At 58.6% G+C, this 112,425-nt stretch carries 110 protein-coding genes and 3 pseudogenes (1 of these 113 only partly in view); 50 read left to right on the top strand and 63 right to left on the bottom strand.

Annotated elements, in window-relative coordinates:
- The 6 genes and pseudogenes from CGA21_RS00560 to CGA21_RS30305 form a co-directional block, all read left to right on the top strand.
- Nucleotides 1-686: the end of a restriction endonuclease subunit S gene (locus tag CGA21_RS00560; protein ID WP_188263321.1), read on the top strand. 1,027 nt of this gene lie to the left of the window's left edge; 686 of the gene's 1,713 nt are visible here — the last part of the coding sequence; its start codon lies off the left edge, out of view; its stop codon occupies nt 684-686.
- A 55-nt stretch (nt 687-741) separates the two neighbouring features.
- Nucleotides 742-912 (top strand): annotated as a pseudogene (locus CGA21_RS29785) (nuclease); the annotation flags it as partial.
- Nucleotides 913-1,250: 338 nt separating this feature from the next.
- A complete protein-coding gene (locus tag CGA21_RS00555; protein WP_188263320.1) occupies nt 1,251-1,571 on the top strand; it encodes a hypothetical protein in 321 nt (106 codons plus the stop codon).
- Between the two features lie 20 nt (nt 1,572-1,591).
- Nucleotides 1,592-2,803 (top strand): PfkB family carbohydrate kinase, encoded by a 1,212-nt coding sequence (locus CGA21_RS00550; RefSeq protein ID WP_188263319.1) that lies wholly within the window; start codon nt 1,592-1,594, stop codon nt 2,801-2,803.
- The gene (locus CGA21_RS00545) at nt 2,800-3,405 is read left to right on the top strand and encodes a 7-cyano-7-deazaguanine synthase (RefSeq protein WP_188263318.1); all 606 of its coding nucleotides are present in this window, start codon (nt 2,800-2,802) and stop codon (nt 3,403-3,405) included. The genes CGA21_RS00550 and CGA21_RS00545 overlap by 4 nt, the downstream gene beginning before the upstream one ends.
- A 190-nt stretch (nt 3,406-3,595) precedes the next feature.
- Nucleotides 3,596-4,063, top strand: a pseudogene (locus tag CGA21_RS30305) (nitroreductase family protein); the annotation flags it as partial.
- On the opposite strand, the gene CGA21_RS00535 reads toward CGA21_RS30305, so the two are convergent.
- Together CGA21_RS00535 and CGA21_RS00530 are read right to left on the bottom strand one after the other, a co-directional pair.
- Nucleotides 3,998-4,831: an 8-oxoguanine DNA glycosylase gene (locus CGA21_RS00535; protein WP_188263316.1), complete on the bottom strand. Its 834-nt coding sequence runs from the start codon at nt 4,829-4,831 to the stop codon at nt 3,998-4,000. The pseudogene CGA21_RS30305 and the gene CGA21_RS00535 sit on opposite strands and share 66 nt — an antisense overlap.
- Entirely contained in the window at nt 4,831-5,469 is a 639-nt protein-coding gene (locus tag CGA21_RS00530; protein ID WP_223193946.1) for a DNA adenine methylase, read from the bottom strand. Before CGA21_RS00530 ends, CGA21_RS00535 begins: the two co-directional genes overlap by 1 nt.
- Before the next feature lie 641 nt (nt 5,470-6,110).
- On the opposite strand from CGA21_RS00530, the gene CGA21_RS00525 reads away from it, so the two are divergent.
- A complete protein-coding gene (locus CGA21_RS00525; RefSeq protein WP_188263315.1) occupies nt 6,111-7,439 on the top strand; it encodes an anti-phage deoxyguanosine triphosphatase in 1,329 nt (442 codons plus the stop codon).
- Nucleotides 7,440-7,544: 105 nt separating this feature from the next.
- Here the strand turns inward: CGA21_RS00525 and CGA21_RS00520 are convergent, their stop codons facing one another.
- From CGA21_RS00520 to glyQ, 6 genes are all read right to left on the bottom strand, one after another.
- The gene (locus tag CGA21_RS00520; RefSeq protein ID WP_188263314.1) at nt 7,545-8,234 is read right to left on the bottom strand and encodes a hypothetical protein; all 690 of its coding nucleotides are present in this window, start codon (nt 8,232-8,234) and stop codon (nt 7,545-7,547) included.
- A 243-nt stretch (nt 8,235-8,477) separates the two neighbouring features.
- Nucleotides 8,478-9,062 carry a hypothetical protein gene (locus CGA21_RS00515; RefSeq protein ID WP_188263313.1) on the bottom strand — a complete coding sequence of 195 codons (585 nt, stop codon included), beginning with the start codon at nt 9,060-9,062 and terminating at the stop codon, nt 8,478-8,480.
- Between the two features lie 1,065 nt (nt 9,063-10,127).
- A complete protein-coding gene (locus CGA21_RS00510; protein WP_110748366.1) occupies nt 10,128-10,907 on the bottom strand; it encodes a lysophospholipid acyltransferase family protein in 780 nt (259 codons plus the stop codon).
- Nucleotides 10,908-10,973: 66 nt separating this feature from the next.
- Nucleotides 10,974-11,507, bottom strand: coding sequence for a D-glycero-beta-D-manno-heptose 1,7-bisphosphate 7-phosphatase (gmhB, locus tag CGA21_RS00505; RefSeq protein ID WP_110748369.1), 534 nt, complete (start codon nt 11,505-11,507; stop codon nt 10,974-10,976).
- A 6-nt stretch (nt 11,508-11,513) separates the two neighbouring features.
- Entirely contained in the window at nt 11,514-13,568 is a 2,055-nt protein-coding gene (gene glyS / locus CGA21_RS00500) for a glycine--tRNA ligase subunit beta (RefSeq protein ID WP_110748371.1), read from the bottom strand.
- On the bottom strand, nt 13,565-14,518 hold the full coding sequence (gene glyQ, locus CGA21_RS00495) for a glycine--tRNA ligase subunit alpha (protein WP_003213601.1): 954 nt from the start codon (nt 14,516-14,518) through the stop codon (nt 13,565-13,567). Before glyQ ends, glyS begins: the two co-directional genes overlap by 4 nt.
- An 81-nt stretch (nt 14,519-14,599) precedes the next feature.
- On the opposite strand from glyQ, the gene tag reads away from it, so the two are divergent.
- Together tag and CGA21_RS00485 are read left to right on the top strand one after the other, a co-directional pair.
- A complete protein-coding gene (gene tag / locus CGA21_RS00490) occupies nt 14,600-15,157 on the top strand; it encodes a DNA-3-methyladenine glycosylase I (protein ID WP_033045429.1) in 558 nt (185 codons plus the stop codon).
- Between the two features lie 40 nt (nt 15,158-15,197).
- The gene (locus tag CGA21_RS00485) at nt 15,198-16,085 is read left to right on the top strand and encodes a lysophospholipid acyltransferase (protein ID WP_110748374.1); all 888 of its coding nucleotides are present in this window, start codon (nt 15,198-15,200) and stop codon (nt 16,083-16,085) included.
- 25 nt (nt 16,086-16,110) lie between these two features.
- Here the strand turns inward: CGA21_RS00485 and CGA21_RS00480 are convergent, their stop codons facing one another.
- The 5 genes from CGA21_RS00480 to def all read right to left on the bottom strand — a co-directional run bounded on the left by CGA21_RS00480 (nt 16,111) and on the right by def (nt 20,781).
- Nucleotides 16,111-16,425: a tetratricopeptide repeat protein gene (locus CGA21_RS00480; protein WP_020797999.1), complete on the bottom strand. Its 315-nt coding sequence runs from the start codon at nt 16,423-16,425 to the stop codon at nt 16,111-16,113.
- Between the two features lie 117 nt (nt 16,426-16,542).
- Nucleotides 16,543-17,916 (bottom strand): Trk system potassium transporter TrkA, encoded by a 1,374-nt coding sequence (gene trkA / locus CGA21_RS00475; protein ID WP_020798000.1) that lies wholly within the window; start codon nt 17,914-17,916, stop codon nt 16,543-16,545.
- Nucleotides 17,917-17,938: 22 nt separating this feature from the next.
- Nucleotides 17,939-19,249 carry a 16S rRNA (cytosine(967)-C(5))-methyltransferase RsmB gene (gene rsmB / locus CGA21_RS00470; RefSeq protein WP_110748377.1) on the bottom strand — a complete coding sequence of 437 codons (1,311 nt, stop codon included), beginning with the start codon at nt 19,247-19,249 and terminating at the stop codon, nt 17,939-17,941.
- Complete coding sequence (fmt, locus tag CGA21_RS00465) at nt 19,246-20,205, bottom strand: methionyl-tRNA formyltransferase (RefSeq protein ID WP_188263312.1); 960 nt, start codon at nt 20,203-20,205, stop codon at nt 19,246-19,248. Before fmt ends, rsmB begins: the two co-directional genes overlap by 4 nt.
- 69 nt (nt 20,206-20,274) lie before the next feature.
- The gene (gene def, locus CGA21_RS00460) at nt 20,275-20,781 is read right to left on the bottom strand and encodes a peptide deformylase (protein ID WP_008064647.1); all 507 of its coding nucleotides are present in this window, start codon (nt 20,779-20,781) and stop codon (nt 20,275-20,277) included.
- Between the two features lie 175 nt (nt 20,782-20,956).
- On the opposite strand from def, the gene CGA21_RS00455 reads away from it, so the two are divergent.
- The 3 genes from CGA21_RS00455 (at nt 20,957) to CGA21_RS00445 (ending at nt 23,781) form a co-directional block, all read left to right on the top strand.
- Nucleotides 20,957-21,982, top strand: a complete 1,026-nt coding sequence (locus tag CGA21_RS00455; RefSeq protein ID WP_188263311.1) for a LysM peptidoglycan-binding domain-containing protein — start codon at nt 20,957-20,959, stop codon at nt 21,980-21,982.
- Nucleotides 21,983-22,062: 80 nt separating this feature from the next.
- Nucleotides 22,063-23,169, top strand: a complete 1,107-nt coding sequence (gene dprA / locus CGA21_RS00450; protein WP_110748386.1) for a DNA-processing protein DprA — start codon at nt 22,063-22,065, stop codon at nt 23,167-23,169.
- A gap of 54 nt (nt 23,170-23,223) precedes the next feature.
- Complete coding sequence (locus CGA21_RS00445; protein WP_020798005.1) at nt 23,224-23,781, top strand: L-threonylcarbamoyladenylate synthase; 558 nt, start codon at nt 23,224-23,226, stop codon at nt 23,779-23,781.
- 95 nt (nt 23,782-23,876) lie between these two features.
- On the opposite strand, the gene CGA21_RS00440 is transcribed toward CGA21_RS00445, so the two are convergent.
- Nucleotides 23,877-24,854: an NADPH:quinone reductase gene (locus tag CGA21_RS00440; RefSeq protein WP_020798006.1), complete on the bottom strand. Its 978-nt coding sequence runs from the start codon at nt 24,852-24,854 to the stop codon at nt 23,877-23,879.
- A gap of 162 nt (nt 24,855-25,016) precedes the next feature.
- Between CGA21_RS00440 and hemF the strand changes: the two genes are divergently transcribed.
- Nucleotides 25,017-25,931, top strand: a complete 915-nt coding sequence (gene hemF / locus CGA21_RS00435) for an oxygen-dependent coproporphyrinogen oxidase (protein WP_188263310.1) — start codon at nt 25,017-25,019, stop codon at nt 25,929-25,931.
- Nucleotides 25,932-25,944: 13 nt separating this feature from the next.
- Nucleotides 25,945-26,766 (top strand): shikimate dehydrogenase, encoded by an 822-nt coding sequence (aroE, locus tag CGA21_RS00430; protein ID WP_110748392.1) that lies wholly within the window; start codon nt 25,945-25,947, stop codon nt 26,764-26,766.
- 49 nt (nt 26,767-26,815) lie between these two features.
- Here aroE and CGA21_RS00425 read toward each other — a convergent pair whose 3' ends face one another.
- From CGA21_RS00425 to betC, 3 genes are all read right to left on the bottom strand, one after another.
- Nucleotides 26,816-28,384, bottom strand: coding sequence for a SulP family inorganic anion transporter (locus tag CGA21_RS00425; protein ID WP_188263309.1), 1,569 nt, complete (start codon nt 28,382-28,384; stop codon nt 26,816-26,818).
- Between the two features lie 165 nt (nt 28,385-28,549).
- Nucleotides 28,550-29,470 carry a choline ABC transporter substrate-binding protein gene (gene choX / locus CGA21_RS00420; protein WP_179054925.1) on the bottom strand — a complete coding sequence of 307 codons (921 nt, stop codon included), beginning with the start codon at nt 29,468-29,470 and terminating at the stop codon, nt 28,550-28,552.
- Nucleotides 29,471-29,486: 16 nt separating this feature from the next.
- Entirely contained in the window at nt 29,487-31,001 is a 1,515-nt protein-coding gene (betC, locus tag CGA21_RS00415) for a choline-sulfatase (protein WP_188263308.1), read from the bottom strand.
- Between the two features lie 114 nt (nt 31,002-31,115).
- Here betC and CGA21_RS00410 point away from each other — a divergent pair, with 114 nt between their 5' ends.
- Nucleotides 31,116-32,066 (top strand): choline sulfate utilization transcriptional regulator, encoded by a 951-nt coding sequence (locus CGA21_RS00410; protein ID WP_110748413.1) that lies wholly within the window; start codon nt 31,116-31,118, stop codon nt 32,064-32,066.
- Here CGA21_RS00410 and CGA21_RS00405 read toward each other — a convergent pair.
- Nucleotides 32,063-32,725, bottom strand: coding sequence for an NAD(P)-dependent oxidoreductase (locus CGA21_RS00405; RefSeq protein ID WP_110748415.1), 663 nt, complete (start codon nt 32,723-32,725; stop codon nt 32,063-32,065). The two genes, CGA21_RS00410 and CGA21_RS00405, sit on opposite strands and share 4 nt — an antisense overlap.
- A gap of 85 nt (nt 32,726-32,810) precedes the next feature.
- Here CGA21_RS00405 and CGA21_RS00400 point away from each other — a divergent pair, with 85 nt between their 5' ends.
- Complete coding sequence (locus tag CGA21_RS00400) at nt 32,811-33,137, top strand: DOPA 4,5-dioxygenase family protein (RefSeq protein WP_188263307.1); 327 nt, start codon at nt 32,811-32,813, stop codon at nt 33,135-33,137.
- Here CGA21_RS00400 and CGA21_RS00395 read toward each other — a convergent pair whose 3' ends face one another.
- The gene (locus tag CGA21_RS00395) at nt 33,138-33,539 is read right to left on the bottom strand and encodes a GFA family protein (protein WP_110748420.1); all 402 of its coding nucleotides are present in this window, start codon (nt 33,537-33,539) and stop codon (nt 33,138-33,140) included.
- A 408-nt stretch (nt 33,540-33,947) separates the two neighbouring features.
- Between CGA21_RS00395 and CGA21_RS00390 the strand changes: the two genes are divergently transcribed.
- The 9 genes from CGA21_RS00390 to CGA21_RS00350 all read left to right on the top strand — a co-directional run bounded on the left by CGA21_RS00390 (nt 33,948) and on the right by CGA21_RS00350 (nt 44,261).
- A complete protein-coding gene (locus CGA21_RS00390; RefSeq protein WP_020798016.1) occupies nt 33,948-35,255 on the top strand; it encodes a CitMHS family transporter in 1,308 nt (435 codons plus the stop codon).
- A gap of 85 nt (nt 35,256-35,340) precedes the next feature.
- A complete protein-coding gene (locus CGA21_RS00385; RefSeq protein ID WP_110748423.1) occupies nt 35,341-36,108 on the top strand; it encodes a TerC family protein in 768 nt (255 codons plus the stop codon).
- Nucleotides 36,109-36,402: 294 nt separating this feature from the next.
- Nucleotides 36,403-38,061 carry a Na/Pi cotransporter family protein gene (locus CGA21_RS00380; RefSeq protein WP_188263306.1) on the top strand — a complete coding sequence of 553 codons (1,659 nt, stop codon included), beginning with the start codon at nt 36,403-36,405 and terminating at the stop codon, nt 38,059-38,061.
- Nucleotides 38,062-38,225: 164 nt separating this feature from the next.
- Entirely contained in the window at nt 38,226-39,602 is a 1,377-nt protein-coding gene (locus CGA21_RS00375; protein ID WP_188263305.1) for a M16 family metallopeptidase, read from the top strand.
- A gap of 64 nt (nt 39,603-39,666) precedes the next feature.
- Entirely contained in the window at nt 39,667-40,695 is a 1,029-nt protein-coding gene (locus CGA21_RS00370) for a DUF5924 family protein (protein WP_110748432.1), read from the top strand.
- A 54-nt stretch (nt 40,696-40,749) separates the two neighbouring features.
- Entirely contained in the window at nt 40,750-41,898 is a 1,149-nt protein-coding gene (locus CGA21_RS00365) for an ABC transporter permease (RefSeq protein WP_020798021.1), read from the top strand.
- On the top strand, nt 41,895-42,698 hold the full coding sequence (locus CGA21_RS00360) for an ABC transporter ATP-binding protein (RefSeq protein WP_020798022.1): 804 nt from the start codon (nt 41,895-41,897) through the stop codon (nt 42,696-42,698). The genes CGA21_RS00365 and CGA21_RS00360 overlap by 4 nt, the downstream gene beginning before the upstream one ends.
- Before the next feature lies 1 nt (nt 42,699).
- A complete protein-coding gene (locus CGA21_RS00355; RefSeq protein ID WP_188263304.1) occupies nt 42,700-43,638 on the top strand; it encodes an MlaD family protein in 939 nt (312 codons plus the stop codon).
- Nucleotides 43,635-44,261: an ABC-type transport auxiliary lipoprotein family protein gene (locus tag CGA21_RS00350; protein ID WP_110748437.1), complete on the top strand. Its 627-nt coding sequence runs from the start codon at nt 43,635-43,637 to the stop codon at nt 44,259-44,261. The genes CGA21_RS00355 and CGA21_RS00350 overlap by 4 nt, the downstream gene beginning before the upstream one ends.
- Nucleotides 44,262-44,388: 127 nt before the next feature.
- Here the strand turns inward: CGA21_RS00350 and CGA21_RS00345 are convergent, their stop codons facing one another.
- From CGA21_RS00345 to CGA21_RS00330, 4 genes are all read right to left on the bottom strand, one after another.
- A complete protein-coding gene (locus CGA21_RS00345; RefSeq protein ID WP_110748442.1) occupies nt 44,389-45,618 on the bottom strand; it encodes a nucleoside recognition domain-containing protein in 1,230 nt (409 codons plus the stop codon).
- Nucleotides 45,619-45,853: 235 nt separating this feature from the next.
- On the bottom strand, nt 45,854-47,185 hold the full coding sequence (gene gltP / locus CGA21_RS00340; protein WP_020798026.1) for a glutamate/aspartate:proton symporter GltP: 1,332 nt from the start codon (nt 47,183-47,185) through the stop codon (nt 45,854-45,856).
- A gap of 661 nt (nt 47,186-47,846) precedes the next feature.
- Nucleotides 47,847-48,011: a DUF1328 domain-containing protein gene (locus CGA21_RS00335; protein WP_003170804.1), complete on the bottom strand. Its 165-nt coding sequence runs from the start codon at nt 48,009-48,011 to the stop codon at nt 47,847-47,849.
- A gap of 71 nt (nt 48,012-48,082) precedes the next feature.
- Complete coding sequence (locus CGA21_RS00330) at nt 48,083-48,370, bottom strand: hypothetical protein (protein WP_110748448.1); 288 nt, start codon at nt 48,368-48,370, stop codon at nt 48,083-48,085.
- 435 nt (nt 48,371-48,805) lie between these two features.
- Between CGA21_RS00330 and algB the strand changes: the two genes are divergently transcribed.
- Together algB and CGA21_RS00320 are read left to right on the top strand one after the other, a co-directional pair.
- Nucleotides 48,806-50,152: a sigma-54-dependent response regulator transcription factor AlgB gene (gene algB, locus CGA21_RS00325; protein ID WP_110748451.1), complete on the top strand. Its 1,347-nt coding sequence runs from the start codon at nt 48,806-48,808 to the stop codon at nt 50,150-50,152.
- Nucleotides 50,153-50,162: 10 nt separating this feature from the next.
- Nucleotides 50,163-51,947: a KinB sensor domain-containing domain gene (locus CGA21_RS00320; protein ID WP_110748453.1), complete on the top strand. Its 1,785-nt coding sequence runs from the start codon at nt 50,163-50,165 to the stop codon at nt 51,945-51,947.
- Nucleotides 51,948-51,954: 7 nt separating this feature from the next.
- Here the strand turns inward: CGA21_RS00320 and CGA21_RS00315 are convergent, their stop codons facing one another.
- From CGA21_RS00315 to CGA21_RS00285, 7 genes are all read right to left on the bottom strand, one after another.
- Nucleotides 51,955-53,565, bottom strand: a complete 1,611-nt coding sequence (locus tag CGA21_RS00315; protein WP_110748456.1) for an EAL domain-containing protein — start codon at nt 53,563-53,565, stop codon at nt 51,955-51,957.
- Between the two features lie 75 nt (nt 53,566-53,640).
- Nucleotides 53,641-54,420 carry an N-acetylmuramoyl-L-alanine amidase gene (locus CGA21_RS00310; RefSeq protein ID WP_188263303.1) on the bottom strand — a complete coding sequence of 260 codons (780 nt, stop codon included), beginning with the start codon at nt 54,418-54,420 and terminating at the stop codon, nt 53,641-53,643.
- Nucleotides 54,421-54,523: 103 nt separating this feature from the next.
- Nucleotides 54,524-56,515, bottom strand: a complete 1,992-nt coding sequence (locus CGA21_RS00305; protein WP_188263302.1) for a GGDEF domain-containing protein — start codon at nt 56,513-56,515, stop codon at nt 54,524-54,526.
- A complete protein-coding gene (locus CGA21_RS00300) occupies nt 56,516-57,391 on the bottom strand; it encodes an endonuclease/exonuclease/phosphatase family protein (RefSeq protein ID WP_008064696.1) in 876 nt (291 codons plus the stop codon).
- 14 nt (nt 57,392-57,405) lie between these two features.
- Nucleotides 57,406-58,047, bottom strand: a complete 642-nt coding sequence (locus tag CGA21_RS00295; RefSeq protein WP_020798035.1) for a thiol:disulfide interchange protein DsbA/DsbL — start codon at nt 58,045-58,047, stop codon at nt 57,406-57,408.
- A gap of 199 nt (nt 58,048-58,246) precedes the next feature.
- Nucleotides 58,247-58,876 carry a c-type cytochrome gene (locus CGA21_RS00290; protein ID WP_110748467.1) on the bottom strand — a complete coding sequence of 210 codons (630 nt, stop codon included), beginning with the start codon at nt 58,874-58,876 and terminating at the stop codon, nt 58,247-58,249.
- A 43-nt stretch (nt 58,877-58,919) separates the two neighbouring features.
- Nucleotides 58,920-59,210, bottom strand: coding sequence for a c-type cytochrome (locus tag CGA21_RS00285; RefSeq protein ID WP_110748470.1), 291 nt, complete (start codon nt 59,208-59,210; stop codon nt 58,920-58,922).
- A 191-nt stretch (nt 59,211-59,401) separates the two neighbouring features.
- Here CGA21_RS00285 and yihA point away from each other — a divergent pair, with 191 nt between their 5' ends.
- Nucleotides 59,402-60,046 (top strand): ribosome biogenesis GTP-binding protein YihA/YsxC, encoded by a 645-nt coding sequence (gene yihA, locus CGA21_RS00280; protein ID WP_110748473.1) that lies wholly within the window; start codon nt 59,402-59,404, stop codon nt 60,044-60,046.
- Between the two features lie 331 nt (nt 60,047-60,377).
- Here yihA and polA read toward each other — a convergent pair whose 3' ends face one another.
- Nucleotides 60,378-63,197 (bottom strand): DNA polymerase I, encoded by a 2,820-nt coding sequence (polA, locus tag CGA21_RS00275; RefSeq protein WP_188263301.1) that lies wholly within the window; start codon nt 63,195-63,197, stop codon nt 60,378-60,380.
- Between the two features lie 74 nt (nt 63,198-63,271).
- On the opposite strand from polA, the gene CGA21_RS00270 reads away from it, so the two are divergent.
- The gene (locus CGA21_RS00270; RefSeq protein ID WP_110748477.1) at nt 63,272-63,562 is read left to right on the top strand and encodes a DUF2782 domain-containing protein; all 291 of its coding nucleotides are present in this window, start codon (nt 63,272-63,274) and stop codon (nt 63,560-63,562) included.
- Nucleotides 63,563-63,621: 59 nt separating this feature from the next.
- Nucleotides 63,622-64,572: a homoserine kinase gene (locus tag CGA21_RS00265; RefSeq protein ID WP_188263300.1), complete on the top strand. Its 951-nt coding sequence runs from the start codon at nt 63,622-63,624 to the stop codon at nt 64,570-64,572.
- Nucleotides 64,573-64,695: 123 nt separating this feature from the next.
- Here the strand turns inward: CGA21_RS00265 and CGA21_RS00260 are convergent, their stop codons facing one another.
- Nucleotides 64,696-65,616 carry a zinc ABC transporter substrate-binding protein gene (locus CGA21_RS00260; protein ID WP_110748589.1) on the bottom strand — a complete coding sequence of 307 codons (921 nt, stop codon included), beginning with the start codon at nt 65,614-65,616 and terminating at the stop codon, nt 64,696-64,698.
- Between the two features lie 66 nt (nt 65,617-65,682).
- Between CGA21_RS00260 and zur the strand changes: the two genes are divergently transcribed.
- Genes zur through CGA21_RS00240 form a run of 4 tightly spaced genes read left to right on the top strand, consistent with a single transcriptional unit; the run spans nt 65,683 to nt 68,488 of the window.
- A complete protein-coding gene (gene zur / locus CGA21_RS00255; RefSeq protein WP_033038868.1) occupies nt 65,683-66,165 on the top strand; it encodes a zinc uptake transcriptional repressor Zur in 483 nt (160 codons plus the stop codon).
- On the top strand, nt 66,165-66,950 hold the full coding sequence (gene znuC / locus CGA21_RS00250; protein ID WP_188263299.1) for a zinc ABC transporter ATP-binding protein ZnuC: 786 nt from the start codon (nt 66,165-66,167) through the stop codon (nt 66,948-66,950). The genes zur and znuC overlap by 1 nt, the downstream gene beginning before the upstream one ends.
- Nucleotides 66,943-67,731 (top strand): zinc ABC transporter permease subunit ZnuB, encoded by a 789-nt coding sequence (gene znuB, locus CGA21_RS00245; protein ID WP_020798047.1) that lies wholly within the window; start codon nt 66,943-66,945, stop codon nt 67,729-67,731. The genes znuC and znuB overlap by 8 nt, the downstream gene beginning before the upstream one ends.
- A gap of 37 nt (nt 67,732-67,768) precedes the next feature.
- Nucleotides 67,769-68,488, top strand: coding sequence for a PA5502 family lipoprotein (locus CGA21_RS00240; RefSeq protein WP_188263298.1), 720 nt, complete (start codon nt 67,769-67,771; stop codon nt 68,486-68,488).
- Nucleotides 68,489-68,538: 50 nt separating this feature from the next.
- Here the strand turns inward: CGA21_RS00240 and katE are convergent, their stop codons facing one another.
- Nucleotides 68,539-70,698 carry a catalase HPII gene (katE, locus tag CGA21_RS00235; RefSeq protein ID WP_317451680.1) on the bottom strand — a complete coding sequence of 720 codons (2,160 nt, stop codon included), beginning with the start codon at nt 70,696-70,698 and terminating at the stop codon, nt 68,539-68,541.
- A 189-nt stretch (nt 70,699-70,887) separates the two neighbouring features.
- Between katE and CGA21_RS00230 the strand changes: the two genes are divergently transcribed.
- The 3 genes from CGA21_RS00230 to CGA21_RS00220 are packed head-to-tail and all read left to right on the top strand — an operon-like array spanning nt 70,888 to nt 73,403.
- Nucleotides 70,888-71,895 carry a methionine ABC transporter ATP-binding protein gene (locus tag CGA21_RS00230; protein WP_110748489.1) on the top strand — a complete coding sequence of 336 codons (1,008 nt, stop codon included), beginning with the start codon at nt 70,888-70,890 and terminating at the stop codon, nt 71,893-71,895.
- Nucleotides 71,895-72,569 (top strand): methionine ABC transporter permease, encoded by a 675-nt coding sequence (locus tag CGA21_RS00225; RefSeq protein ID WP_008002212.1) that lies wholly within the window; start codon nt 71,895-71,897, stop codon nt 72,567-72,569. Before CGA21_RS00230 ends, CGA21_RS00225 begins: the two co-directional genes overlap by 1 nt.
- Nucleotides 72,570-72,629: 60 nt before the next feature.
- The gene (locus tag CGA21_RS00220) at nt 72,630-73,403 is read left to right on the top strand and encodes a MetQ/NlpA family ABC transporter substrate-binding protein (protein WP_110748492.1); all 774 of its coding nucleotides are present in this window, start codon (nt 72,630-72,632) and stop codon (nt 73,401-73,403) included.
- A 79-nt stretch (nt 73,404-73,482) separates the two neighbouring features.
- On the opposite strand, the gene CGA21_RS00215 is transcribed toward CGA21_RS00220, so the two are convergent.
- From CGA21_RS00215 to CGA21_RS00195, 5 genes are read right to left on the bottom strand one after another with little or no spacing between them, the layout of a single operon-like run.
- The gene (locus tag CGA21_RS00215) at nt 73,483-74,118 is read right to left on the bottom strand and encodes an SCO family protein (protein WP_188263296.1); all 636 of its coding nucleotides are present in this window, start codon (nt 74,116-74,118) and stop codon (nt 73,483-73,485) included.
- The gene (gene cyoE, locus CGA21_RS00210; RefSeq protein ID WP_110748497.1) at nt 74,115-75,014 is read right to left on the bottom strand and encodes a heme o synthase; all 900 of its coding nucleotides are present in this window, start codon (nt 75,012-75,014) and stop codon (nt 74,115-74,117) included. The genes CGA21_RS00215 and cyoE overlap by 4 nt, the downstream gene beginning before the upstream one ends.
- Nucleotides 75,002-76,075, bottom strand: a complete 1,074-nt coding sequence (locus CGA21_RS00205; protein WP_110748499.1) for a COX15/CtaA family protein — start codon at nt 76,073-76,075, stop codon at nt 75,002-75,004. The genes cyoE and CGA21_RS00205 overlap by 13 nt, the downstream gene beginning before the upstream one ends.
- Nucleotides 76,076-76,085: 10 nt before the next feature.
- The gene (locus CGA21_RS00200; RefSeq protein ID WP_110748502.1) at nt 76,086-76,679 is read right to left on the bottom strand and encodes a hypothetical protein; all 594 of its coding nucleotides are present in this window, start codon (nt 76,677-76,679) and stop codon (nt 76,086-76,088) included.
- Entirely contained in the window at nt 76,645-77,385 is a 741-nt protein-coding gene (locus CGA21_RS00195; protein ID WP_188263295.1) for an SURF1 family protein, read from the bottom strand. Before CGA21_RS00195 ends, CGA21_RS00200 begins: the two co-directional genes overlap by 35 nt.
- Nucleotides 77,386-77,456: 71 nt before the next feature.
- Between CGA21_RS00195 and CGA21_RS00190 the strand changes: the two genes are divergently transcribed.
- Complete coding sequence (locus tag CGA21_RS00190; RefSeq protein WP_008064738.1) at nt 77,457-77,660, top strand: twin transmembrane helix small protein; 204 nt, start codon at nt 77,457-77,459, stop codon at nt 77,658-77,660.
- A 96-nt stretch (nt 77,661-77,756) separates the two neighbouring features.
- Here the strand turns inward: CGA21_RS00190 and CGA21_RS00185 are convergent, their stop codons facing one another.
- From CGA21_RS00185 to coxB, 4 genes are all read right to left on the bottom strand, one after another.
- Nucleotides 77,757-78,644: a cytochrome c oxidase subunit 3 gene (locus tag CGA21_RS00185; protein WP_110748507.1), complete on the bottom strand. Its 888-nt coding sequence runs from the start codon at nt 78,642-78,644 to the stop codon at nt 77,757-77,759.
- 25 nt (nt 78,645-78,669) lie between these two features.
- Nucleotides 78,670-79,221 carry a cytochrome c oxidase assembly protein gene (locus tag CGA21_RS00180; protein ID WP_033038877.1) on the bottom strand — a complete coding sequence of 184 codons (552 nt, stop codon included), beginning with the start codon at nt 79,219-79,221 and terminating at the stop codon, nt 78,670-78,672.
- 131 nt (nt 79,222-79,352) lie between these two features.
- Nucleotides 79,353-80,951 (bottom strand): cytochrome c oxidase subunit I, encoded by a 1,599-nt coding sequence (ctaD, locus tag CGA21_RS00175; protein WP_110748509.1) that lies wholly within the window; start codon nt 80,949-80,951, stop codon nt 79,353-79,355.
- An 82-nt stretch (nt 80,952-81,033) separates the two neighbouring features.
- Nucleotides 81,034-82,161 (bottom strand): cytochrome c oxidase subunit II, encoded by a 1,128-nt coding sequence (gene coxB, locus CGA21_RS00170; protein WP_188263294.1) that lies wholly within the window; start codon nt 82,159-82,161, stop codon nt 81,034-81,036.
- 370 nt (nt 82,162-82,531) lie between these two features.
- Here coxB and CGA21_RS00165 point away from each other — a divergent pair, with 370 nt between their 5' ends.
- Nucleotides 82,532-83,182, top strand: a complete 651-nt coding sequence (locus CGA21_RS00165; RefSeq protein WP_110748515.1) for a hypothetical protein — start codon at nt 82,532-82,534, stop codon at nt 83,180-83,182.
- 120 nt (nt 83,183-83,302) lie between these two features.
- Here the strand turns inward: CGA21_RS00165 and CGA21_RS00160 are convergent, their stop codons facing one another.
- From CGA21_RS00160 to CGA21_RS00150, 3 genes are all read right to left on the bottom strand, one after another.
- Nucleotides 83,303-84,829: a SulP family inorganic anion transporter gene (locus CGA21_RS00160; protein WP_110748518.1), complete on the bottom strand. Its 1,527-nt coding sequence runs from the start codon at nt 84,827-84,829 to the stop codon at nt 83,303-83,305.
- Between the two features lie 90 nt (nt 84,830-84,919).
- Complete coding sequence (locus tag CGA21_RS00155; protein WP_110748521.1) at nt 84,920-85,651, bottom strand: carbonic anhydrase; 732 nt, start codon at nt 85,649-85,651, stop codon at nt 84,920-84,922.
- 241 nt (nt 85,652-85,892) lie between these two features.
- Nucleotides 85,893-86,951 (bottom strand): PA0069 family radical SAM protein, encoded by a 1,059-nt coding sequence (locus CGA21_RS00150; protein WP_188263293.1) that lies wholly within the window; start codon nt 86,949-86,951, stop codon nt 85,893-85,895.
- 196 nt (nt 86,952-87,147) lie between these two features.
- Here CGA21_RS00150 and CGA21_RS00145 point away from each other — a divergent pair.
- A pseudogene (locus CGA21_RS00145) lies at nt 87,148-87,453 on the top strand (hypothetical protein).
- A gap of 60 nt (nt 87,454-87,513) precedes the next feature.
- Here CGA21_RS00145 and CGA21_RS00140 read toward each other — a convergent pair.
- Both CGA21_RS00140 and prlC read right to left on the bottom strand, forming a co-directional pair.
- A complete protein-coding gene (locus CGA21_RS00140) occupies nt 87,514-87,801 on the bottom strand; it encodes a YheV family putative zinc ribbon protein (RefSeq protein WP_008064765.1) in 288 nt (95 codons plus the stop codon).
- Nucleotides 87,798-89,876 (bottom strand): oligopeptidase A, encoded by a 2,079-nt coding sequence (prlC, locus tag CGA21_RS00135; protein WP_188263292.1) that lies wholly within the window; start codon nt 89,874-89,876, stop codon nt 87,798-87,800. Before prlC ends, CGA21_RS00140 begins: the two co-directional genes overlap by 4 nt.
- Before the next feature lie 62 nt (nt 89,877-89,938).
- Here prlC and CGA21_RS00130 point away from each other — a divergent pair, with 62 nt between their 5' ends.
- Together CGA21_RS00130 and CGA21_RS00125 are read left to right on the top strand one after the other, a co-directional pair.
- Nucleotides 89,939-90,484, top strand: coding sequence for a gamma carbonic anhydrase family protein (locus CGA21_RS00130; protein ID WP_110748532.1), 546 nt, complete (start codon nt 89,939-89,941; stop codon nt 90,482-90,484).
- Between the two features lie 28 nt (nt 90,485-90,512).
- Complete coding sequence (locus CGA21_RS00125; RefSeq protein WP_110748535.1) at nt 90,513-91,163, top strand: HAD family hydrolase; 651 nt, start codon at nt 90,513-90,515, stop codon at nt 91,161-91,163.
- A 94-nt stretch (nt 91,164-91,257) separates the two neighbouring features.
- Here CGA21_RS00125 and CGA21_RS00120 read toward each other — a convergent pair whose 3' ends face one another.
- On the bottom strand, nt 91,258-92,325 hold the full coding sequence (locus CGA21_RS00120; protein WP_110748537.1) for an aminopeptidase: 1,068 nt from the start codon (nt 92,323-92,325) through the stop codon (nt 91,258-91,260).
- Between the two features lie 60 nt (nt 92,326-92,385).
- On the opposite strand from CGA21_RS00120, the gene CGA21_RS00115 reads away from it, so the two are divergent.
- Together CGA21_RS00115 and CGA21_RS00110 are read left to right on the top strand one after the other, a co-directional pair.
- Entirely contained in the window at nt 92,386-92,808 is a 423-nt protein-coding gene (locus tag CGA21_RS00115) for a hypothetical protein (RefSeq protein WP_179054888.1), read from the top strand.
- A 40-nt stretch (nt 92,809-92,848) separates the two neighbouring features.
- The gene (locus tag CGA21_RS00110; RefSeq protein WP_110748543.1) at nt 92,849-93,268 is read left to right on the top strand and encodes a hypothetical protein; all 420 of its coding nucleotides are present in this window, start codon (nt 92,849-92,851) and stop codon (nt 93,266-93,268) included.
- Nucleotides 93,269-93,274: 6 nt separating this feature from the next.
- On the opposite strand, the gene CGA21_RS00105 is transcribed toward CGA21_RS00110, so the two are convergent.
- Together CGA21_RS00105 and CGA21_RS00100 are read right to left on the bottom strand one after the other, a co-directional pair.
- The gene (locus CGA21_RS00105; protein WP_110748546.1) at nt 93,275-93,508 is read right to left on the bottom strand and encodes a DUF1161 domain-containing protein; all 234 of its coding nucleotides are present in this window, start codon (nt 93,506-93,508) and stop codon (nt 93,275-93,277) included.
- Between the two features lie 164 nt (nt 93,509-93,672).
- Nucleotides 93,673-94,104, bottom strand: coding sequence for an OsmC family protein (locus CGA21_RS00100; protein ID WP_110748549.1), 432 nt, complete (start codon nt 94,102-94,104; stop codon nt 93,673-93,675).
- A 238-nt stretch (nt 94,105-94,342) separates the two neighbouring features.
- On the opposite strand from CGA21_RS00100, the gene CGA21_RS00095 reads away from it, so the two are divergent.
- Complete coding sequence (locus tag CGA21_RS00095) at nt 94,343-95,344, top strand: LLM class flavin-dependent oxidoreductase (protein ID WP_188263291.1); 1,002 nt, start codon at nt 94,343-94,345, stop codon at nt 95,342-95,344.
- 76 nt (nt 95,345-95,420) lie between these two features.
- On the opposite strand, the gene CGA21_RS00090 is transcribed toward CGA21_RS00095, so the two are convergent.
- Entirely contained in the window at nt 95,421-95,642 is a 222-nt protein-coding gene (locus tag CGA21_RS00090) for a DUF1161 domain-containing protein (RefSeq protein ID WP_110748555.1), read from the bottom strand.
- A gap of 122 nt (nt 95,643-95,764) precedes the next feature.
- A complete protein-coding gene (locus CGA21_RS00085; protein ID WP_007940746.1) occupies nt 95,765-95,980 on the bottom strand; it encodes a dodecin in 216 nt (71 codons plus the stop codon).
- 157 nt (nt 95,981-96,137) lie between these two features.
- Between CGA21_RS00085 and CGA21_RS00080 the strand changes: the two genes are divergently transcribed.
- Complete coding sequence (locus CGA21_RS00080) at nt 96,138-96,464, top strand: YqjD family protein (RefSeq protein WP_020798079.1); 327 nt, start codon at nt 96,138-96,140, stop codon at nt 96,462-96,464.
- Here CGA21_RS00080 and CGA21_RS00075 read toward each other — a convergent pair.
- Nucleotides 96,437-97,354: a LysR family transcriptional regulator gene (locus CGA21_RS00075; RefSeq protein WP_188263290.1), complete on the bottom strand. Its 918-nt coding sequence runs from the start codon at nt 97,352-97,354 to the stop codon at nt 96,437-96,439. The genes CGA21_RS00080 and CGA21_RS00075 overlap by 28 nt on opposite strands.
- 112 nt (nt 97,355-97,466) lie before the next feature.
- On the opposite strand from CGA21_RS00075, the gene trpB reads away from it, so the two are divergent.
- Together trpB and trpA are read left to right on the top strand one after the other, a co-directional pair.
- Nucleotides 97,467-98,702 (top strand): tryptophan synthase subunit beta, encoded by a 1,236-nt coding sequence (gene trpB / locus CGA21_RS00070; protein WP_188263289.1) that lies wholly within the window; start codon nt 97,467-97,469, stop codon nt 98,700-98,702.
- The gene (gene trpA, locus CGA21_RS00065; protein WP_188263288.1) at nt 98,702-99,514 is read left to right on the top strand and encodes a tryptophan synthase subunit alpha; all 813 of its coding nucleotides are present in this window, start codon (nt 98,702-98,704) and stop codon (nt 99,512-99,514) included. Before trpB ends, trpA begins: the two co-directional genes overlap by 1 nt.
- A gap of 104 nt (nt 99,515-99,618) precedes the next feature.
- Here the strand turns inward: trpA and CGA21_RS00060 are convergent, their stop codons facing one another.
- The 10 genes from CGA21_RS00060 to CGA21_RS00015 form a co-directional block, all read right to left on the bottom strand.
- On the bottom strand, nt 99,619-101,580 hold the full coding sequence (locus tag CGA21_RS00060; protein ID WP_188263287.1) for a DUF4105 domain-containing protein: 1,962 nt from the start codon (nt 101,578-101,580) through the stop codon (nt 99,619-99,621).
- Entirely contained in the window at nt 101,577-101,897 is a 321-nt protein-coding gene (locus CGA21_RS00055; protein ID WP_020798084.1) for a DUF2388 domain-containing protein, read from the bottom strand. The genes CGA21_RS00060 and CGA21_RS00055 overlap by 4 nt, the downstream gene beginning before the upstream one ends.
- 28 nt (nt 101,898-101,925) lie before the next feature.
- Nucleotides 101,926-102,240, bottom strand: a complete 315-nt coding sequence (locus tag CGA21_RS00050; protein ID WP_188263286.1) for a DUF2388 domain-containing protein — start codon at nt 102,238-102,240, stop codon at nt 101,926-101,928.
- A gap of 106 nt (nt 102,241-102,346) precedes the next feature.
- On the bottom strand, nt 102,347-102,664 hold the full coding sequence (locus CGA21_RS00045) for a DUF2388 domain-containing protein (RefSeq protein ID WP_110748568.1): 318 nt from the start codon (nt 102,662-102,664) through the stop codon (nt 102,347-102,349).
- A gap of 338 nt (nt 102,665-103,002) precedes the next feature.
- Entirely contained in the window at nt 103,003-103,218 is a 216-nt protein-coding gene (locus tag CGA21_RS00040; RefSeq protein ID WP_007947887.1) for a DUF1127 domain-containing protein, read from the bottom strand.
- Nucleotides 103,219-103,537: 319 nt separating this feature from the next.
- Nucleotides 103,538-105,031, bottom strand: coding sequence for an acetyl-CoA hydrolase/transferase family protein (locus CGA21_RS00035; protein ID WP_188263285.1), 1,494 nt, complete (start codon nt 105,029-105,031; stop codon nt 103,538-103,540).
- Nucleotides 105,032-105,246: 215 nt separating this feature from the next.
- On the bottom strand, nt 105,247-106,680 hold the full coding sequence (locus CGA21_RS00030) for an NAD(P)(+) transhydrogenase (Re/Si-specific) subunit beta (protein ID WP_083349961.1): 1,434 nt from the start codon (nt 106,678-106,680) through the stop codon (nt 105,247-105,249).
- Nucleotides 106,677-107,033: an NAD(P) transhydrogenase subunit alpha gene (locus tag CGA21_RS00025; RefSeq protein WP_008064823.1), complete on the bottom strand. Its 357-nt coding sequence runs from the start codon at nt 107,031-107,033 to the stop codon at nt 106,677-106,679. The genes CGA21_RS00030 and CGA21_RS00025 overlap by 4 nt, the downstream gene beginning before the upstream one ends.
- A gap of 11 nt (nt 107,034-107,044) precedes the next feature.
- Complete coding sequence (locus CGA21_RS00020; protein ID WP_110748572.1) at nt 107,045-108,166, bottom strand: Re/Si-specific NAD(P)(+) transhydrogenase subunit alpha; 1,122 nt, start codon at nt 108,164-108,166, stop codon at nt 107,045-107,047.
- A gap of 436 nt (nt 108,167-108,602) precedes the next feature.
- Nucleotides 108,603-109,502: a LysR family transcriptional regulator gene (locus CGA21_RS00015; protein WP_188263284.1), complete on the bottom strand. Its 900-nt coding sequence runs from the start codon at nt 109,500-109,502 to the stop codon at nt 108,603-108,605.
- A 157-nt stretch (nt 109,503-109,659) separates the two neighbouring features.
- On the opposite strand from CGA21_RS00015, the gene CGA21_RS00010 reads away from it, so the two are divergent.
- Nucleotides 109,660-110,841 (top strand): acyl-CoA dehydrogenase, encoded by a 1,182-nt coding sequence (locus CGA21_RS00010; protein WP_110748578.1) that lies wholly within the window; start codon nt 109,660-109,662, stop codon nt 110,839-110,841.
- A 12-nt stretch (nt 110,842-110,853) separates the two neighbouring features.
- Nucleotides 110,854-112,074: a CaiB/BaiF CoA transferase family protein gene (locus CGA21_RS00005; protein WP_110748581.1), complete on the top strand. Its 1,221-nt coding sequence runs from the start codon at nt 110,854-110,856 to the stop codon at nt 112,072-112,074.
- Nucleotides 112,075-112,425: the final 351 nt, after the last annotated feature.

The raw sequence follows: 112,425 nt of genomic DNA, 5'->3' as shown, positions 1-112,425 counted from the left end.
TACAGGAAGCTAGGTCTCGTTTGGTTGACGCAGGCTCAATAAAACAAGACAAACCTCTACCTACTGTCTCAGACGATGAAAAGCCATACCGCCTACCTAACGGATGGGAGTGGGCCAGAATGCAGTCAGCTATAGATGTTAGAGATGGCACCCACGACTCCCCCAAACAGGCTTTTGGGGAAAACACTTATCCGTTGGTTACTAGTAAGGATTTTTACAACGGAAGTATTAACTTCGAAGGTGCCAAAAGAATTTCTCAGGGCGACTACATTGAAATTGCAAAGCGATCCTACGTAGAAAAATTTGATATTTTATTCTCCATGATAGGGGGGAATATTGGTAATCAAATAATGGTCAATACTGATGTGGAGTTTGGAATAAAAAATGTTGCGTTATTTAAGTATTACGATAAAAATTTAACCTATCCGCCATTCATCAAATTAATCACTGAGAATATTGCGCTAGATCTCCAAGGAACTGCAACTGGAGGAGCGCAACCATTTGTGGCTTTGGGGACTCTCAGAAAGCTTGTGATAGCAATTCCCCCTGTATCAGAACAACGACGCATCGTCATCAAAGTCGATCAACTAATGGCCCTCTGCAACCAACTGAAAAACCGCCTGACCCAAGCCCGCCAGCTCAACGAGCAGTTAGCCTGCACCTTAGTGGAGCAAGCTGTCGCTTAAGGCATGGCCTTCTAGGATTTCAGGTAAAAACATTCCTATGCCCATCAAAACTTAAATCTGGACAGTAAATGGCGGCCTCACCAGCTTATAGAGTGCATCGCTCCCCAGCGAGCAGTTGCTGGAAGACATGATCGTCAGCGCTCCGCGCGTACTGTCGGATGAGTGGATGCTGATCGGTCGTCAGGAAAGTACCGGGCTGGGCGGAAGGATCGATTTGCTAGGCCTGAACGTAATTCCCTTGATTCGAAGGAATCTCAACACGTGCGATTTCGCTCGCTTCACTGGTGCCAGCGAGCACCGTCAGGGGAACAGCCAACGAAAACACGGCCTGAAGCGTCAAACGCATAGGTCTTTCCTCTCTGTGGGTGGCAGCGGGTGTACTGCCCCTTCAATACAAGATGGGGGCTTCCTGTTTATTTAACCAGTAGTTGAGGACTTTTTTTTGAAGGGGCTGGCCATGCCGGTGGATGTGTTCAGGAGAACAAGAGCCGACTCAGTATGGCCTTTTGCCTGCTAGATGTGCTATTGCTTTGCGCTCATTTTGACTAGCGAAAGGAAATGCGAATGTCTGGTTCTGGCGGTAGCTATCTGGGTCCATTCACGCCCACCACTTCCTGTGCGGCCCTTCAGTTTGATACCCAGCTAGCTTCACCGAAAGCACAGGTGGTCGGTCAGTTGAGCGTCAACGCAATCCTCGACATTGTCTTTTCGCAGTCTGGCAATCAGCAGGTTGTCACCGCACTGTGGAACGGCGCTGAGGCAGGAGGGATTGTCGACCCACATCTGAACCAATTGCGAAGCTGCATGAGCCAGGGCGAACAGTACCAGGCACGTGTGCTGCACGTTGGTGGCGGGCAAGTACGCCTTCGGGTTTACCACATTTAATTTCGAGCAAGGAGAGCTCTATGATCACCATCGTAGGAGGCGTCTACCGAGAGCGCTGCATGCGCCCGGCGTGGGACGATATTTATGGGTCGGCAGGGAGGGCAGCAACGGCGATTGCTCGTTTCGGTGGTCAGGCCCAATTACACGCCTGTGTAGATAGCGATACCCAGATCGTCGTTGATGCCCGCGCAGCCGCGGAAGGTTTCCAGTTCAATGCTACGGCTGCGCAGGCACCGGTGACATTCGAGTACATCCATGGCCTCGCCAATCCAGATATTCGACGTGGTACTCACGTCAAATCGAAGCTGCAGGTTAACGCCGAGAAGGTGCTTCGATTCGGCATGATCGATGGAACGGCAGTAGTTGATGCTGAGTACGCGGTGTTTGACCCACAGAATGCCGACGGTACGGAGTCCTTCAGGGCCAATGGCTCTGAAGCAAAGCACCTGGCTCTGGTCCTGAACCGCCATGAAGCCAATCTGTTGGTGCCCTCTTCCAGTGGTTTGACCGCACAAGAGCTCGCAATCGTGCTTGCCGAGCAGGAGCGCGCGGAGGTAGTTGTTATCAAGATGGGGCCGCTGGGTGCGTTGGTGTATGACAACGGCGCAATCTCGACGGTACCTGCCTACCGCACTGAAAGGGTATGGAAGATCGGCTCGGGAGATACCTTCGCCGCCCACTTCGCACTGGGCTGGATGGACAAAGGTCTTTCGGCTCACGATGCAGCCTCGGTTGCCTCTATTGCGACGGCCTTTTATTGCGAAAATCAAGGCTTCCCCGACCAGGATTTGCTTGCTGGCTTCAAGCCGACCCCACTGCAACCATCAGCGCGGTATCGCGATGGCTACGCCCCTAAGGTGTACCTCGCAGGGCCATTCTTCACCCTCGCAGAGCTGTGGATGGTCGGGCAGGCCCGCAGAGACCTGCTGGCAATGGGGCTGAATGTATTTTCCCCATACCATGACGTCGGTCTTGGTTCCGCTGATGACGTGGTCGAAAAGGACCTTGAAGGGGTGCGTGATTGCGACGTTCTCTTTGCGATTGGTGATGGGCTCGACTCGGGCACGATTTACGAGATTGGCTACGCTCGGGCGTTGAACAAACCTGTCGTCTTCTACGCGGAAAATGAGTCCGAACAGGACAAGAAAATGATGGAAGGCTCCGACTGCCGCATCACCGATGACTACGTGAGTGCGATCTATCAGACGGTCTGGGAAGCGGTGGTGCTATGAAGACGGGATTATTGTTGTCTGGCGGGATGGATTCCTTGACGATTGCCTGGTGGAAGCGCCCGGACATCGCGTTCACCCTGAACTACGGTCAACTCGCGGCGCAGGCCGAAATCGAGGCTTCAAGGACAATCTGCCAACAGTTGGAAATCCCTCATCATGTGATTGAGATTGACTGCCGTGAGCTGGGCTCGGGAGACATGGCAGGTAGCCAAGCCGACAGCTTGGCGCCAGCATCGGATTGGTGGCCGTATCGGAACCAGATGCTGGTTACGCTGGCGGCGATGAAGGCAATCTCGTTCGGTGTGACGCACCTGTGGTTGGGTACCGTGAAATCGGATGGCTTTCATAGGGACGGGTCCCCAGAGTTCATGTCGGCGATCAGCCATCTGCTTTCCCTTCAGGAGGGCGGCATGGTGGTGGAGGCTCCTGCAATTGAGTTTTCTACTGCTGAGCTTGTCCGCAAATCGGGCATCCCTGCGAGTCTCCTGGCCTGGGCGCACAGCTGCCACAAGTCGCATGTTGCATGTGGCAACTGCCGCGGCTGCAACAAATACATGGAAGTGTTTCAAGAGGTGGGGTATGACCTGGATCGACTTGGGTGACCCTATTCCAAGGCTGGCTCCTGAGCGGTATGAGCCTCTCGAGTGGGAAATGGGTGATGTCTGCCCGCTCCCTGTTTCCTCGGAGGCATTAGACCGGCCGTTCGGCGATGTTTTGGATGCGCGTGCGTCGTATCGCGAGTTCGGCGTCGTCCATGACCAGCAACTCGGAGCCTTCCTCTGGCATGCCTGCAGAACTCGAGGATCCGGTACGTCAAATCTGGGTTTTGATCTGGAGCATCGAGCGGCCCCCTCGGCTGGCGCGATCCACCCTATACACATCGTCGTTAAGCGGCCCGGAGATGATCGATGGTGGATGTATGATCCCAGGGCCCACCAACTGGTGGAGCTCCGACATGCGACCGGTAAGCTTGCAGGCCTTTATGAACACAGTCTGCGGGTTCTGGGCGGTGATGAGGCAACACGCATTCTGTTTCTTGCCGAGCCCAGAAAAACATTAAGTAAATACCAAGATGGTTGCAGCCTTGTTTGGCGTGACGCGGGGGGGCTACTCGCGGTCATGGCATTAACTGCGACAGCCCAAGGACTCAACTTCTGTCCGCTGGGCATCACCGGTGAGCCTTGGGCCAGTACCCTAGCCGATCAGGGAAAGTTGGCTGGGGTTGGCCTTGCTCTTCTTGGGTCTGCTACGAGAACCTGAATCAGGTGCGTGGTGCCCCATGCCCATGATGCTGTGCACCGTTGCGGGCGATGACATCATCTCCAACCACATCAAGGCATCGAGCTCCGATGCCCTGACGCCAAGTCCTTTACTGAAGCGGATGAATTGCTCTTCGAGCTCCAAGTAGTGGCGCTCAACGGTCAAGTTGCTCTCGAAGAACCTACCCAGTAGACCGGCACGGAGAATGTGGATGTCCAAGATTGCCACATCGTCCGCATCCAGCCAGTTACGGGCAACCCAAGATGCGGTTTTGTAACCGATGCCTGGAATATCCAGCAGCCAGTCGCGCAGCGCTTTGCCGGAGCCTAATGGAGGCCGTTCAGCAGACAGCTTCTGAAGAGCCGCGCAGAGGTAGCGAGCCTTCTGTGTGGCGAAGCGATACCGCACTTGGCGACCATCGATAGTTAGCGGCTCTTTCAGCCACTCGAGAAGGTTTTCTTCTGAAGGTGGTTGGTCACCAAAGGCACCGCGTTCTTTAACGTGGTGAAAGGCGGCGAGCCCGACGCTAGCGGGGATGCCATGCCCCCCCAACAAGCACGCGCCAACTTCTTCTTTCAGCGTTGCCCCAAGCTTGTAGTTGATCCGATCGCCAGTGAGACGGCGTGCGTACACTTGGTAGGCCCAGTAGGCAGGAGTTGGGAACGCCTCCATGGCTCCCCACGGGACGCCCGGAATAACTTCTGCGTCTGCTGTGGGCAGCTCGACATTGAAGACCGCTTGGTCCATGAAAATAGCGCCTAATTGCATCAGGCTACCTCCTCGGCAATGCCGTAGTGTTCCTGCATCCATTGCAGTAACTCGTGTCGCTCAATTGGGTCTAGGCTCTCGATACGAGTGCGGAGCCTGGTTTGGCGACGCTGAATGGTTTGGCGGTCTCGGAATGTTTCGCCCATGTATCGACTGTCGTGCAAACGGCTGGGAGGTTCGAAGTTCATCCACACCGTCTCCTCGCGCAGCTCTACATGGGTCTTAGCCGGAAAACTCACCTTGCGCCACCCGATGAGCTCGCGGTTGTAGAGATCACAGTCATAGCCCGAAAGCATTACTTTGCAAGGTAATGCGACCAAGCACCGCAGCAAGCGGGTGTGGTCTTCTTCCGAGTAATCGCAGCGATAGACCTTCGCTCTACGGCGAGTTTCCGGAACGTAGGGTGGATCGACATAGACCAGCTCCTGGCCTTCGAACGAGTACCCTTCGAGGAACGCAACTGCGTCGACTTGGTGGAGTTCGCAGATGTCTGGATGCTCCTTTTGCCAAAGCTCAATCACTTCGGTGTCAAGGTCCAAGCCAACGTTCCTCTGCGCAGGCTTTTTGTTGCGCATGACGGCCCCGCCACCAAGGTGGGATTCGATGTATGTCTGATGCGGTGGCATCAGGTTGATCAAGCGCTGGTAGCACTTGCCTTTTCCGCCTGGATATCTCATGCGCCAAGCATCGTCAGAAATGACGATGACGTCAAGGCGGAGCGCCGAACGGCCACCATGCGTGGAGTTCGGTTGAGGATTAGTAGTGAAATGTGGATGAACCCCGCAAGAGGCTGAGGCAATTAAAGGCAACGCGCCGTTGGTAGGTTGCCTGGCTACTACAGTCGATGTGCCGCCGGGCGCGGGGCGGACGGTTTGATCGCTCCACTCAACGAGTTCGGACTTGAGGAGGAGTCAGATGGTGGAACTCTATGACCGGGCAAGGATGACGTGGAGTGTTGGCGCTGACGAAAAGCTGCCTTAATAACTGCTGTCTTGCTGAGGGGGTGTGACTCTGGTATTTCAACGGATCATGCTCAGCTTTTGAATAGGGGAGCGTAGGCTAATCTGATACGGAGTAAGTAACTTGCCTGGGGTCGAATATTAATCGGCAGAGTGGAGTGGGGCAATTTCCAATCAACGAGAACAGAGAAGGCTGCTAACCCACGGCGATTTAATTAAGCTGGGTGCTATTGGTAAAATCGAGGCCGGAAAAATCCTCAAATTAGCAATAATGACAGCCGATAATATAAGCGTTCAAATTAACTGACAGGGAAGGTTTTATGGCTGGAAATATTTGGGAAATGCGCCTGTCTGAAGATCCTCGCCGTAGTGGTGAGGTTCGTTCGGAGTGGGAGCGTGATTACGCCCGCCTGATTCACTCATCGGCATTCCGTCGTTTGCAATCAAAAACACAGGTGTTGGGCTTGGGAGAGAGCGATTTTTACCGCACGCGTCTTACCCATTCGATGGAGGTAGCGCAGATTGGTGTCGGGATTGTGCGATGGCTTCAAGACCACCATCAGGATGACGAGGAAATCATAGAGGCTCTGCCGCGTTCAGCGCTCATGAGTTCTATTTGTTTGGCCCATGATATTGGGCACCCTCCTTTTGGGCATGGTGGCGAAGTTGCCTTGAATTTGTGTATGAGAGACTTCGGTGGTTTTGAGGGGAATGGTCAGACATTGCGCATCCTATCAAAATTGGATAAATACACTGCCGATCATGGTTTAAATCCGACTCGCCGCCTTCTTTTAGGCATCCTGAAGTATCCCGCACCGTATAGTGACCTGGTGGGAGCGACTGCGTATGGCCAAGTCCCACCTCAGCGCTGGCTGTGTAAGGCTCAAGAGCAGCACCCTCCAAAGTGTTACCTAGATGATGAGCGTGATGTGGTGGACTGGGTTTTAGCGCCTCTAACTGAAGCGGAAAAAGCTGAATTCACAACATTTAAAGAACACAAGTCTGGTCATAAAAAGCCAATATACAAGGGGCTGGATACGTCGATCATGGAGTTGGCTGATGATATTTCATACAGCCTACATGACTTTGAGGATGCTATCTCTTTAGGAATGATCACCAGAAAATCATGGGATGATCAGAATCAAGATAAAGAGAGTGTTTTCAGTAATTGTGAGCTGAATAGCAATACATTGGCGAAACAGCTGTTCTCAGAAGAAAGTTACGAGCGAAAGAAAGCTATCGGTGGTCTAGTCCACCAATTTATTCTCAAAACAGAGGTAAAGCGATCCAGCATGTCATCAGCGACCACGGCGCTTATCAAGTGGAATGCCTATATGGATCACAATCATAGAGCGTTGTTGGATCATATCTTTGATCTTGTAAAAACAAAGGTAATTAAGACCCCAAATGTTCAGCAGTTGGAATTTAAAGGTCAGAAGCTGGTGATTGAGCTTTTCGATGCTCTTAGCTCTGATCCCGAGCGGCTTTTGCCATCATCTACTCGGAAGCGATATGTCAGCGGAGAAAGTGCCAGTCAAAAAAATCGAGTTATTTGTGACTATATCTCTGGCATGACAGATGAATATGCAACCCGTTTGTACGAAAAGATCTATTACCCTCATAAAGGGTCGATTTTTGACAGGTTGTAAATTCGGTGCGCAGCTAAATTTTGTCTTTTAACAAAACCCCCGCTAGATTTTTTGATCTTTCGGGGCTTTTTTAAAGTGTGTTGAGCATCGACATTGAAATGTCAGTTAGGTCTTTGGATCAAACATTTTAAAGAGACGCTCATCGTCACCGCTCCAGTGAGCCTTGCATTTACATTGCGCTTTGCACCTCCTGCGCTCAATGGGAACATCGATGTTGGCATCTTGCATCGCAAGCCTAAGAGCTCCAACTGCCATGCTATAGATGTTGACGTTCTCATCTGTTTTCAGCTTTGGATCATCCAGGATGATTTTCTTCAGATGCCGACCGAATGGCAGTGATCCACCACAGTGTCGCAATACGATCATCTGATCGAACCTTCCTCTGACGAAATCGTCATTTAGCTCTTCTTTGCCCTGGAACCATCTTTCTTCGTCCGACTTCCCTGCCCATTTTGTCGGATTTTCCTTTGTTACCCAGATTCGGCCTGTCTTGTTTCGATCAATGAGTGCGAGATCGAAGACAAAAAGAACAGGACCATAGGCGTTGGCACGACCTGCTCTCGCATGAATATCTACGGAGTCAAGAAAGACATCAAACCAGATGCTGTATCGCTTATCTACATCGTCAGAGGACTGCGCAGTCTGCGCCAATCCCATACGCTCTACGGTGCCCCGAGACATCAAAGCTTTGCTTCTTAAGAACTGGCAAGCAGTCGCGATACTATTTGCATGATGTAGCTCGTCTACACCTTTTCCTGAAAGCACCTCAAAAACATGCTGAGATGGGATATCCATTGAAATCTACCTTCCTGATAGCCTAATCCAAGGATTCGGTCATACTACTTATCCACAGCTCATCGCGTGCGGCGCTATCCCTTGATACAGTTCGATCTTAGAGCTGTAGGGCCTTGCTAGCAAGTTGACGTATAGCCCAAGCCAGCTGCTGGGCGCCATCCGAGAGGCTTGAACAAGTCCAAATTTGGTTACTGGCCTACTAACCGGTGGCAAGGGAGAAGCCATTTCAAAGAGGTGATAGTCTTAATCATTTTCTGAGAATGAATTTCGTAGCAGAATACGATCTTTAAGCAGTGCCAAAATCTGATCCCGAAACGAGGCTGAGTTAATCTTACTTCCCGTAGCCTTGCCAATCCAGTCGATGCGGTAGCCTGTTTTCTTGTCAAGACGAGCAGCTCTTGCAAGAGCTGCGAAAGCTCCAGCTTTTGGCAAAATTGAGCGTGCATAACGAGCGCCTGAACCAATGGCAACTGAGGTATTTGTAACGTTCTCATACAAGGGGTTTTTCCCATCAAGCCAAACTTTGTAACATGCATCCACAGTAAGGATAAGAAGGCTGGTGTTAATATTTTTCACGGAAAGCGCAGCATCTTGTGCTAGCTGATTCATTACTTGGCTAACCGAAGTACTACGCTGATTCAGTAACATATTTTCGAAGGTGATTAGATACATTGATAGACCTGCGCCGCCAAAAGCTATCAGTTGCGAGCCTTCAAAAAAAGTTTCGATTTCCGGCGAAAAAATCTTTCTTTTATAAGTTGTTTTAAATACGCTTGTGTGTGCTCTGTCGGCTGCAAGCACTTTTTTATCCCAAACAATCGTTGTCAAATGTCTATCCCAATTCAGTTCAGACCATACATGAGATTTATCGTAGCAGTTTTTCTCCTGAAAGCAGAGATCAAAATGGTCGGTGCGATTTTGCGTAAGGAAAATAAATAAGATTTGGTATCAGTCACCAAGCATGGCCTCCATCTTTACCTACAGCAATGAATGTCTTATGACGGTAGCGGCGCAATATATGCCGTTAGCATCATTGGACGAACGAGAATCGGCCTGTCGCGGGGCCTTCGATCTTGATGAATCTATGCCGGCAATACGCCTGGCCCCGAGGCAAAAAATTGGTCGATTACTTGTCTTGGAAGGCAGCACATCACTTAGGATGCATCGATTCAATTTGTTAGTGCGGCGGCCTTTTCGGGGTGATTCAGGGGCAGGTAAAGTAGTCGTGGAAAATTACGATTTTCCTAGATGTGAAAATAAGGAATCCAATGAAATCTGCCAAAATTCTTATTTTTGCCACTCTCAGTACCACCTCTGTCAGTTCCTTTGCGGACACTGCCAATCCTCATTATTGATACCGATACTGAGGGATGTCTAATTTTAGGGTCAGTGGCATGCGCTCTCCACCGGCAAATTTTCGTTTCCTTTCTTTATATACACAAACGCGTTGGATGAATGGCTGAAGGCTGAAGGTTGTAGTGAGCACGCTTTTACTCGGAAGCATCTATTCTGTTAGGCGAGTAGGCTTTTCTCATTTATTTTGAGAATCCCAACGAGCGGACTCACAAAAAAGATGATTTTCCGCCAGCGTTTGTTGGGGCTCCCAGATCGGCTATTTTGTGACCCTACACCCGGTTCAATCGCCAAACAAAAAAGGCCAACGTCGAGCGTTGGCCTTTTTTGTGGCAAAAAATAAATCCTCTGCGAGTGTGAAACACCCACATTACAGGCATAAAAAAACCGGCTATATCAGCCGGTTTTTTTGCGCCCAAAAAAAACTTATGCACGTTTTTCGGTTTTTTTATGGTTTAAGAAATATCTATATAAATCATCAAGTTAGAATCAAAAAACAGCACTTTTCTCACAAACGGTACACAGGTTATCCACAGAACCTCAGACAACCACCTGATCGTTGGCAGCAGGGGCTTGTGGAGCCGGTGGCAGAGAGCCCATTTCCCGCTGCATCTGCTCGTTCCAGGCTTGAACCCGATCGTTCAAATCGGCGATGGCGCGTGGTCCGCTTCCTTCGGCATACATCGGCGCGCCGATGATCACGGTGATGACACCCTGCTTCTTCGCCCAACCGTTTTTTGGCCAGAACTTGCCAGCGTTATGTGCAATCGGCAGCACCGGTAGCTCGGCATTTACGGCCAACGCCGTACCGCCTCGCGAGAATTTGCCGATGGTGCCGTAGGGAACGCGCGTGCCTTCGGGGAAAATCAGCACCCAGACGTTATCCTTGAGCAATTCATCGCCTTTCTTGGCGACGTGCTTGAGTGCCGCTTTCGGGTTGTCCCGATCGATGGCGATCGGGCGCAGCATGGCCATGGCCCAGCCGAAAAAAGGCACGTAGAGCAGTTCGCGCTTGAGGACCTGGCTCAAGGGCTCGAAATAGGCCGAGAGAAAGAAAGTCTCCCAGGTGCTCTGGTGGTTCGACTGAATCACGCAGGGCTGTGCCGGAACATTTTCGGCACCCTTGACTTCGTAGCGAATGCCCAGGAACACCTTGCTCAGCCACAAGGCGCAGCGGCACCAATACACGTTGATGAACCGATAGCGCGCCTTGAACGGCAGAAAGGGCGCGATAAAAAAACTCAGGCTGCACCACAGCAGGGAACTGGTGCCCAGCAGCAGGTAAAAGAGAAATGTTCTGATGGCCTGCAGTATCGACATGGCGACGTTTACCGTTACGGGCACTGCCCGACTGTTCAAGCGCACTCCCGATCTGTCGAAAGCGCTCTAATTGTGGATAAGTTCTGCGGCAATCGCCGCCAGATCGTCGAAAATCAAAGTGCCTGACGGTAGGGTCTTGCCCAAAGTCTTTTCGCCTTTCCCGGTCTTAACTAAAACTGGCTGAGAATCGACGGCTTTGGCGGCTTCCAGGTCACCGAGACTATCGCCGACAAACCATAGATCAGTCAGCGATACGTTGTAATGTGCGGCGATGCTTTTCAACATCCCGGGTTTGGGTTTGCGGCAATCGCAGCCGTCGTCCGGCCCGTGCGGGCAGTAGACGATCAGACCGACTTCACCACCCTGCTCCGCCACCAGTGAGCGCAAGCGCTCGTGCATGGCGTCGAGGGTGGCGAGATCGTAATAGCCGCGAGCGATGCCCGACTGGTTGGTGGCAACCGCCACCGTCCAGCCAGCCTTGCTCAACTGCGCGATGGCTTCGATCGAACCGGGAAGTGGAATCCACTCCTCCACCGACTTGATGTAAGCGTCGGAGTCGTAATTGATCACCCCGTCCCGATCGAGAATCAGCAGTTTCAAACAGTCTTACCCCAGCAACGAGATATCGGCGACGCCGAGGAACAAGCCACGCAGGCGCGCCAGCAGTGCATAACGGTTGGCACGCACATTGGCATCTTCGGCGTTAACCATCACCGCTTCGAAGAACGCATCCACCGGCTCGCGCAATGCAGCCAGGCGAGCCAGCGATTCACTGTACTGACGTGCCGCGGCCATAGGCTGGACAGCCTGGTCAGCCTGCTGGATCGCCGAGTACAGGGAGAACTCGTTGGCATTGTCGAAGTACTTGGCTTCCACCACGGTCGGTACCGAGCCTTCGACCTTGCTCAGCAAGTTCGATACGCGCTTGTTCACCGCCGCCAGGGCCGCCGCTTCCGGCAACTTGCGGAAAGCCTGCACCGCTTGCACGCGCTGGTCGAAGTCCAGGGCCGAACCCGGGTTCAAGGCACGAACCGACAGGTAGGTGGCCACATCGACGCCTTCATCCTCATAACGAGCACGCAGACGGTCGAAGATGAATTCCAGTACCGCATCGTTGAGGCCGGCAGCCTTGACCTTGGCACCGAACGCATTCACGGCGAACGCCACGGCGTCGTTCAGGTCCAGATCCAGTTGTTTCTCGATCAGGATACGCAGCACACCCAGGGCGGCACGGCGCAGGGCGTAGGGGTCTTTGCTACCGGTTGGCAGCATGCCGATCCCGAAAATCCCCACGAGGGTGTCGAGCTTGTCGGCGATGGCCACGGCCGCACCGGTCAGGGTGGCAGGCAATTCGGCACCGGCACCGCGCGGCATGTATTGCTCGTTCAGGGCCAGGGCGACATCTTCCGGCTCGCCGTCATTGAGGGCGTAGTAGTAGCCGGCGACACCTTGCATCTCCGGGAACTCGCCGACCATTTCGGTGGCCAGGTCGCATTTTGACAGCAAGCCTGCGCGAGCGGCCCACGAAGCGTTGCCGCCGATGCGCGCAGCGATGTAGGCGGCGAGCTTGGAAACGCGCTCGGCTTTGTCGTAGACGCTGCCGAGTTTTTCCTGGAACACCACGTTCTGCAGACGCTGGTTGAATTCTTCGAGCTTCTGCTTCTTGTCTTGCTTGAAGAAGAACTCGGCGTCGGTCAGGCGTGGGCGAACCACTTTTTCGTTACCGGCGATGATCTGCTGCGGGTCTTTGCTTTCGATGTTGGCCACGGTAATGAAACGTGGCAGCAACTTGCCTTCAGCATCCAGCAGGCAGAAGTACTTCTGGTTGTCCTGCATGGTGGTGATCAGCGCTTCTTGCGGCACGTCGAGGAAACGCTCCTCGAACGAGCACACCAGCGGCACCGGCCATTCGACCAGCGCGGTCACTTCATCGAGCAAGGCTGGTGGAACGATCGCCGTGCCTTCCTGGCGGGTGGCCAGCTCTTCGGTGCGCTTGCTGATGATGTCGCGACGCTCGTTGGCGTCGGCCAGCACGTAAGCGGCACGCAGGTCGGCCAGGTAGCTGGACGGCGAACCGATGCGCACGCTTTCTGGATGGTGGAAGCGGTGACCACGGGAATCGCGGCCGGACTTCTGGGCAAGGATGGTGCAATCGATGACCTGGTCGCCGAGCAGCATCACCAGCCATTGAGTCGGACGCACGAATTCTTCCTTGCGCGCACCCCAACGCATGCGTTTAGGGATCGGCAGGTCGTTCAGCGAATCTTCGACGATGGTCGGCAGCAGGCTCGCGGTCGGCTTGCCGGCAATGCTCTGGCTATAACGCAGTTTCGGACCGCTCTGATCGATTTCGCTCAGGTCGACCCCGCATTTCTTGGCAAAGCCCAGTGCCGCTTGAGTCGGGTTGCCTTCGGCATCGAACGCGGCCTGGCGTGGCGGGCCATCGAGGTTGATGCTGCGATCCGGCTGCTGGGTGGCCAGCGAGGTGATCAGCACCGCCAGACGGCGTGGCGCGGCGTATACGGTTTTGGTCTCGTAGTTCAGGCCGGCAGCTTGCAGGCCCTTGTCGATACCGGCAAGGAATGCCTCGGCCAGGGTGTTCAGGGCCTTGGGTGGCAGTTCTTCAGTGCCCAATTCAACCAGAAAATCCAGAGCACTCATTGTGCAGCCTCCAGCTTGGCCAGTACTTCGTCACGCAGGTCCGGGGTCGCCATCGGGAAGCCCAGCTTGGCGCGAGCCAGCAGGTAGGCTTGCGCAACGGAACGCGCCAGGGTGCGAACACGCAGGATGTATTGCTGACGCGCAGTCACGGAAATCGCCCGGCGCGCATCCAGCAGGTTGAAGGTGTGGGAGGCCTTCAACACCATTTCGTAGCTCGGCAACGGCAGCGGCTGGTCGAGTTCGATCAGGCGCTTGGCTTCGCTTTCGTAGAAATCGAACAGTTCGAACAGCTTCTCGACGTTGGCGTGTTCAAAGTTGTAGGTCGACTGCTCCACTTCGTTCTGGTGGAACACGTCGCCGTAGGTCACTTTGCCGAACGGACCGTCAGCCCAGACCAGGTCATAGACCGAATCCACGCCTTGCAGGTACATGGCCAGGCGCTCGAGGCCGTAAGTGATCTCGCCGGTCACGGGGTAGCATTCGATGCCGCCCGCTTGCTGGAAGTAGGTGAACTGGGTCACTTCCATGCCGTTGAGCCAGACTTCCCAGCCCAGACCCCAGGCGCCGAGGGTCGGCGATTCCCAGTTGTCTTCGACGAACCGAATGTCATGCACCAATGGGTCCAGGCCCACGTGCTTGAGGGAGCCCAGGTACAGTTCCTGGAAGTTGTCCGGGTTCGGCTTGAGCACCACCTGGAACTGGTAGTAGTGCTGCAGACGGTTCGGGTTTTCGCCGTAGCGGCCGTCAGTCGGGCGACGACTTGGCTGTACATAAGCGGCGTTCCAGGTTTCCGGGCCAATGGCGCGCAGGAATGTAGCGGTGTGGAAAGTGCCGGCGCCTACTTCCATATCGTAGGGCTGAAGTACCACACAACCTTGCTCGGCCCAGTATTGCTGGAGGGCGAGGATCAAGTCTTGGAAGGTACGCACGGCTGGCGTAGGCTGGCTCACGAAATTCACCTGTTTCTTGGGCTGCGATTTAAAGAGCGGGAGTATACCCGATTCGTTGCTGCGCACGCCCCCTGGAGCCCTATGCCACGCTGCTTTTGGTGTACCGAAGATCCGCTGTACATGGCCTATCACGATCAGGAGTGGGGCACGCCGCTACGCGATGCGCAGGCATTGTTCGAGTTGCTTTTGCTCGAAGGGTTCCAGGCCGGCCTTTCCTGGATCACCGTGCTGCGCAAGCGCGAGCATTATCGCCGGGTGATGTACGGCTTCGACGTCCAGCGCGTGGCGCAGATGAGCGACGCGGAAATCGATGAACTGATGCTCGACCCGGGGATCATCCGCAATCGCCTCAAGCTTAACGCGGCCCGACGCAATGCCCAGGCCTGGATGGCACTGGAGGATCCGGTGGCGTTTCTCTGGTCCTTTGTCGGCGGTGTGCCGAAGATCAATCATTTCAAGGATCGCAGCGAAGTGCCGGCGATCACACCCGAGGCAGTGGAGATGAGCAAAGGCTTGAAAAAGGCCGGGTTCACCTTCGTTGGCCCGACCATTTGCTACGCACTGATGCAGGCATCGGGCATGGTCATGGACCACACCCGCGATTGCGATCGCTACGCGATGCTGGTCAACGGCGGTTAGAATGGCCGCCTCGCGCACAGCACAAGATCAGGAGTGACCTGTGGATAAGTTGAAAGGCGCCTTGCTGGTAGGCGCTCTGCGGCTGTTTGCCCTGCTTCCGTGGCGGGCCGTTCAAGCCGTGGGCTCGGCGATAGGCTGGGTCATGTGGAAAACCCCGAACCGTTCCCGCGATGTGGTGCGGATCAATTTGTCCAAGTGCTTTCCCGACATGGACCCCGCCGAGCGTGAGCACCTGGTGGGCCAGAGCTTGCGGGACATTGGCAAGTCCCTGACTGAAAGCGCCTGTGCCTGGATCTGGCCGGCCCAGCGCTCCATCGACCTGGTCCGCGAGGTGGAAGGCCTCGACGTATTGAAAGACGCCCTCGCCTCCGGCAAAGGCGTGGTGGGTATTACCAGTCACCTGGGCAACTGGGAAGTGCTCAACCACTTCTACTGCAGCCAGTGCAAACCGATCATTTTCTATCGCCCGCCAAAATTGAAGGCGGTGGATGAGTTGCTGCAAAAGCAACGGGTTCAACTGGGCAACAAGGTGGCCGCTTCCACCAAGGAAGGCATCCTCAGCGTGATCAAGGAAGTGCGCAGAGGGGGTGCGGTGGGTATTCCAGCCGACCCGGAACCGGCCGAATCCGCGGGGATCTTCGTGCCGTTCTTCGCCGTACAGGCGCTGACCAGCAAGTTTGTGCCGAACATGCTCGCCGGTGGCAAAGCGGTGGGCGTGTTCCTGCATGCGTTGCGGTTGCCGGACGGTTCGGGCTACAAGGTGATCCTGGAAGCCGCGCCCGAGGCCATGTACAGCACCGATACCGCCACTTCTTGCGCAGCCATGAGCCAGGTCGTCGAGCGCTATGTGAGGGCGTATCCGAGCCAGTACATGTGGAGCATGAAGCGCTTCAAGAAGCGTCCTGCGGGTGAAGAACGCTGGTACTGAACCGGATGGCTTGCGCTATCTGCAGTCAGTGCGCCTGACGGTCGAGTTTCTTCAGAAACACTGTCATTTCTTTTTCGGCCTGTTTGTCGCCGTGGTTTCGGGCGGCTTCCAGGCCTTTCTCCCAGGCTTGTCGCGCAGCCGCGACATCCGCCAGCGCCAGATGAGCCTTGCCTAACAGCTTCCAGGCGGCCGAGTACTTCGGATCGATCTCAACGCAACGCTGGAAATGCTCGACGGCCTTGGCGTTTTCCCCGAGATCCAGGTAACCCTTGCCCAGGCCGAAGCGCAGCAATGAGTTATCCACACCCTTGGCGAGCATTTTTTCCAGGGATTCGATCATGGAATAAACTCCGAATAGGTGTCGTTTTCGATATCGCCTTCGCCGGCAAGCCGGCTCCTACAGGTTATGCGCGATCCTCTGTAGGAGCTGGCTTGCCAGCGAAGGCGTCCTAAAGGTTCAGAAGAAGCTCAACCCGACGTGGAACAGCTTTTCCACATCGCGAATATGCTTTTTATCCACAAGGAACAGGATCACATGGTCACCGGCGGCGATCACGGTGTCATCGTGCGCGATAATGACCTCTTCATCGCGAATAATCGCACCAATCGTCGTGCCCGGTGGCAAGCCGATGTTTTCGATGGCCTTGCCGATCACCTTGCTCGATTTCGCGTCGCCGTGGGCAATGGCCTCGATGGCTTCCGCAGCGCCGCGGCGCAGTGAGTGCACGCTGACGATATCGCCGCGCCGCACGTGTGCCAGCAAGGTGCCGATGGTTGCCAGTTGCGGGCTGATGGCGATGTCGATGTCGCCGCCCTGGATCAGGTCGACGTAGGCCGGGTTATTGATGATGGTCATCACCTTCTTCGCCCCCAGGCGCTTGGCCAGCAGCGACGACATGATGTTGGCCTCGTCGTCGTTGGTCAGGGCCAGGAAGATGTCCGCGTCGGCGATGTTCTCTTCCAGCAGCAGGTCACGGTCCGAGGCGCTGCCCTGCAACACCACGGTGCTGTCGAGGGTGTCCGAGAGATGCCGGCAGCGTGCCGGGTTCATCTCGATGATCTTCACTTGGTAACGGCTTTCAATGGCTTCGGCCAGGCGTTCGCCGATTTGCCCGCCACCGGCGATGACGATGCGCTTGTAGGTCTCGTCGAGACGGCGCATTTCACTCATGACCGCGCGAATATTCGCCCGGGCGGCGATGAAAAATACTTCGTCATCCGCTTCGATCACCGTATCGCCCTGGGGCAGGATCGGTCGGTCGCGACGGAAAATGGCGGCCACGCGGGTTTCGACATTCGGCATGTGTTCACGCAGCTGGCGCAGTTGCTGACCCACCAGCGGCCCGCCGTAATAGGCCCGCACCGCAACCAACTGCGCCTTGCCCTCGGCGAAGTCGATCACCTGCAAGGCGCCCGGATGCTGGATCAGGCGCTTGATGTAGTTGGTGACCACTTGCTCGGGGCTGATCAGCACATCCACCGGGATCGCTTCGTTGTCGAACAATTCGTTGCGGGTCAGGTACGCCGCTTCACGCACGCGGGCGATCTTGGTCGGTGTATGAAACAGGGTATGGGCAACCTGGCAGGCCACCATATTGGTTTCATCGCTGCTGGTCACGGCGACCAGCATGTCGGCATCATCGGCGCCAGCCTGGCGCAGAATACTGGGCAGCGAACCGCGGCCTTGTACCGTACGGATATCCAGCCGGTCGCCGAGGTCACGCAGGCGTTCGCCATCGGTGTCGACCACGGTAATGTCATTCGCTTCGCTTGCCAGGTGCTCCGCCAGCGAACCGCCGACCTGCCCCGCTCCGAGGATGATGATTTTCATCCAGTCACTCCGTTGAATCCGTTTAGCCGCGTGCGGCGGCGATCTTGATCAGCTTTGCGTAATAGAACCCGTCGTGGCCGCCTTCCTGGGCGAGCAGTTGCCGACCATGGGGCTGCTTGATCCCGGCCGTCGTGGCCAAGTCCAGTTCGCGGGCACCCGGGGTGCGAGCGAGGAAGGCCTCGATCACTTCGGTGTTTTCGGTCGGCAGCGTGGAACAGGTGGCATAGAGCAGAATGCCGCCGACTTCCAGTGTCATCCACAGGGCGTCCAGCAATTCTCCTTGCAGCAACGCCAACGCGGCGATGTCATCGGCCTGGCGCGTCAGCTTGATGTCCGGGTGGCGGCGAATCACGCCGGTGGCCGAGCACGGTGCATCGAGGAGGATGCGCTGGAAGGGCTTGCCGTCCCACCAGGTGGCGGTGTCGCGGCCGTCGGCGGCGATCAGTTCGGCGCTCAATTTCAGGCGTTCGAGGTTCTCGCGCACCCGCACCAGGCGTTTGGCTTCAAGGTCCACGGCGACGACGCCGGCCAGTTTGGGTTCGGCTTCGAGGATATGGCAGGTCTTGCCGCCGGGTGCACAGCAAGCGTCGAGCACGCGTTGGCCCGGCGCCAGGTCCAGCAAATCGGCAGCCAGTTGTGCCGCTTCGTCCTGCACGCTGATCCACCCTTCGGCGAAGCCTGGCAGGCTGCGCACGTCGGCGGCTGCATCGAGGATGATGCCGTCGCGGCTGTAAACGCATGCATTGGCGGCGATACCCGCTTCACTGAGCAGGCCAAGGTAGGCCTCACGGCTGTGATGGCGGCGGTTGACCCGTAGGATCATGGGTGGGTGCGCGTTATTCGCCTTGCAAATGGCTTCCCACTGTTCGGGCCAAAAAGCTTTGAGCGACTTTTGCAGCCAGCGCGGGTGAGCGGTACGCACTACGGGGTCGTGCTCCAGCTCGCTCAACAGGGTTTCGCTTTCCCGTTGCGCGCGGCGCAGTACGGCATTGAGCAAGGCCTTGGCCCAAGGTTTTTTCAGCTTGTCGGCGCAACCCACGGTTTCGCCGATCGCGGCGTGGGGAGGGACTCGGGTGTAGAGCAGTTGGTAGAGGCCCACCAGCAAGAGCGCTTCAACATCGGCGTCGGCAGCCTTGAACGGTTTCTGCAGCAGCTTGGCCGCCAGCGCCGATAAGCGCGGCTGCCAGCGAGCGGTGCCAAACGCCAGATCCTGGGTGAAACCGCGATCACGGTCTTCGACTTTGTCCAGTTGTGTCGGCAATGAACTGTTGAGCGAAGCTTTGCCGCTCAGGACAGCGGCGAGTGCCTTGGCGGCGGCCAAACGCGGGTTCATTGAGCGTCCACCGCTTGACCGAGGACGGTGCCGATGGCGAATTTCTCACGACGGCTGTTGAACAGGTCGCTGAAGTTCAGCGCCTTGCCACCGGGCAATTGCAGGCGGGTCAGGCACAGGGCCTGCTGACCGCAGGCAACGATCAGCCCGTCTTTGCTGGCAGCAAGAATTTCACCCGCTGTCCCCTGCCCTTCGGCCACGTTCGCCGCCAGCACTTTCAGCGCTTCGCCGTTCAGTGTGCTGTGGGTGATCGGCCAAGGATTGAAAGCGCGAACCAGACGCTCCAGCTCAACTGCTGGCCGCGTCCAGTCGATGCGCGCCTCATCCTTGTTCAATTTGTGTGCGTAGGTGGCCAGGCTGTCGTCCTGCACTTCACCTTCCAGCGTACCGGCGGCGAGGCCGGCAATCGCCTGGAGCACGGCGGGCGGACCCATTTCGGCCAGACGGTCGTGCAGGCTGCCACCGGTATCCTGGGCGCTGATCGGCGTGATGACTTTGAGCAGCATCGGCCCGGTGTCGAGGCCGGCTTCCATGCGCATCACCGTCACGCCGCTTTCGCTGTCACCGGCTTCGACGGCACGCTGGATCGGCGCCGCACCGCGCCAGCGAGGCAGCAGGGAAGCGTGGCTATTGATGCAACCCAAGCGCGGAATATCCAGTATCACTTGCGGCAGGATCAGGCCGTAGGCAACCACCACCATCAAGTCCGGCTTCAGTGCGGCCAATTCGGCCTGGGCGTCGGCATTGCGCAAGGTCGGGGGTTGCAATACCGCAATATTGTTTTCAAGGGCGAGTTGCTTGACCGGGCTCGGCATCAGCTTTTGCCCACGCCCCGCCGGACGATCCGGCTGTGTGTAGACCGCAACGATCTCGTAAGGGCTGTCGAGCAGGGCCTTGAGGTGTTCGGCGGCGAATTCCGGGGTGCCGGCAAAGACAATGCGCAGTGGCTCAGTCATGAAAGCTCTCGATTACAAAGCATCTTGAAAAGAAAAAGGCTTGCCGCGGCAAGCCTTTGAAGAGGGGCATCAAGCGTTCTGGCGATGAAGTTTTTCCAGTTTCTTCTTGATACGGTCACGTTTGAGCGTGGACAGGTAGTCGACGAACAATTTGCCGTTGAGGTGGTCGCATTCGTGCTGGATGCAAACGGCGAGCAGGCCTTCGGCGATCAGTTCGTATGGCTGGCCATCGCGGTCCAGGGCCTTGACCTTGACCTTTTGCGGGCGATCGACGTTTTCGTAGAAACCCGGCACCGAGAGGCAGCCTTCCTGGTATTGCTCCATCTCGTCGGTCAGGGGCTCGAACTCGGGGTTGATGAACACCCGTGGTTCGGTGCGGTCTTCGGAGAGGTCCATCACGACGATACGTTTGTGCACGTTGACCTGGGTCGCGGCGAGGCCGATGCCTGGCGCTTCATACATTGTTTCAAACATATCATCGACCAGCTGACGCACTTCGTCGTCCACTACGGTCACTGTCTTGGCGATCGTACGCAGGCGCGGGTCAGGGAATTCGAGGATGTTTAAAATGGCCATAAGCTCTGATTACTGCACGTGTGAAGTAAAGTCGGGTCGATGGCCTGGCTGCTCCAGAGAAGATGCAGGCTACCGTTGTAAAACGTAGCTCCCTTCTTTTCATAAGCAAGCGGGGAGCGAGCCACCGAGGGCTCTGGCGTTTCACGCGAACATACATAATAAAGGGATTCATCGCATGAGGAAATCACTACTCGCCCTGCTCCTTCTGGCCTCGGCAGGTTTTGCGCATGGGCAAGTGCAACTTCGGGAAGGGTTTCCACAGCAGTACACCGTCGCCGCGGGCGACACACTTTGGGACATATCGGGTAAGTACCTGCGTGAGCCCTGGCAGTGGCCGCAACTCTGGCAGGTCAATCCACAGGTTGAAAACCCGAACCTCATCTACCCCGGGGATACGCTATCGCTGGTCTACCTCAACGGCCAACCACGACTGACCCTCACCCGCGGCACCTCGCGAGGCACCATTAAGCTTTCGCCACGGGTGCGCAGCAGCCCTGTGGCCGACGCCATATCGAGTATCCCGCTGAAATCGATCAACAGCTTTTTGCTGAGTAACCGCATCGTCGACAACGCCGAGGATTTCGACAAGGCGCCTTATATCGTTGCCGGTGATGCCGAACGCGTACTCAGTGGCACCGGCGACCGTATCTTCGCCCGCGGCCTCGTCGACCCGGCTCAACCGGTGTATGGCATTTTTCGTCAGGGCAAGGTCTACACCGATCCGCAGACCCAGGAATTCCTGGGCATCAACGCCGATGACATAGGCGGTGGTGAGATTGTCGCCACTGAAGGTGACGTCGCGACGCTGGTGCTGCAACGCACCACCCAGGAGGTGCGTCTCGGCGACCGCCTGTTCAGCGGCGAAGAACGGTCGATCAATTCGACGTTCATGCCCAGCGCTCCCCACACCCAGGTCAATGGCCTGATCATCGATGTACCGCGCGGGGTCACGCAGATCGGTGCGCTGGACGTAGTCACCTTGAACAAGGGAAAACGCGATGGCCTGGCCGAAGGGAATGTCCTGGTAGTGATGAAAACCGGTGAAACCGTGCGTGACCGGATCACCGGACAGCCATTGAAAATTCCGGATGAACGCGCCGGTCTTCTGATGGTTTTTCGCACCTACGACAAGCTCAGCTACGGACTGGTGCTGAAGGCCTCGCGTTCTTTGGCGGTGCTGGACAAGGTGCAGAATCCTTAGCGAACTTCACAAGTTACCAACAGAGTTATCCACAGCTTATTCCCATTTCGATGGGGGCTCATAACGATCAAGGATGATCCATGTCGATACCCGCTGTTTCATCGGTTTCCCCTGCGGAGCTGGAAGCACGTTTACGTCTGCACCGATTACCGGAACTTGGTCCGGCGCGTTTCCGGAAATTGCTGGAAGCCTTCGGTTCGGCGTCCAAAGCCATCAGTGCGCCCACCAGTGCGTGGCGAGCGTTGGGCTTGCCGCAGGTGTGTGGCGAGGCCCGGCGCGCCCCTGAAATTCGTGACGGAGCCAGCCACGCATTGGCCTGGATAGAGCGTCAGGACCAGCATTTACTGATGTGGGACCAGCCCGACTACCCGGCGCTGCTGGCGCAAATCAGCGACGCGCCACCGTTGTTGTTCGTGGCGGGCGATCCACAGATCCTGGAAAAACCGCAGTTGGCGATGGTCGGCAGTCGTCGTGCTTCACGGCCAGGCATGGACACCGCTGCCGCGTTTTCTCGCAGCCTGGCGGGTGCCGGGTTTGTCATTACCAGCGGTCTGGCCTTGGGGATCGATGCAGCCGCGCACCAGGCGGCACTGGATGTTGGCGGGCGAACGGTCGGGGTACTTGGCACGGGCCTCGAAAATTTTTATCCACAGCGTAATCGGCGCCTGGCGGACGCAATGATCGCATCGGGCAGCGCGGTGCTCTCGGAGTTTCCGCTGGACGCCGCTCCGAGCGCCAGCAACTTCCCCCGACGCAACCGGATCATCAGCGGTTTGTCCCTCGGCGTGCTGGTGGTTGAAGCCAGTGTTGCCAGTGGTTCGTTGATCACGGCCAGGCTGGCGGCGGAACAGGGGCGCGAGGTGTATGCGATTCCAGGGTCGATTCATCATCCCGGTGCTCGCGGTTGCCATCAGTTGATCCGCGACGGCGCCGTGCTGGTGGAAACCATCGAGCATATCCTCGAAGCCTTGCGCGGCTGGCAGCAGCTACCGTTTTCAACAGAAACACTCGCGACCGTAACGAGTCATCCGCTACTTGTACTGCTCCACGCGGCCCCCCACACCAGTGAAGCACTGGCCGATGCCAGCGGTTGGACCTTGCCCAAGGTCCTGGCAACGTTGACGGAACTGGAAATGGATGGCCGCGCAGTCTGCGAAAACGGGCGCTGGTTTGCGCGGGTAAGCTAGGTTTTACGAGGAAGATCGGTAAACTGCGCAGAGCCTTATTCTGGAGAATTTTTCATGGTCAACAGTTGGCGTGTGCAGCAAGCCGCACGAGCAATTCGCGCAGGGGCGGTGATTGCCTACCCAACCGAAGCTGTCTGGGGTCTGGGTTGCGACCCGTGGGATGAAGAGGCAGTGGATCGTTTGCTGCTGATCAAGGGGCGGTCCGTGGACAAGGGCCTGATACTGGTGGCCGACAATATCCGCCAGTTCGACTTCCTCTTTGACGATTTTCCCGAGCTGTGGATGGATCGCATGGCCAGCACCTGGCCGGGGCCGAACACCTGGTTGGTGCCGCATCAGAACATGCTGCCGCAGTGGATTACCGGCGTGCATGAAACGGTGGCGCTGCGGGTCAGCGATCACCCGCAGGTGCGGGAATTGTGCGCACTGGTCGGGCCGTTGGTGTCGACGTCCGCCAACCCCCAGGGCCGGCCGGCAGCGCGCACGCGGATTCGCGTGGAGCAGTATTTCCGTGGTCAGGTTGATCTGGTGTTGGGTGGGAACCTGGGTGGGCGCAAGAACCCGAGTGTTATCCGGGATCTGGCGACCGGGCATGTTGTGCGCCCGGACTGATACCGCGTCATCGTTCTTCGCTGGCAAGCCAGCTCCTACAGGGTTCTGTGATCGACACAAAACCTGTAGGAGCTGGCTTGCCAGCGAAGGCGTCCTCAAGGCAACAGAATGACCGATCCGGTCGTACGCCGCGCGGACAACTCTGTCTGCGCCTTCGCTGCGTCCGCCAATGGATAACGCTGGCTGATATCCACCTTCACTTTGCCGCTGATGATCATCTCGAACAGTTCATCGGCCATACGCTGCAGGTTTTCCGCGTTATTGGCGTAGGTCGCCAGCGTCGGCCGAGTGACGTACAACGAGCCTTTCCCCGCCAGAATCCCCAGGTTCACCCCGTCCACCGCCCCGGACGCATTGCCGAAGCTCACGACCAGCCCACGGGGCGCCGCGCAGTCCAGAGAGGTCAGCCAAGTGTCCTTGCCGACGCCGTCGTACACCACCGGGACCTTTTTGCCGTCAGTCAATTCCAGTACGCGTTGCGCGACGTTTTCATGGCTGTAGTCGATGGTCGCCCAGGCACCATTGGCCTTGGCCAGCGCGGCTTTCTGCGCCGAGCTCACGGTGCCGATCAACTTTACGCCCAAGGCCTTGGCCCATTGGCAGGCCAGGGAACCGACGCCACCGGCAGCGGCGTGGAACAGGATGGTCTCGCCACCCTTGAGTTCATAGGTCTGGCGCAGAAGGTACTGCACGGTCAGGCCCTTGAGCATCACACCCGCAGCCTGCTCGAAGCTGATGGCGTCCGGAAGGTGTACCAGGTTGGCCTCGGGCAAGACGTGGACCTCGCTGTAGGCACCCAACGGGCCACTGCCGTAAGCCACGCGATCGCCGACCTTGAATCGGGTCACTTCGCTACCGACCGCTTCGACAACGCCCGCGCCTTCCGAACCGACCCCCGATGGCAGAGCCGGTGGCGGATAAAGGCCGCTGCGGTAATAGGTGTCGATGAAGTTCAGGCCGATGGCCTTGTTGGTCACGCGGACCTGCTGCGGGCCGGGCTCGGAGGGCTGATAATCGACATACTCAAGCACTTCGGGGCCACCGTGGGCACGGAACTGGATACGCTTTGCCATCTGCACTCTCCTGAGATTGTTTTACCAAGCGACCTATGGGACTGCGAAGCGTGATCTGCGTCAACTGCGACGAGCGCTTCGGCGGTGGTATGCTACGCGCCCATTTGCGCAGGCTGGCTCCTGTGGAGCGCCGCGTAGCTTTGCCCGATCCAAGGTGATGCCATGACTACCCGCACCGAGGCCGTTAAAGCCTACCTGCTCGATCTGCAAGACCGTATTTGCGCTGCCCTGGAGGCCGAAGACGGCGGTACGCGCTTCGTCGAAGACGCCTGGACCCGGCCTGCCGGCGGTGGCGGACGCACCCGAGTGGTCGAAAATGGCGCGGTCATCGAAAAAGGCGGCGTCAACTTTTCCCACGTCTTCGGCAGCGGTTTGCCACCGTCGGCCAGTGCCCACCGGCCGGAACTGGCCGGACGCGGTTTCGAGGCCCTGGGTGTATCGCTGGTGATCCACCCGCACAACCCGCATGTACCGACTTCCCACGCCAACGTGCGGTTTTTCATCGCCGAAAAAGAAGGTGAAGAGCCGGTCTGGTGGTTTGGCGGCGGCTTCGACCTGACACCGTACTACGGCAATGAAGAAGATTGCGTGCACTGGCACCGCGTCGCCGAACAGGCCTGTGCGCCTTTCGGTGCGGACGTCTACCCGCGTTACAAGGCCTGGTGCGACAGCTACTTCCACATCAAGCATCGCCACGAACCGCGGGGAATCGGCGGCTTGTTTTTCGATGACCTGAATGAGTGGGATTTCGACACCAGCTTCGCGTTCATGCGTGCTATCGGTGACGCCTACATCGAGGCGTACCTGCCCATCGTGCAGCGCCGCAAAAACGACGCCTATACCGCCAAGCAGCGGGAGTTCCAGGAGTACCGTCGTGGGCGTTACGTCGAATTCAACCTGGTCTACGACCGTGGCACCTTGTTCGGGCTGCAATCGGGCGGTCGCACCGAGTCGATTCTCATGTCGCTGCCGCCGCAAGTCCGCTGGGGTTACGACTGGAAAGCCGAGCCTGGCAGCGAAGAAGCGCGCCTGACTGAGTATTTCCTGCAAGATCGCGATTGGTTGGCCAAGGCCTGAACGAGGAATCCAGATGGACCGTTACGTCGTATTCGGTAACCCGATTGGCCACAGCAAATCGCCGTTGATTCATCGTCTGTTCGCCGAGCAGACCGGGCAGAAACTCGACTACAGCACTTCACTGGCGCCCCTCGATGATTTTTCGAGCTGTGCCCGGGCGTTTTTCCTCGAAGGCCGTGGTGCGAATGTGACAGTGCCATTCAAGGAAGAGGCTTATCGCCTGGCCGACAACCTCACGGCGCGGGCACAGCGGGCCGGCGCGGTGAACACACTGAGCAAGCTGGAAGATGGCAGTTTGCTGGGCGATAACACCGACGGTGCTGGCCTGGTACGGGACCTGACGGTCAATGCCGGGTTCAGCCTCAAGGGCAAGCGCATCCTGCTGCTCGGTGCCGGTGGCGCAGTGCGCGGTGCGCTGGAGCCGTTGTTGGCTGAGCAGCCAGCGTCGGTGGTCATCGCCAACCGTACGGTGGACAAAGCCGAGTTGCTGGCCGAACTGTTCTGCGATCTGGGCCCGGTATCGGCCAGTGGTTATGACTGGCTGCAAGAGTCGGTAGACCTGATCATCAATGCGACGTCCGCGAGTTTGTCGGGCGATGTGCCGCCGATTGCCGCCAGCCTGATCGAACCGGGCAAGACGGTGTGCTACGACATGATGTACGGCAAGGAGCCGACCTCGTTTTGCCGTTGGGCCAGCGAGCATGGCGCGGCGGTGTCGATGGATGGGCTGGGGATGTTGGCCGAGCAGGCGGCGGAAGCCTTCTTCCTGTGGCGCGGGGTCCGACCGGATACCGCGCCGGTGTTGGCCGAGCTTCGTCGGCAACTGGCTGCGTAAGCCCCCCTGTAGGAGCGAGCAGGCTCGCTCCTACACGTATCAGGTTGTTTCAGTCTTCAAACCGGATCGGGCATTTCTCTGCCCCTTCCAGCTTCCTCAATTCATCCACCACCTGCGGCCGAGCCCGGCGCAGGGTCAGGCTGCGGTCCTGGCGCAGTAACCGCCGTGCTTCCTGATGCAGCATCTCAACCCCTGAATAGTCGATGAAGTTGATCTGCTGCGCCTCGATCACCACGCGTGCACCCTGCATTCGCTGCAGGCGAACTTGCAGGTAGTGGCTTGCGCCGAAAAAGATCGAGCCCCCGACCCGCAGAATGTCTTCATCGCCGTCACGCAAATGCTGCACCCTTGGTTGCGAGGTGCGCTTGAGGTAAAAGAACAGCGATGCCAGCACCCCGGCATAGATCGCTGTCTGCAGTTCCAACAGCAGCGTGGCGACACAGGTCAGGCCCATGACCACGAACTCGGCGCGGCTGACCCGTAGCAACGCCCGAATGCCACGATGGTCCACCAGGCCCCAGGCGATCAGCAAAATACTGCCGGCCATGGCCGGGATGGGAATGCGTGCGATCAGACTGGCACCGAAAACGGCGAACAACGCTACCCACAAAGCCGAAAAGACTCCCGCCAACGGCGAACAGGCCCCCGCTTCGTAGCTCAGGCCTGAACGGGTGAAGGAGCCGGCCGACAGCGAACCGGAAAAAAACGCGCCGACAATATTGGACAAGCCTTGGGCGCGGACTTCCTGATTGGCGTCGAGCAACTGTTGCGAGCGCGCCGACAGCGAACGGGCAATCGACAGGCTGGTGACCAGCCCGAGCATTCCGACCGCCACGGCACTGGGCAACAGGCGCAGGATCAGGTCGAGGTCCAACGGCAATGGGCTAAAAGGCGGTAGCTTACCGGTGAAGGCGCTCACCAACTTTACGTGACCGAACATGGAGGGCCAGAGCCAGACCAGCACGGCAGCCAGCACCAGGGTAATCAGCAGCGTCGGCCAGCGCGGCAAGCACAGCTTGAGGATCAAGCCGACCGCCACGGTGGCCAATCCGAGAATGAGCGAAGGTTTATCCACTTCACCCAGGTGTGCGGTCAGTGTGATGAAACTGTCCAGTGCGGTGGCTTGGCTGGGCAGCTCCAGCCCCAGCAAGTTGGGCAACTGGCCGACGGCAATGACCACCGCCGCGCCAAGGGTGAAGCCAAGCACCACCGAATGAGAGACGAAATTGACCAGCGCACCAAAGCGCAGCAACCCCAGCAGCCACTGGAAAATCCCTGCCAGAAGGGTCAGCAACAGGATCACGGTGACGTAGTCCTGCGTTGCAGGAATGGCCAGGGGACTGACGCTGGCGTACAGGACGATGGAAATGGCCGCCGTCGGACCGCAGATCAAATGCCACGACGAGCCCCACAGGCAAGCGATCAACACCGGGATGATCGCCGCATACAAGCCGTATTCCGGTGGGAGGCCGGCAATCAGCGCGTAGGCGATGGATTGCGGCAACGCGAGAATCGCGCCACTGAGGCCGACGATCAGGTCACGACCGACGCTGGCGCGGGTTTGCCTGGGTAACCATGTGAGGAATGGGAAGAGTGAATGGCGGCTGGGAAGGGCCATGGGTCCTCTCGGATTGGGTTTTGCACAAGGGTATCAGGACGATGCAATCCATGTGGCGAGGGGATTTATCCCCGTTCGGCTGCGAAGCAGTCGTTAATTAATTGCATGCTTTGGGGCCGCTTCGCGGCCCAGCGGGGATAAATCCCCTCGCCACAGGTCGGGTGGTCAGAGCTTGGCTTTCACTGCCGGCAACGCATCTTTGCCATCCACGGTCTTCACGCCATCGAGCCACTTGTCCAGCACTGCCGGGTTGGCCTTGATCCACGCCTTGGCCGCATCGGCATTGCTGACTTTCTTGTTCACCACCTCGGCCATGATGCTGTTCTCCATCTCCTGGGTGAAGCTCAGGTTGGTGAGCAGCTTGCCGACGTTCGGGCAGGCCTGTGCATAACCTTTGCGGGTCAGGGTGTGGACGCTGCCGGTGTCGCCAAAGTACTTCTCGCCACCCTTCAGGTAATGCATTTTCAGCTGCACATTCATTGGGTGCGGCGTCCAGCCGAGGAAGGTCACGAACTTCTGTTTCTTCACCGCGCGGGACACTTCCGCAAGCATGGCCTGCTCGCTGGATTCGATCAGTTTCCACTGACCCATGTCGAAATCATTTTTCTTGATGATCTCTTGCAGCGAAATGTTCGCCGGTGCGCCAGACCCGATGCCATAGATCTTGTGGTCGAACTTGTCGGCGTATTTGTTCAGGTCGGCAAAGTTATGCACACCCGCGTCCCAGACGTAATCCGGGACAGCGAGGGTGAACTCGGTGCCGTCGAGGTTCTTCGCCAGTTGCGTGACGTCCCCGGTGGCGACGAACTTGTCGTAGAAACCCTGCTGCGCCGGCATCCAGTTGCCGAGGAAAACATCCACCTGGCCATCCTTGAGCCCGCCAAAGGTAATCGGCACCGCGAGGGTGTCGACCTTGGCCTTGTAGCCCATGCCGTCCAGCAGAAACCCGGTGATCGCGTTGGTTGCGGCGATATCGCTCCAGCCAGGGTCGGCCATTTTCACCGTCTCGCAACTTTGATCGGCATACACCGATGCACTGCCCAGGGCCAGAAGTCCGACCGTCAGTACTGTGGATAACCTTTGCATGGACTTCCCCTTAACATTATTGGTTTTGGCAGGGTTGTGGATAACGTGCTTTGCGCTCCAGATCGTCGAGGTCGATGTGATTGCGCATGTATTGCTGACTGGCATCAACCAGTGGCTGGTGATCCCAGCTCTTCAGCTTGCCGATGGTCAGGGCATCGGCGACGAAACGCCGGCGCCGCTGGCTCGCGAGCACCTGTTGATGGATGGCTGGAATGTCCCATTTGGCGCGAGCTTCGGCGAGAAAATCGTCGAAAATTTGACGATGTTGCGGCGATTGGCTGAGTTCTTCCAGTTCTCGCGGGTCATTGACTACATCGAAGAGCAGACAGGGGTCATCTTCACTGTAGATGAACTTGTAAGCGCCACGACGAATCATCATCAATGGACTGATAGTGCCTTCGGCCATGTATTCGCCGAACACTTCATCGTGTCCGCCCTGCCCTCGCAGATGCGCAACCAGCGAACGGCCATCGAGCGGCAAGCCCGGATCCAGAGTGCCGCCGGCCAGTTCCACAAAGGTCGGCAACAGGTCGGCGGTGGATACCGATGCACTGACCCGGCCGGCGCCGAATTGCCCTGGAGCACTTATCAACAGGGGGACACGAGCGGCCATCTCATACCAGTGCATTTTGTACCAGAGGCCCCGTTCGCCGAGCATGTCACCGTGATCGCCGGAAAATACGATGATGGTGTCATCGATCAGCCCGGTATCCTCAAGGGTTTGCAGGAGTTTGCCGACGTTGCTGTCGATATAGCTGCATGCACCGAAGTAGGCACGGCGAGCGTCGCGGATTTTATCCACAGGCAGCGGTTTGTCCCACAGGTCATAGACCTTGAGCAATCGCTGGGCGTGTGGATCGAGGTCGTGTTGATCCGGTGTTGCCGGCAACGGAATGTCAGCGTCGTCGTACAGGTCCCAGAAGGCCTTGGGAATTGTGTAGGGATCGTGGGGGTGAGTCATCGAGACCGTCAGGCAAAACGGCTGGTCGCCATCCTCGCGAATGTGGTCGAACAGGTACTGCTGCGCCTTGAACACCACCTCTTCATCGAAATCCAGTTGGTTGGTGCGCACGCAGGGGCCTGCCTGCAGCACCGAGGACATGTTGTGGTACCAGGTCGGACGCACATCCGGTGCGTCCCAATTCACCGCCCAACCGTAATCGGCCGGGTAGATATCGCTGGTCAGGCGCTCTTCATAACCGTGCAGTTGGTCCGGACCACAGAAATGCATCTTGCCTGACAGCGCGGTGCGGTAGCCTAGGCGCCGCAGGTAATGGGCATAAGTCGGCACATCGGCGGGGAAATCCGCTGCGTTGTCATAGGCACCGATCTTGCTCGGCAGCTGACCGCTGACCAGGGTGAAGCGCGAAGGTGCGCACAGCGGGCTGTTGCAATAAGCGCTGTCGAATACCACGCCCTCGGCGGCGAGGCGGCTCAGATTAGGCAATTTGATAGGCGAAGGGCCGTAGAACGGCAACATTGGCGCGGCCATTTGATCGGCCATGATGAAAAGAATGTTCTTGCGCTTCATGTGATCGCGGCATTCCATAGTGGATGTTTATGCGAGAGTGCTGGGATCGAGGATGTAACCCATACACTTTGCGGTAAAGCCCACGGGCGGCAATGACTAGGATAAGCACAGCTTATGTATGACGCGCTTGGTGACCTTTCTCTGGATTTGCTCCGCGCTTTCGAATCAGCGGCCCGGCAACGCAGCTTTACGGCGGCGGCGGTCGAACTGGGAACCACGCAGCCGGCGGTCAGCCAGCAAATCAAACGACTGGAGGAGCAGTTGGGGGCTCGACTGTTCGACCGCATCTATCGCGGCATCGAACTGACTGAGGCGGGAGCTATCCTATTCGAACAAGTTCAGCTGGGTTTGCAGAATATCGATGCAGGATTGAGCGCAATTAGCGCCCAACATCAGCATGAAGTGCTACAAGTCGCTACCGATTTTGCCTTTGCCGCCTATTGGCTGATGCCTCGGTTGCACCGCTTTCACGCGGCCAACCCACAGGTCGACGTCAGTCTGGTGACCAGTGAACGTAGCCATAACATGTTGCGCAGCGATATCGATGTAGCAGTGCTGTTCGGCGATGGCCGCTTCAAGCAAGGCGAGAGTCGTTGGCTGTTCAGCGAGGAAGTGTTCCCGGTGTGCAGCCCGCAACTACTGAATGATCGTGCCCTGCCCCTACCCGCTCGATCATTGTTGGAGTTTCCACTTCTGCACCTGCGTGGCGAAAACAGCAGCCTCTGGTTTGACTGGAGCGGGGTCTTCCGCGAGTTGGGCATCACCTCGCCCCCGGCGCCCGGCCAATTGCGTTTCGATAATTACACCTTGTTGATTCAGGCCGCCATTGGCGGCCAGGGCGTGGCGATTGGCTGGCGGCACCTTGTGGATAACTTGCTGGCACAAGGTTTGTTGTGTCGACCGATTGCCGAAACGGTGATCTCCAGGCTGGGTTATTACGTCGTGTTACCACAACGCAAACGGCGTGGCGCCTTGATCCAGCAGTTTGTCGATTGGTTGATGGCCGAGCAGGCCAGCAGTGCGCAATCGTTGAGCGGGATGGCACTGCCCTCAATTGCGATCTAGCTATCGGTGGCAACAAAATTTACGTGCTCGCCAATATGCAGGTTCAGATGCAACTCATCAGCGATCCCCACTGCCGTGCGGGCCAAACGTGCCAGCGGCTCGGCCAGCCCCGGCTCAAGGTTGCCGCCAATCTGGCTGAAATGTTCGATGGTCAAGCCAGGCACTCCGCGCGGGGCGTTCACCATCGTCCAGTGCAAGGCACTGCTTTGTAGCGCTTCGCGGATTTCTTCCGCAGCGTGGCGCTGCAACCCGTCTTCGATTTCAGGATCGTCCAGGATCTCAAAGTCCCCCACTAGAAATAACCGAGCGATACCCGCTGCCTGCATGCCATCGAGCAATGCATCCACCGCCAACACCTGCTCGACCGGGCCGGGCACAATGTTTTTCTCCACGTGTTCACTGTTGAATGGCAAACCGGGTGCGTCTAATAAACAGATAACCGCCGAACTGCCGGCCACGCTTTGCTTGACCCGTTGCGCGTCGAAAAGATCGCCGGTCTTGGTTCGCAAGCCCGGGCGCGGTGCCAGTGCCGTCAAGTCATCGAGAATGGCGATCACTTCATGTTGGCGCCGCAGCATTTCAGCCATCAGCGCACTGCCCAGGCTACTCATGGCACCATAAAGCACCACTTTCACCACCGGGGTTTCGGCATTTTTCATGGCTGAACTCCCTTGTTTTCCTTCCTGTATGGCATTCGACCTACAGGAAATGGTGAGGGTTCGACTCGGTTTTGGAGGGATTCAGATGCAACGGATCAAGGGTTACCACGCCCATGTCTATTTCGATGCCAGCACCATCGACCAGGCGCGGGCCCTGTGTGAGCAAGCGGCGCAATTGTTCCCGCTGAAAATGGGCCGGCTACACGAACGCCCCGTTGGCCCACACCCGGATTGGAGCTGCCAACTGGCGTTCGGCCCTGAGCTCATCGGTGAGGTATTGCCGTGGTTGGCACTCAACCGCAAGGGGTTGGTGGTGTTCCTGCACCCCGACACCGGGGACGATTTGCTGGATCACAGCGAGCACGCGATCTGGATGGGCGCGATTCGCCCGCTCGACCTGTCTATTTTCTGATCAGAGTGTTTCTTCGGCTTCGCCCGGTAAATGCTCATCCAGATGCAACCACGGCAGGCGGCTGTCGGTCCAGATGTGGCGTTCGGCTGGGGCCTGTTCCGGGTGATCGAGGGTAGCGATGGTCACGTCGATGCTGCCCGGGCTCAGGTGAGTCACCAATGCCAGTTGCGCCCCGCAGTTACCACAGAAAAAGCGCGCGCAGGTTAGCGAAGACTCGTAACGCGCCGGTTTTCCCGCCAGCCATTGAAAGGTCGATGCCGGCACTGTGATCCAGGTGGTTACGATACCGCCGCTGACCCGCCGGCAAATCGAGCAATGGCAATGGGCGATATCGTGCAATGGGCCGCTGAATTGATAGCGAAGCTGTCCGCAATGGCAGCCGCCGGTATGCATATCGACCATGCTGTTTCTCCTGATGCATTTTCACTGACGTCTTCGCGAGCAGGCTCGCTCCCACAGGGGATCAAAACCATTGTGGGAGCGAGCCTGCTCGCGAAGGGCACAACTCGGTCTCCCCTCCCTGCCCCGGTCCGACGACCGGTTGCGCATCCGGTCAATGCTTTCATCGGCGAAAGCTGGCTGAAAGCTTCCCCGATTAGGATCGCCCTCACTGCCGGCAACAGACCGGTTGGCTAAAGCGAATGTTCGATTGTTCGCCCAGCCCATTAAACAACAACAATGGTGACCCTGATGTCCTCTTCTCTTCGCCGCTTCGCTGCAACTCCGCCCGTACGTCTCGTGCTTCCCGTTCTGCGCTGATCCCATCCGATCCGCCCATTTCCCTAGCCGCGCTACGCCTGGAGTATTCCCATGCTGACTTTCCTTGGCTTCGCCATGGTCATCACGTTCATGTTCCTGATCATGACCAAGCGCCTGTCCGCGTTGATCGCCTTGATCATCATCCCGATCGTTTTCGCCTTGTTTGGCGGTTTCGGCCCGAAAATCGGCCCGATGATGCTCGAAGGCATTACCAAGCTCGCGCCAACCGGCGTGATGCTGATGTTCGCAATTCTGTACTTTGCCCTGATGATCGACTCCGGCCTGTTTGACCCGGCCGTGCGCAAGATCCTCAAAATGGTCAAGGGCGACCCGTTGAAAGTGTCGGTGGGTACCGCCGTCCTGGCGCTCGTCGTTTCCCTCGATGGTGACGGCGCGACCACCTACATGATCTGCGTGGCCGCCATGCTGCCGCTCTACAGTCGTATCGGCATGAGCCCGCGGATCATGGCCGGCTTGATCATCCTCGCCGGTGGCGTGATGAACATGACTCCGTGGGGTGGCCCGACCGCCCGTGCCGCCAGTGCGCTGCACGTCGATCCATCGGCCATCTTCGTGCCGATGATTCCCGCGATGGCCGCCGGGGTCCTGGCCATCCTTGCCATTGCCTACTTCTACGGCAAGCGTGAACGTGCGCGTCTGGGGGAGTTGCATCTGGTCGGCGATGAGGTCGATCACAGCGAGATCACCGTTTCGCAATTCCCGGATGCACGTCGGCCGAGTCTGATCTGGTTCAACGGCGCCCTGACCCTGGTCCTGATGTGCACCCTGATCGCCGGCCTGTTGCCGCTGCCGGTGCTGTTCATGGTGGCGTTCAGTATCGCGATGATCGTCAACTACCCGTGCCTGCAACAGCAGAAGGATCGCGTCGCGGCCCACGCCGGTAGCGTGCTGGCGGTGGTCGGGCTAATCTTTGCCGCGGGTATCTTCACCGGTATCCTGTCGGGCACTGGCATGGTCGATGCCATGTCCAAAAGCCTGCTGTCGGTGATTCCGGACTTCCTCGGCCCATACCTGGCAGTGATCACGGCGTTGGTGAGCATGCCATTCACCTTCTTCATGTCGAATGATGCATTTTATTACGGCGTGTTGCCGGTACTGGCCGAAGCCGCCAGCCATTACGGTATTACCGCGGTGGAAATGGCACGTGCCTCGATCGTCGGTCAGCCCGTCCACTTGTTGAGCCCGCTGGTACCATCGACTTACCTCCTGGTGGCCCTGGCTGGCATCGACTTCGGTGATCACCAGCGCTTCACCCTGAAGTGGGCAGTGCTGGTTTGCATGTGCATACTGGTTGCTGCATTGCTGATGGGGATTTTTCCGCTGTTCAGCACTCTATAAGCCCAAGACTCACCATTTCGGGTCCAGGCTTCGCGGTTTGAAGTCGGGGCCCTTTTTGGTTTAACAATCGCTCAAAGGAATACACATGGAATGGCTGACCAACCCTGAAATCTGGGTTGCCTTCTTTACCCTGACTGCCCTGGAAATCGTCCTGGGTATCGATAACATCATCATGATTTCGATCCTGGTCAGCCGCATGCCCAAGCACATGCAACAGCGCACCCGGATTTTCGGCCTGGCGCTGGCCATGGTCACGCGGATTCTGTTGCTGTTGTCGATCACTTGGGTCATGCGCCTTACCTCCGACCTGTTCGAAGTGTTCGGCCAGGGCATCTCCGGGCGTGACCTGATCCTGTTCTTCGGTGGCTTGTTCCTGCTGTGGAAGAGCTCGCAAGAGATGTACCACGCGCTGGAAGGTGAAGACGAAAGCGATGACGAGCCTTCGATGAAGGGCGGCAACTTTCTCTACACCATCATCCAGATCGCGATCATCGACATCGTGTTCTCCCTGGACTCGGTGATCACTGCCGTCGGCATGGTTTCCCATGTACCGGTCATGGTGGCGGCGATTGTCGTGGCGGTGTTGGTGATGATGCTAGCCTCGGGCACTATCAGCGCGTTCATCGACAAGCACCCTTCTCTGAAGATGCTGGCGCTGGCGTTCCTGTTGATCGTCGGTATGGTGCTGATTGCCGAATCCTTCGACGTGCACGTGCCAAAAGGCTACGTCTACTTTGCCATGGCGTTCTCGCTGGCAGTGGAGGCGATCAATATCAAGATGCGCACCGCCATTGCGAGAAAGAAGAAGCAGCAAGACCCGGTGAAACTGCGCAAGGACATTCCGGGGCAGTAAGCCGAATGCGGTAATACGCAAAACCTGTGGGAGCGGGCTTGCTCGCGAAGACGGAGTGTCAGTCGACATCATTGTTGCCTGACACAACGCTTTCGCGAGCAAGCCCGCTCCCACAATTGTTTTGGGTGGGCCGGTCCGGCCTGTTTTCATGACAGTTTCATTTCAATCGCGTCTTTAGCTATGCGATGCTGGCGTCCAGACCGTTAGCCAACTACAGCTTAACTACAGAACGTAGAATGTCGCGCGGCACCGCCAACTTGCTCCTTTGGGGCGCTACCACCACAGGGGGCCTGTATGCTCACCCTGCTCAATCTTCTTTCAGCCGTGGCCTTGCTGATCTGGGGCACGCATATCGTCCGAACCGGCATCTTGCGGGTCTACGGTTCCAACCTGCGCCACGTCATCGGCCAGAACATGTCCAAGCGCTGGTTGGCGTTCATCTCGGGGATCGTCGTGACCGCGATGGTCCAGAGCAGTAACGCCACGGCGATGCTCGTCACGTCGTTTGTCGGCCAGGGCCTGATGGCGCTGACCCCTGCCCTGGCAACCATGCTGGGCGCCGATGTCGGTACGGCGTTGATGGCACGGGTGCTGACCTTTGATCTGTCATGGCTCTCGCCACTGCTGATTTTTCTCGGGGTGATTTTCTTCCTGTCGCGCAAACAGACGCGACTAGGGCAAATGGGCCGGGTCAGCATCGGCCTGGGGTTGATCATTCTGGCGCTACAACTGATTGTCGAAGCAGCCGCGCCGATCACCCACGCTCAAGGGGTGAAAGTGATTTTCGCCTCACTGACCGGCGATATTTTGCTCGACGCCCTGGTCGGCGCGTTGTTCGCGATGATTTCCTACTCCAGCCTGGCGGCGGTCCTGCTGACCGCGACCCTCGCCGGCGCCAGCGTGATCAGCCTGCCGGTGGCCATCGGCCTGGTGATCGGCGCCAACATCGGCAGCGGCATTCTCGCGTTCCTCAGCACCAGCATGCAGAACGCCGCCGGCCGCCAAGTGGCGTTGGGCAGCCTGTTGTACAAGATGATCGGGCTGTTGCTGATCATTCCCGTGCTCGACCCCTTGGTGCACTGGATCGACAGCCTCGACTTCAGCCCCCAGGAAATGGTGATCGGCTTCCACCTGCTCTACAACACCGCGCGTTGCCTGATCCTGCTGCCCAGTGTCGGGCCGATGGCCAGGTTCTGTGCGTGGATACTGCCCGAACGTCCGCAAACCAACGGTATGGCCAAACCCCGACACCTTGACCCGACAGCATTGGTCACGCCAAGCCTGGCATTGGCCAACGCGGCCCGGGAAACCCTGCGCATGGGCGATCTGATCGACAACATGCTGGAAGCCATGCTCGACGTGCTGCACGGCAAGCAAACTGCAGTAACCCAGGAGATGCGTCGTCTGAGTGATGACGTGGAGGCGCTCTACAGCGCGATCAAGCTGTATCTGGCGCAAATGCCCCGGGAAGACTTGAGTGACCAGGACAGCCGGCGCTGGGCGGAAATCATCGAACTGGCGATCAACCTCAAGCTTGCCAGTGACTTGATCGAGCGCATGCTGCGCAAAGTCCAGCAACAGAAAACCTCCCAGCGCCGGTCGTTTTCCGAAGTGGGGCTGGAAGAGTTGGCCGGGCTGCACAGCCAGTTGATCTCCAACCTGCGCCTGGGCTTGTCGGTGTTCCTGAGTGCCGACAAGGAAAGTGCCCGCCAGTTGCTGCGTGAGAAACGTCGCTTTCGCGCACAGGAACGCCGCCTGGCCCACGCGCATGTCAGTCGTTTGCAACGTAAGATCGTGCAAAGTATCGAGACCAGTTCGCTGCACCTGGAGTTGATTGCCGACATGAAGCGTTTGAATTCGCTGTTTTGCAGCAGTGCCTACGTGGTGTTGGAAACTTCCGACACTGGCGCGCTGGCGGTCGACGATTTGGCTGATATCACGCATTCGCCTTGAACGTCTGGCACGGTGGTCAGTCAGTAACATTGGTTTCGGGTTCAAGATCATCGCGAGCAGGCTCGCTCCCACAGTTGATTTGAGAACCCTGTGGGAGCGAGCCTGCTCGCGATGGCTGCCTGGAAAGCGACACGGATCTCCAATCAGCCGTATGGAAGCTCGTTATGCGTTGCCTGTTGTTCGCCTGTCTGTTGCTTGGCTCATTCCCTTCGTTTGCCCTGGATCGCTTCCAGGTCGAAGGCTACACCCTGCGCAACGGTTTGCAGTTGTTGCTCAAGCCCGCCCCTGAGCGCGGCCACGTGGCGATCCGGTTGGTGGTCGGGGTAGGCCTGGATGATTTCGGTTGCGCCGATAAAGAACTGCCACATCTGCTCGAACACCTGCTGTTCAGCGGCATCGACGCCAGCGGTGAAGGCGGCCTGGAGGAGCGCATGCAGGCGCTGGGCGGCGAGTGGAATGCTTTCACCAGCAACGCCGACACCACCTTTGTGATCGAAGCCCCGGCGAAAAACCAGCGCAAGGTGCTCGATCTGCTACTGGCGTTGCTGACGCAGACTCATTTCGACGACGACGCCATCCACGCCGCCAAGCAAGTGGTCGAGCGTGAAGATGGTGGCCACTACACCCACTTGCAACGCTGGCTGGATCGCCAGGACCTGGGCAATACCGCCAGCAAACAACTGGCCGTGGAACTGGGCCTCAAATGCCCTGAGCGTGCGCAAGTCCATCACCTGACCCGCGAACAGCTGGAGAACGTGCGCAAGGGCTGGTACGCGCCCAACAACATGACGCTGATTGTCGTCGGCGACCTCGACCGCTTGCTGCCGGCCTATCTGGATCGGGCTTATGGCGCGCTGACCGCCATCGACCCGACAGAGCACCCGCCCCTGCCACAAATCCAGGCCAGCGCGGCCCATGAGCGCAACCTGATTCGCGGCTTCGTCGGTGGTGGGGCCAAGCTGCACTGGCTGGTACCGGAGCCGGTACTGGACAATCAGCACGACGAAACCTTCGACCTGCTCAAGGACTATCTGGACTGGGCACTCTATCGCCAACTGCGCCTGGCGCACAGCTTGTCCTATGGTCCCTGGGCCGAGCGCGAGGTGTTTGGCGGCGTTGGCTTCATGAGCCTGAATGCCGACCTGGATCGCGACGACGTGGCCGAAGCGCAAGAGGTGCTGGATGAGCTGAAGGCCGGTTTGCTCAAGGATGGTCTCAACGCCGAGACCTTCAATCGTCTCAAGCAGGCCGCCATCGCCCGCCAGTCGTGGGCCGTTCAAGGCAACAGCGCCCTGGCCGATTACTACTGGAGTTCTCTGGGAGACTATGCAGACGGCCGTTTCGCCAACCCGGTCAGGGAGTTGCAAGCCGTCACGCTGGCGCAAGCGAACAAGGCCATGCGCGAATTGCTCTTGCAACCGGGCTATATGCGGATCGAAAAACCGTTGGTGAGTTATGACCAATTGATGTGGATGATCGCCGGGTTGTCGGGATTGTTGCTGCTGAGCCTGGCGGCGTGGCGTTTTCATCGCAGAAAGTAAGCACGTTCGCCGATGAGGCGGTAATCTGTCAGGGATTTTTCCTACGACTAATGTGAACCGCCGAATGCCGACCCTGACCCTCTTCGTCCAGCGCATCCTCGAGCTGATGAAGCGTTACCCCGGGGTCATCGCGGCCGGTGGCTTTATCTCCGGAATCGGCAGCTTCATTCTGGTGGATCGCCAGCAGGGTCTGGCGAGCTGGATCACCACCATCATGCTGATCAGCTGGGTCTGGCTGATGCTGGAAAACAGCCTGACCAAGCTGTTCACCAGAATCTTCAAGCGGGAAATCCCCCAGCCACTGCTGCGTTACGCGACGCAGATGATTCACCAGGAAAGCCTGTTCTTCGTCCTGCCGTTCTTTTTCATCACCACGACGTGGAACAGCGGCCAGTTGTTCTTCACCGGGCTGTTGGGTATCGCGGCGCTGATTTCCATCATCGACCCGCTCTACTACAAGTGGCTGGCACCCCGGCGTTGGGCGTTTCTGGCGCTGCACACCCTGACCCTGTTCGCCGCCCTGCTCACCGCATTGCCGGTGATCATGCACCTGACCACCTCGCAAAGCTTCAAATGGGCACTGGGCATCGCCGTGCTGTTGTCGTTCCCCAGCCTGGCGTCGATCTTTCCGATCCGCACCGTGCGCAATGCCCTGGCGATCCTGAGTATTACCGTGGGAATCGGCGGTGTCGGCTGGGTACTGCGTTCGTGGGTACCGCCCGCGACCCTGTGGATGACCGACGTGGCCATCAGCACGCAGATGCAGGATCGCACCCCCGGCGCCAGCCTCGAAGAAGTCAGCGCCGAGCAGATCCGCGGCGGTGGCCTCTATGCCTACACGGCGATCAACGCGCCACGCGGACTGGACGAGCGGATTTATCACGTGTGGCAATTCAACGGCAAAGAGGTCGACCGCATCCCTCTCGATATTCACGGTGGACGCAAGGAAGGCTACCGGGCCTGGACTCACAAGCAGAACTTCCCTGGCAATCCGGCAGGCAAATGGCAGGTGCGGGTGTTGACCGAAGACGGCCAATTGATCGGTGTGCTGCGCTTCAAGGTATTAGACAGCACACCGGTCAAAGAAAAGTGAGTGAGTTCGTGTTATTACATAGCTCTGCGTAATAGCCGAAAAAGCACGGAGCTTATGACCAGCAGCACAGTGGCCGGCAATGCCCAACTGGACACCTCGCACTCCCCGCCTCAGATTCGGGTGACGGGAGACTGGACGCTTGCCCATTACGCCGACCTCAAGCACCTGAGTGAAAAGCTCGAAGGCCAGTACGACGACAGCACCCACATCGACCTCAATGGCCTCGGCGCCCTTGATACGGCCGGCGCCTCGCTGCTGGTGGAACTGTTGGGTTCCGAGCGCCTGGGTCGATCCGCCGAACATCCCGATTGCACCCTCTCCACTGCCGACCGCGCGTTGTTGCAAACCGTCTATCAGTCGATGACGGATTTCTGTGTGCCGCTCAAGGAGCCGGAAATCAGCGTCGGCATTCAATTGCTGACCCGCATCGGCCGCGCGGTGGACGCGGTCTGGCAGGACACCCTGCAATTGTTGGGGTTCGTCGGCCTGATTCTGGAAACCATCGTGCGTGGTCTGTTTCGCCCCAGCCGCTGGCGCATCACGCCGATGGTGGCGCACATCGAACAGACCGGCCTCGACGCCGCGCCCATCGTCGCCCTGCTGACCTTTCTGGTGGGCGCCGTGGTGGCCTTTCTCGGGGCGACGGTGCTGACCACGTTCGGCGCCAGTGTGTTCACGGTGGACCTGGTGGCGTTTGCCTTCTTGCGCGAATTCGGCGTGCTGCTGACCGCAATCCTGATGGCCGGGCGCACCGCCAGTGCGTTCACCGCGCAGATCGGCTCGATGAAAGCCAACGAGGAAATCGACGCCATTCGCACCCTGGGCCTCGACCCGATCGAGTTGCTGGTGGTGCCGAGAGTCCTGGCGTTGCTGGTCGCCTTGCCAATGCTGACCTTTCTGGCGATGGTCTCGGGGATTATCGGTGGCGGCGTCGTCTGCGCGGTAGCGCTGGATATTTCGCCGGCGATGTTTCTGTCGCTGTTGCAGTCGGACATCGGCGTCCAGCACTTTCTGGTGGGGATCGTCAAAGCGCCGATCTTCGCGTTTCTCATTGCAGCGATCGGTTGCCTGGAAGGCTTTAAAGTCAGCGGCAGTGCGGAGTCCGTCGGCGCCCACACCACCTCCAGCGTGGTGCAGTCGATTTTCGTGGTGATCGTGCTCGATGCCGTGGCCGCGCTGTTTTTCATGGAGATGAGTTGGTGAGTCGTTTACCCCGAGCGCCCGCCGAGGCGGTGATCGAAGTCCGCGGGCTGTGCAATCGTTTCGGTAGCCAGAGCGTGCACGAAAACCTCGATCTGGATCTGTACAAGGGCGAGATCCTGGCCGTGGTCGGGGGATCCGGCAGCGGTAAATCCGTGCTGCTGCGCAGCATCGTCGGTTTGCGCCAGCCCAGCGAGGGCGTGGTGAAAGTCTTCGGTAAAAACCTGCCGACCCTGCCCGAGCACGAGCGCTCCCTGATCGAACGGCGCTTTGGTGTGCTGTTCCAGAAAGGCGCCCTGTTCTCTTCGTTGACGGTGACCGAGAACGTCGCCCTGCCCCTGATCGAACACGCGGGATTGAGCCGTGACGATGCCGAGCACCTGGCGGCGGTAAAACTGGCCCTGGCTGGCTTGCCGCTGTCGGCGGCGGACAAGTACCCCGCGTCCCTGTCCGGCGGCATGATCAAGCGTGCGGCACTGGCACGGGCCTTGGCGCTGGACCCGGACATCCTGTTTCTCGACGAGCCCACCGCCGGTCTCGATCCGATTGGTGCCGCCGCCTTCGATCAACTGATCCTGACCCTGCGCGATGCCTTGGGCCTTAGCGTGTTCCTGGTGACCCACGACCTCGACACGCTCTACACCATCACCGACCGAGTGGCAGTGCTGGCGCAGAAGAAAGTGCTGGTGGCCGATGCCATCGATGTCGTCTCGGAAACCGACGACGCGTGGATTCATGAATACTTCCATGGCCCTCGCGGCCGCGCGGCGCTGACGGCCGCTCAACAGCTCAACGAGGTCTGACATGGAAACCCGAGCCCATCATGTATTGATCGGCCTGTTCACCGTGATTGTGGTGACAGGCGCCCTGCTCTTTGGCCTGTGGCTGGCCAAGTCCAGTGTCGACACCGAGTTCAAGGACTACGAGGTTGTATTCAACGAGGCGGTCAGTGGTCTATCCAAGGGCAGCCCGGTGCAGTACAGCGGGATCAAGGTCGGCGACGTGGTGCTGTTGCGGCTGGACCCGAAAGACCCGCGTCGGGTGCTGGCCAGGATTCGTCTGGGCGGCGAAACACCGATCAAGGAAGACACCCAGGCCAAGCTGGCGCTGACTGGGGTCACCGGAACATCGATCATCCAGCTCAGCGGCGGTACGCCCCAGAGCCCGCCCCTCAAGGGCAAGGACGGCAAACTGCCGACCATTGTCGCTTCGCCCTCGCCCATCGCCCGGTTGCTCAATGACAGCAACGACCTCATGGCCGGGGTGAACATGCTGATGCACAACGCCAACCTGATGTTTTCCACGGAAAACATCGAGCGCATCAGCAAGACCCTGGAGCATCTTGAAGTCACCACCGGCACCATCGCCGACCAGCGTGGCGATATCCGTCAGGCCATGCAGCAACTGGCGGCAGTCGGCAAACAGGCCGGCACCATGATGGAACAGACGTCGGCGCTGATGCGCAACGCCAACGGCTTACTCAATGATCAGGGCAAGCAGATGTTCGGCAGCGCCGAACAGGCCATGAAATCGCTGGAACAGAGCAGCGCGACGATCAGCAAGCTGCTCAGCACCAATCAGGACTCGTTGAACAGCGGCATGCAGGGCCTCAATGGCCTGGCGCCGGCAATACGCGAGCTGCGGGAAACCCTGACCTCGTTGCGCTCCATCTCCCAGCGCCTCGAGGCCAACCCCAGCGGTTACCTGCTGGGCAGTGACAAGAACAAGGAGTTCACCCCATGAAGCTGTCTACCCTCGCCCTCCTCGCCAGCTTCACGTTGATCAGCGCCTGCTCGATCCTGCCCAAGCCAGAACCCTTCGATCTCTATCGATTGCCTTCGGCGCAAAGCAGTGTGGCGCCTGCTCACGCCACGCCGCAGCACTGGTCGTTGCGCCTGAACAAACCCCAGGCCAGTGAAGCGTTGAACAGTCCGAACATCGCCGTCATCCCCCAAGGCGACGTGATCAGCAGCTACAAGGGTGCACGTTGGAGCGACCCGGCGCCGGTGCTGATGCGCAATCGCCTGCTCGATGGTTTCCAGCGTGATGGTCGGGTGACGCTGCTTAGCACCGATGACAGCAACTTTCAGGCGGATCTGGAGCTGGGTGGCAGCTTGCAGGCGTTTCAGACCGAATATCAGGGTACCAACGCCGACGTGATCGTGCGCCTGGACGCCTTACTGGTGCGTGGTTATGACCAGCGAATCCTCGCCAGCAGACGTTTTGAAGTGCGCCAGCCTTTGAGCGATGTGAAGGTGCCGGCGGTGGTGGCCGGATTTGGCCAGGCCAGCGATCAACTGACGACGCAGGTGGTGGCGTGGGCGGTTGAGCAAGGGAAAAAGGTCGCACCGCCACCAAGGCCGTGAACCTGGCGCAAAACCCCTGTAGGAGCGAGCGTGCTCGCGATGGGCGCTAAAACAACACGGGTTACCAGACACCCCCGCGTTATCGTTCAGCTCATCGCGAGCATGCTCGCTCCTACAGGGATTGTGGTTAGCCGAAGAACCAGTAGCAGACGCCAATGGCGCCCAATACACCGGCCAATTCCGCCAGTAACGCACACCCCACCGCATGCCGCGCTCGCTGGATGCCCACTGCGCCGAAGTACACCGCCAGCACATAGAACGTGGTTTCTGTACTGCCCTGAACCGTCGCCGCCACCAGCGCCGGGAAGCTGTCCACACCCGACGTTTTCATCGTTTCGATCAGCATCGCCCGGGCAGCGCTGCCGGAGAAGGGTTTGACCATTGCCGTTGGCAGCGCATCGACGAAGCGCGTGTCCCAGCCGGCCCATTCCACCAGGTGACGAATCCCGTCCAGGCCGAAATCCAGGGCGCCGGACGCGCGCAACACGCCCACGGCGCACAGCATCGCCACCAGATACGGCAGCAGGTTCTTCGCCACGTCAAAGCCTTCCTTGGCGCCTTCGACGAACGCTTCGTAGACCTTGACCTTGCGCAACGCGCCAATCACCAGAAACAGCATGATCAAGCCAAATAGCGTCAAGTTGCCGAGGATCGACGACAAACCTGCCAGTGCGCTCGCTGACATCGTCCCCAGAAGCGCCATGAAACCACCGAGGGCGAGGGCGCCGGGAATCAGGTACGCCAACACCACCGGGTCCCAGACGCGCAGGCGTTGCATGAAGGCCACGGCCAGGAAGCCGACAATGGTCGAGCAACTGGTGGCGAGCAGGATCGGCAGGAACACCAGCGTCGGGTCGGGCGCACCTTGTTGGGCGCGGTACATGAAGATCGTCACCGGCAGCAGGGTCAGGGAGGAGGCGTTGAGCACCAGGAACAGGATCTGCGCGTTACTGGCAATCGTATCGCTGGGATTGAGCTCCTGCAGCGCCTTCATGGCCTTGAGGCCGATCGGCGTGGCGGCATTGTCCAGGCCCAGGCCGTTGGCGGCGAAGTTCAGGGTGATGAGGCCGATGGCGGGGTGGCCAGGCGGGACTTCCGGCATCAGGCGCAAGAACAGCGGCCCCAGGGCCTTGGCCAGCCATTCGACGATCCCGGCCTTCTCGGCGATCCGCAGAAAGCCCAACCAAAGGGTGAGGGTACCGAACAGCAGGACCATGACTTCGACGGACAACTTGGCCATGGCGAAGATGCTTTCGACCATCGCCGCGAAGATCCCGGCGTTGCCGCCGATCAACCATTGCGCCAGCGCCGACACGGCAGCCACGATGAAGAAGCCAAGCCACAGGCCATTAAGCATCAGTCAAATCCCCCCAAAAGATGCGCGAATGATAGCGGGGTGGCCAGAAACGACAAACCCCGGATTTTCTCCAGGGTTTGTCTGGTGTGGCATAGCGGCCCCATGTGGGAGCAACCTGTGGCGAGGGGATTTATCCCCGTCGGGCTGCGTAGCAGTCCCGTTTCTGGGGCCGCTTCGCAGCCCGACGGGGATAAATCCCCTCACCACAGAGTTCGATGACCACAGGGGTATTACATTAGTTGCTGGAGGTTTCACCCGCTGGCAGCTTTTCCTTGCTGCGCCAGTGCGGCAGGGAGTTCCAGTAGCGCTGGCCCTTGGCGTCGTCGTACATGCCTTCCCAACGAGCGATGACCAGCACGGCCAGGGCATTGCCGATCACGTTCAGAGCGGTACGTGCCATGTCCATGACACGGTCGACACCGGCGATGAATGCCAGGCCTTCGAGGGGGATGCCGACGCTGCCCAGGGTAGCGAGCAGTACTACGAAGGACACGCCCGGTACACCGGCAATGCCTTTGGAGGTGACCATCAGGGTCAGCACCAGCAGCAATTGCTGGCTGATCGACAGATCGATGCCATAGAGCTGGGCAATGAAGATGGCCGCGATGCTCTGGTACAGGGTCGAACCGTCCAGGTTGAACGAGTAACCGGTTGGCACGACGAAGCTGCAAACGGCTTTGGGCGCGCCATAGGCTTCCATTTTTTCGATCACACGCGGCAGCACGGTTTCGGAGCTGGCGGTGGAGTAGGCCAGTACCAGCTCATCCTTGAAGATGCGCATCAGCTTGAGCACCGAGAAGCCGAACAGGCGAGCGATCAGGCCCAGCACCACGAAGGCGAAGAAGGCGATGGCGAAATAAACCAGGATGACCAGTTTGGCCAGTGGCAGCAGGGAAGCGAAGCCGAAGTTGGCCACGGTCACCGCGATCAGTGCGAATACGCCGATCGGTGCGTAGTTCATGATCATGTGGGTGACCTTGAACATGCTTTCCGAAACGCCCTGGAACATCTTCACCAGCGGCTCGCGCAGGTCCGCCTGCAAGCTCGACAAACCGAGGCCGAACAGCACAGAGAAGAAAATGATGGGCAGCATTTCGCCGCGGGCCATGGCCGCGAAGATATTCGACGGGATCAGGTTGAGGATGGTTTCGATGAACGCATGTTCATGCTGAACTTCAGCAGCTGTTGCCTGGTACTTGGAAATGTCCACAGTGCCCAGGGTGCTCATGTCGATACCGGCACCTGGATGGAACAGGTTGGCCAGCAGCAGACCCACTACAATGGCGATGGTGGTGACGATCTCGAAGTAAATGATGGTCTTGAGGCCGATGCGCCCAAGTTTCTTGGCGTCACCGACGCCAGCAATGCCGACGATCAGGGAAGAGATGACGATCGGAATCACGATCATCTTGATCAGACGGATAAAGATATCGCCTGCCGGTTGCAGGACGTTGCTGATCCACCAGGCTTTTTCGGCACTGAAATGGTTGAGCAGCGCACCGATTGCAATCCCCAATACCAGACCGATGAGGATCTGCCAGGCGAGGCTAAGCTTTGCCTTCTTCATATCTTTACCCTTACTTCAGTTTGACTCGGGCAGATGCATGAACGGCCTCGCTTGTGGCGAAAACGTCAGAGCACTTGCCCCCGTATAAGGAGCCCCGGAGCGCTTGTTAGTGGCTCTCTGGCAGGCGAAAAAAGGCGCAACTATTCCGATGCAAGGAAGCGACGTCTAATGCCGTAAACGCCTACCCTATGCCGAATCGGCATGAGGTTTTTTGACTGAAACGCGCGTCCCAACCGGTTCGAATACGACATATTGGCAGGCATAAGTGCCGTGAACCGGCCATCACAGAGCAGATTGTATGTTTTTTGAGCAGTGGGGAAGGGTGTCAAAATGACTGGATTTCAGCAGATCTGCGCACAGATATGAGCGCAAAAGAAACTCGATTTTTCTCGATGTACGGTCGCTCATGACGCTCCTGGAGACTTTTCCCGCAGGTGCTGCAACCTTCAAGCACTACGCAAGCTCGTCGAACCCAGATCGGCCGGCGAACTTGCGTGGCAGCTTTACCTGACCCGGCCCTTGCGCAGGCACTCCCTGTACCCGTAGGTCACTCCGCCCCTGAAGCAGGCAGAACGTCCCGACCCCTTGGTCATGCGCCTGCCTTCCTCAGGTGGCGCAGCGCGAAAGAAGCGATGCGCTTCTTTCGCGTCTTGAACTTTGTTCAACCTCGTCCGCGACGGCCGAAGAAGAAGGACGCAATGAACATCACCAGGAACACGACAAAGAGAATCTTGGCGATACCCGTGGCGGTGCCCGCGATACCACCGAAGCCCAGAACTGCGGCGACAATGGCAATGATCAGGAACGTGATTGCCCAGCTCAACATGATGATTCTCCTTACGCTTCTATTAAGAGGTATTGCTATCCCGGCGCGTCGAGCGCACCAAGTTGACGTGCTCAGAACACCCAACGTTCTTGACGGGGCATCTCATTGGCCGGTTGCGCCTGGTCGACGTCCATCATTCTCATCGGGGTGATATCTACCGAACCGCTGCCTGCCGCGCTGAAATGGGTTTGGGTCGGAAGTTCAAACGAAATGCGCGGGGCTTCTGGCTGCTGACTCTGTTCCCATAGAAGAAACTGTTGACCGGCGATCAAGGTGATCACCAGCGCAAGTATCGCAAACAGGCCTTGCTGAACATGCAGTGGCGAGAAATGCAATTGGGCGGCACGTTGGCGAATCATCCTGAAGCTCCTCCCACGCTGGGGAAATTGGGCTGAGGGCATTTGTTGTCTGCCCTGCGTTAACCAGGTTATTGCAGCCTGCATGCCAGTTTTTTTTCCTAAAAAAAGCCTTAAAAAACAATTAGTTATGTTTATCGTGCGGATGTGAATCGACGCATCCTGCACGATGAGCCCTCGTCCGGTCGTGCGTAATGCACGACGCCTGGCAAACACATCGCAATCTTTTTGAATTGAGAGTAGGGCGCGGCTGTCAGAAATGGACGCAAGGCATCTCTAATAAATAGGGGGTGCGTTCCAATCAGCTGCTTTCGGGCGCTGCAGCGAGGGGACAAGAGTTAGCTACCCTGCTAAGGCAGGAATGGATCAGAATAAACCATGCAACTTGCCCGATTTTTCCGGGACTAACCAAGATCATTCTTTAAGGAGCGTAGGAAAATGGAATCCGCCACTGAGCATCAAGGCCGCATTCTTCTGGTGGATGATGAGTCTGCCATCCTGCGAACCTTCCGCTATTGCCTTGAAGATGAAGGCTACAGCGTTGCGACCGCTAACAGCGCTGCGCAAGCTGAAGCCTTGCTGCAACGTCAAGTTTTCGACCTGTGCTTCCTCGATTTGCGCCTGGGGGAGGATAACGGTCTGGACGTGTTGGCACAGATGCGCATCCAGGCCCCATGGATGCGCGTGGTGATCGTCACCGCGCATTCGGCCGTAGACACCGCCGTTGACGCAATTCAGGCGGGTGCCGCCGATTATCTGGTCAAGCCGTGCAGCCCCGATCAATTGCGCTTGGCCACGGCCAAACAGCTGGAAGTGCGGCAATTGTCGGCTCGTCTGGAGGCCCTGGAAGGTGAGGTGCGCAAACCCAAGGAAGGTCTGGACTCTCACAGCCCGGCCATGAAGGTCGTGCTCGAGACCGCCCGCCAGGTGGCTAATACCGACGCCAACATCTTGATCCTCGGCGAGTCCGGCACCGGTAAAGGCGAGTTGTCCCAAGCGATTCACGGCTGGAGCAAGCGCTCAAAAAAATCCTGTATCACTATCAACTGTCCGTCGCTGACGGCCGAGCTCATGGAAAGTGAGTTGTTCGGCCACAGCCGGGGGGCATTTACCGGTGCCAGCGAAAGCACCTTGGGGCGCGTCAACCAAGCTGATGGCGGAACCTTGTTTCTCGACGAAATCGGCGATTTTCCCCTCGTTTTGCAACCAAAGTTGCTGCGCTTCATTCAAGACAAGGAATACGAGCGGGTGGGTGATCCCGTCACGCGTCGGGCCGATGTGCGCATTCTTGCGGCCACCAACCAGAACCTGGAAGACATGGTCCGCGACGGGCGCTTTCGCGAGGACCTGTTGTATCGGCTCAATGTCATTACGTTGCACCTGCCACCACTGCGCGAGCGCCGGGAAGACATTCTCAACCTCGCAGACCGGTTTCTGGCCCGTTTCGTCAAGGAATACGCGCGCCCGGCACGGGGTTTCAGCGACGAAGCTCGTGAAGCGCTCCTGGGTTACCGCTGGCCGGGGAACATTCGCGAACTGCGTAACGTAGTGGAGCGTGCGAGCATTATTTGCCCGCAGGAGCGGGTCGAGATCAGCCATCTGGGCATGGCCGAAGCGCCGATCAACAACGCACCGCGTATTGGTGCGCCGTTAAGCCTGGATGAGCTGGAAAAGGCCCATATCGGCGCCGTCCTCGCCACCGCAGGCACGCTGGATCAAGCCGCCAAGACCTTGGGAATCGATGCGTCGACGCTGTATCGCAAGCGCAAGCAGTACAACCTGTGAGTTCGCGGCGATGAAACCGGCGATGAAGTTGCAGACCCGGCTGTTCCTCAGCATTTCTGCACTGATCACTGTCGCACTGCTTGGGCTACTGCTCGGTCTTGTCAGTGTGTTGCAGATGGCCGGGAGCCAGGAAGCGTTGGTGCGCAACAATTTCGTCACTCTGGATCTGGGGCTCAAGTTGCGACAAACACTGGGCGATCAGTTGCTCATCATGCTCAGTGAAAAAAGCGATCCTGCCGCCCTCGAGGCGTCCAGGCAGCGTTACCTTGAGCTGCTGGAGGAAGGCATTGCCCAGGAACCGCCAGATGAAACCCACGGCTTCAAAAAGGCCAAGGCTGATTATTTGAGCTTTATAGGTGCGTATGAAGTGTCCCCTGACCCGACGCGCGTACTCAGTGGCAACGATGAGCTGACCGAAAAATTCAATCTATTGCGCAATGGCTTGATTACGGAGCACAAGCGGGCGCTGGATGACATCAGCACTGTCGAACGCAAAGCCCGTGAGCGTGCACTGCTGATTGCCGGGCTGCTTGGCCTGGTTGGGCTGGCGGTGTTGATCATCGGCTTCATTACCGCACACGCCATCGCCCGGCGATTCGGTGAGCCCATCGAGGCCCTGGCGCAGGCAGCGGATAATATTGGCCAGGGAAATTTCGACGTCACACTGCCGGTGTCATCGGCCGTGGAGCTGAATCAGCTGACTCGTCGGTTCGGGATCATGGCCGAGGCATTGCGTGAACATCAGGCCACTAACGTCGATGAGTTGCTGGCGGGACAGCAGCGTTTGCAAGCGGTGCTCGATGGTATCGACGATGGCTTGCTGATGATTGATCGCCAGGGGCATCTGGAGCACCTTAACCCTGTAGCGCAGCGCCAGTTAGGCTGGGACTCCGATCGGCTCGGGCGAGGCTTGGGTGAGGCGCTGGAGCATCCCGAACTCGATGAGCAACTGCAGCTGGTACTGCGTGGCGGTACGCTGGAACGTATGCCGGATGACCTGAGCATCGAGGTCGATGGCGAGACGCGGTTGCTGACGTATAGCCTGACGCCGGTCATCCACACCCAAGGGCATATCCTCGGTGCAGTGATGGTGCTGCACGATGTGACTGAACAGCGTGCCTTCGAACGGGTGCGTAGCGAGTTCGTCTTGCGCGCCTCCCATGAACTGCGCACGCCCGTGACGGGCATGCACATGGCATTTGGGCTGTTTCGCGAGCGCTCGCATTTTCCACCGGAGTCCCGCGAGGCGGACCTGCTGGACACGGTCAACGAAGAAATGCAGCGGCTGATGCAACTGATCAATGACTTGCTGAATTTCTCCCGTTACCAGAACGGCTTGCAGAAACTGACCCTGGCGCCATGCTCCATCGAGGATTTGCTGGAGCAAGCGCAGATTCGCTTTGCCGACGGAGCCCGAGAGAAGGGTGTCGAGCTGTTGATAGAAGTCCAGGGACCCTTGCCTAGGTTGCAAGCCGATCAGGCGCAACTGGACCGGGTGCTCGACAATCTGATCGATAATGCACTGCGTCATACCGCCACCGGCGGGCGGATACGCCTGCAAGCCAGGCGTCATGGGGAACGGGTCATCATCAGCGTCGAAGATAACGGTGAAGGCATCGCCTATGGCCAACAAGGCCGGATCTTCGAGCCGTTTGTCCAGGTCGGCCGCAAGAAAGGCGGGGCTGGACTCGGTTTGGCGTTGTGCAAGGAAATCGTGCAACTGCATGGAGGGCGAATGGGTGTTTACTCGCGACCGGGGCAGGGGACTCAGTTTTATATGACGTTGACGGTGTAGGCGCTTTTTACGCTTCGTCATCCAGGCGTCGACCAGCCAGTCGGCGACCTCGGGTTATCAATTCAATGAACTGCACCGCACTTAGTGCATGGGCAAACAGCCAGCCCTGGCCGAATCTCACCCCCTCACTGCTGAGGAGCGCCGCCTGGGCTTCATGCTCGATGCCTTCGGCAATCACCTTCAAATGCAGTGACTGGGCCATGTGAATAATATGCGGCGCAACACCGCTGCTCGCTGCGTCGTGGCCCAGCGCATCGATGAAAGCTTTGTCGATTTTCAGGCAATCCACCGGCAGGGTCTGCAGGTAGGCGAGACTGCAGTAGCCGGTGCCAAAGTCATCGATCAGTACCTGGTGCCCGACATCCCGCAAGGCTTGCAGGTTTTCCCGGGCCACCACCACATCGATCAATCCGCGTTCGGTGACTTCAAAGGCAATCTGCTTGGCCGCCACCCGGTGCAGGGTCAGCAAGCGAGCCATCACTTGGCCGATCCGCGGGATCATGACATCGCAAGCTGCCAGGTTGACCGAGATGTACAACTGCGGGTTGGCCCGCAGCAGTTGCCCCAGTTGCTCAAGCAGGCGTTGCAGGACAAAGTCGGTCATCTGGCGGATCTGCCCGGTGTTCTCTGCCATCGGGATAAACAGGTCGGGACTGGTCAGGGTGCCGTCCGGCCTTCTCCAGCGCAGCAAGGCTTCGGCCCCGACGCAGTTGCGGCTGTCGAGATCAAAGATCGGCTGATAGAGCACCTGCAGCTCACCTCGGCGGATGGCTCCCGTCAGCTCCGCGTCCAGTGACTGGCGCTGGCGCACCAGCAAAAACACCAGGAAACCCACGCAAAGAGCCAGTAGCAGACAGGCGGGTAGCAACCACCACCACACGGGCGGTATATGGGTGCCACTGCGCGGGCTGATCAGCACCAGTTGGTATTCCGGGTTGTCCGTAGGCATGCGGTAAATCAAGCGTGTCTGGGTGACTTGCAGAGCATCGCGGGTTTTTGGCGGCCAATGGCTCGGTGGCCAGGCTTGCGAGACGCCCAGTACCGGAATGGCCCGGGTGCCATGGTCAAGTACGACCAGCAGGCTGCTTCCCGGCGAAAGGTCGACCATGTCGGTCAAATGGCCGCGAGACGTCGCAACCCGGAAATTGCCGCGTCCGAGCATCAGCGCGGCACGGTTTTCATCAGGTTCGGTGGTGGTATTCAACCAGTAGCTATAGGTGGGGCCCTTGATGTCCGGTGGGCGTATCAATGACAAACCTTCCTGGCGCGGACGGTTGGAGCAGATTCGCGAGGCGTCCATGTAGGCTGCCTCATAGACGAAGCGATAATTGAAGGTGACCTGCTGCAAAGTCGCGATCATGTCGTCGTCGCAGCTGCGCAACGGCTGGGCTTCCAGGTCGTCAAGGCTTTCACGCAACTGGCCGAACAGTTGCTCCAGACGAGCGAGAAAACGTTCACCCTGGGCGTTCATTTCCCAGCTTTCGTTTTGCTCAACCTGGTGAATGGCAACGAAGTAACTGCCGGCCATCATCAACGTAGCGCTCAAGACAGCAGCCAGCATCGCCAGAAACCAAGGGCGATAGAACCAGCTGCGAAGTGTCTCTCGAGCAACAGTCATTATGTAATATCCGACGAATTACCAATGAGTTATAGCTGCTATTTGAGAAACGCGCTGACCGTCGGGCGATCGTCATTATTTTGTCTGATTTAAAACCTGAAGCAGCGCTGCCGTTTGTGCGTCCGGCGTACCGTCGAAGCGCGACGGTCGAAAATGCATCTGGAAGGCCGCCAGCACGTGGCGGGTGGCAACGTCCAGTTCGCCCGTTTGTGGCGTGTCATAACCGACGCGTGCCAGTTGTGCCTGGTACCAGCTGATGCTCGGCAGCTGTGTTTCGAACCGGGTCTGCTGACGGGCTACGGCTTGTTCGTTCGGCCAAATACCCAACCCTTGCTCGGCCAGGCGCTTCCAGGGAAACAGGGGGCCCGGATCCAGCTTGCGCAAGGGCGCGATGTCGCTATGGCCGACAATGCTGCGAGGACTGATTGCGTAGCGCTGGCTGATATCCTTGAGCAGGACGATCAGGGACTCGACCTGCGCTTCGGAGTAGGGATACCACAGGCGCCCGGTCGGGGTGTCCTTGAAGCCCGGATTGACGATTTCGATGCCGATGGAACTGGAGTTCATCCAGGTGCGGCCTTGCCATTGGCTTTCCCCGGCGTGCCAGGCCCGCAGGTTTTCATCCATCAGCTTGTAGATGGTCGCCTTCTTGTCGTCGCCAATCAGGTAGTGACTGCTGACTTCGCCATGGGTCAGCAGTTGCAGCGAGCGCTCCTGCGATGCATTGGTGTAGTGGAGCACGACGAACTGAATACGACTGTCGTGATTGGCCGAAGCATGGCTTGTGTCGTAGCGGGGGCCGCTGGCGCAGCCCGCCAACAGGATCAGCGACACGATGAGAGAAAGATATTTCATGGGGGAAGCCAACACGCTAGAGACAGTAATGCAACAGTGTAACGTACTGGCTGGTGCGTGTTGGGCCACCGCAATGATTTGAATAAAATGGAGCGACAATCGCTCAGCCTGGCTCGACCCGGTTGCGCCCGGCATTTTTCGCCCGGTACAACGCCTGATCGGCTCTTTTGAGCACTACATCGCCATGCTCGCCATGCCTGAATGTTGCCAAGCCTATGGAGAGGGTGACGGTCACCGGTTCACCCCTGAAGTGAAATGGGCAGGCTTCGATAGAGGCGCGCAGGGTTTCCAGGAGTTTCATGCCGTCCGCCGGGACTGTGGACGGCATTAGCAGGACAAATTCCTCGCCGCCAAAACGCGCAATGAAGTCCGTTGGGCGCAGGCGTTTGCGCAGCACATTGGCAATGATTTTCAGGACTTTGTCGCCTGCCAGGTGCCCATAATTATCATTGATGCGCTTGAAGTGATCGAGGTCGAGCATGGCCAGCATCAGGGTGTTGCCGTGTTTCTGCCATTGGCCGATCTCATACTCAAGGCGCTCGCTCCAGGCCGCGCGGTTTGGCAGGCCGGTCAGCGGATCGATCAAGGCTTTCTGGCGTTGCTCTTCGAGGTGTTCGCGAAATCCCTGGGCTTCCTGCTCCATGTGGGCGACCCGCTCGGCCAGGCTTTGCAGGCGGGCCGCCACTTCCTGCTCACGCTCATCGCGCTGCTGGCGGTGCTGGTCCATGGTGCCAAGCAAGACTTCCAGATGATTTTCCAGCACGTGCTTGAGATCATCCAGGTCGGCCGCTTCCTGTACGCTGCTCTGCAGGCCGTCGACCTGTTCGCGAATCTGCGTGTCCATCGCCTGTGCGGCGGATCGGCTGTCGGCATGGCCGGCGCTGGCGGCCTGCAAGTTGCTCTGGAACGATTCCAGGCGTTCGTTGAGCCGCTGCAGATAAGCTTCGAATTCGTGTTGGCCACCGTCGGAGATCGCCAGCATCAAAGTCGCCAGATCGTCGAGAATCGGCAGCAACTCGTACCAGTTAAGGCCATTTTTCAGCCGTTCACGCATGGATTCGGCTTGGGGACGATGACGTTCCGGTACGGTCAGATCATCGAGCAATCCCAGCAAGGTATCTTCGATGTGTTTGGCCACCGAGCTGTAGGACGGCTCGGGCGAGTCGGGCAGGGCGTAGAGCGTGTCTTGCTCGGGCTGCTGCGGATCGATGGCAGCCAGTGCCTGGGCAATGGGCGAGGGCAGTGGCAGGGTATCGAGCAGTACCGCCGGGCTCAATTCGTCGGGATTGACTGCCATTTCAGCCGGGAGGGTGGGAGTGCCGACAGGTTCGGACAGTCTCACGGGTTGTAGCGTTTCGGCTTCGGGCATGACTTGCGCAGGCCGGGCTGGCGCGTGCTGCGGCTCGAGGGTTGGCGCAACAGCAATGGGCTGGGTTACATCTGGCGTTTCGTGCAGCAACGGCGGCACGGTGTCTGCAATGACCGGTGGGGTTGCGACGACGGACGCCGGAACGGTTTCGGCCGTCTGCGCGATAAGAGCGTGTCCTGCGGGGACGGTCGCCTCTTCGGTGTCACGCTGACCGAACAGCCGCTGCAGCAGTCCCGGTCGTTCCGGTTCCGCCGGACTCTCCAGCTGGCTCAGGGCCTTGCCCTGCAGTCCGCTCAGCTCGCCGAGCAGTAGCGGGATCTCGCGTGCCTGGCTGACGCGACTGTCCAGTTGTTTGGCGAAGTGCTTGAGGGGGCGGCTCACTTCTCGGGGTAGCGGTAATGTTTGCAGCTGCGTGACCAGAGCGGTGAGTGCGGCGCTGGTCTGGTTGGCCCGGGTTTCCCGACGCTGCTCGGAATCGAGTACGGCTTTTTCCAGGCGAGGCAGCAGGGCGGCGAGTCCGGCGTCCATGTCGTCGGTACGCACGACTTCGCGCATCTCCTTCATGCATTGGTCAACGGCGCGGTCGGTGCCTTCCGCCGCCAGCGTGCTGCGCACCAGTCCCCGGCGCAGCAGGTCTAGCCTGGCATCCCAGCGACGTTCGAGCTTTTCCTGGTGTTCGATGCTTTGCAGGTACTTCTCTTTCCAGCGTTGTGCTTCGTCGCTCATTCATGGGATCCGCGGGGGGGCAGGACTCAACGCGGGCAATGCATCGGCCGTGAGCGAACCCGGCAGACGAATCTCTACCGCGACCGGCAGGTGATCGGAAATGGGTTGTGCCAGCACCTCGACCTTTTCAAGGGTCAGGCTCGGGCTCAGTAGAATATGGTCCAGGCAGCGCTGCGGGCGCCAGCTTGGGAACGTCGCTTCCATTTGCGGGGCCAGCAGCCCGAGGTCGCGCAATGGAGAGTGTTGCAGCAGGTCACTGGCGTGGGTGTTCATGTCACCCATCAGCACTTGATGCTTATAACCGCCAATGACTTCACGAATGTAAGCCAATTGCATGCTGCGGGCTCGTGCGCCCAGTGCCAGGTGCATCATGACCACCACCAGCGCTTCCGGACCTTCGCCGAAGCGCACCAGAATCGCTCCGCGGCCCTTCGGCCCTGGCAGTGGATGATCCTCGATCGCCCAAGGCCGCAGGCGGCTGAGCACGCCGTTGCTGTGCTGGCCGAGGCGTCCGAGATTGCGATTGAGTTGTTGATACCAGTAGGGAAAGGCGCCGAGCTGGGCCAGGTGTTCGACCTGGTTGACGTAGCCTGAACGCAGGCTTCCACCGTCGGCCTCCTGAAGGGCGACCAGGTCGAAGTCACCCAGCAGATTGCCGATTTTTTGCAGATTGTCGGCACGCCCGGTGTGCGGCAACAGATGTTGCCATCCCCGGGTCAGGTAATGCCGATACCGCTCGGTGCTGATACCCACCTGGATATTGAAGCTGAGCAAGCGCAGACGGCTGTCGGCGGGCAGGCCTGTCGATTCCAGATGATGTTCGTTGACCCGCGGATCATGCAGGCCAACGATGCGTTCGGTTCCCCAGCGGCGCATGGCAGGCGCCTCGCTTAGTTGGCGGCAGCCTTGTTAGCCGCTCGCTCTTGATCGACCAGTTTATCGGCCAGTTGCAGGGCTTGTTCAGCGCCGCCAGCCGAACCTACGTCAAAACGATATTTGCCGTTGACGATCATGGTCGGAACCCCGGTGATTTCATATTTTTTCGCCAGCTCACGCGCCTTGTTGATCTGGCCCTTGATGGCGAAGGAGTCAAACGTGGCGAGGAACTTGTCCTTGTCGACGCCCTGGGTGGCCAGGAAGTCCGCCATGTCGTTCTTGTCGGTCAGCTTCTTGTGTTCTTTCTGGATGGCTTCGAACACTGCAGCATGGACCTTGTGCTCGACGCCCATGGCTTCGAGGGTCAGGAACATCTGGCCGTGTGCATCCCATGGGCCGCCGAACATGGCCGGAATACGTACGAAATTCACGTCCGAAGGCAGTTTTTCAACCCATGGGTTGATCACGGGTTCAAAGGCGTAGCAGTGCGGGCAACCGTACCAGAACAGCTCCACCACTTCGATCTTGCCGGGCACGGCGACCGGAACCGGATTGCTCAGCTCGACATAAGGTGCAGCGGGGGCTTCAGCGGCTTGGGCAGTCATGCCGAACAGGCTGGCAGCGGCAAAAACGGCGCTGATGATCAGATTACGCATGCTTTACTCCTGGACAATTTTTTCGCCTCGCGAGACCTGATTTCAGACAGGTCATGGCGGGCCTTAGTTCTGTAGTGTAACGGCAGCGGCCACAAAAAAGGGCGGCCAAAGCCACCCTTTTTATACTTGCTGTGACGGATTAATCGAGCGTTAACGCTGCGAGGGTTCCATGCCTTGCGCAACGCCCGATCCATCGCTCTTAGTGCAGGCCCTGGATATAGCTGGACACTGCGGCGATGTCTTCGTCGCTCAGCTTTTTGGCAATGCTCTGCATCGGTTTGGTATCGCCGTCGTTATTGCGACCGCCTTCTTCCTTGCGGAAGTCAGTCAGTTGCTTGGCGATATATTGAGCGTGCTGGCCACCCAGGTGTGGGAAGCCGGCGGCCGCGTTGCCCGCGCCGTTTGGCGAGTGGCAGCCGGTGCACGATGGCAGGCCCTTGGCCAGGTCGCCGCCACGGAACAGTGCTTCACCGCGAGCCACGACTTTCGGGTCGGCGGCACCGACGCTGCCCTTCTGGCTGGCGAAGTAGGCGGCGATGTCCGCCAGATCCTGGTCACTCAGGTTGGTCAGCAGGCCGGTCATTTCCAGGACGGTGCGCTTGCCCGACTTGATGTCGTGCAACTGCTTGGTCAGGTAGCGTTCACCCTGGCCTGCCAATTTTGGAAAGTTAGGTGCCATGCTGTTGCCATCCGGGCCATGACAGGCGCCACATACGGCGGCTTTTGCCTGGCCTGCGGCGGCGTCACCAGGTTTGACTGGCTCACCTGCAGCATGGGCAATGCCGGAGATCCCCACGGTCAACAGCAGACTCACGATCAATTTGTTCATCAGCTAATCCAACTACGGCTAAGGGTTAAGTTATGGACCGGGTTTACTCGCTCATCCAGCGGATGATGGCTTGGTAATCCTCGGCACTGCAGTCCATGCACAAACCACGCGGCGGCATCGCCTTGAAACCCTGGGTCACGTGTTGCACCAGCGTCTCCATACCTTTCGCCAACCTCGGCGTCCAAGCTTCCTGAACGCCCTTGCGGGGCGCCGTGGGTAGTTGGCCGGAATGACAGGCACCACAAACACGGTTGTACACAGTTTCCGGATCCTGTGTAGCCTGAGCGCTGTAAAGCGGCATCAAGACTCCGGCAACTAGCAGCCATTTCGTCATAAAACGACCTTTTCAGGGTTGAGAGCGATCTGCGTTCTAGTGCGCAATCAAGGTCTGTCGCTCTCGTGAACTTCATCCTGCGTCGGGACAAAGCGCACACAAAATCTGCGGCATTATATACTGGCGTCACTGAAACGGAAGCGACACTGCTTGCCGCGCCCATTCCTGGCGCCGCCCACATCGGAAATCCCATGCAACTCAAGAATCCCATCCTCGGTCTGTGCCAACAGTCCACCTTCATGCTCAGCGCCGCCAAAGTCGACCAATGTCCAGATGACGAGGGCTTTGAAGTCGCCTTCGCCGGGCGTTCCAACGCTGGCAAGTCCAGTGCTCTGAACACCCTGACGCATGCCAGCCTGGCGCGCACCTCGAAAACACCGGGGCGCACGCAACTGTTGAACTTCTTCAAGCTAGACGATGAACGCCGTCTGGTCGACCTGCCGGGCTACGGTTATGCAAAAGTACCGATCCCGCTCAAGCAACACTGGCAACGTCACCTGGAAGCTTACCTGGGCGGTCGCGAGAGCTTGAAAGGTCTGATCCTGATGATGGACATCCGCCACCCGATGACCGACTTCGACCTGTTGATGCTCGATTGGGCCGTTGCAGCCGGCATGCCGATGCACATTTTGCTGACTAAGGCGGACAAGCTGACCTACGGCGCGGCCAAGAACACCCTGCTCAAGGTGCAGGCGCAAATCCGCAAGGGTTGGGGCGACAGCGTGACGATCCAGTTGTTTTCGGCACCCAAGCGCATGGGCCTGGAAGACGCCTACACTGTATTGGCAAACTGGATGGAACTGCCGGACAAAGGCGCTGACGAAGTAACTGGATAAGCGTGAAAAAACTGTCTCAGGAGCGGTCAGGCCAGCGTGGCATGACCGCATCAGGCAGTTTTCAGGCAAAAAAAACCCCGGACTTCTATGGGGAGGGGGAAGTTCCGGGGTTCAAGTTCTAGACCGCTAGGGCGGGGTCCAGATATCTGCCAACACTTAACACAACATAGGAGCATCGAAGGGCTTCACCAGCCATTCAGTAAATCTGAGTGGTCTTGGCGAGATTAGTTCAGTTTATTTTCAGAAGCTTTGGAATAAACCCAATCACTTTTTGGACTAAGCAGCGCAGATTGGGGCCTGCCGCGGCATCATGCCGCAGCAGCGTTCATGCTCAGTGCGCCTCATCCCAGTTATTGCCGACCCCGACTTCCACCAGCAGTGGCACATCCAGTTTCGCCGCGCCGCCCATGTGCAGGCGAATCTCGTTGCTGACGTGATCGACAAGGTCCTCGCGCACTTCAAGTACCAATTCATCGTGGACCTGCAGGATGACCTTGGCGTCCAGGCCGGAAGAGGTCAGCCATTCATCCACGGCCACCATGGCTTTCTTGATGATGTCGGCTGCCGTGCCTTGCATCGGCGCGTTGATGGCCGTGCGTTCGGCTGCGGCACGCTCTTGCGGCTTGTTGGAATTGATCTCCGGCAGGTACAGCCGTCGCCCGAAGAACGTTTCCACGTAGCCTTGATCCGCGGCCTGCGCGCGGGTGCGATCCATGTATTCGCGCACACCGGGGTAACGGGCGAAGTAGGTGTCGATATACGCCTTGGCGGTCTTGGTATCGACGCCGATGTCCTTGCCGAGTTTCTGCGCACCCATGCCATAGATCAGGCCGAAGTTGATCGCCTTGGCGCTGCGACGCTGATCGGAGGTGACCTGGTCCAGTTCGACCTTGAACACCTCGGCAGCGGTTGCAGTGTGCACGTCCAGGTTATTGCGGAAGGCATTCATCAGGCCTTCATCGCGAGACAGGTGCGCCATGATCCGCAGTTCAATCTGCGAGTAGTCGGCCGCCAGCAGCTTGTAGCCGGTCGGGGCAACAAAGGCCTGGCGGATACGCCGCCCTTCCGCTGTGCGCACCGGGATGTTCTGCAGATTCGGGTCGCTGGATGAGAGACGCCCGGTGGACGCCACGGCCTGGTGATAGGAGGTGTGGATGCGCCCGGTGCGCGGATTGATCTGTTCCGGCAGACGGTCGGTGTAGGTGCTTTTGAGCTTGCTCATGGAACGGTATTCCATCAGCACCTTGGGCAGCCGATAGTCGTCCTCGGCCAGCTTGGCCAGCACTTCTTCGGCGGTGGACGGTTGGCCCTTGGCGGTCTTTTTCAGTACCGGCAGCCCGAGCTTCTCGTAAAGGATGACGCCGAGCTGCTTGGGTGAGCCCAGGTTGAATTCCTCTCCGGCAATCTCGAAGGCTTCACGCTCCAGCGCCACCATCTTGTCGCCCAGTTCGATGCTCTGCACGCCCAGCAGGGCGGCATCTACGAATGCACCTTGGCGTTCGATACGTGCGAGAACAGGCACCAAGGGCATTTCGATGCTCGTAAGCACGCTGGCCAGGGTCGGGATGGCGGTCAGCTTGTCGAACAAGGCCTGGTGCAGGCGCAGGGTGATGTCCGCGTCCTCGGCGGCGTAAGGCCCGGCCTGCTCCAGCGCAATTTGATCGAACGTCAGTTGCTTTACGCCTTTGCCGGCAATGTCCTGGAAACTCACGGTGGTGTGATCCAGGTATTTCAGCGCCAGGCTGTCCATGTCATGGCGGGTGGCTGTGGAATTGAGCACATAGGATTCGAGCATGGTGTCGAAAGCGACCCCGCGCACGGTGATGCCGTTTGCCTGATCGCCACCGATGGCGCAGTTGGCGAGAATGTTCATGTCGAACTTGGCGTGCTGGCCGACCTTGAGTTTGTTTGGATCTTCCAGGATCGGCTTGAGGGCGCGCAGGACCGTGTCGCGATCCAGTTGCTCAGGTACGCCGATGTACGAGTGGGTCAACGGGATGTAGGCCGCTTCGTTGGCTTGCACCGCAAAAGACAGGCCCACCAGTTGTGCCTGCTGTGCGTCGATGCCGGTGGTTTCGGTGTCGAAGGCGAACAGCGTGGCGTTGTTCAGTTTATCCAGCCAAACGTCGAATCGCGCTTGATCGAGGACGGTTTCATAGCGGGTTTCTGACGTTGTCGCGGGTACTTCAGCTTCAGGGCCCGCTTCGGCGGCGCTGAACAGATCGACGATTGGAGCAGGCTCGGAGGCAGCACCGCTCAATTCAAGACGCTTGGCGTCCCGATCAAGATCGTTCAGCCAGCTTTTGAATTCCAGCAGGGTGTAGAGCTCGTAGAGCTTGGCCGGATCTTCCGGGCCCATTTGCAAGTCATCGAGGCCAATGTCCAGCGGCACATCTACCTTGATGGTCGCCAATTGGTAGGAGAGGAACGCCATCTCCCTGTGCTCTTCGAGCTTGGCCGGCAGGGTCTTGGCGCCGCGGATCGGCAGGGTTGGAACGATGTCGAGCTGCGCGTAGAGCTCGGTCAAGCCGCCATTCACGCCCACCAGAAGGCCGGAAGCGGTCTTTGGACCGATGCCCGGAACGCCAGGGATGTTGTCGGACGAATCGCCCATGAGTGCCAGATAATCGATGATCTGCTCGGGAGCGACGCCGAATTTCTCCTTCACGCCCTCTACGTCCATGCTGCTACCGGTCATGGTATTGACCAAGGTAATGTGGCCGTCGACCAGCTGCGCCATGTCCTTGTCCCCGGTGGAGATGATCACCGGGCGATCGGCCGCCGCGCTGCTGCGGGCCAGCGTGCCGATTACATCATCGGCCTCGACGCCTTCTACGCACAGCAGCGGGAAGCCCAGGGCGATCACGCTTTGATGCAGGGGCTCGATCTGCACGCGCATATCGTCGGGCATGCTCGGCCGATTGGCCTTGTATTCGGCGTACATGTCATCGCGAAATGTCCCGCCCTTGGCATCGAATACCACGGCGAAGGGACTGTCCGGGTACTGCTTGCGCAGACTCTTGAGCATGTTCAGCACGCCCTTGACCGCGCCGGTGGGCAGGCCTTTGGACGTGGTCAGCGGTGGCAACGCATGAAAGGCGCGGTACAGGTAAGAAGAACCGTCCACCAGGACGAGGGGGGCTTGGCTCATGAGCAGGATCAACCTTTTCGGCGGGTCCGGCGCTAGAATAGCGGGACCGTTGACGACAAAGGGACAAGGTTATCATGCGCACACTAAATCGCCTGTTGCTGGCTGGCTTGTTTGCAATTACACCGCTGGCCGTGATGGCGGCGGACGATGCGCCATCGCCAGATCCGGAAGTAACCATTCGCACGGAAGGCGACAAAACGATTCAGGAGTACCGACAGAATGGTTTTCTTTACGCCATCAAAGTTACGCCGTCAGTGGGTAAGCCCTATTTTCTGGTGCGCGCCGATGGTTCAGACGGTAATTTCATCCGCTCGGATCAGCCGGATATGCTGATACCGTCGTGGAAGATCTTTGAGTGGAAGTAGTTTCTTAATTTCAATCGGCGTTGACTCAAGGGCGGCGCCTCCTACTGGCAGTTTTAATCATGTCTGTGTTTACCCCCCTGGCTCGGCCCGAGCTGGAAGCTTTTCTCGCCCCTTATGGCCTAGGCCGCCTGCTTGATTTCCAGGGGATTGCCGCCGGTAGCGAAAACACCAATTTCTTTATCAGCCTGGAGCAGGGCGAATTCGTCCTGACCCTGGTCGAGCGCGGCCCGGTCCAGGAGATGCCGTTCTTCATCGAATTGCTCGACGTGTTGCACGAAGCCGACTTGCCGGTGCCTTACGCGCTGCGCACTACCGACGGCGTCGCGTTGCGCGAGCTGGCTGGCAAGCCTGCGCTGCTGCAACCGCGCCTGGCCGGCAAGCACATCAAGCAAGCCAACGCACAGCATTGCGCGCAAGTAGGCGAGTTGCTTGCCCACCTGCACCTGGCGACCCAGGCCAAGATGATCAAGCGCAAGACCGATCGTGGCCTGGACTGGATGCTGGAAGAGGGCACGCAATTTCTCTCGCACCTCAACGCCGGGCAGAAAGCTTTGCTGGAGCGGGCGCTGGAAGAAATCACACAGCAGAAAGAGAGAATTCTGGCGTTGCCGCGCGCCAATATCCACGCCGACCTGTTCCGCGATAACGCGATGTTCGAAGGCACGCACCTGACCGGTCTGATCGATTTCTACAACGCCTGCTCGGGGCCAATGCTCTACGACGTGGCGATCGCCTTGAATGACTGGTGTTCGGGCGATGACGGCTTGATCGACGGCCCTCGGGCGCGGGCGTTGCTGGGGGCTTATGCCGCGTTGCGTCCATTCACCGCGGCCGAGGCCGAGCTGTGGCCGACCATGTTGCGGGTGGCGTGCGTGCGCTTCTGGTTGTCGCGCTTGATCGCGGCGGAGTCGTTTGCCGGGCAGGACGTGTTGATTCACGATCCGATGGAGTTTGAGCTGCGGTTGGCGCAGCGGCAGACGGTCAATACGCCGCTGCCTTTCGCCCTGTAGGAGCGAGCATGTCGAATCGTCGCACCGTCGCGATGGTGGTTAACGATGACGCGGGGTGCCTGACACCCCGCGGTGCTGGGGATTTCTTCGCGAGCATGCTCGCTCCTACAGAGAGCTGGGTTGTTACAACGACTCCAGGCACCCCGCCAAATCGTTACCCAGCTTCTCCAGCACCTGCTCATACCCTTGGGCGGTCGCCGGCGTATACCCGCCCAGCGCATCCAGTTGCGCCAGTTTCACCGGGAGCCCGGCCACCAGGGTTTCCGCCAGGCGCGGGCGCAGTGGTGGTTCGCTGAATACACAGGTCTTTCCAACTTCCTGCAGCCGCGCACGCATTGCCGCAACGTGCTGGGCACCAGGTTGTACTTCAGCGGCGACACTGAACACACCGGCGTGCTTCAGGCCGTAGGCGTCTTCGAAGTAGTCGAACGCTTCGTGGAACACGAAGTAAGGTTTGCCTTCAATACCCCCCAGGCGTTTCTTCAGGCGTGCATCCAGCGCATCGAGGCGCTCGTCAAATGCCTTCAGGTTGCTCTGGTAGCGTGCCGCGTTGACCGAGTCGGCTGCACTCAGGTCCGCCGCCATCTTCGCTGCAATAACCCGGGCGTTGGCCGGCGATAGCCACAAATGCGCATCCAGGCTGCCTGGGCGATGGTCGTGGTCATGTTCGTCCGCTTCTTCAGCGTGGGAGTGGTTGTCCTCGGCGAAATGTCGCAGTTTCAGGCCAGGAAGGTCCTGCACGGCAACGCTCGGCAGCGTTCGACCATTGAGCACCCGCGGCATGAAACCTTCCATGTCCGGCCCGATCCAGTACAGCAGATCCACCGATTGCACCTTCCGTACGTCGGATGGACGCAAGGCATAGTTATGCGGCGAAGCGCCGGGTGGCAACAAGACTTCCGGGATCGCCACACCGTCCTGTACGGCAGCGGCGATCAGCTGTAGCGGCTTGATGCTGGTGAGGACCTTGACCTCGGCTTGCGCCGTGCCGATCAGCAGAAAACTTGTGAAAAATGCGACAAAGATGGAAAAAAGTCGGGACACGATGACCACTCGAAGAGGCGAGAACGGGTAACATAATAACGTCTCTCACAATACTCGTCGCCGCTCATGCCTAAAACACCGATAGCCAGCCGTCCCCACGACCACTCTCATTGCGTTCACAGCGCACTGTCTGAGGCCGATGCCCTGTGTGCGCGCCAGGGCTTGCGCCTGACCGCGTTGCGTCGGCGGGTGCTGGAACTGGTGTGGCAAAGCCATAAGCCACTGGGCGCCTATGACATTCTTGCGGTCCTCAGTGAACAGGACGGGCGCCGGGCCGCACCACCAACGGTTTACCGCGCGCTGGATTTCCTGCTGGAAAACGGCCTGGTCCACCGTATCTCCTCGCTCAATGCCTTCATCGGCTGTAATCACCCGACGCACGCCCACCAGGGTCAGTTCCTGATCTGCCGTGAATGCCACGCCGCCATCGAACTCGAACAGAAGTCCATCAGCGACGCGATCATCGCCAGTGCCAGGGACGTCGGGTTTGTCGTCGAAGGCCAAACCGTTGAAGTGATCGGTCTCTGTTCGGGCTGCCAGGGGGCTTGATGAGCAACGCGCTGATCCGCCTCGAGCAGGTTGCCGTCACGTTTGCCGGGCAACCGGTGCTGGATAACATCGAACTGAGCGTCGAGCCGGGGCAGATCGTGACCCTGATCGGCCCCAATGGCGCCGGCAAGACCACACTGGTGCGCGCCGTGCTCGGTCTGCTGAAGCCCGACAGCGGCAGCGTCTGGCGCAAGCCGAAACTGCGGGTCGGCTACATGCCGCAAAAGCTGCATGTCGACCCGACCCTGCCGCTCTCGGTGCTGCGCTTCTTGCGCCTGGTGCCGGGTGTGGACCGCGCGATGGCGTTGGCCGCGCTCAAGGAAGTCGGCGCCGAGCAGGTGATCGACAGCCCCGTGCAAAGTGTTTCCGGCGGTGAAATGCAACGTGTCCTGTTGGCCCGGGCCTTGTTGCGTGAGCCTGAGCTGCTGGTGCTCGACGAACCGGTACAAGGCGTCGACGTGGCCGGCCAAGCTGAACTCTATAGCCTGATCACCCGCCTGAGAGACCGTCACGGCTGCGGTGTGTTGATGGTTTCCCACGATTTGCACCTGGTGATGAGCACCACCGACCAGGTCGTTTGCCTGAATCGCCATGTCTGCTGCTCGGGCCACCCCGAGCAGGTCAGCGGCGATCCGGCATTTGTCGAGCTTTTCGGAAAAAACGCACAAAGCCTGGCGATTTATCACCACCACCACGACCACGCCCACGATCTGCACGGCTCGGTGGTCAAGGCGCCGACATCGGGTCATACCCATATTCACGGAGATAGCTGCAAGCATGGCTGATTTTCTGCTCTACGCCCTGCTTGCAGGATTGGCTCTGGCAGTTGTGGCGGGCCCGTTGGGCTCCTTCGTGGTCTGGCGGCGCATGGCCTATTTCGGCGACACCCTGTCCCACGCGGCATTGCTGGGCGTGGCGCTGGGCTTCTTGCTGGATGTCAGCCCGACTGTAGCCGTCACCGTCGGCTGCTTGCTGTTGGCGGTGTTGCTGGTGACCTTGCAACAGCGTCAGCCGCTGGCCTCCGACACGCTTTTGGGAATTCTTGCACCCAGCACCCTCTCTTTGGGCCTGGTGGTACTAAGCTTCATGCACGAAGTGCGGATCGACCTGATGGCCTATCTGTTCGGTGACTTGCTGGCGATCAGCCCGACCGATCTGGCATGGATCCTCGGGGGTAGCGCCGCGGTGCTGGCGTTGCTGGTGACGTTGTGGCGGCCGTTGCTGGCAATCACGGTGCACGAAGAGTTGGCGAGGGTCGAAGGGCTGCCGGTGGCGGGATTGCGCCTGGCGCTGATGCTGTTGATCGCCGTAGTGATTGCCGTGGCGATGAAAATCGTCGGTGTGTTGCTGATCACATCGTTGTTGATCATTCCGGCCGCCGCGGCACAACGTCACGCCCGTTCACCGGAGCAGATGGCACTGGGAGCCAGCCTGCTGGGCGTGCTCGCCGTGTGTGGCGGGTTGGCGTTGTCCTGGTTCAAGGACACCCCGGCGGGCCCGTCGATTGTAGTGGCGGCCGCCGCGCTGTTTCTGCTGAGTTTTGTTCTGCCCCGTCGAGGGGTGTAGACTTGCTCGTTTTTTGCGCAAATAGAGAGTCGCAGGAATGAAGTCGTTCGCCTCCCGTTATCTGCTCCTTGTCGCATTTTCTTTGCTGCTGGGCGCTTGCCAAAGCACGCCACCGGCAGCCACCGAGGCCCCGGATGAGCGGGCCACGGCCATTGCACAGCTGGAACGAAGCCTGGCCAGCAGCGAGCTGGCCACAGCCGAGAATCAATTGGCAGCGTTGCAGGCCGAGTCCCCCAACGATCAGTCCCTAGAGCAATACCAGCGCCAACTGGCCGAAGCCTATCTGCTGCGCAGCCAGATCGTTTTGCAAAAGGGCGATGTAAATGCTGCTGCCACTGCATTGGCCCGGGCGCGGGTCCTGATGCCTAAAGCGCCTGCGCTGACTGGTGGCGTCAACGGCGCCATCGCACAAGCACGCAAGGCTGAACTGGAAAAGGCCGAAGCAGACCTCAAGTCCGCCGAAGCCAAGCGCAAGGCCAAGGTCATCGACCCTGAGGCAGAAAGCACTACGGTGAAACTGAAAATCACCGATATGGGGAAAATGCGTCGTCAATTGGATGCTATTGCCGCCGATGTGGTGAATTTTCAGTGCGATGTGAGCATTCAGGTTCCGCGTACCGATGATTATCCTTGGGTGGCCAACTTGCTGACCAAGCGGGTGAAGAAGCTTGATCCGCAGTTTGATCTGAAGCTGGATCGGCAGATTCTGCGCAGCGTTCCGGCGCAGATGGTATTGAGTCCCCGCAAAGCCCCTTGAAAGCATCGCGGGCTAGCCCGCGATGGCATCCTATGCGACGAAAAAGCTTTCTAGGCCGGAATCGCTTTAGCCTTCGGCTCCCTGTCCCAAACCCGATGCTGTCCAATCGCAGCAAAGAACGGCTTGGCCAACTTGCTGTCCGCCCCTACGACCAACCCCGCATCAACCTCCAGTTTCAACACATCCAGCAACTGCTTCGCCTCGCCGTGCAGCGCAATCGCTTTCAAATGCTTGTAAGCCTCCAGTACGTAATGCAACGCCACACCGTCAGTGCTCAGTGCCTTGATCGATGCCGCGCCTCCAGGCACGAACACAGCGTCGAATGTTACTGAAGGCGAGCCTTCCATGGACGCATCTACCGGCAACGACTTGCCATCGGAGGTTTTCACCGGGGCTGAGGTCGGGCCGAGCAATTTGGCATGCGCCCCTTCAGCTTCCAGCGCTTTCTTCATGGCATCGATTGCTGCCCCGTCCACGCCATCCGCCGCCAGGATCGCTACCTTTCGGGTTTTGATGTCGCCTGGCAGCAGGTTGGCCTGGCTCAGGGCCGGCGAGCGGTCCGGGGACGTTTTCGGTACATCGACGGTCCCCGCTTTCGGCGCCGCAAGCCCGAGGTTCTGTGCCACCCGTTTGGCCAGCTCCAGATCGATGTTGGCCAGGATTTCATTCACTTGCCTGGCGCGGATGAATTCACGCTCAACCTTGCCCAGCTCAAAACTGTACGCCGCGATGATGTGTTCTTGCTCATGCTTGCTCATGCTGTGGAAAAACAGCCGTGCCTGGGAGAAGTGATCACTGAACGAATCGCTGCGCTGACGGATCTTGTTGGCGTCGATGCGCTCCGCATAACTTTCGAAACCGCCGTCCTGGGCTGCGGGAGGGGTTTCTTTCGGCCATCCGCCGTCGATGGAGTTGGGTTCGTAGGACGCACGCCCTTTGTCGATGGTGGTGCGGTGTAATGCATCACGCTGGCCGTTGTGGAGTGGTGTTACCGGACGGTTAATCGGGATTTCATGAAAATTTGGTCCACCAAGTCGGCTAATCTGCGTATCGGTGTAGGAAAACAGCCGACCTTGCAGCAACGGATCATTGGAGAAGTCGATTCCGGGCACGATATGCCCTGGGCAGAAAGCAACCTGCTCGGTTTCGGCGAAGAAATTATCCGGGTTGCGGTTGAGCGTCATTTTCCCCAGCGGCGTAATGGGCACGAGCTCTTCAGGAATCAGCTTGGTGGGGTCGAGGATGTCGAAATCGAAGGCGTGTTCGTTTTCCTCCTCAATGATCTGCACGCCGAGTTCCCATTCCGGGTAGTCACCCATCTCGATGGCTTCCCAAAGATCGCGGCGGTGATAATCAGTGTCTTTACCCGCCAGTTTCTGCGCTTCATCCCACACCAGCGAGCAGGTCCCGGCGGCGGGGCGCCAGTGGAATTTGACGAAACGCGATTTACCCTCGGCATTGATCAAACGGAAGGTGTGCACGCCGAAGCCTTGCATGCTGCGCAGGCTTTTCGGGATGGCCCGGTCGGACATGGCCCAGATCACCATATGGGCTGATTCAGGTTGCAGTGAGACAAAGTCCCAAAACGTATCGTGGGCCGAGCCGCCAGTAGGGATTTCGTTGTGAGGCTCGGGTTTTACTGCATGGACAAAGTCGGGAAATTTGATGGCGTCCTGGATGAAAAACACCGGCATGTTATTGCCCACCAAGTCGAAGTTGCCTTCATCGGTGAAAAACTTCACAGCGAAACCCCGTACGTCCCGCACGGTATCGCCTGAACCACGGGGCCCCTGCACGGTGGAAAAACGCACGAATACCGGCGTTTTCTGCGCCGGGTCTTGCAGGAAACCGGCCTTGGTCAGTACTGAATGGTTCTCGTAAGACTGGAAGAAACCATGGGCACCCGTGCCGCGGGCATGCACGATGCGCTCGGGGATGCGCTCATGGTCAAAGTGCGTGATTTTTTCACGCATGATGAAGTCTTCCAGTAACGATGGCCCTCGGGCGCCGGCTTTCAAGGTGTTCTGATTGTCCGCCACCTTCACGCCCTGATTGGTACGCAAGGCCTGACCGGTGGCGTCGGAACGGAATTTTTCCAGGCTATCGAGCTTGGTATTGGTGTTGCTGCGGTCCAGGGTATCGGTCCCGGCCAGTGCGCTCTTGGGGGCGGCAGGCTTCTTGGTGCTCATCAGGCATGACTCCTCGGGGATTGTTTCGAGTGACCTAATTAGTGACTGATGACGTTTCGAGCCGTTCCTTTTATCTGACCTTTGATCGCGTTATTGCCAAATGACTGGTTGAATACGAAATAAATGCTAAGAACTGCTATACGGACAGGCTAAAATGCGCGCCCGGCTAACCGCTGATCCTTTTCCAACGCGCCCCACAAGGTTCGCTACGTGATCGAGTTTCAAAACGTCCATAAAACCTACCGCGTCGCCGGTAAGGATATCCCCGCCCTGCATCCGACCAGTCTGACGATAGAAAATGGTCAGGTCTTTGGTCTGATTGGCCATTCCGGTGCGGGAAAAAGTACCCTGCTGCGTCTGATCAATCGCCTGGAAAATTCCAGCGGCGGCAAGATCATCGTGGACGGCGAAGAAGTCACTGCGCTTGATGCCAACGGACTGCGCCGTTTCCGTCAGCAGGTCGGAATGATTTTCCAGCACTTCAACCTGCTGGCGTCCAAGACCGTTGCCGACAACGTTGCGCTGCCGCTGACGCTGGCCGGTGAACTGTCCCGCCGCGACATCGATCTGCGCGTGGCCGAGTTGTTGGCCCGGGTCGGTTTGTCCGATCATGCCAACAAGTATCCAGCGCAGTTGTCCGGCGGCCAGAAGCAGCGTGTCGGCATTGCCCGCGCCTTGGCGACCAAGCCGAAAATCCTGCTGTGCGACGAAGCCACCAGTGCACTGGACCCGCAGACCACGGCGTCGGTCCTGCAATTATTGGCTGAGATCAATCGTGAGCTGAAGTTGACCATCGTGCTGATCACCCATGAAATGGACGTGATCCGCCGAGTCTGCGACCAGGTAGGCGTCATGGACGCTGGCGTGATTGTCGAGCAAGGTTCGGTGGCCCAGGTGTTCCTGCATCCGAAACACCCGACGACCAAGCGTTTCGTGCAAGAAGACGAGCACATCGACGAAAGCGAACAGCGTGACGACTTCGCACACGTGCCAGGCCGCATCGTGCGTCTGACCTTCCAGGGCGAAGCGACCTACGCGCCCCTGCTGGGAACCGTCGCTCGGGAGACCGGTGTGGACTACAGCATCCTGGCTGGTCGGATCGATCGCATCAAGGACGTCCCGTATGGGCAACTGACCCTGGCCGTGACCGGTGGTGACATGGAAGCGGCTTTTGCCCGCTTCACCGCGGCCGACGTTCACATGGAGGTGCTGCGCTAATGGAAGCCCTGACTAGTTTTTTCGCCAACATCGACTGGTTCGAAATCTGGCTGGCCACCGGTGATACGCTGCTGATGCTCGGTGGTTCGCTGTTGTTCACCGTGTTGCTGGGCCTGCCGCTGGGCGTGCTGTTGTTCCTCTGCAGCCCGCGTCAGTTGCTGGAAGCCAAAGGCGTCTACGCGATGTTGTCTCTGGTGGTGAACATCCTGCGTTCGCTGCCCTTCATCATTCTGTTGATCGTGATGATTCCGTTCACCGTATTGATCACCGGTACTTCCCTGGGGGTCGCCGGCGCGATCCCGCCGCTGGTGGTCGGTGCCACGCCGTTTTTCGCGCGACTGGTGGAAACCGCTCTGCGCGAAGTGGATCGCGGCATCATCGAAGCGACCCAGGCCATGGGCGCGACGACGCGGCAGATCATCACCAATGCCTTGCTGCCCGAAGCCCGCCCGGGCATTTTCGCGGCGATTACGGTGACTGCCATTACACTGGTGTCCTACACGGCAATGGCCGGTGTGGTCGGTGCCGGTGGTCTGGGTGACCTGGCGATCCGCTTCGGCTACCAGCGTTTCCAGACTGACGTAATGGTGGTCACGGTGGTGTTACTGCTGGTGCTGGTTCAGGTATTGCAAACCGTCGGCGACAAATTGGTCGTCCACTTTTCTCGTAAGTAAGACATGAGCCGGCCATTCGCTGGCAGGCGCCAATCGGGCGCCTCACATGGAGTTAGCTGAATGAAAAAACTACTCGCCGCATTCGCTGCTGTTGCAGCCTTTTCCGCCCACGCCGCCGACACCCTGACAGTCGCAGCGACTCCGGTTCCGCACGCGGAAATCCTCGAGTTCGTCAAACCGGCCCTGGCCCAGCAAGGCGTGGACCTCAAGGTTAAAGTCTTCACCGATTACATCCAGCCGAACGTGCAGGTCGCGGAAAAACGCCTGGACGCCAACTTCTTCCAGCATCAGCCGTACCTGGATGAGTTCAACAAGGCCAAGGGCACCAACCTGGTCTCGGTGGCCGGCGTGCACCTGGAACCACTGGGTGCTTACTCCAGCAAGTACAAGACCCTGGAAGAGCTGCCAAGCACCGCCACCGTGGTGATCCCGAACGACGCCACCAACGGCGGGCGTGCGCTGTTGCTGCTGGCCAAGGCCGGAGTGATCAAGCTGCAGGATTCGAACAACATCCTGTCGACGGTCAAGGACATCACCGAGAACCCGAAAAACCTGAAGTTCCGTGAGCTGGAAGCCGCGACCATCCCGCGCGTGCTGACCCAGGTCGACCTGGCGCTGATCAACACCAACTACGCCCTGGAAGCCAAGCTCGATCCATCCAAGGACGCGCTGGTCATCGAAGGCAGCGACTCGCCTTACGTGAACATCCTCGTTGCCCGCCCGGACGACAAGGACAGCGAAGCGATGAAGAAGCTGGTGGCTGCCTTGCACAGCCCGGAAGTGAAGGCCTTCATTCTCGAGAAGTACAAAGGCGCGGTCGTGCCGGCGTTCTGATCTACTGACGCAACGAAAAAGGGGATGCCATAAGCGTCCCCTTTTTTTGTGCCTGGCTCCTACGGGAGCGCTATGGTGGTTATTTGCGGTTGAGCATCACCGGCAACTGCGCCACCAGTTTCACATTGTTCAAGGGAGCCCGAATAAACCCGCGCTGGGTTCCGTCCGGGCCGATCACCGCCAAGTTGCCGCTGTGGTCGACGGTGTAGTTCGGCTTGCCGGTATCGGCTGGAATGAACGGAATGCTCACCGCATTGGCGACTTTCTGCAGCTCTTCTACCGACGTTGGCGTCAGCCCGACAAACTGCGGATCGAAGTAGCCCAGGTACTGCTTGAGCTGCTTGGGCGTATCGCGGTGTGGATCGACACTGACCAGCACGATCTGCAACTTATCCACAGCCTCCGGCGGCAGTTCACTCTTGATCTGACGCAGTTGGGCGAGGGTGGTCGGGCAGATGTCCGGGCAAAAGGTGTAGCCGAAGAACAGCAGGCTCCACTTGCCTTTGAGTTCGTTGATTGCCACCGGCTTGCCGTCCTGATCGGTCATCTTCACATCCGGCAGGTTGCGGCTTTGCGGCAGCAGGATGATCCCCGCGTCGATCAGTGCCGTCGGGTCGCCCTGGCCTTTGCCGGAGAGCACTTTGTTGATGGTCAGGCCCAGGACCAGCGCGATCAGGGCGACAAGGATGAAGACGGTTTTCTGGGTTCGGGTCATAGGTTCAACAATAAGTAGTGGTCAACGAGCAGGGCGATGAACAGCAGGAACAAGTAGTAAATAGAGTACTTGAAGGTGTTGATCGCCGCGTGCGGCCGAGTGCCACGGTACAGCACCACGGCCCATTGCAGGAATCTGGCGCCAAGACCGATGGCGCAAGTCAGGTACAGCAGGCCGCTCATGTGGATCACGTAGGGCATCAGACTGACGGCCAGCAGCGCGCCGGTGTAAAGCAGGATGTGGATCTTGGTGTAGTGCTCGCCGTGGGTCACCGGCAGCATCGGGATGTCGGCCTTGGCATATTCCTCCTTGCGATGGATCGCAAGGGCCCAGAAGTGTGGCGGGGTCCAGGCGAAGATGATCAGCACCAAAAGCAGCGGTTCGGCGCTGACGTGGCCGGTGGCGGCGGTCCAGCCGAGCAGCGGCGGAGCGGCCCCGGCCAGGCCTCCGATCACGATATTCTGCGGCGTCGCGCGCTTGAGGAAACCGGTGTAGACCACTGCGTAGCCGAGCAGGGAGGCGAGGGTCAGCCATGCGGTCAGCGGATTGGTGAAGGCCAGCAACAAGGCCTGACCCAGCAGTGCCAGCACCAGGGCAAAAGTCAGCGCGGCGGCCGGAGATACCCGGCCTTCGGCCAGTGGCCGTTTGTGGGTGCGTGCCATGACCGCATCGATCCTGCGGTCCACCACGTGGTTGACCGCTGCCGCACCGCCTGCACACAAGGCAATGCCCAGGTTGCCGAACACCAGCACGGTCCACGGCACTCCGGCGCGCGTTGCGAGGAACATCCCTACCAGTGAAGTGATGAGCATCAGCACCACCACTTTTGGTTTGGTCAGCTCCAGGTAGTCACGCCAGATTGCCTGGCTGTGACGCTCGCCGATCAGAATCGCCATGGCGTCTCTCCTTTTATTGTTATGGGCCCGGCTGAATGTTTACGCGGGCTGAAACGCCAGCGTGTCGGCTGCTTGACCCGAACCAGGCTGGTCCGGGCGTGGTAATTGACCAACACCATCGTCAGCAACAGCGCTGCGCCCCCGGCGTTATGGGCGACGGCAATCGGTAGCGGCAGGTGCAACAGCACGTTGCTGATGCCCAGGGTGATTTGCGCCGCGAGGGCGATCAGCACCAACCCGGCGAGTCGCGTCATGCCGACGACTTTCAGTTGCCAGGCGAGGCCCAGTAACACCAGGGTCACCAACAACGCGCCGATCCGGTGTGTCAGGTGAATCGCGGTGCGAGCGTCGCTGTCCAGTTGCCCGCCGAGGTAGTTCGGGCCGATGTGCTGGGTCAGGTGAAAGCCGTTGGCGAAGTCCGCAGGTGGCAGCCATTGCCCGTGGCACGTCGGAAAGTCGATGCAGGCCACAGCGGCGTAGTTGGAGCTGACCCAGCCACCCAAGGCGATTTGCCCGATCACCAGCAACAGCCCCGCCGTCGCCCAGTACTGCAGGCGTCGCGGCACCGTCAATGCGGGCAGTACGCCGGACAGGCGCAAGGTCAGCAGAAACAGCAGGCTCAGGGTCGCAAAGCCGCCAAGCAGATGTCCGGTGACAACTTGCGGCCAGAGCTTGAGTGTCACCGTCCACATGCCGAACGCGGCTTGAGCGAACACTACCGCCAGCAGGAACAACGGCAGCTTCACCGGTTGTCCTGGATGCCGGCGATGGACCCAGGCCCTACCGGCCAACACCGATATCAGCAGCCCCAGCGTGCCGGCGAAGTAGCGGTGGATCATCTCGTTCCAGCCTTTATGGGCTTCTACAGGCGTGTCCGGAAAATGCAATTCGGCATGGGCCAGTTGTGCTTCGCTTTTGGGCACGCTGATAAAGCCGTAGCAGCCAGGCCAGTCCGGACAGCCCAAGCCTGCGTGGGTCAGGCGGGTATAGGCACCGAGCAACACCACAATCAGTGCCAGCAAGGTGGCAAACAGCGCGAGGCGAAATCCAGGCTTGGCCATGACGATGCCCTTATCCGATGTTCGACAGTTTCAGCAGGTGCCGCAGGTCATTGAGCAGGTCCTTGCCCTTGACTGACGGGTCGTAGCGCAAGACCAGATTGCCGTGGGGATCGATGATCCACAGGTGTGGAGAGTCATTACTCTGAGCTCCTTTGGTGTAGGTCGGCAGGTCCAGTGGATAGCGCTGCAACTGCGGGTACTCGCGTTGAAGTTTAGTCTCGTAATCACTGCTCAGCGGCTGTGTCGCCGCCAGTGCGTGACTGGCGCGACCGGCATCGCGACCCAGGCCGATCTGGATTTGGCGCGCCAGATAAACCAGTTGCTGGCAGTCCACCGAGCACTCTTTCGGTGCCGTCACCAGCAACTGCCAGCGGTCTTCCTGCGCCCGTACGCCAAGGTCGGCGCGGCTCTGTCCGTTGCCGATCAGTTCGCCGTGATAACTGCGTCCTTCCGGCACCCAGAAATTCAGTTTGTACATGCCGGTCGCCAGGATCATCGGACCGACCACCCCGAGCACAATCAGCAGTAACTGCAACCGTCCCTTGCGCCGGTTCACCGGCGTTTTGGCCTCAGACATGCTGGGTGGATTCATGGCCGTTCCCATGGTGTTTCTCCTTTGCGTTGTGCCAGCCGAGGTAGAGGTAAAGACCGAACAGGGCGATCGACATGGCGAACCACTGCACGGCATAAGCGATGTGTTTTTCCGGCCCCATGGCCACTACCGGCCAATCGGCCTGGTACGTCGCGGGTCCGGTTTCTGCGCGTAATTCGTAGGCAAAACCTTCACGGCCCAGGGCTGCCCAGAGTGCGTTCGGGTCAATGGCCGTGAGTAGTTTTGGCCAGGTGCTGGTGCTTGGGTCGGCGTGGAGCTGGAAGGTCGCGCCGGGTGAAACGTAGACCCATGCATCGAGACTCAAGGCATCGGTCGGTGTGGTGAATTGCGGCGGCGTCCGACGGTCGGGCCAAGGCAGCCAGCCGCGATTGACCAGCAGCCACAGCCCTGTTGCCTGATCCTGAAACGGTTGCAGCAGCTCGACGCCGACTTTGCCGCCACGCTGACGGTTATCCAGCAACAGGCTGTGCGCGGAATCGAACTGGCCATGCAGGTGAATCCGTCTGAAGGCCGGGTCTGCGGTGTGCTGCAGCTCGGTGCTGGCCATCGGTTCTGCAGCCCGGCGTTCAGTGTAGGTTTGCAGTAGCGCGCTTTTCTCCGCGCCCCGGCTCAATTGCCAGAACCCGAGCGACACCAGCAGGGGCAGCAACAGCGCAACCACCAATGTCGGAATGATGCCCGGCCGAAAGCGCTTCATGGCATCGCCAGAAAGTCGGTCGTCGCGATAGCTATACTCAGATGCATCGCTTGTCCCCCCGGAGTCCCACCATGCTCAAAGCAGCCATCGTCCTGATGCTGATTGCCACGGTTGTCAGCCTGTTCAGCGGCCTGTTTTTTCTGGTCAAGGACGACAGCAGCTCGAACCGCCTCGTCATTGCCTTGAGTGTTCGTGTAGCCCTTGCCGCCATTACCGTCGGCTTGATCGCCTGGGGCTTTTTCAGCGGCCAGCTTGTATCTCACGCACCCTGGTAACCGTAGGAGTGAGCATGCTCGCGAAAAACTCGAAAGCATCGCGGGGTGTCAGGTTCCCCGCGTTATCGTTGGGTACCATCGCGACCGTGCTCGCTCCTACAGCACATAGACGAAAACGAACAGCCCGATCCACACCACATCCACGAAGTGCCAGTACCAACTCGCTGCCTCGAAACCGAACTGATGTTCGCTGTCGAAGTGCCCACGCATGACCCGCATCAGCATCACGAACAGGATGATGGTGCCGATCGTCACGTGGGCGCCGTGGAACCCGGTGAGCATGAAGAACGTGGCGCCGTAGATGCCCGAACCCAGGGTCAGGCCCAGTTCGTGATAGGCGTGCATGTACTCTTCGGCCTGAAAGCCGAGAAACGCGCAGCCGAGCAGCACAGTAAGCGCCAGCCAGATTTTCAGCGCACCGCGATGGCCCTTCTTCAAGGCATGGTGGGCGATGGTCACGGTGACGCTGGAGCTCACCAGTATCACGGTATTGAGCAGTGGCAATCCCCAGGGGCTAATGACCTCCTTGGGGGGTGGGAACAGCTTGGAGTCGGGGTTGTTCAGCAGTGGCCAGGTCCACTCGAAGGCAGGCCACAGCATGTGAGCGAGGCCTTTGGCACCTTCACCGCCGAGTGCGGGGCCGGACACATGGCGCACATAAAACAGCGCGCCGAAAAAGGCGATGAAAAACATCACCTCCGAGAAAATGAACCAGCTCATGCCCCAGCGGAACGAACGATCCATCTGCGCGCTGTACAAGCCGCCGCGACTTTCCTTGATCACCGTGCCGAACCAGCCAAAGAGCATGTAGGCCAGCAACAGGCCACCGACGAAAAAGATCAGCGGGCCGTGGGATTCCGGCCGCGCCGCTTTCAGATCGTTGAACCAGGTGGCCAGGCCGAACACCGTGACGAACATCCCGACCGTAGCGATGATCGGCCATTTGCTCTGGGCCGGAACGTAATAGTGTTCATGAGTTGCCATTTATTGTTCTCCTTATCGGGCACGCTCAACCGCCAGTATTTACTGCGACCGGTGGATGTCGGGCGGTGATATCGAACAGCGTGTAGGACAGCGTCAGGTGCTTCACATCCTTGGGCATGTCACGGTCAACGATGAAACGTACCGGCATCTCGATCCGTTGACCGGGCTGCAGCACTTGTTGGGTGAAGCAGAAGCATTCGGTCTTATGGAAGTACGCCGCCGCCGCGCTGGGCGCGATGCTCGGCACCGCCTGAGCGCTCATCGGGCGATCGGTAGGGTTGTGCGCGATGAAGATCATCTCGTTCACTGCCCCGGGGTTGGCCGTCAATTCATCATGCTTGGGATAGAAATCCCAGGACATGTCGGCGGAGTTGGTCGACAGGAACTGCACGCGAACCTGCCGCGAGGTATCGACCGTTTGCTCGCCCTCATACTGCCCGGCGGTCTTGCCGTTGATGCCGAATGCCTTGCACATCACGTCGTAGATCGGCACCAGGGCAAAACCGAAGACAAACATCGCGACCACCACCAGTAACAGGCGGGTGACCAGCTTCTTCATTGAAATCGAGTCAGCCATGATTTCTCACCTGCGCCGAGAGCCCTGTGGGAGCGAGCCTGCTCGCGAAGCAGACGCCACGGTTTGGCAGGTAGACCGCGTCATCGTTTTTCGCGAGCAGGCTCGCTCCCACAAAGGCCATGGCGCTCATTTCATTTCACTTCCGGCGGCGTGGTGAAGGTGTGGTACGGCGCCGGTGAGGGAATGCTCCATTCCAGGCCTTCGGCCCCATCCCACGGTTTGGCCGGTGCTGGCGGGCCACCGCGAATGGTCTTGATCACGATGAACAGGAAGAAAATCTGCGTTGCACCGAACATGAAGGCGCCGATCGACGACACCATGTTGAAGTCGGCGAATTGCAGGTTGTAGTCCGGAATCCGTCGAGGCATGCCCGCAAGCCCGACGAAGTGCATCGGGAAGAAAGCCATGTTCATGCCGATGAACGACAGCCAGAAATGCAACTTGCCGAGGGTTTCGTCGTACATGTGGCCAGTCCATTTTGGCAGCCAGAAGTACGCCGAAGCGAAGATCCCGAAGATCGCCCCAGGCACCAACACGTAGTGGAAGTGCGCCACCACGAAGTAGGTGTCCTGGTACTGGAAGTCCGCCGGGGCGATGGCCAGCATCAGGCCAGAGAATCCGCCGATGGAGAACAGGATCACGAACGCCACCGCGAACAGCATCGGCGTCTCGAAGGTCAGCGAACCTTGCCACATGGTACTGGCCCAGTTGAACACCTTGACCCCGGTGGGTACCGCGATCAACAACGTGGCGTACATGAAGAACAGCTCACCCACCAGCGGGATACCGACCACGAACATGTGGTGCGCCCAGACGATGAACGACAGGAACGCGATACTCGCCGTGGCGTAGACCATCGAGGTGTAGCCGAACAGCGGCTTGCGCGAGAAGGCCGGAATGATCGAGCTGACGGCACCAAAGGCCGGCAGGATCATGATGTACACCTCGGGATGGCCGAAGAACCAGAACACATGCTGGAACAGCACCGGGTCACCGCCACCGGCGGCGCTGAAGAAGCTGGTGCCGAAGTGGATGTCCATCAGCATCATCGTCACGCAACCGGCCAGTACCGGCATTACCGCGATCAGCAGGAACGCGGTGATCAGCCAGGTCCAGACGAACAGCGGCATTTTCATCAGCGTCATGCCGGGGGCGCGCAGGTTGAGAATGGTGGCGATCACGTTGATCGCACCCATGATCGAACTGATCCCCATCAAGTGGATGGCAAAGATGAAGAAGGTCACGCTTTCCGGCGCGTAGGTCGTCGACAGCGGCGCGTAGAACGTCCAGCCGAAGTTGGGTCCGCCTCCGGGGGTGAACAGGGTCGAAACCAGCAGGATGAATGCCGCTGGCAACAGCCAGAAGCTGAAGTTGTTCATCCGCGGTAGTGCCATGTCGGGTGCGCCGATCATCAGCGGAACCATCCAGTTGGCAAGGCCGACAAAGGCCGGCATCACCGCACCGAAGACCATCACCAGGCCGTGCATGGTGGTCATCTGGTTGAAAAATTCCGGCTGGACGATCTGCAACCCTGGCTGGAACAGTTCGGCGCGAATCACCATCGCGAACGAGCCGCCGAGCAGGAACATGGAAAACGCAAACCACAGGTACAGCGTACCGATGTCCTTGTGGTTGGTAGTCAGCACCCAGCGCATCAGGCCTTTGGCGGGGCCATGGGCGTGCTCGTGGGCGGTGCCGGTCTGAACATGGTCATCGACTACAACAGTCATGTCCTGTCTCCTGCAAACAGATGGGCTGGGCAGGTCGGGGCGTGATGCTCCGACTGGTTCCTTGGGTGCGCAATAGACTGGGTCATTTGCTTTCCGCCTGTTTCAGCTCCAGCACTTCTTTGGGGGTGACCATGTCGCCCTTGTTGTTGCCCCAGGCGTTTCGCTCGTAGGTCACGACCGCTGCGATATCGACTTCCGACAGTTGCTTGCCGAACGCCGCCATGGCGGTGCCAGGCTTGCCATGGAAGACAATGCTCAAGTGTTCCTTGATGGGGCCGGTGGCGATTTTTGAGCCTTTGAGTGCCGGGAACATGGGCGGCAGGCCCTGGCCTTCTGCCTGGTGACAGGCCACGCAGGTGGTGTGATAGACCTTGTCGCCGCGCTCTTTGAGCTCGTCGAGGGTCCATTCCTTACTGGTCAGCTCCTTGAGTTGTGCAGCCTCAGCCTTGCGTTCAGCCAACCACTTTTCGTAATCGGGCTTGTCCTTGACCTCAACCACGATCGGCATGAACCCATGATCCTTGCCGCACAGCTCCGCGCATTGGCCGCGGTAGACGCCGGGTTTTTCGATACGGGTCCAGGCTTCGTTGACAAACCCCGGGATCGCATCGCGCTTGACCGCAAAGGCCGGCACCCACCAGGAGTGAATCACGTCGGCAGAGGTCACCAGAAAGCGCACCTTGGCGCCGATCGGAAGCACCAGGGGCTTGTCGACCTCGAGCAGGTAATGCTCGCTCTTGGCTTCCTTGTTGTGGATTTGATCGGCTGGAGTGGCCAGGTTGCTGAAGAATTCAACGTCCTGGCCCAGGTACTTGTAATGCCATTTCCACTGATAGCCGGTGACCTGGATATCGATATCCGGCTCACTGGCGTCGTACATCTTGATCAGGGTGGCAGTCGCCGGAACCGCCATGGCCACCAGAATGATGAAGGGCACGATGGTCCAGAGAATTTCGACGGTGGTACTTTCATGAAATTTTGCCGCCACCTGCCCGGTAGAGCGGCGGTGCAAGATCATCGACCAGAACATGGCGCCAAAGACGATGATGCCGATCACTACACAGATCCAGAAAATGGTCATGTGCAGGTCAAACACAGCGTGACTGATTTCAGTCGCTCCAGGCGCCATATTCACAGTCCAGGCCGCTTGTGCCTGACTGAAAATCGACCACAACAGGAGGCCCATCCAGACATGTGGATGTCGCATCATTGCGGGTTCCCCTTATCGTTCTTGTTATCCCGCCGGCTTTCACCTGCGGCAAGGGAGCGGCTGCATCAGACTACGAACTTGAATCGCCGGGCCTTGCTGCATTGCAGTCGGGCGTCATCAGCTAACTCCATTCCAACCCGAGTATAGACAGCGACTCTCACCTCGCAACGTGCTGACGTAAATCATCTGAAACAGCATTAACTTGCTTTGCAGGGCACGAATGGAGAAGGATGCAGACGAGTGGTGGCCATTCGATATAGCTTTGGCGTCTCAAGGATGAAATATTTATGACAAATGCGTCTTAGCGTTTTTCACGCGCCAGCTAAGTTATGTCTTCCCTATTTCATTGCCTTTGTTTCCTGGAGTTTTCATGAACACCGCCGCATTGCGCGAGCAGATCCAAAAAGCACAACAACACGAAGCTGAAACCAGCCTGCTGACGCGTCAGCTGGAAAGCAAATTGCCTCATCTACACCCGGCGATTCAATTGCCGGAGACGGACGCCAACGGCGTGCTGACGCGGTTTGTCACCGCCTATATCGAGGAAGTACCTGATCTGCTGGATGCAGCCAATGAAGTTGCCAGGGAAGCGGGTATCGAGTCACAGATCAAGCCGGTGCTGAAAATCGCCGAACAGTACTTCCTGCAGCCGCCAGCGATCATGACCGGGCACGTCGGGCTCGATGGTCTTCTGGACGAAGCTTATTTGGCGCATCGGTTCGTCGAAGAGGTCAACGACCTGTATATCAAGCATTTCGGCCAGCCACTGATCCCGTTGGACATGACGGTCGCCAATCTGATTGCTCACCAGTTGATCGGTGAGGAATTTGCCAACCAACTGGACGAGGCGGTGCATCACGCCGTGGACGAGATGCTTAACGACGAAAGCTTTGCGCTGGAGTCGGTCGAAGCCTACCGCGAGAAACTCAGCAGCCCGGACACCGGCGCAGCATGGAAGCGCTGGCCGTGCATGTCCCGCCGCCTGGGCGTGGGCCTGGAGCTGGAACAGCCGGTGGCTTGATTCAAAGGCCAACCCTATCCCAATGTGGGAGCGGGCTTGCTCGCGAAGGCGTCAAGTCAGTCGACGCTGATGTTGACTGACACACCGCCTTCGCGAGCAAGCCCGCTCCCACAGGGTTATTCAGCCAGCCGCACCAATACCGATATTGGTCCGCACCCGCCCCTCCAACCTGCGCTTTAACCCGCGCGATTCGATCAACAGCTTCGAACCCTTTGCCGCGTTGGCCCGACCCCACTCTTCCAGCAATTCCAGGCAGGAGTGATCGATATAGGTCAGGTTATTGAGCGGCACATGCACCGTTGAGCCCGCTGGGATGCTGCCCAATACCTGTGTCAAAGCCGGCACCTTGAGAAAAGTCGCCGCCCCCACCAGGCGCAGCTCCATTTCGCCGTCCCGTGGAAGGTCGATCAGGCTTATTTTCAGCCGTGAGGCTTTCAGCGCCAGCTTCACCAAGGTCAAGCCGAAGCCGATCAGCACGCCTGTCAGCAAGTCGGTGAAAATAATCGCCAGCGCTGTCGCGGCGTAGGTGAACATCGGCATTCGACCGTATCGACCCAAACCGCGAAAAGCCTTGAGATCGACCAGTTTGAAACCGGTGTAAACCAACACACCGGCCAGGCTCGCCACGGGAATGCTTTGCAGCACGCTCGACAGCAGCATCACGAACGCCAGCAGCCACAATCCATGGAAAATCGTTGAGTAGCGCGTGGTGGCACCGGCCTGGACATTCGCCGAGCTGCGTACGATCACCCCGGTCATCGGCAACGCGCCGAGCAATCCGCAAAGCATGTTACCGACGCCTTGGGCGGACAGCTCGCGGTCGAAGTCTGAGCGTTGACCACTGTGCATGCGGTCGACTGCGGCAGCGGATAGCAAGGTTTCGGCGCTGGCAATGAATGCGACCGCGAATGCCGCGATCAGCAATGCAGGGTCAGCCAGGTTCAGCAAGTCAGCAGGTTTCAGCCAGTCGATGGCTTCGGCCAGGTTTGCGGGTACTTCCACCCGTTTGACTTGCAGCGCCAAGGCCAGGCTGACGACGGTAGCGATCCCAACCCCCAGTAGCGCGCCGGGAACGAATCGCAGGGAGTGGGGACGCAGCTTTTCCCACAACCACATGACGGCGATCGTTCCCAACCCAAGCAAACCGGCCTGCCAGCCAAAGGATGGCAAAGCCTGAGCCACGGCGGCCGGGAAGGCTGCCAGGTTATCCAGCCCCGAAGGCTTGGGCGTGGCGTCCAGCATCACATGCAGCTGTGACAGGACGATCAACACCCCGATCCCCGCGAGCATGCCGTAGACAACCGCAGGCGCAGTCACACGAAACCAACAGCCCAGTTTCAAGCGACCAGCGACCAACTGTAAAAAGCCCGCCAACAGCAGGATCGGCCCGAGCATGACCACGCCGTGCTGGCGTATCAGCTCGAATACCAACACCGCCAGGCCGGCCGCCGGGCCGCTGACCTGCAGCGGCGAGCCGGCCAGCCAACCGACCACCAGTCCACCGATGATCCCGGTGATCAGGCCTTTGGCCGGTGGCAATCCTGAAGCAATGGCAATGCCCATGCACAGGGGCAGGGCAACCAGAAACACAACCACCGAAGCCAGCAGCTCCCGTGGCAGCACAGCTTTAAGTTGCGCAGCACGCATGATGATTCTCCCGAAGTTTTCTTCAGGCATGGCAAGGCCGGGCCGCTGAAACAGCGGCCGGCATCAAACCACACAGATGGTTAGGAGGATTTAGAAGCGCGCTTTGGGCGTCGCCACCGGAATCGGATGGCTGCCGTCGAGCGGCAGGAAACGACCCTGATCCGCGTCGTAAGCTTTGATTTCGCTGGTTTCGATGTCATAGACCCAGCCATGGATGAACAGCTGACCGTTCGCCATGCGCGAGGCTACCGAGGGATGGGTCCGCAAGTGTTGCAACTGTGCGATGACATTTTCATCGGTGAGGATGTGCATGCGTTCGTTTTCGTCGGCGCAGTTGCAGTTGTCGTGCACCATGGTTTTCGCGACTTCCGCATGCCTTAACCAGGCTTTGACCGTAGGCATTTTTTCCAGGCTATCGGGATTGAGTACCGCACGCATCGCTCCGCAATCGGAGTGGCCACAGATGATGATGTGCTGTACGCCCAGCGCCAGCACTGCGTACTCGATGGCGGTGGACACACCACCGTTCATCTGGCCGTAAGGTGGTACGACATTGCCGACGTTGCGAGTGACGAACAGGTCGCCCGGCGAGCTGTGGGTGATGAGCTCGGGGACGATGCGCGAGTCAGCGCAGGTAATGAACATCGCCCGTGGCTGCTGGGCCGTGGCAAGTTTTTTGAAGAGTTCTTCCTGTTGCGGAAAGATCTCATGATGAAAATGCAAAAAGCCGTCAACGATATGCTGCAGCGCTGCATCGGCGGTTTCCGCCCCGGGTTGGGCAGAAGCCGACGCAGCCAACGGCTGTTTATCCTTGTCACTCATGATTCATCCTCTTTGGCGGAGTCAGGGATATTCCCGTTCTGTCCGGTGTGAAGCCAGTGGCTGCCTAAAAAAACATCCAGGTCGTCGATCGACCCGTCAGTCACTCGATGAACAAGGTAACCGCCGAATCTTAACTCAAACTGAAAAGACCGCTCTAGAACCTGTGTTCCAGGTCACAAAAAACGTGACTGGTGAAAAAGCTGAGCGCGATCCCCCGTTCTCAACCATAGGCTAATTGCCCTTAAATCAACGACATTTGACGACCCGGCGGACAGAAGGCATCGCAGTCCAGGTTGAAACCTTCCCGATGGTTGAGCCCCATGCGTTTGATGGCTTTGGCAAAACGTTGTGCCAACAAATCGGCAAAAGGGCCTTCACCACGCATGCGTGCGCCAAAGCGACTGTCGTACAACTCGCCGCCGCGGCTCTGGCGAATCAGGCTCAGGACATGGGTCGCACGTTGCGGATAGTGGGCCGCCAGCCACTCTTCGAACAGGGGCGCGACTTCCAGGGGCAATCGCAGCATCATGTAAGCCGCGCTTTGTGCTCCGGCGGCATGGGCTTCTGTGAGCAGGTTTTCGATTTCGCTGTCGTTGATCATCGGAATCATGGGTGAACACAGAACGCCCACAGGAACTCCCGCTTCGTGCAGCACCCTGATCGCCCGCAGCCGGGCCTTGGGGGCCGCAGCGCGGGGTTCGAGGATGCGCTTGAGCTCGTCGTCCAGCGTGGTCAGGCTGATCATCACTGCCACCAGCCTTTGACGGGCGAGTTCGGCCAGCAGGTCCAGATCGCGCAGAATCAACGAGCCTTTAGTCACGATGGTTACCGGATGACGATAGCGCAGCAGCACTTCGAGGGTTTGGCGGGTGATCTTGTACTCGCGCTCGATGGGCTGGTAAGGATCGGTGTTGGACCCCAGGTTGATGGGTGCACATTGGTAGCCACGCCTGGAAAGCTGTTCCTCCAATATGTCCGCGGCATTGGTCTTGGCAATCAGCTTCGTTTCGAAATCCAGGCCTGGCGACATGTCCCAATAGGCGTGACTGGGCCGTGCATAACAGTAGATGCAGCCGTGCTCGCAGCCACGATAAGGATTGATCGAGCGATCGAAGGGCAGGTCCGGTGAATTATTGCGGGTGATGATGGTTTTCGCAGTCTCGATGGACACCTCGGTGCCTTGGGTCATCGGCGCTTCCTGATACCAGCCGTCATCCTCGGCGACCGAGCGATGGGGTGCAAAGCGGTTGTGCGGGTTGGTCGCTGTACCGCGACCGCGTGGGGGCAATGGCGCGTTCATGGGGATAGCTCGAGTGCTGTATGCCCATACAGTATACGTGAAAGGTTCGTGTGACCAGTGCCGTTTGGCAGCACATCGGCGGGGTTTTCGAAGTCATCGAACGATACATATCGTGTCTGGTTGAATCGCTCCAGGTACCGGTATTGTTGTGGTCGCCCCACCCACTGACATGAGTATCAATTAAAAGGATTTAATGATGTCGATGTTTAATCGCCGCGGTATTTTTTTGTAAAAGCTTGGTCCGACTGTCGTCGATCCAAATGAAGTGCTTGTATCAATGCAGTTCGCATTGAAAGAAGAGACTTGGGATAACAAAAATTTCGCGACGACCACCGCTTTGCTGGACTCCACTACCCTCATTGCCTCCTCAAATGATGGGGGGCAATCATTCAAGATCCGTAATTTCAAGAAAGATGTCGATGGTGACGGCGATATTGACGCCGAAGACTTGATGAAACTTCTGGCGCTGGCTAAAGCCTACGTCAGCATTTCCACGCCTTGACTGAAAGTCCATAAGCGACACCTCCCACGGCATTGCGCCGTGGGAGGTGTTGTTTTCTACTCAGTGTTGTTCGTCAGGCTTTTTCTTCAGCTTCGGGTTCGGAAAAAACTGCACGGCCTGAACCTTGGTATCTGCAGGTTTCAGCGCGGAAGTGTTGACCCGGGTGCCCAGTTCCTTGGGAACGGACAGGCCTTGTTCATTCAGCGTATCGGAGTAACCGCAAGCCACGCACTCGCGATGCGGTACGTCGTCTTCGCTCCACATCATCAACTTGTCCGGCTCGCTGCAGGCTGGACAAACCGCGCCGGCGATAAAGCGTCGTTTGGTAATCACGGGACTCTCACTCATGCTGCCGCGCCCTCACTCAGGCCGCTGTGGCGCAAGAGTGCGTCAATCGACGGCTCACGACCACGGAAATCGACGAACAGCACCATCGGCTCTTGAGAACCGCCGCGCGCCAGGATCGCTTCGCGGAACGCCCGGCCCGTGTCGGCATTGAGCACGCCCTCTTCCTCGAATTTGGAGAAAGCATCGGCCGAGAGCACTTCAGCCCATTTGTAGCTGTAGTAACCCGCCGCGTAACCACCGGCGAAGATGTGCGCGAAGCTGTTAGGGAAGCGGTTGTAGGCCGGAGGACGCATCACCGACACTTCGTCGCGCACGCCTTCTAGCACTTGCAATACGCTGCGACCGTCACCATGGGTGGCGTGCAGTTCGAAGTCGAACAGCGAGAACTCCAGTTGGCGGACCATCATCAGGCCGGACTGGAAATTTTTCGCCGCGAGCATTTTCTGCAGCAGGTCCTGGGGCAGTGGTTCGCCAGTTTCATAGTGACCGGAGATCAGCGCCAGCCCCTCGGGCTCCCAGCACCAGTTTTCCATGAACTGGCTTGGCAGCTCGACCGCGTCCCAGGCCACACCGTTGATGCCGGACACCCCGGCGTGTTCGACGCGGGTCAGCAGGTGATGCAGGCCATGACCGAACTCGTGGAACAGGGTGGTGACTTCATCGTGGGTTAGCAGCGCAGGCTTGCCGCTGTCGGCCGGAGTGAAGTTGCACACCAGGTTGGCCACCGGGTTTTGCAGCACACCTTCGGCGGTGCGGCGACGATCGCGGGCACCGTCCATCCAGGCACCGCCGCGTTTGTTGGCGCGGGCGTAGAGGTCGAAGAAGAAGCGGCCGACGTGCTGGCCGTTTTCCTTGATTTCGAACAGACGCACATCCGGGTGCCAGGTGTCGAAGCCTTGCTGCTCGGCAATTTCGATGCCGTACAGGCGTTGCACGATGGCGAACAGGCCGCCCAGTACTTTATCGATTGGGAAGTAGGCTCGCAGGGCTTCCTGGGCAACGCTGTAACGTTGCTCGCGAAGTTTTTCGCCGTAGAAGCCGCTGTCCCAGCTTTGCAGGTCCGGGCAGCCCTGTTCGGCCGCGTAGGCCTTGAGCTGTTCCAGGTCCTGGGCGGCGAACGGCTTGCTGCGCTTGGCCAGGTCGCGCAGGAAGCTCAGCACTTGATCGCTGGATTCCGCCATTTTGGTGGCCAGGCTGAGTTCCGAGAAACTCGCGAACCCCAGGAGCTTGGCCAGCTCCTGACGCAGGTCGAGGATTTCCTGCATGACCGGTCCGTTGTCGTTCTGGCCGGCATTCGGGCCCTGGTCCGAGGCGCGGGTGCAGTACGCAGCGTAGACTTCTTCACGCAGCGCGCGGTTGTGGGCGTAGGTCATCACCGCGTAGTAGCTCGGGAATTCCAGGGTGATCAGCCAGCCATCGAGGTCCTTGGCTTGCGCGGCGGCGGCCATTTGCGCCTTGGCCGAATCGGTCAGGCCGGCGAGGGCAGTTTCGTCGGTGATGTGCTTGGTCCAGGCCTGGGTGGCATCCAGCAATTGGTTGGAGAAGCGGCTACCCAGCTCCGACAGTTTGCTCTGCACTTGGGCGTAGCGCTTCTGCTCGGCTTCCGGCAGGTCGATACCCGACAGACGGAAATCGCGCAGGGCGTGTTCCAGGATAGTTTTCTGCGCTACGTCAAAACCGGCGGCTTCCGGACTGTTGGCCAAGGCCTCATAAGCCTGGAACAATTCACGGTTCTGGCCCATTTCCGTGGAGTAGGCGCTCAAGGCAGGCAGGCAAGCCTCATAGGCTTCACGCAGTTCGGCACTGTTGCACACGGCATTCAAATGGCTCACCGGGCTCCACGCCGCACCCAGGCGGTCATTGAGCTCGTCCATGGCCAGCACCAGGCCGGCCCAGGTCGGTTGTTTGCCCTGGGTCTTGAGGATCTCGATAATGGCGGCGCGGTTGTCAGCCAGGATCTGTTCAATGGCCGGTTGCACATGCTCGGCACGGATCGCGGAGAACGGCGGCAGGTCGTAGGACTGCAAAAGAGGGTTGTTCACGCTCACGGTTGGCACCTTGGCTGGAAGAAACATGCAGCCATCTTAATTACAATCGACACTCACCGCAGCTATCAGCGACAGAGAGAGAACCTATCGTGTCCCTTCGCAAGTACCAGAACCACACGCCGTTGCTCGGCAAAGGCGCTTTTGTCGACAGTTCGGCGGTGGTGATCGGCGATGTTGAAATCGGCGAAGACAGCTCGGTATGGCCATTGACGGTGATCCGCGGCGACATGCACCGCATCCGCATTGGCACGCGTACCAGCGTGCAGGATGGCTGTGTGCTGCACATCACTCATGCCGGGCCGTTCAATCCGGATGGTTTCCCGTTACTTATTGGCGACGACGTGACCATCGCCCACAAAGTCATGCTGCACGGCTGTGCGGTGGGCAGCCGGGTGTTGATAGGCATGGGCAGCATCGTCATGGACGGCGCGGTGGTCGCCGACGACGTTATTATCGGTGCCGGAAGCCTGGTACCTCCGGGTAAACGCCTGGAAAGCGGTTTCCTGTATGTGGGCAGCCCGGTGAAACAGATCCGGCCACTGACTGACAAGGAACAAGCTTTTTTCACCTACAGCGCGGCGAACTACGTGAAACTCAAGGATCTGCATCTGGCCGAAGGCTACGACCAGATCTGAAATGTCTCGCTATCGCCCAGGAATCTTCATGCATTACCAAACCGTTCTGTTCGACCTTGATGGCACCCTGACCGACCCGCGCGAAGGCATCACCCGTTCGATCCAGTTTGCCCTGGGTAAGCTGGGCATCGAGGAACCCGACCTGACCAAGCTCGAACACTTCATCGGTCCGCCCTTGTTACAGGCTTTCATGCAGTTTTATAGCTTTGACGAGGCCAGGGCCTGGGAGGCGGTGAACTTCTATCGCGAACGCTTCAAGGTCACCGGGCTTTACGAAAACCGCGTATTCGACGGTGTTACGCCGCTGCTCGAAACCCTGGGTGGGCAAGGACGACAGCTGTACATCGCGACCTCCAAACCCTGGGTTTTCGCCCGGGAAATCGCTCGCCATTTCGACTTCGCCAAACACTTCAAGGTGATCTATGGCAGCGAACTGGACGGCACCCGGACCAACAAGGTTGAACTGATCGCCCACCTGATGGCCGAAGAAGGCCTCGACCCGGCCAGTACCCTGATGATTGGCGACCGTAAGCACGACCTGATCGGCGCGCGCAGCAACGGGCTGGATGCGGCAGCGGTGGGTTATGGGTTCGGTAGTCGGGAGGAGTTGAGTGCCGAAGCGCCAACTTATCATTTTGAAACATTGGACGAGATGCATCAGGCGTTTTTGCGCGTGTAGGAGCGAGCGGACGGCGATCCGACTTGCCCGCGAAGATCGATGACGCGGTGCAGCAGATACACCGCGGCACCCGGATCGCCGGCGAGCCTGGCTCCTACAACGCCTTCAACGCCGCTTTACGCTGTTCAACCGGCAACGCACCCAACTTTTCGACCTGTGCATAAAACTTCACCCAATCCCCACCTGCTTGCCTGAACAGCGCCGCAAACGCCGGCACCCATTGGTCATACAGACCAAACGGCAGCAATCGCGCATTGTTCATCGGTGCATTAATCCACGCGTCGTAGCGTTTGTCCCCGGCCCATTGTTTGTCACGCATCTGACGGTATTCGGCGCGCAACTGCTCGAACGCCTCAGCTTTACGCTGACGCATTTGCTCGGGCGGCAGCGGCAGTGTGTATAGCTTTTCAAGCCGGGTGCGGGTGTCCAGGATCAGCTGAATAAATTGGCCCCGTTGTTTCTCCTGTGTTTTGTTTTCGGGCGCAAGGCTACGGTAAGCCCGCCATTGGCGAGTGCCTTCCTGCTCGACAAAGGTAGCGAATGACTCGTTGAACTCAGTGTCATCCTTCACATAAACACGCTGATGCGCGAGTTCATGAAAAATCAGCGTGGCCAGTCGTTCATCGCCCCAGCCCATCATTGAGTTCATGATCGGATCGTTGAACCACCCCAGGGTCGAATAGGCCTCTACGCCACCGATGGACACGTCCATGCCTTGCAGGCGCTGCAGCGCCGCCTCACCGCGAGCCGCACTCTGGCTGTAATAGCCGCGATACGCCACACAACCGGCTATGGGGAAGCAATGGTTTTGTGGCTTCAGGGAAAATTCCGGTGTGACAAACACGTTCCAGACCACGTAGGGACGGCCAATGTCGGCATACAGGCGGTAACTCTGATTATCCGGCAGGTGCAGTTGCTGGGTGGCAAAGGTCCGGGCTTTTTGTGATTGGACCAGGTGCGCGCGCAGTTTCTGATCGCGCTGTGGGTCGGCAATGACGCGGGCAACGGGTTCCCGGGCCCGCAGCAGTTGCAGTTGACCACTGGCCAACTGGCTGTAGTAGCTGACGCTGGAACAACCGTTGAGTAACAAAAACAGCACACCCGGAAACAAAATGCGTAAAACGCGATCAAGTAACCCGAGGCTTCGATGCGGCCTGATCAAAATAAAAAAATCCCTGGAAAGTCTGCTCGCAAGACTATCCCGCTTGACTGGAGCTCCGCTATGCGCAAGTTGATGCTGACGGGAGGCCTGCTGATGCTGGCCGGATGTGCTGGATTCGGATTACCTCGCCATGATCCGACGCAAGCATGGATCGATCTGGAGTCACATCAGGAAGACACGGCCCTGCTGGCGCTTGAAGTGGACAACAAAGCGGCAACCGACAAGCGCTATTTCGAGGTTCAACCCGGCAGCCATGAGTTGACCGTTCGCTACCAGTTCCCCGTCCAGCCCACCAATATTGGTCCCGATGCCCAACCACTGTGGCGAGACTGCCAGATGAATGTGAAATTCAACGACTTCAATGCAGGCGAGCGCTATCAACTGCAGGCGGGGAATATTGGCTTCCGGCCATGGGCCAAGCTGTATGATCAACAGCGAAAAGTGATTGGCCAGGGCACACCAGCGGGCTGCCAACGAACCTGATCGGCGCTATCCTGAATATCCTGACATTGGGATATTTATCATGCGCAGGTTGATGCTGTTACTGGCTGCAGGTGCCGTGGCCGGCTGTTCGACGCCTATGCCGGCGGCCAATCCGCATATGGCGTGGGTAGACTTCTCTACGCCATTTCCTAACGATAAATTGCTGATGGCGGAGCGACTGGATAACCAGCGCTTGCGTGACGGGCGTTTTTTCCAGGTCACTCCCGGTAGACACGAGCTGACCGTGCGCTTCGATTTTGAAGTGCCAGGCGGGAGCTCGGACTTGTTCGGCGGTACTACGGAGCGGCTTTGCTACATAATCGTTAAGTACGATCATTTCGAAGCCGGTCAGCGTTATCTGTTACAAGCCCGCTCCATGGCGTTCACCCCTGAAGCGCGCCTGTATAACGCCAGGCGCGAGATCGTCGCCGAAGCGAGTCAGATCAACTGTGTGCCTTGATTCAGGTCAGCGGTCATTCTTCTGGTAGATGATTTTCTTGGTGCCACCTTCGCACGAGCCAACGACCATGTTCTGATCGTGCACTTCGTCGTTGGTAACGATTTCCAGGGTGTAGGACGTCACCCCTCGGGCCTGGATCTTGGCTTCGATTTCGGCCTTGAGCTCTTCACAAGGTTTGGGTGCCGCCAGGGCCGAGGTGGCCAGGGCGCAGCAGATAATCGCCAAGGTAAAACGTTTCATGGTTGAAGCTCCTTGAGGCAGCGCGCATAGGTCATGCGTTTGTGCTGCTGTCATTTATTCGACCACAGTTTTACCGGGCAAATCTGTTTCAAATCAAAAAAGATCGCAGCCCGCGGCAGCTCCTACAGGATCAGGGAGTTGCCGAAGGCTGCGATCATGCGAACTTAGCTGACCAGCGTGGCCTCCAGGCTGATTTTCGCATTCAGCACCTTGGAGACCGGACAACCCTCTTTGGCCTTGTTGCTCAACTCATCGAACTGCGCCTGGCTCGCCCCGGGGATTTTTGCCTTGAGGATCAATTTCACGGCGGTGATCGCAAAACCACCTTCTACCTGGTCGAGGGTCACTTCGGCGTGGGTATCGATGCTGTCGGCCTTGAGGCCGGCATCACCGAGAATCATCGAAAACGCCATGGAGAAACAGCCCGCATGGGCCGCACCGATCAACTCTTCCGGATTAGTGCCCTTTCCGCCCTCAAAGCGGGCCTTGAAGCCATAGGGCGCGTCCCTGAGCACACCGGTTTCGGTGGAAATCGAGCCGATGCCGGTTTTCAGATCACCTTCCCAATGGGCCGATGCTTTCTTGGTGATAGCCATGCCTGTCTCCTCAAGATCCGGCGCGAAGCGTCGCGCCGTTGTGGTTTCGGTCGTTAGGGTTCTGAGGGTAGACCGGGGAGCAAAGTTCAGCGCATCTGATCGTTCGGTTTTTTGTCGCTAAATTTCGCCCTGCTATTGAAACTCGGGTATATGCCCTCATTGCATGAAACACGCTTATGGATTCGGCAGGTTTTCGTTTGTATGAAAAACCTGCGTCCTCAATTGGAGAAGCAGGTTTATGAAACGACTGTCCGATATCAAGTTCTCGACCCTCGACCTGGTGCCCGTGCGCGAAAACGGCAGCGCCGCCCAGTCGTTGCGCAACTCGCTGGACCTGGCGCAGCACGTCGAGAAGTTCGGCTATAACCGCTTTTGGGTGGCTGAACACCACAACATGGACGGTATTGCCAGTTCTGCAACCTCCGTGCTGCTTGGCTATCTGGCCGGTGGTACGTCGACCATCCGTGTCGGGTCCGGTGGGGTCATGCTGCCCAACCACGCACCGCTGGTCATCGCTGAACAATTCGGCACGCTGGAAAGTCTGTATCCAGGGCGCATCGACCTGGGACTTGGCCGTGCGCCCGGTTCCGACCAGATGACAGCCCGTGCGCTGCGTCGCGAACGTTCCGGCAGCGCCGACGACTTCCCGGAAGATGTGGCCGAACTGGTGCGTTATCTCGGCCCGCGCACCCCGGACCAGCGCGTCATTGCAATGCCGGGTACCGGAACGAATGTGCCGGTCTGGTTGCTGGGCTCAAGCCTTTTCAGTGCGCAGCTGGCAGGGGAGCGCGGTTTGCCTTATGCGTTCGCGTCACATTTCGCTCCGCGCTTCATGCATGAGGCCATTCGCGTCTATCGCAATCACTTCAAGCCTTCCGCCGTGCTGGACAAGCCTTACGTGATGCTTGGCGTGCCTTTGGTCGCCGCCGACACGGATGAACAAGCCGATTATCTGGCGACTTCGGTATTCCAGCGTATTCTTGCGCTGATGCGTGGTCAGAGCCTGGTGCAGCGCCCGCCGGTGAAGACGATGGAAGGGCTGTGGTTGCCTCATGAGAAAGAGGCGGTCAGCGATTTCCTGGGATTGGCGATGATCGGCAGCCCGCAAAAAATCCGCGCCAAGCTGGACGTGCTGATCGAGCAGACCCAGGCCGACGAGCTGATTTTTACCTGCGACCTGTACGAACATGCGGATCGGCTGCATTCCTATGAGCTGCTGGCGCAAGTCATGAAGGGCTGAACACGTTGACCGCAAAAAAGCCGACGCGATGGCGTCGGCTTTTTGCGGGCAATCGGTTGGTGGCCGTTTTCTGAGGCTACCGCTTATAGACTATTTCCTTGCTGCCCTTCTCGCAGGTGCCGACGATTTTCCCGCCAGACGCATTGCCTTTATCGACAATTTCCAGCGAATAGCCGGAAATGCCCTTGGCGTCGAGCTTTGCTGCGATTTCGGCTTTCAATTCTTCGCAGGACTTGCCGTCAGCTAAGGCAGTCCCCGCCAGGCTCAATAAACCCACTGCCCAAATAAACTTCTTCATCGGTCGCAATCTCTGGTCGGATCAAAAAAGGCATCCAGCCATTGGCCGGAAAAACGCACATAGCGTATTGCCACTTCCTATGGCATTCGGCCAGCGCTCAAGTTCAGAAGACTAGACTAACGTCAGCTACTGGCAATCCGGAACCCGACCTTGAGCGTCACCTGGAAGTGCGCCGCCTTGCCGTCCTTGATATGGCCTCGGGTCTCGGTGACTTCGAACCATTCCATGTATTTGAGACTTTTGTTGGCCTCGGCCAATGCGTTGTTGATCGCGTCTTCAATACTGCTGGTGGACGAGCCGACGAGTTCGACTTTCTTATAGGTGTGATGGTCAGTCATGGCGTTCTCCTTAGGGTGTGAAATACAGCCTAGCAGTGATTTTCTGTCTTACTCCCTTCGGTCGCTGTGACATCGATACTCACATTTACTGCACTTTCTCGAGTCCCTGAAGTCCCAACCAACACACGCCACTCATCAACAATGCAGGAGAGCCACCATGGCCAACAGCTCGTTACGTAAAGCCTCATTGCAAAGCATGGAAGCGGAGATCGAGAGTCTGCTCAAATCCTTGGAAAGCCTGAAGGACGACGCCTCGGACGAGTCGCGTAAAACCCTCAAGGTGCTTAAAGGCAATGCCGAGAACGCTCTGAGGCATTCACGCCATCTGCTCTCGGATGCCTACGAAGAGGTCAAGGTCAAAACCCGTGAAACCGGAATTGCCACTCGGGATTACGCACAGGAACACCCTTGGACGACTGCTGGTGTTGCCGTTGGTGCGCTGGGCCTGTTGGCGGCCTATTTGCTGTTTAAACGCGGGGAATGATCTGTCTGGCGCAGCTCAGCCTTGAGCCATTGCGCCAGTTGCCTGGCGCGCCCGTCCGCGGCGCGCTTGGGTAGCCACAGGGCCAGATAAGCGGGTGTTTCGCAAAATCCCCAAGGGGCGACCAGGCGACCTGCCTTCACGTCCTCGGCCACCAGCGGCTCGGGAGCAATCGCAACACCCAGACCGGCTACGGCCGCTTCCAGTAAATAATACAAATGCTCGAAACCTTGCCCGTACTTCAACGCTTTGGCGTCGAGGCCGCTTTGCTGCGCCCAACTGGGCCAGGCTTGCGGTCGCGAAGTGGTATGCAGCAAGGATTCAGTGAGCAGCGCTGCAGCCGGCGCTGTTTCCAGGTGCTCATAACCGGCGAACCGTGGGCTCATGACCGGGCCGATCCGTTCGCTGGCCAGTTCGAACACCTGCATATCTGCAGGCCAGGGCGGTTCGGCAAATACGAGCAGGGCATCCAGGCCGGGGCGACGGGGATCGAGATCGCCTTCGCCGGCTGACAGGTGCAGGCGCAAATCAGGCAGATCAGCGTTCAGTCGTCCCAGGCGCGGTATGAACCAGCGGGCCAACAGGCTTCCTGAGCAGCCCAGGACGAACGGTGCATCGGCAGTGCTTTGCGTGAGCTCGGCGCACACCGTGCGCAGGCGTTCGAAGGCGTCGGTACTGGCATCGCGTAATCGCATGCCGGCATCTGTGAGTTTCAGGCCACGACCTTCCTTGGTGAACAGGCTCACCCCGAGGTGTTCTTCAAGCACCTTCAGTTGGCGACTGACAGCACCGTGGGTGACATGCAGCTGCTCGGCGGCCTGGCTGACGCTGTTCAAGCGCGCAGTGGCTTCGAAGGCGCGCAAGGCGTTCAGTGGTGGCAGATCGTGGCTCATGATATCTGTGAGTTTTCCTGACAGGTTGTGGCGATCTTATCGGTTTTCAGAGGCTGGCGTCAGGGGTAGAGTTAAGCCCATTGTCATATCACGCATTCAATTGGAGCGCTCCATGACCCAGACTAATCTGCGCAACGGCCCTGACGCCAACGGCCTGTTCGGCGCGTTTGGCGGCCGTTACGTCGCTGAAACCCTGATGCCACTGATCCTTGACCTGGCCCGCGAATACGAAGCGGCCAAGGAAGATCCGGCATTCAAGGAAGAGTTGGCGTACTTCCAGCGTGACTACGTCGGTCGTCCGAGCCCGCTCTATTTCGCCGAACGTCTGACCGAATTCTGTGGCGGCGCGAAGATTTACCTCAAGCGCGAAGAGCTGAACCACACTGGCGCGCACAAGATCAACAACTGCATCGGCCAGATCCTGTTGGCGCGACGCATGGGCAAGAAACGTATCATTGCCGAAACCGGCGCTGGCATGCACGGGGTGGCGACCGCGACCGTGGCTGCGCGTTTTGGCCTGGACTGCGTGATCTACATGGGCACCACCGACATCGAACGCCAGCAGGCCAACGTGTTCCGCATGAAGCTGTTGGGCGCTGAAGTGATTCCGGTCGTGGCCGGCACCGGCACCCTGAAGGATGCGATGAACGAAGCCCTGCGCGACTGGGTGACCAACGTCGACAACACCTTCTACCTGATCGGCACCGTGGCCGGTCCACACCCTTACCCGGCAATGGTCCGCGACTTCCAGGCCGTAATCGGCAAGGAAACCCGTGACCAGCTGCAAGCCCAGGAAGGCCGCCTGCCGGACAGCCTGGTGGCGTGCATCGGTGGTGGTTCCAATGCCATGGGCCTGTTCCACCCGTTCCTGGATGACAAGAGCGTGGAGATCATCGGCGTGGAAGCGGCTGGCCACGGCATCGAGACCGGCAAGCACGCGGCCAGCCTGAACGGCGGCGTACCGGGTGTGCTGCACGGCAACCGGACCTTCCTGCTGCAGGACGACGATGGCCAGATCATCGACGCCCACTCGATCTCCGCTGGCCTGGACTACCCGGGCATCGGCCCGGAACACGCCTGGTTGCATGACATCGGCCGTGTCCAGTACACCTCGGTGACCGACGACGAAGCGCTCGCTGCATTCCACCAGTGCTGCCGTCTGGAAGGGATCATTCCTGCCCTGGAAAGCGCCCATGCCCTGGCTGAAGTGTTCAAGCGCGCGCCAACGCTGCCGAAGGATCACCTGATGGTGGTCAACCTGTCGGGCCGCGGGGACAAAGACATGCAGACCGTGATGCACCACATGGAACACTCTCAACACGAGCAATCCAAGCAGGAGAAACACTGATGAGCCGCCTGCAAACGCGTTTTGCCGAACTCAAGGAACAGAACCGCGCCGCCCTGGTGACCTTCGTCACCGCCGGCGACCCGGAATACGACACCTCCCTGGCGATCCTCAAGGGTTTGCCAGCCGCTGGCGCCGACGTGATCGAATTGGGCATGCCTTTCACCGATCCGATGGCCGACGGCCCGGCGATCCAGCTCGCCAACATTCGCGCGCTGGCAGCCAAGCAGAACCTGGCGAAAACCCTGCAAATGGTGCGTGAGTTCCGCAAGGACAACAACGAGACGCCACTCGTGCTGATGGGGTACTTCAACCCGATCCACAAGTACGGTGTACCGCGTTTCATCACCGATGCAAAAGAGGCCGGTGTCGATGGCCTGATCGTGGTGGACATGCCGCCCGAGCATAACGGTGAATTGTGCGACCCGGCCCAGGCCGCCGGTCTCGATTTCATTCGCCTGACTACCCCGACCACTGACGATGTGCGTCTGCCAACAGTCCTTAATGGCAGCTCCGGGTTTGTTTACTACGTATCGGTGGCCGGTGTGACCGGTGCTGGCGCAGCAACCCTGGAACACGTCGAAGAAGCGGTCACTCGCCTGCGCCGTCACACCGATCTGCCGATCAGCATCGGTTTCGGCATTCGCACGCCAGAGCAAGCGGCGTCCATCGCGCGCCTGGCGGATGGTGTGGTGGTGGGTTCGGCATTGATCGATCACATCGCCAATGCCACGACGCCGGAACAGGCGATCGATGGTGTGCTGAGCCTGTGCTCGGCATTGGCCGATGGCGTGCGTAAGGCCCGCGTCAGCTAACCGAACAGTTGCCATACAGAGGAATCAGACCCTCTCGTCACAGTTTGATCAGCAAGACCGAGGGCTTCAGGACCCTGTTCTGAAGCCCTTTTGCTTTTTTAGCCTCAAGGCAATTGAAGACCACCTGCTGCCTTGTGCAATTTACGCAGATGCTCCCCGATCTGTTTCACGTTGGCTTCGTTGGCCGCCATTTCGGCTGCGCGGTCTGGATCGAGCAGGGCCCGGACTTCCTTGTCCAGATCCCCGGTCAGTGCCTGAAGCTGCTTCTGCCGCAGGCTGGTCTCCGATTCCAGGCGTTGCCATTCAGCAGGTTGTGGCAGACCATACCCGCCGCTGCCGAGTAATTCCGCCGGACGACTGAGGAAACCGCTGTTATCGAGAATTTGCCTCAGTGTCGCGTTGGCTTTGTCCATTCCACCGTTTTTCAGCTCACGGGCACCCAGATAACGTTGTTTGACCTCGTCCTGGGCCAGTAGCAACTGCTGGCGATAGCTTGCCTGTTCCAGCAAGAGCAATGCCGCGCTGGTGCGCAAATCTGCCTGATCGAACCATTGGCGGCGTTGTGCGGCGGTCAGGGACAGCCAGTCTTCGACCTTCTCCTGTTTGATCGGTAGCTGTTTTCTCAATACCTCGAACATTGCTTGATAGCGATCGCGGAAAGAGTCAAAGCGATAGCCCAGGCGAAGCGCCTCACGTGGATCGTCCAGCACGCTGGTATCCGCCAGCCCGCGCCCCTTGAGCACCTCCAGCAAACCATTGGGCATGATGTTGTCCAGGGCAACCAGTTTTGAGTTGTTGGTGCCGCCCCGCAATAACTTCAGCTCTTCGACAGCGCAGTTGTTCGACAGGAAGAAGTAGTTGCCGTCATAACTCCAGTGCATCTCTGCGGCACGCTCCACCACGTTTTCAATCTCGTCACGTGACAGCTTCAGCGGCACGGAGGCGAGGCTGCGCAGCTCGGTCTTGGTGTACTCGTCGATCACCTGGGCCAGCGGCAACACGAACAGGCGTGAGGGGTATTTACCCACCAGTCCATCCCAGCTCGATAGCTGCACGTCGCCCACGAACGCACGGTAGGACAACACCAGGTGCTGGTCCAGGTCGAGGCGACAATCCGGCCCGCGTGGCCGTCCGGGTGCACAGATCACCAGGCGCAACATGCTGTGGCCCCAACGGCTGACCCAGTTCTGATTGGCCTCTGCCAGTAGATAATCGACGGAGTAGACCCGCTCCGGATCGACCTGGCCCAAAGGCGTCTTGGCAAAGTCATTGCCGGCGTTGAGGAAGGCGAAGGTCTTGCCGCAATCGTTCTTGGCCGCCGGTGCCCAGCCGAAACGCTCCTTGTAGTAGCGGTACAGCGCAGGGCGACGACAGGCGTAGCTCGGGTCGAGGAGGAAATACTCCATGTTGACCGCGACGAATTCCTTGGGGCTGCTGGTCTCGTAGATATCCGGGCTGCGGGCGATCTGGCGGTTGTGTTGTTCGCGCTCGCCCCGACGGCCAACGTACTGTTGCCAGCCGGCAAGGTCGAGCAGGCGCGGATCATCGCTGAAAGTAAAGCGCCTATCGGACTGCCCACGGCATTGATCGGGAATGCCGATCAGCCCTGAACTGCCGCTGCGTTGGGTGCAGCGCTGGATCAGCGTGCGTTCCGCGTTTGGCCAAAGGCGCGAGCGATCATAAATATGGGTCAGCTCATGCAGCACCGTGGCGAGCATTTCCCGGCGTACAGTGCCATGGGGGCGATAGGTTTTCTTGGTGGCGGCGCTGCCATCGGTGAGGCTCGCCAACAAATTGCGATTCAGATCGAGTTCGGAAACCAGCGACGCCTGACCGTAGGCATCGCTGCGCATGTTATCGGTCCAGCCGACGTCGATACGCCGGTCAAGCTGCTCGACGAACCGTGGCGGCAATGCCTGCATGGCTTCATCAAGCAAAGCCTGGCTGGCCCGCTGTTGCGCGGGGCTAAGGCCTTCGGTCTTGAGGTGTAGTTCGAGGTCGGCGTGGGCCGTGCTGCCAAACAGCAGCAGGGCCCCGGCCAACAGCCAGGAAGCTGGAGACCTCACAGTGCGAGGATGGCTTCGGCGAGATCCTGATCACTGGCATCGCGGGCTTCAGGAACGCGAGTGCGCAACAAATTGAGAGCAGATTCCAGATGTGCACCACGAATATCGCCGTTGCTGGCGACGAAACTGGCGGCATCGTCCTGGGCTTCACGGACGATTTTAGAGTCGCGGATCGACGTCGTGGTGTCGGAAGTGAAATCCAGTGTGCGCTGGGTGGCACGAATAAGGATGTTGCTGGTGGCAACCAGGGTTTGGGCCTGGGCCACATCAGCCAACAACAATAGGCCAAGGGTGGCGACAATCAGCGGGTTACGCATGGAACGACTCCGGAGAAACATGGGATAACTATTGGACGAGAATTGCTTGTGCCAGTTCAAGGTCACTGGCATGAAGTTTTGGCTGGGCCTGGCGCAGGTAATCCAAGGCCGACTCCAGTCGTGCGCCTCTCATTCGACCATCACTGGCGATGAATACCGCGGCATCATCCCGGGCGGCGAGCAGTTTATGGTCGAAGGGGGCGGAGGTCACCAGGCTTGAAGCATAACTGCTGGCCACAACGCCCTGGGTAGACAGGTTGAACGCGTCGAAGGCATGGACAACCCCCGAGTAACTGGCCGCTAGTAATACTGGAGCAATCAGCAGGTTTGGAAGAAAACGCATGAGACTCGATAGTTGAAAGTGAGTCCCAAGGCTAGCGCACGGCCCGGGCTAGAGCCAGTGCTGAAACATTGGGACACGTCACCCGTGTCCCACATCAGGTAAACGCTTAGATGGTCAGGATTGCCTGGGCCAACTGTGCGTCTGTTGCGTTCAGCTGTGGAGCCTGATGACGAATGTGGTCAAGTGCGCTTTCCAGTTTCACCCCGCGGATGCTGCCTTCGCTGGCGACGAAGCTGGCGGCGTCGTCACGGGCCGCGAGCACGATTTTGTCATCCTTGAACGAGGACGTGACATCGGAGGTTGCGTCGGAGGTGGCCTTGAGTGCATTGACGACGGCATCGGTGGTCACGATGAAGCTGGTGGCGTGGGCATTGGCCGCGACGGCAAGCAGGGCTGCAGCGCTGAGCAGACGAAGACGGGACATGGTGTAACTCCTTTGGATAAGACGATAAAGGTGATGCAGTGTCTGGTGATTCAGACACCAGGCACTCGGGGGTGGCGCCACGTTCTGATTTGATATTAGGCCTTAGCAGGTCGTTTCGAACAGCCTATAAGAGAAAAGGTTGCTAAAAATCGGTTCGAGCGGTTGATCGTCGATTGCAAGCTGTATCGGTCTAATCTTCAAATACGAAAACTGTACCTGTTTGCGCATTGATATCACCTGAAACGACAAAGCCCGTCGTGGAATCCCACGACGGGCTTTGTTTGTGCAATTCGGGTTGCTGGCGGTGGACCCTGCGGGTCAGAGCCAGCGACGCTAACTTAGCGCCAGAACGGCTTGCTCAGCTCTTCATAGCGTTGTGCTTCGCTAATCCCGGCGTCAGCCAGCAGACGCGAATCCAGGCGAGCCAGTTGGTGGCGGCTGGAGATGCGGCGCTGCCACAGCATCAGGTTGGCGATAACGCGCAAAGGCATGGAAGCCTGGGTTTTTGCAGCAGTGTCTTCGAAGAACAGATCGGAACTGAGTGTACGTTCCATGGTTTTCATCCTTCCGCTTGTGGCGGGATTAGGTAGTGGCTTAACTGGTGCCCATGATCCTCTTGTTTGCCTAGCCTCTGTAGATACAGTTCACCTGTATTGTGAGAGCTCAGTTAACTGTTTATAGGGGGTGTACTGGTCGAAAATGAGGCAACTGTACCTGTCTGCGCCATTATGGTGCGATTTTGCTGATTTTCATGAGAGAGGTAGGAAAATTCGGTAGGAAATGACCGGTACAGCAGTACAGTTTTTGTCAGATTTTGAAGTAGCAACAGCGAGCTGACGAAACTGTGTTTGCGTCAGCTGCCATCTGTATCAATCAAACAGTGATCATTCTCCCGGTTTCTTCCAGGTTCATGTGCCAGCTCAGTGCATCGCGCAGGATATGGGGCGTGTGTCCGCCGATGGCGCAGGCAGCCGTGAAGTAGTCGTTCAGTGCCTCGCGATAATCCGGGTGTACGCAGTTGTCGATGATGACGCGTGCCCGCTCCCGGGGTGCCAGGCCGCGCAGGTCCGCCAGGCCGACTTCGGTGACGAGGATGTCGACATCATGTTCGGTATGGTCAACGTGGCTGACCATCGGCACCACGCTGGAAATCGCCCCGCCCTTGGCGATCGACTTGGTGACGAAAATCGCCAGGTGCGCATTACGCGCGAAGTCGCCCGAGCCGCCAATGCCGTTCATCATCCGCGTGCCGCAGACATGGGTGGAGTTGACGTTGCCATAGATATCGAATTCAAGGGCGGTGTTGATGCCGATGATGCCGAGACGGCGGACCACTTCCGGGTGGTTGGAGATTTCCTGAGGTCGCAGCACCAGCTTGTCCTTATAACGCTCCAGGTTGCCGAATACGTCAGCGTTGCGGCGGCTCGACAAGGTGATCGAACTGCCAGAGGCAAAACTCAGCTTGCCGGCATCGATCAAGTCGAACGTCGAGTCCTGAAGCACCTCGGAGTACATGGTCAGGTCTTCGAATGGCGAATCGATCAAACCACACATCACTGAGTTGGCGATGGTGCCGATCCCGGCTTGCAGTGGGCCGAGCTTGTTGGTCATGCGTCCCGCGTCGACCTCTTGCTTGAAGAAGTCGATCAGATGATCGGCGATCGCCTGGGTATCCACGTCCGGGGGCAGCACGGTGGACGGTGAGTCAGACTGATTGGTGACCACGATCGCGACGATCTTTTCCGGTGGAATCGGGATGGCGGTGCTGCCAATGCGATCGTCGACCTTGACCAAGGGAATCGGCGTACGGGTCGGACGATAGGTCGGTATATAGATGTCGTGCAGACCTTCGAGGTTGGGGTTGTGCGCCAGATTGATCTCGACGATCACGTGCTTGGCGAAAATCGCGAAGCTGGCCGAGTTCCCCACGGAAGTGGTCGGCACGATATGGCCTTGCTCGGTAATGGCCACGGCTTCGATCACCGCGATGTCCGGCAGCTTCAGTTGCTGGTTGCGCAGTTGCTCGACGGTTTCCGAAAGGTGCTGGTCAATGAACATCACATCGCCAGCGTTGATCGCCTTGCGCAAGGTGCTGTCCACCTGGAACGGCATGCGTCGTGACAATACGCCAGCTTCGGTGAGCTGTTTGTCGAGGTCGTTGCCCAGGCTGGCGCCGGTCATCAGGCTGATCTTCAGCGGGGTGACTTTGGCCCGTTCGGCCAGTGCGTGGGGCACGGCCTTGGCTTCGCCGGCGCGGGTGAAGCCGCTCATGCCGACGGTCATGCCGTCCTCAATCAGAGCGGCAGCCTCGGCGGCGCTCATCACTTTATCCAACAACGAAGGCAGGCGAATACGGTCACGGTACATGGATTGTTATCTCGGGCAACGGGTAGCAGGACATGCAGTCTAGTGAATTTCACGGCGCTGTGTCCCGCTACCAAGGTCGCAAACGAGGTGTCTATTCCGGTGCTTTCAGACAAAACACCGTTACCGTTTCGGTAACAACGCGACGGTTTGGCCATTGATTATCGCAAACAAAAACGCCCCGACGAGTCGGGGCGTTTTGGTACTGCGAAACGGTCTTACTCGACGGCTTTAACCATGTCTTCGATGACTTTCTTGGCGTCGCCGAAGACCATCATGGTTTTGTCCAGGTAGAACAGTTCGTTGTCCAGACCGGCATAACCGCTGGCCATCGAGCGCTTGTTGACGATGATGGTCTTGGCCTTGAACGCTTCGAGGATCGGCATACCGGCAATCGGCGATTTCGGATCGTTCTTCGCGGCCGGGTTGACCACATCGTTCGCGCCCAGCACCAGCACCACGTCGGCCTGGCCGAACTCGGAGTTGATGTCGTCCATCTCGAACACCTGGTCGTAAGGCACTTCAGCCTCGGCCAGCAGTACGTTCATGTGGCCAGGCATACGACCGGCAACCGGGTGGATCGCGTACTTCACGGTCACACCACGGTGGGTCAGCTTCTCGGTCAGTTCCTTCAGCGCATGCTGGGCACGGGCTACCGCCAGGCCGTAGCCCGGAACGATGATCACGGTGTCGGCGTTGGTCAGCAGGAAGGTTGCATCGTCAGCCGAACCGGATTTCACCGGACGCGCTTCTTTCGAGCCTGCAGGGCCTGCGTCTGCCGTGTTGCCGAAACCGCCGAGCAATACGTTGAAGAACGAGCGGTTCATCGCCTTGCACATGATGTACGAGAGGATCGCACCGGACGAACCTACCAGCGAACCGGCGATGATCAGCATCGAGTTGTTCAGCGAGAAGCCGATACCTGCTGCCGCCCAACCGGAGTAGCTGTTGAGCATGGACACCACGACCGGCATGTCGGCACCGCCGATCGGGATGATGATCAGCACGCCAAGCACGAAGGCCAGCGCCAGCATCACGGCGAAAGCGGTGTAGTCGCCGGTGAGCATGAAGGTCACGCCCAGGGCCAGTGTGGCCAGGCCCAGCAACAGGTTCAGCTTGTGCTGACCGCCAAACTGTACCGGCGCGCCTTGGAACAGGCGGAACTTGTACTTGCCCGCCAGTTTACCGAAGGCAATGACCGAGCCGGAGAAGGTGATCGCACCGATGGCAGCGCCCAGGAAAAGCTCCAGGCGGTTACCGGCCGGAATCGCATCGCCGAGGTTCTGGACGATGCCCAGCGACTGTGGCTCGACCACGGCGGCCACGGCGATGAACACCGCAGCCAGGCCGATCATGCTGTGCATGAAGGCGACCAGTTCGGGCATCTTGGTCATTTCAACGCGTTTGGCCATGATCGTACCGACAGTGCCGCCGATCAGCAGGCCGACGATCACGTAGACGATACCGTCGTGGGCCAGCTCGGCGCCCAGCTTGTAGATCAGGCCAACCGTGGTGAGGATCGCCAGGCCCATGCCAAGCATGCCGAACAGGTTGCCGCGACGCGACGTGGTTGGGTGCGAGAGTCCCTTGAGCGCCTGGATGAAGCAGACCGAGGCGATCAAATACAGGGAAGTAACCAGGTTCATGCTCATGCTTGCTGCACCTCAGCCTTGATTGCTTCGGCCTTGGCTGCCGGAGCTTTTGCTGGAGCCGCTTTCTTCTTGAACATTTCCAGCATGCGCCGGGTAACCAGGAAGCCACCGAACACGTTGACCGCAGCCAGGGCCACGGCGAGGGTGCCCATGGTCTTGCCCAGTGGGGTCACGGTGAGGGCGGCAGCCAGCATGGCGCCGACGATGACGATGGCCGAGATCGCGTTGGTCACGGCCATCAGGGGGGTGTGCAGTGCAGGGGTCACGTTCCAGACCACGTGGTAGCCGACATAGATGGCCAGCACGAAGATGATCAGGTTGTAGATACCGTGAGAGATCAGCATGTCTTCCATTGTTTTTATCCTCAGCCGTTCTTGCGCACGATCTGGCCGTCGCGGCACATCAGGCACGCGGCGACGATATCGTCTTCAAGGTTGATCACCAGTTGTCCTTCTTTATCGAACAACAGTTTCATGAAGTCCAGCAGGTTGCGTGCATACAGTGCCGAGGCGTCGGCAGCGACTGCGGCCGCCAGGTTGGTCGGGCCAACGATGGTTACGCCATTCTCGACAACCACCTGGTCGGCCACGGTCAGCGGGCAGTTACCGCCTTGGGCAGCCGCCAGGTCGATGACCACCGAGCCCGGTTTCATCTGGGCCACGGTCTCTGCGCTGAGCAGCGTCGGCGCCTTGCGACCCGGAATCAGCGCCGTGGTAATGACGATGTCGGCCTGTTTGGCGCGTTCGTGCACGGCCACGGCCTGGCGCTGCATCCAGCTGGCCGGCATCGGGCGAGCGTAGCCGCCGACACCGACGGCGCATTCGCGCTCTTCGTCGGTCTCGTAAGGTACGTCGACGAACTTGGCGCCCAGGGATTCGATCTGTTCTTTTACCGCCGGACGCACGTCAGACGCTTCGATCACCGCACCCAGGCGCTTGGCCGTAGCGATGGCCTGCAGCCCGGCAACACCGGCGCCGAGAATCAGCACCCGCGCCGCTTTCACGGTGCCCGCGGCGGTCATCAGCATCGGCATGAAGCGCGGATAGTGATGAGCGGCCAGCAACACGGCTTTATAGCCGGCGATGTTGGCTTGCGAGGACAGCACGTCCAGGCTCTGTGCGCGAGAGGTGCGAGGAGCAGCCTCCAAGGCAAAGGCAGTAATGCCGCACTCAGCCATCTTGGCGATGGTTTCGTTGTTGAACGGATTGAGCATCCCCACCACAACGGTGCCGCTCTTAATCAGCGCAAGCTCGCTGTCGCTGGGGGCGACCACCTTCAAAATCAGCTCTGCACCAAACGCCTCGCTGGCACTGCCAATGGCCGCGCCTGCGGCTTCATAGGCACTGTCGACAACACTGGCATTGATGCCGGCGCCGCTTTGTACAGTGACCTTGTGACCCTGGCCGATCAGCTTCTTGATGGTTTCGGGGGTTGCAGCAACCCGTGTTTCACCGGTCTGGGTTTCGAGAGGAACACCAATGTGCACGTCAAATCTCCTGCGTGATCTTATTGAGTAAACCCATGCACTACGGATGGTGCGGCTGGGGCGGCCGATCAGCACGACCCCGCCAAATTCAGGCGGGGCGCGGCATTTTGCAGGCGAACTTTGTGCCCTTACAAGGGATTATGACGGGTGACGGAAAATTAACTACAAGTCACCCCGTGACCGAATGTCGCAACCAAACGGCTCAATCCCTTCTAGGCCGTGCCTTTCGGGCATTTTGGCGCAAATCCAACAATTTACACATCGGCCATATGAATGATGCGGAATCGACCTGGAATAGTGGCGCAAAGCCGCGTCTTCAGGCGCTTGTGGCACGTTTTTACTGCTTTCTCGTACAGTTTCTCTCTATGCGACAAATACTTATATCTGTAGGGTTTTCATTTTTTTGACTACGAGGTCAGATAAGTTCTGCAGGCCTTTATCCTTCTAGGCTGTAGCCATGGGCCTGATTTACCAGCCAGTCCCGAAAAGCCCTCAAAGACGCCGATTCGACCTTTCTCTCCGGAATCATCAGGTAATAGGCCTTGATGCTGGAGAGCGCCTGCGGGCTGGCGATCACCAGGCGAGCCTCGGCCAATTCGCGCTGAATCAGAAATGGCGGGATCAGTGCAATCCCCATGTCGTGCATCGCCGCCTGGGCCAGCATGGAGAATAGCTCGTAGCGCGGCCCTGTCATGTCGCGTGGGACGTTCAGGTGCTGAGAGTCGAACCATTGGCGCCAGGCGTAGGGGCGGGTGGTCTGTTGCAGAAGGGGAAGTTCGGCGATTTCAGCGGCTGTCAGGGCATTTTTTTGGCCCAATAGGTTGGGGCTGCACACGGGCATCGGATTTTCGCCCATCAGCCTGTGGGATTCAGTACCCGACCAATCCGCATCACCGAAGTAGATCGCCGCGTCGAAATCGGTGTCGGCAAACAGAAACGGCCGTGTGCGGTTGGTCAGGTTGACTGTTACTTCCGGGTGTTTCTGTTGAAAGTCCTTGAGCCTGGGCAGCAGCCACTGGGTCCCGAACGTTGGAACTACGGCCAGTTCTATGACGTTGGTCCCCTGTTGGCCCATCACGGACAAGGTGTCGCGCTCAACCGCATCGAGTTGGGTGGCAACTCGGCGACTGTAGGAAAGACCCGCCTCCGTCAGCTTGACCCCGCGTCGGGAGCGTCGGAACAGTTCCACGCCCAGGAACTCCTCGAGGCTGGCGATCTGTCGGCAAATTGCCCCTTGGGTCAGCGAAAGCTCCTGGGCTGCCTTGGTAAAGCTTTCATGGCGGGCGGCGGCCTCAAAGCTGATCAGGGCCGTTGTGCTGGGTATTTTCCTGCGCATGTACGTCAACCTCACTAATACGTCGCCTCAAATGGCTTTTGCGACGTCTCGGAGTGAGAAATTAGCACAACAGTATGCGAAATCCTCGTTTGCCCAGACAGCGAACCCGGCCTAGGATCACTCCACGTTATTTGACCTGTTTCGAGAGGACACACTCATGGCCGGTAAAGCTAGCTTCAACTGGATCGATCCCCTGCTGCTGGATCAACAGCTCACCGAAGAAGAGCGCATGATCCGCGACACCGCTGCGCAGTTCGCTCAGCAGAGTCTCGCACCGCGTGTGCTCGAAGCCTTCCGCCATGAAAAGACCGATCCGGCGATCTTCCGTGAAATGGGCGAAGTGGGCCTGCTGGGCGCAACCATTCCCGAGCAGTACGGCGGCAGCGGCCTGAACTACGTCAGCTACGGTTTGATTGCGCGTGAAGTCGAGCGCGTCGACTCCGGCTACCGCTCGATGATGAGCGTGCAATCCTCGTTGGTAATGGTGCCGATCAATGAATTCGGTACTGAAGCCCAGAAACAGAAATACCTGCCAAAACTGGCGTCGGGCGAGTGGATCGGCTGCTTTGGCCTGACCGAGCCAAACCATGGCTCCGATCCGGGTGCAATGATCACCCGTGCACGGAAAGTGGAAGGCGGCTATAGCCTGACCGGCAACAAGATGTGGATCACCAACAGCCCAATCGCCGACGTATTCGTGGTTTGGGGCAAGGACGATGCCGGCGACATCCGCGGCTTCGTTCTGGAGAAGGGCTGGAAAGGCCTTAGCGCTCCGGCGATTCACGGCAAGGTTGGCCTGCGGGCATCGATCACCGGTGAGATCGTCATGGACAACGTGTTCGTTCCGGAAGAAAACATCTTCCCTGACGTCCGTGGCCTGAAAGGTCCTTTCACCTGCTTGAATTCGGCCCGTTACGGCATCTCCTGGGGAGCGCTGGGCGCCGCTGAGTTCTGCTGGCACACCGCTCGCCAATACACCCTGGATCGTCAACAGTTCGGTCGCCCATTGGCCGCTACCCAGTTGATCCAGAAGAAGCTGGCTGACATGCAGACCGAAATCACCCTGGCGCTGCAAGGCTGCCTGCGTCTGGGTCGCATGAAGGACGAAGGCACTGCCGCGGTTGAAATTACCTCGATGATGAAGCGCAATTCCTGCGGCAAGTCCCTGGATATCGCTCGCATGGCCCGTGACATGCTGGGTGGTAACGGTATCTCGGATGAGTTCGGGGTTGCTCGTCATCTGGTCAACCTGGAAGTGGTGAATACCTATGAGGGTACGCATGACGTCCACGCGCTGATCCTCGGTCGCGCACAGACCGGCATCCAGGCGTTCTATTAATAGGAGAACGTCATGGGCGCGCTTTCACATCTACGGGTACTGGATTTATCGCGGGTGTTGGCTGGGCCATGGTCCGGCCAGATCCTCGCCGACCTTGGCGCCGAGGTGATCAAGGTCGAGCGTCCGGGCAATGGCGATGACACGCGCGCCTGGGGCCCTCCGTTCCTCAAGGACGCCTATGGCGAGAACACCAGCGAGGCTGCCTATTACTTGTCGGCCAACCGCAACAAGCAATCGGTCACCATCGACTTCACGCGTCCAGAGGGGCAGAAGCTGGTGCGTGACTTGGCGGCCAAGTCGGACATCCTCATCGAGAATTTCAAGGTCGGCGGTCTGGCGGCCTACGGTCTGGACTATGAGTCGCTGAAAGCGATCAATCCTGATCTGATTTATTGCTCGATCACCGGGTTTGGGCAAACCGGTCCTTACGCCAAGCGCGCAGGTTATGACTTCATGATCCAGGGCCTTGGCGGCCTGATGAGCCTGACGGGTCGACCTGAGGGCGAAGAAGGTGCGGGGCCGGTCAAGGTGGGTGTGGCACTGACGGATATCCTCACCGGGCTGTATTCCACTGTGGCTATCCTGGCCGCGCTTGCGCATCGAGACCACGATGGTGGTGGGCAGCATATCGATATGGCATTGCTGGATGTTCAGGTCGCCTGTTTGGCCAATCAGGCCATGAACTACCTGACAACGGGCAATGCGCCAAAGCGCCTGGGTAATGCACACCCGAACATCGTGCCTTATCAGGACTTCCCTACGGCTGATGGCGACTTCATCCTGACGGTCGGGAATGACGGGCAGTTTCGCAAGTTTGCCGAAGTGGCGGGGCAGCCCCAGTGGGCGGACGATCCGCGTTTTGCGACCAACAAATTGCGGGTGGCAAACCGGGCGGTGCTGATCCCCCTGATCCGTCAGGCTACGGTGTTCAAGACTACCGCCGAATGGGTTGCTCAGTTGGAACAGGCCGGTGTGCCGTGTGGCCCCATCAATGACCTGGCGCAGATGTTTGAAGATCCCCAGGTCAAGGCGCGCGGGTTGGCCATCGAGTTGCCTCACGTGCTGGCTGGCATGGTGCCTCAGGTGGCCAGTCCTATACGGTTGTCCAAAACGCCAGTGGAGTATCGGTATGCACCGCCTTTACTGGGCGAGCATACGCTGGAGATTTTGCAGCGGGTGCTGAATCTGGATGCTGGGGCCGTGTCTGCACTCAAGGCTTCAGGAGTTCTCTGAACGGGCTCTTCTATATAGAGGAGAGTTTGTCTCCTCTATACAGGGTTCAATCGGGGCATTTTGGTGCTTGCTGCAAGTTATTGAAAGAAAAGCGGAATCAATGCTTGACGGCAGATTCTGGAAGCCTATAATTCGCCCCACTTCCGGCGCAGTCGAAACGGAAAACTCCTTGGTAAACAATGAGTTACGAAGTTTTCGGCAGCAGGTTGCTTCAGTTCATCGAAGCGCCAAGGAGTTGAAAAAGAGGTGTTGACAGCAGCGTGTAACGCTGTAGAATTCGCCTCCCGCTGATGAGAGATCTGAAGCGCAAGTGGTTGAAGTTGTTAAGGTTTCCTTGAAAACTTCTGAAAA

The organism is Pseudomonas sp. PSB11 (genome assembly GCF_014596605.1).
Lineage (GTDB): Bacteria > Pseudomonadota > Gammaproteobacteria > Pseudomonadales > Pseudomonadaceae > Aquipseudomonas > Aquipseudomonas umsongensis.
This window is presented reverse-complemented; position numbering and strand designations above follow the sequence as displayed.

Coding starts and splice junctions, on each gene's coding strand:
- CGA21_RS00555 (WP_188263320.1), top strand. CDS start 1,251: ATGTCTGGTTCTGGCGGTAGCTATCTGGGTCCATTCACGCCCACCACT.
- CGA21_RS00550 (WP_188263319.1), top strand. CDS start 1,592: ATGATCACCATCGTAGGAGGCGTCTACCGAGAGCGCTGCATGCGCCCG.
- CGA21_RS00545 (WP_188263318.1), top strand. CDS start 2,800: ATGAAGACGGGATTATTGTTGTCTGGCGGGATGGATTCCTTGACGATT.
- CGA21_RS00535 (WP_188263316.1), bottom strand. CDS start 4,831: ATGCAATTAGGCGCTATTTTCATGGACCAAGCGGTCTTCAATGTCGAG.
- CGA21_RS00525 (WP_188263315.1), top strand. CDS start 6,111: ATGGCTGGAAATATTTGGGAAATGCGCCTGTCTGAAGATCCTCGCCGT.
- CGA21_RS00520 (WP_188263314.1), bottom strand. CDS start 8,234: ATGGATATCCCATCTCAGCATGTTTTTGAGGTGCTTTCAGGAAAAGGT.
- CGA21_RS00510 (WP_110748366.1), bottom strand. CDS start 10,907: ATGTCGATACTGCAGGCCATCAGAACATTTCTCTTTTACCTGCTGCTG.
- glyS (WP_110748371.1), bottom strand. CDS start 13,568: ATGAGTGCTCTGGATTTTCTGGTTGAATTGGGCACTGAAGAACTGCCA.
- tag (WP_033045429.1), top strand. CDS start 14,600: ATGCCACGCTGCTTTTGGTGTACCGAAGATCCGCTGTACATGGCCTAT.
- CGA21_RS00480 (WP_020797999.1), bottom strand. CDS start 16,425: ATGATCGAATCCCTGGAAAAAATGCTCGCCAAGGGTGTGGATAACTCA.
- trkA (WP_020798000.1), bottom strand. CDS start 17,916: ATGAAAATCATCATCCTCGGAGCGGGGCAGGTCGGCGGTTCGCTGGCG.
- rsmB (WP_110748377.1), bottom strand. CDS start 19,249: ATGAACCCGCGTTTGGCCGCCGCCAAGGCACTCGCCGCTGTCCTGAGC.
- fmt (WP_188263312.1), bottom strand. CDS start 20,205: ATGACTGAGCCACTGCGCATTGTCTTTGCCGGCACCCCGGAATTCGCC.
- def (WP_008064647.1), bottom strand. CDS start 20,781: ATGGCCATTTTAAACATCCTCGAATTCCCTGACCCGCGCCTGCGTACG.
- CGA21_RS00455 (WP_188263311.1), top strand. CDS start 20,957: ATGAGGAAATCACTACTCGCCCTGCTCCTTCTGGCCTCGGCAGGTTTT.
- dprA (WP_110748386.1), top strand. CDS start 22,063: ATGTCGATACCCGCTGTTTCATCGGTTTCCCCTGCGGAGCTGGAAGCA.
- CGA21_RS00445 (WP_020798005.1), top strand. CDS start 23,224: ATGGTCAACAGTTGGCGTGTGCAGCAAGCCGCACGAGCAATTCGCGCA.
- CGA21_RS00440 (WP_020798006.1), bottom strand. CDS start 24,854: ATGGCAAAGCGTATCCAGTTCCGTGCCCACGGTGGCCCCGAAGTGCTT.
- hemF (WP_188263310.1), top strand. CDS start 25,017: ATGACTACCCGCACCGAGGCCGTTAAAGCCTACCTGCTCGATCTGCAA.
- aroE (WP_110748392.1), top strand. CDS start 25,945: ATGGACCGTTACGTCGTATTCGGTAACCCGATTGGCCACAGCAAATCG.
- CGA21_RS00425 (WP_188263309.1), bottom strand. CDS start 28,384: ATGGCCCTTCCCAGCCGCCATTCACTCTTCCCATTCCTCACATGGTTA.
- choX (WP_179054925.1), bottom strand. CDS start 29,470: ATGCAAAGGTTATCCACAGTACTGACGGTCGGACTTCTGGCCCTGGGC.
- betC (WP_188263308.1), bottom strand. CDS start 31,001: ATGAAGCGCAAGAACATTCTTTTCATCATGGCCGATCAAATGGCCGCG.
- CGA21_RS00410 (WP_110748413.1), top strand. CDS start 31,116: ATGTATGACGCGCTTGGTGACCTTTCTCTGGATTTGCTCCGCGCTTTC.
- CGA21_RS00405 (WP_110748415.1), bottom strand. CDS start 32,725: ATGAAAAATGCCGAAACCCCGGTGGTGAAAGTGGTGCTTTATGGTGCC.
- CGA21_RS00400 (WP_188263307.1), top strand. CDS start 32,811: ATGCAACGGATCAAGGGTTACCACGCCCATGTCTATTTCGATGCCAGC.
- CGA21_RS00395 (WP_110748420.1), bottom strand. CDS start 33,539: ATGGTCGATATGCATACCGGCGGCTGCCATTGCGGACAGCTTCGCTAT.
- CGA21_RS00390 (WP_020798016.1), top strand. CDS start 33,948: ATGCTGACTTTCCTTGGCTTCGCCATGGTCATCACGTTCATGTTCCTG.
- CGA21_RS00385 (WP_110748423.1), top strand. CDS start 35,341: ATGGAATGGCTGACCAACCCTGAAATCTGGGTTGCCTTCTTTACCCTG.
- CGA21_RS00380 (WP_188263306.1), top strand. CDS start 36,403: ATGCTCACCCTGCTCAATCTTCTTTCAGCCGTGGCCTTGCTGATCTGG.
- CGA21_RS00375 (WP_188263305.1), top strand. CDS start 38,226: ATGCGTTGCCTGTTGTTCGCCTGTCTGTTGCTTGGCTCATTCCCTTCG.
- CGA21_RS00370 (WP_110748432.1), top strand. CDS start 39,667: ATGCCGACCCTGACCCTCTTCGTCCAGCGCATCCTCGAGCTGATGAAG.
- CGA21_RS00365 (WP_020798021.1), top strand. CDS start 40,750: ATGACCAGCAGCACAGTGGCCGGCAATGCCCAACTGGACACCTCGCAC.
- CGA21_RS00355 (WP_188263304.1), top strand. CDS start 42,700: ATGGAAACCCGAGCCCATCATGTATTGATCGGCCTGTTCACCGTGATT.
- CGA21_RS00350 (WP_110748437.1), top strand. CDS start 43,635: ATGAAGCTGTCTACCCTCGCCCTCCTCGCCAGCTTCACGTTGATCAGC.
- CGA21_RS00345 (WP_110748442.1), bottom strand. CDS start 45,618: ATGCTTAATGGCCTGTGGCTTGGCTTCTTCATCGTGGCTGCCGTGTCG.
- gltP (WP_020798026.1), bottom strand. CDS start 47,185: ATGAAGAAGGCAAAGCTTAGCCTCGCCTGGCAGATCCTCATCGGTCTG.
- CGA21_RS00335 (WP_003170804.1), bottom strand. CDS start 48,011: ATGTTGAGCTGGGCAATCACGTTCCTGATCATTGCCATTGTCGCCGCA.
- CGA21_RS00330 (WP_110748448.1), bottom strand. CDS start 48,370: ATGATTCGCCAACGTGCCGCCCAATTGCATTTCTCGCCACTGCATGTT.
- algB (WP_110748451.1), top strand. CDS start 48,806: ATGGAATCCGCCACTGAGCATCAAGGCCGCATTCTTCTGGTGGATGAT.
- CGA21_RS00320 (WP_110748453.1), top strand. CDS start 50,163: ATGAAACCGGCGATGAAGTTGCAGACCCGGCTGTTCCTCAGCATTTCT.
- CGA21_RS00315 (WP_110748456.1), bottom strand. CDS start 53,565: ATGACTGTTGCTCGAGAGACACTTCGCAGCTGGTTCTATCGCCCTTGG.
- CGA21_RS00310 (WP_188263303.1), bottom strand. CDS start 54,420: ATGAAATATCTTTCTCTCATCGTGTCGCTGATCCTGTTGGCGGGCTGC.
- CGA21_RS00305 (WP_188263302.1), bottom strand. CDS start 56,515: ATGAGCGACGAAGCACAACGCTGGAAAGAGAAGTACCTGCAAAGCATC.
- CGA21_RS00300 (WP_008064696.1), bottom strand. CDS start 57,391: ATGCGCCGCTGGGGAACCGAACGCATCGTTGGCCTGCATGATCCGCGG.
- CGA21_RS00295 (WP_020798035.1), bottom strand. CDS start 58,047: ATGCGTAATCTGATCATCAGCGCCGTTTTTGCCGCTGCCAGCCTGTTC.
- CGA21_RS00290 (WP_110748467.1), bottom strand. CDS start 58,876: ATGAACAAATTGATCGTGAGTCTGCTGTTGACCGTGGGGATCTCCGGC.
- CGA21_RS00285 (WP_110748470.1), bottom strand. CDS start 59,210: ATGACGAAATGGCTGCTAGTTGCCGGAGTCTTGATGCCGCTTTACAGC.
- yihA (WP_110748473.1), top strand. CDS start 59,402: ATGCAACTCAAGAATCCCATCCTCGGTCTGTGCCAACAGTCCACCTTC.
- polA (WP_188263301.1), bottom strand. CDS start 63,197: ATGAGCCAAGCCCCCCTCGTCCTGGTGGACGGTTCTTCTTACCTGTAC.
- CGA21_RS00270 (WP_110748477.1), top strand. CDS start 63,272: ATGCGCACACTAAATCGCCTGTTGCTGGCTGGCTTGTTTGCAATTACA.
- CGA21_RS00265 (WP_188263300.1), top strand. CDS start 63,622: ATGTCTGTGTTTACCCCCCTGGCTCGGCCCGAGCTGGAAGCTTTTCTC.
- zur (WP_033038868.1), top strand. CDS start 65,683: ATGCCTAAAACACCGATAGCCAGCCGTCCCCACGACCACTCTCATTGC.
- znuC (WP_188263299.1), top strand. CDS start 66,165: ATGAGCAACGCGCTGATCCGCCTCGAGCAGGTTGCCGTCACGTTTGCC.
- znuB (WP_020798047.1), top strand. CDS start 66,943: ATGGCTGATTTTCTGCTCTACGCCCTGCTTGCAGGATTGGCTCTGGCA.
- CGA21_RS00240 (WP_188263298.1), top strand. CDS start 67,769: ATGAAGTCGTTCGCCTCCCGTTATCTGCTCCTTGTCGCATTTTCTTTG.
- CGA21_RS00225 (WP_008002212.1), top strand. CDS start 71,895: ATGGAAGCCCTGACTAGTTTTTTCGCCAACATCGACTGGTTCGAAATC.
- CGA21_RS00220 (WP_110748492.1), top strand. CDS start 72,630: ATGAAAAAACTACTCGCCGCATTCGCTGCTGTTGCAGCCTTTTCCGCC.
- CGA21_RS00215 (WP_188263296.1), bottom strand. CDS start 74,118: ATGACCCGAACCCAGAAAACCGTCTTCATCCTTGTCGCCCTGATCGCG.
- cyoE (WP_110748497.1), bottom strand. CDS start 75,014: ATGGCGATTCTGATCGGCGAGCGTCACAGCCAGGCAATCTGGCGTGAC.
- CGA21_RS00205 (WP_110748499.1), bottom strand. CDS start 76,075: ATGGCCAAGCCTGGATTTCGCCTCGCGCTGTTTGCCACCTTGCTGGCA.
- CGA21_RS00200 (WP_110748502.1), bottom strand. CDS start 76,679: ATGGGAACGGCCATGAATCCACCCAGCATGTCTGAGGCCAAAACGCCG.
- CGA21_RS00195 (WP_188263295.1), bottom strand. CDS start 77,385: ATGAAGCGCTTTCGGCCGGGCATCATTCCGACATTGGTGGTTGCGCTG.
- CGA21_RS00190 (WP_008064738.1), top strand. CDS start 77,457: ATGCTCAAAGCAGCCATCGTCCTGATGCTGATTGCCACGGTTGTCAGC.
- CGA21_RS00185 (WP_110748507.1), bottom strand. CDS start 78,644: ATGGCAACTCATGAACACTATTACGTTCCGGCCCAGAGCAAATGGCCG.
- CGA21_RS00180 (WP_033038877.1), bottom strand. CDS start 79,221: ATGGCTGACTCGATTTCAATGAAGAAGCTGGTCACCCGCCTGTTACTG.
- ctaD (WP_110748509.1), bottom strand. CDS start 80,951: ATGACTGTTGTAGTCGATGACCATGTTCAGACCGGCACCGCCCACGAG.
- coxB (WP_188263294.1), bottom strand. CDS start 82,161: ATGATGCGACATCCACATGTCTGGATGGGCCTCCTGTTGTGGTCGATT.
- CGA21_RS00165 (WP_110748515.1), top strand. CDS start 82,532: ATGAACACCGCCGCATTGCGCGAGCAGATCCAAAAAGCACAACAACAC.
- CGA21_RS00160 (WP_110748518.1), bottom strand. CDS start 84,829: ATGCGTGCTGCGCAACTTAAAGCTGTGCTGCCACGGGAGCTGCTGGCT.
- CGA21_RS00155 (WP_110748521.1), bottom strand. CDS start 85,651: ATGAGTGACAAGGATAAACAGCCGTTGGCTGCGTCGGCTTCTGCCCAA.
- CGA21_RS00150 (WP_188263293.1), bottom strand. CDS start 86,951: ATGAACGCGCCATTGCCCCCACGCGGTCGCGGTACAGCGACCAACCCG.
- CGA21_RS00140 (WP_008064765.1), bottom strand. CDS start 87,801: ATGAGTGAGAGTCCCGTGATTACCAAACGACGCTTTATCGCCGGCGCG.
- prlC (WP_188263292.1), bottom strand. CDS start 89,876: ATGTTTCTTCCAGCCAAGGTGCCAACCGTGAGCGTGAACAACCCTCTT.
- CGA21_RS00125 (WP_110748535.1), top strand. CDS start 90,513: ATGCATTACCAAACCGTTCTGTTCGACCTTGATGGCACCCTGACCGAC.
- CGA21_RS00115 (WP_179054888.1), top strand. CDS start 92,386: ATGCGCAAGTTGATGCTGACGGGAGGCCTGCTGATGCTGGCCGGATGT.
- CGA21_RS00110 (WP_110748543.1), top strand. CDS start 92,849: ATGCGCAGGTTGATGCTGTTACTGGCTGCAGGTGCCGTGGCCGGCTGT.
- CGA21_RS00105 (WP_110748546.1), bottom strand. CDS start 93,508: ATGAAACGTTTTACCTTGGCGATTATCTGCTGCGCCCTGGCCACCTCG.
- CGA21_RS00100 (WP_110748549.1), bottom strand. CDS start 94,104: ATGGCTATCACCAAGAAAGCATCGGCCCATTGGGAAGGTGATCTGAAA.
- CGA21_RS00095 (WP_188263291.1), top strand. CDS start 94,343: ATGAAACGACTGTCCGATATCAAGTTCTCGACCCTCGACCTGGTGCCC.
- CGA21_RS00090 (WP_110748555.1), bottom strand. CDS start 95,642: ATGAAGAAGTTTATTTGGGCAGTGGGTTTATTGAGCCTGGCGGGGACT.
- CGA21_RS00085 (WP_007940746.1), bottom strand. CDS start 95,980: ATGACTGACCATCACACCTATAAGAAAGTCGAACTCGTCGGCTCGTCC.
- CGA21_RS00080 (WP_020798079.1), top strand. CDS start 96,138: ATGGCCAACAGCTCGTTACGTAAAGCCTCATTGCAAAGCATGGAAGCG.
- CGA21_RS00075 (WP_188263290.1), bottom strand. CDS start 97,354: ATGAGCCACGATCTGCCACCACTGAACGCCTTGCGCGCCTTCGAAGCC.
- trpB (WP_188263289.1), top strand. CDS start 97,467: ATGACCCAGACTAATCTGCGCAACGGCCCTGACGCCAACGGCCTGTTC.
- trpA (WP_188263288.1), top strand. CDS start 98,702: ATGAGCCGCCTGCAAACGCGTTTTGCCGAACTCAAGGAACAGAACCGC.
- CGA21_RS00055 (WP_020798084.1), bottom strand. CDS start 101,897: ATGCGTAACCCGCTGATTGTCGCCACCCTTGGCCTATTGTTGTTGGCT.
- CGA21_RS00050 (WP_188263286.1), bottom strand. CDS start 102,240: ATGCGTTTTCTTCCAAACCTGCTGATTGCTCCAGTATTACTAGCGGCC.
- CGA21_RS00045 (WP_110748568.1), bottom strand. CDS start 102,664: ATGTCCCGTCTTCGTCTGCTCAGCGCTGCAGCCCTGCTTGCCGTCGCG.
- CGA21_RS00040 (WP_007947887.1), bottom strand. CDS start 103,218: ATGGAACGTACACTCAGTTCCGATCTGTTCTTCGAAGACACTGCTGCA.
- CGA21_RS00035 (WP_188263285.1), bottom strand. CDS start 105,031: ATGTACCGTGACCGTATTCGCCTGCCTTCGTTGTTGGATAAAGTGATG.
- CGA21_RS00030 (WP_083349961.1), bottom strand. CDS start 106,680: ATGAGCATGAACCTGGTTACTTCCCTGTATTTGATCGCCTCGGTCTGC.
- CGA21_RS00025 (WP_008064823.1), bottom strand. CDS start 107,033: ATGGAAGACATGCTGATCTCTCACGGTATCTACAACCTGATCATCTTC.
- CGA21_RS00015 (WP_188263284.1), bottom strand. CDS start 109,502: ATGCGCAGGAAAATACCCAGCACAACGGCCCTGATCAGCTTTGAGGCC.
- CGA21_RS00010 (WP_110748578.1), top strand. CDS start 109,660: ATGGCCGGTAAAGCTAGCTTCAACTGGATCGATCCCCTGCTGCTGGAT.
- CGA21_RS00005 (WP_110748581.1), top strand. CDS start 110,854: ATGGGCGCGCTTTCACATCTACGGGTACTGGATTTATCGCGGGTGTTG.